Raw genomic sequence first — 115343 nt, 5'->3', positions numbered from 1 at the left:
GTAAAAGCGCTGCAAAAAAACAGGATTTTATACATTACAGATCACCAATTTTATGATAAGGAGGCTAAAGACTGTGCTTGATCGCTAAGTGATCAACCACATCTCCTCGCCGGGTTGCAGGTTTACTAACGGAGAAAAGCATATTTTAATATAGGCCGAACGGTTAAGGGGCAGAATTATGCAAGTTTAAATTACATTCATGGCCGGTTGCGCAATTACCGTACTTTTACCGCGATGGAAACAGTTACCCTAAAAAGAACAAACAGCGATAATCCCGATTTCAGAGTCCTTGTTACCAAGCTTGATGCAGATCTCCGTAGTCGTAATGGCGATATGATGGATTTTTATGACCATCATAACATTATCGAAAAAAATGACACCATAGTTATTGCCTATATAGATGATACGCCTGCCGGTTGTGGTTGCTTTAAACCTTTTGATCAGGAATCGATAGAGGTTAAAAGAATGTTTGTTGAGCCCGATGCAAGGGGAAACGGCATCAGTAAAATAGTTTTAAACGAACTGGAAAGCTGGGCCCGCGAAATCGGTTTTAAGTTTGCAGTCCTCGAAAGCGCCAGCAAGCAGATTGAAGCACATAACCTGTACCACAAATCGGGATATGAACGTATCGAGAACTATGCCCCATATGTTGATTTACCGTATAGCTTCTGCTTTAGGAAAACGTTGTAATGCAAGCTGATTTTAGTTTAACGTGAATTAGGGATAAAGAAAATCTCAATTTAATACAAAATGTCATTTCGATAGAGCAGGGCGGGAAAGAGTGTGGGGCGAAAGAGAAATCTTCTACACCCTGCAAAACCAATACGCATAACTCAATGGCATGGCGTAGAAGATTTCTCCTCACTCCTCCCCGCACAATCCTTTCAGGTTCGTTCGAAATGACATCGGAATTTTATTATTGTAAACTCATATCAATTTAAAATGATCTGGGGCAGATCATAGCGCCGGGACATATCATCAATAAAAAGCTTTTCAATTAAGGTGTTCAAGTATTTGGCGTCGGCTTCGGCCATGGGGAAGGTCATGTTGTAAATTTCAAAGGGTGTGTTATCAACCTGCTTGTATGAGCCAAAGCTGCACAATATGCAACCCGGGTTGGGTTTATATAAACTGTGGCTGATAATTAGCCGACTCTGCAGCCTTTTAATAATATACCTTGTTTTAAACAGTCCATAATCGCGCTGGTAACTAACGGAGCGTGTATTAATGATGAGGTTTTCCCATCCAAAAAAATTCCATAATGAATATTTAGCCAGTAACACAAATAGCAGCCCGAAACAGATAACCATTCCCGGAATATGCCATACAACACCCAAACCAATAACTGTTAAAATAAGCAGGTTGGCAAAAACAAGAGCCAGTTTACCTATAAACGAATTACTTACGTTTACGGAAACATAAACGCATATACCGTCGCTGAAAATTTCAGATTTAGGCTGATTCATTGTTTTTATAACTGGTAATGCTAAGATACAAAAAAGCCCTGCTTTTGCAGGGCTAAAACACAGTCAGCAACTCTAACACACACACTTAATTAAAAATTATAGCAGAAACTTATTACCTATTCTTCTGTCGCTAACTGAAAGCTTATTGGGATACTATATCTAACACGCACATTCTGCCCGTTTTGCACGCCTGGTTTCCAGGCTTTGGCCAGTTTTAGCACACGGGTCGCCTCTTCATCAAAACCATAACCGGCGCCACGGTCAACTTTAATATTTGAAAGTGTGCCGTCTTTTTCAATAATAAAACTCATAAACACCTTGCCCGACACCCCTGCATCCTGAGCAGCCCCCGGAAAACGCAGGTTTTTCTGTAAAAACTTGGCCCAGGCAGCAGCTCCACCCACAGGTTCGGGCATTACTTCAAGCGCGTCGCCGATTGTATGAACACCATTATCCTCGGTAACAGGTGGCCCTCCAGGCCCTTCGTCTTTACCTTCAAGAGCCTGAGTGGGTGGCCCATCTCCTTTAACAGTTTCTGAACCCACCGCATTTTTATTAAGATCGGCTATTGTTGGCGGTTCAGTCGGCACATCTTCGGGCACAACGTGCGGCGTTGTATACTTAATGGTAGGGCTTGGCGTTGAAGCCTTAACCGGTTCAGCCGGCTGAGTTTTCTGAGGCTCTACTACCCTGTCTTCCTTTTTTGGAGGCGGAGGTATTTTCGTAAGATCAACCGTGATCATACCTACCGAATCTTTAGCTTTTGGCTTTGCTTTAAAAACGATAGTAGCAATTGATAAAACAGCTACAGCACCAAACGCCATGGCCATAGCCTTAGTTAACGTTTTTGAATAAGTGCTACGCAATTCATATGCGCCATAATTTTTGTTGCGATGGTCAAATACAAGGTCGAGCCACTCGGCATTGTACAAATCAAATTTGGTGATAAGCATATTTTCGGAATTAAATTTTATTAATAACGAGTATACTTATATTATATTTTGTAAAAAGTAGAAATATTTCAAAATAATTCTGTCTAATTTTTCATCTGATTTTCATCTTCTATAAAACCAGACATAATCCATAAAAAGATTAAAAAATCATTCAACAAAACCTTTTTTATCCCATAAAATAAAAAAATCATCAATAAAAGTTGACTTTAAAAGCATTTTAAACAATCAAATCACAAAAAATTTAAAATTTTTCAAAAAAAACTATCAATTATTTACAGTTTTTATTACTTTTAGATATGGTTAACAGGCTTTACAAACTTATTGCCTTATTTTTTCTACTCTTTTACGGATTTACCGCATCCGCAAAGGGTGGATTATACCATTATTACCACAAAAGCACTAAAAAAACCACTGTATCTGCAACAGTACCGCATCATAACCCGTTTAATTTAGAGTTTGTACTTAATAATGTACCCGCTCCGGTTATTAATGTACAGCAACACAGGGGTGCGCACTCTTTACAGGCGTTTGTAGCAACGCCCGGCAGTTACACAATTAGATTTAAGTACCTTGATTTTAATTGCGGATTGGATACAAGCAAATTGTCCCAGCTCCGCAAACTCATCCTTTTTCCGTTTCACGACTTTTGGTAGGCTAAAAAACAATTCCCAACCCACATGCCCTGATTAAGCATGAGGGATTATTGTTTTTTAAAAAATTTAGTTTTAATACTGTCCGGTGTTTTTGATTGGACACCGGACAGTATTATTCAAACCTTCATTTTTTTTCCTCCCTTAAACCCGAAACATGAAAAAATTCATACCTTTTGGCATACTTTTAATTGTAATTGTATTAGCCCTTATATATCCTTCAGTTACCCTTACAACCGTTAAAGACAGCAAAATTGATTCTGGCGATACCGCCTGGCTATTAGTAAGTACCGCCCTTGTATTGATCATGACCCCTGGTCTGGCGTTTTTTTATGGCGGTATGGTAAGCAAAAAAAACGTACTATCAACCATGCTGCAAAGCTTTGTTTGTATGGGCGTAATTACCGTTATATGGGTAATATTTGGCTTTAGCCTTGCCTTCGGCGAAGATGAGTTTGGCGGCTTTATTGGCAACCCCGGCACTTTCTTTATGATGAAAGGCACGTTAGGCAACGCCACCTGGGAACTTGCCCCAACAATTCCACTGGTGCTATTCGCTATGTTCCAGTTAAAATTCGCGGTTATTACCCCCGCCCTTATCACCGGCGCTTTTGCCGAAAGGATCCGCTTTAACTCTTACGTAATTTTCCTTTGCCTGTTCATGATCTTCATATATGCCCCATTAGCTCACGCTACCTGGCATCCAAAAGGCTTCCTTTTCGGAAAAGGCGTACTTGACTTTGCCGGCGGTACCGTAGTACACATGAGCGCTGGCTGGGCAGCTTTGGCATCAGCTATATACTTAAAAGGCCGTAACGAGACTTCACACAATCCGGCCCGTATCAGCTACGTACTATTAGGTACAGGCTTATTATGGTTCGGCTGGTTTGGCTTCAATGCAGGCTCTGCATTAGGCTCAGGTACTTTAGCGGCAACCGCTTTGGCAACAACCACTACAGCATCTGCGGCGGCAGCTATGGCCTGGATGTTCTTTGATATCCTTCGCGGTAAAAAACCAGGTGTATTAGGTGCTTGTATTGGTGCGGTTGTAGGTTTAGTAGCTATTACCCCGGCAGCAGGCTTTGTAACTATCCCCCACTCTTTAATTATTGGTATAGTAGCCGCTGTAGTGAGCAACCTGGTTGTGATCTGGAGAACAAAAACCAGCATCGACGATACACTTGACGTATTCCCTTGCCATGGCGTAGGCGGTATGGTTGGTATGCTTTTAACCGGCGTATTCGCGCACCAGAATGTTAATGCAGGTAACACTACCGGCAATGGTTTATATTATGGCGAAACACACCTTTTCATCATTCACTTAATTACATTAATTGGCGTATCAGCCTTCGCTTTCTTCGGTTCATTCATTTTATTAAAGATCACCGACATGATCAGCACATTACGTGTAACCCCTGAAGAAGAGCTTGCAGGTTTGGATATCAGCCAGCACGACGAGGAGCTATAATCAACTCCTATCCCCTAACTGATTAAACTCAATTAACAACATAAAAAATAAGCCGCACCTTTTACAAGGTGCGGCTCTTTTATTAAATACCTTTATTCTGCAGGCGCTTACGGCTCAACACAAACCAATACCTGCAAACTCAGAAAAACTACCATTCTTTAGTTGAAACCCGCTTTACCTTTTTAACATCATGCTTCTCCAGCGATGAAGTTTTAAGCATATAAGCCTTCAGGCTATCGCCAACATGTTTACTGTTAACTAACACCTGGCTTATACAAGTATTAAAATCGGCCTTTGATAACTTTTCCGATGCTTTTTCAAGAGCTACATCTTTTCCATGCATAAACTCAACATTACCATAACGGTTACGCTGATAAGGCTGGTACACAAAATCGGTTAACCAATAACGATACTTACCATCCTTTACCTCCACCCTAAGTGTATAGGCCATTTCCCCGCCTTCACTATTACCCACCAGGCCTTTTTTATTGATCAAAAAAGAGCCGGTACCGGTAAGCGCGTTACCATCTTTATCGGCCTTGGTCAGCTTAAGCGCTTTTGCCGGGTAAGCTTTTTTAAAAAAATACAACCCGCGATCATAAAGCGTATCAGCTACAGCACCTGGCTGCTCTGCCGTTTTATAATAGATATACTTGTTATTTTCGTCAAGGGCCAGCGAATCCTTTTGCGCAAAGGCACCCAACGAAAAAAGGAGACCAACAATGCCTAATAGTATCTTTTTCATAAAACAAATATAAAAGCCGCTCCGGATAATTCCGGAACGGCTCATGATAAAAATAGGGTCAATATAAACTTTTTTTTAGAACGCGTATACCGCAGCTACAGCAAACTGACCGGCCGATTTTGAAGGATCGCCAGAATGATTGATGAATGAAGTAGATGAGCCGTGATCTAACCTGATTTCAGGAATGAAAGTAAGCGGGCCTGATTTAATGTTTGCAGTAAATGTAAAGGCCTTAACATTTTGCCCCGGAGGAGGGCCAAATGTTTGTAACGCGCCATTTTTAGTTTTGAAATACTCGCCCCTTAAACCCAAAGTAACTGTTTTTGATACAGCTAACTGCGGATATAAAGCAACACCGCTAAAGCCACCGCCATCATTTGGAGCCGAGTAAGTAGCACCGTTTAAGCCCAGTTTAAAGGCATCAGTAATTTGGTAAGCCGTTGTCAAATCAACTTCGGTACCAGATTCTTTACCGGTAGCAAGGTTAAGGTAAGCAGTCCATCCTTTTACAGGAGATACAAATAACTGCGAACCAAAGGTATTTACCTTATGCGTTGAAGTATAATTGTTCCAGGTATCGTTAAATATACCAGCCATTAAACTTACTTTATCGCTAAACGCGTAAGTTAACTTAACACCAGGGTTTTGGAACGGCCCATTAGTGAACAGGTATGAAGTTGAGTAGTTAAAGTTACCTACAGGACTAATAACCTCATAGCCAATAAATGTAGCCATATAACCACCGGTCAGGTTTAATTTATCGGTAAGATCATATGATACATATAAGTTCTGAATGTGGAATGAATCACCACTTGGGCCATTGGGAATTGACTGAGCCTGACCACGCGGACCAAATGAAAGCTCGCCAACAAACGCAGCTTTGCCTACCTTTTTCTTCAAGCCCAGATCAATCATACCAATTGATACCGAATTATGATCACTCGCAAAGCTGGTAGGGATTTGCGAACCTTTGTCAGAAAAATCATATTTATAGTAGGTATCTACCGAACCGTAGATAACCAGAGGGGCATCAGACGTGGTTTTAACCGTGTCCTGAGCCTTTACCGTAAAGGCCGCAATTGAAAAAAATGAGAAGAGTAGAAATACTTTTTTCATGATAACGATTTAATTGTGAATTGATAAACTATTTTGTTAATTGTTGTTTTTTCGGGGAACTATACTGTTATTATTTGATTATCAACACCTTGCAATTAAAAGGATCAGTTATGTGTCGGCATAAAAAATCCCTGTACGGTTGGCAACGGCAACGTCCAATTAATAAACTACCACTCTCCAACCGCACAAGGCATCAATATTTTTGTTAAGCTGCTAAAAGCTTAGCTTATCTCGTTAGGCTTCAGAAGCAACCTTAGCACCTTTATCAAAAAGGCCGCTTAAGCTGATCTCATCGTCCTGAACAGGATAAACTTCGATACCGTGATCAAACACGTCGATACCACCGGTACCGGTTTCACCATGCTCTTCGATACGTAATTTCCAAGGATGACCTAATTTGTTAATCACAAACATCATCACGTAAGAAACCACAAATACAGCAAGTGTAATGGTCAAGCTACCGATTAGCTGAGCTTTTAATACATCAAAGCCACCGCCGTAAAATAAGCCAGCTACCGGGGCAGAGTTATCAGCACCAGTTGGGCCTGTAGCACCATATTGACCAGAAGCGAATAAACCTAAAGAGATAGTACCCCAGATACCGTTAAGACCGTGTACAGATACTGCACCAACCGGATCATCGATACGGAACCACTCGATCAAGTATACACCACCGAAGATAATGAAGCCAGAAACCGCGCCTAAAAGGATAGCACCGAATGGGCTAACCCAGTAACAAGGGCAAGTAATAGCAACTAAACCTGCAAGGAAACCATTAATAGTAAAGGCTAAATCAAATTTGCCTTTTGTTGGGCCAAACCATAAAGCAGCAAGCATTGCGGTGAAACCACCGGCGCAGGCAGCAAGCGTAGTGTTAGCCGCAACGCGGCCAATACCTTGCATATCCATTGCCGACAATGTTGAACCCGGATTAAAACCATACCAACCAAACCAAAGTAAGAAACCACCTACAGCAGCAACCAATAAGTTGTGACCTGGAGGCAAGCCGCCTTTTTCTTTATCATCGCGGGCAAAAATGCGGCCTAAGCGTGGGCCTAACACCATTGCACCTGCCAGTGAAGCAACACCACCAATAGTGTGTACTACTGTTGAACCTGCAAAGTCGCGGAAAGGCTGAGCGCTTATTGACTTGAAGAAACCTGAAGTTCCCATTGTAGCAAGGAAACCATCCGGACCCCAAGCCCAGTGACCGATGATAGGATAGATAAAGCCGGTGATGCCGATACTGTAAAGAATGTCGCCACGGAAGCTGGTACGACCAATCATAGCACCTGATACAATGGTTGAGCAGGTATCAGCAAAAGCGTACTGGAAAATCCAGTGTGCCAATACCGGGATACCGGTTGAACCGTAAGTTTCAGGAGTGTTTTGAAGAAAGAACCAGGTTTTGCCATCAGCGCCGCCCCAGCCAATAAAGCCGTTGCCATTGCCAAACATAAAGGCATAACCAATAGCGTAAAATAGCAAACCACAAAGACAAGTATCAAAAATACATTCCATCAGCACGTTCACAGTTTCGCGCTTACGGGCAAAACCTGCTTCGAGCATAACGAAACCTGCCTGCATACCAAATACTAAAAAGGCAGCAACCAGTGTCCAAACAGTATTAACCGTGTTAATTAATGCTGTTTCATGGGCGGTATAAGTTTCGGCAGCGTTAGCTTTTGTACCGAACATACCTGGCAAAACCATCATTGCGGCAAAAACCAGCAACAAGCCAATCATTTTCCCTGTAAAAATGGTAGCACCCAGCGCCCATTTTTCACGTGTCAGCTGTCGGACTGAACTTAGGAAGTTGTGTTTTGTAGAACCTACTTTCATCGTTTAATTTAGTTTGATTGTTTTTTAAAAATTAATTAGTTTGATTGTTGTATTTAAATTTAGTTTGATTGCTATTTAGGCTTCACAAAACATCTTAATCGTTAGTTTCTTTCACTACTCCTTCCAATTATTCGGAATTTTCATAAAAACACCGATAATTTTGATGTTTTCGTAAATTATTTTCTGAAATTAGGTAGTATTCTTAAGAATAACAAATTATTAATGATAAATTAATGGTAAAAAATCTAAAAATTATGAAAATTGCAAAAACAAGGCATTCAAAATGCCATTTTTTAAACTTTTGAAAATGATATTTTCAAAAAAATTTCAAAAAACTTAATAAAAAATTTAAAAAACATCAATTTTAAACAAGTAAAATCAATTTTAATCCATTTTAACATTAAAAAACAGCGTAAATCCTATCAAAAAGCACATTTTTTATATTTTCAGACAAAACTTAATGCCCATATGGCTATTTCGAAGCTTTTTTCTATCCTTTTATATGGTATTAGGTGAAATGTTATATTTCGCTTAATTTTGCCCCGTATTTTAAAGGATAGTTATAATTTTGACCACTAACCTTTATTTAAACCTCATAAAAATATGTCCAATATCAGATTCAAAGCCTTACAGGATGTACTTTCACGCACAATTCCTGAAGTAAAACCACCTTCACCAAAAATTTCTGATTATTTCGGGTCGAATGTGTTCGATAAAAAGAAAATGAAGGAATATCTTTCATCAGAGGCTTACCAGGGAATAGTAAATTCGATTGAAAAAGGCGAACCTATCCCCCGCGACCTTGCAGAACAGATTGCATCGGCCATGAAAGCATGGGCTTTGGGCAAAGGAGCTACACATTATACACACTGGTTTCAACCACTTACCGGCACCACTGCCGAAAAACATGACGCCTTTTTTGAACCTACTGCCGATGGCGGCGCTATAGAACGCTTTTCGGGCGACGCGCTTGCCCAGCAGGAGCCTGATGCGTCAAGCTTCCCGAGCGGCGGTATCCGCAATACTTTTGAGGCCCGCGGCTATACCGCCTGGGACCCATCATCGCCTGCCTTTTTGATGGCGCGTACTTTGTGTATCCCAACCGTGTTTGTGTCATACACCGGCGAGGCACTTGATTATAAAGTACCTTTATTAAAAGCATTGAACGTGCTTGACAAAGCCGCTGTTGATGTTTGCCACTACTTTGATAAAGGCATTGAAAAGGTAAACGCCTCGTTAGGCATTGAGCAGGAGTACTTTCTGGTAGATATTGCCTTATTTAATGCCCGTCCCGACCTTTATTTAACAGGTCGTACTTTATTTGGCCACATATCGGCCAAAAACCAGCAGCTGGAAGATCATTACTTTGGTTCGATACCTGAGCGGGTATATGCTTACATGCAGGATATGGAAGCTGAAGCCCTTCAATTAGGTATTCCGCTTAAAACCCGCCACAACGAAGTTGCGCCATCGCAATTTGAGTGCGCCCCGATATATGAAGAGATAAACCTGGCTATCGACCATAACCAATTGTTAATGGACTTGATGGACCGTGTTGCCAAACGCCATAACTTTAAAGTATTGCTGCACGAAAAACCATATGCAGGCATTAATGGCTCGGGTAAGCACAATAACTGGTCGCTGATAACTAATACAGGCAAAAACTTATTATCCCCGGGCAAAACGCCTAAAAACAACCTCATGTTCCTTACCTTTTTTGTGAATACCATAAAAGCGGTTCATGAACATGCCGACCTGTTAAGGGCATCTATCGCATCTGTTAATAACGACCATCGTTTAGGCGCCAACGAAGCCCCTCCGGCCATTATTTCTATCTTCCTGGGCAGTCAGCTTAATGATGTACTGGACGAGATTGAAACATCGCGCATCAGCAAAAAAATCAAGGAAGAAAACCTGTTATGGCAGGGCATCCCTAAGATCCCGCAGATTTTACCTGACAATACCGACCGTAACCGTACCTCGCCTTTTGCTTTTACCGGTAACAAGTTTGAATTGCGTGCCGTAGGTTCGTCAGCTAACTCGGCCAGCCCGATGACCATCCTTAACCTTATCGTTGCCGATCAGCTTAAGAAGTTCAAATATGATGTAGATAAACTCATGAAAAAAGGCGAGAAAAAAGACCTTGCCTTATTAATGGTGATCAAAAAATACATCAAGGAATCAAAAAGCATCCGTTTTGAAGGCAATGGATATAGCGAAGAATGGGAAAAAGAAGCTGCTACAAGAGGTTTGTCAAATATCAAAACTACCCCGAAAGCGCTGGATGCCTTGTTAAGCGATAAATCGGAGCACCTTTTTGCCGAAACCGGTGTATTCACAGTACGTGAGGCTCACGCCCGTCACGAAATTTTATTGGATGCTTTCTACAAAAAGCTTCAGATAGAAGCCCGTGTAATTGGCGAACTGGTGATGAACGTAATCATCCCGTCGGCAATCGCTTACCAAAGCAAACTGATCGAGAACGTTAAAGGCCTGAAAGATATCGGTCTGGATAAATCAACTTACGAGTCGCAACTGGATATCATTAACAGGATTTCGGAGCACGTGAACTTCATTAAAACCAATACCGAGCAAATGGTTAATGAGCGCAAAAAAGCCAACGTAATTGATGATATCCGCCAGCGTGCTATCGATTATGATGAAAAAGTAAAATCATTCTTCCAGCCTATCCGCTACCACGTTGATAAATTGGAACAACTGGTTGATGACAGCTTATGGCCCCTACCTAAATTCAGGGAATTGCTGTTTATTAAATAGAATATCATCTAAAAATAAGAAGGCCGCTGATTTTAAACATCAGCGGCCTTTTTTATTTATCATGTCATTGCGAGGCACGAAGCAATCGCACGGAAGCAGGGCAGCTCTGTAAAGCATGCGATTGCTTCGTGCCTCGCAATGACATATTTTTTCATACTTTCCACCTACGCAAACAAATCACTTGCCTTGTGCTGTTCAATAAGCACCGCCCGGTATTTAGATAGCAAAGCCGATTTGGATATAAAACCTATAAAAACCTCATCTTTTACCACTGGCAGTTGCCAAACATCAATAGCATCGAAGGTATCCATTACACTGCTGGCCGGTTGCTCATAGTCAATTACAGTTGGCGGCTCTATCATAATATCGGCTATCAGACTATCTGCTATCTCCTTATTAAACAACCGGCGGCGGATATCATCTATCAGCACTACTCCTTCCAGGCTGCCGTCATCTTTCAATACAGGGAAAATATTAGCGTCCGTTTTGGCCAATACTTTATAAAAATCGGTCACCGTCATTGATTTATCAACAGCCGTGTATTTACGGTTGATAATACTATCAAGCGTTATGGCATTCAACATGCCGTAATCCTGGCCAGGCTGGATATTGTTTTCATGAATAAGATGGCTCCAGTACATATTGTGCGGCGACGAATAACGCGATATGATATAAGATATAGCCGATACGATCATGAGCGGAATAAACAATACGTACCCGCCTGTAATTTCAGCTATCAGGAATATAGCGGTAAGCGGCGCATGCAATACACCGGCCAGCGCGCCGGCCATACCTACAGCAATAAAATTAACCGTATTTAAATGTATGACCCCGGTTTGGTTAACACCATAAGCCACCAGTAAACCCAGAAAAGCCCCTGTAAACATAGTTGGCGCAAAAGTACCGCCATTACCGCCCGCGCCTATGGTGATGCCGGCTGCAATGATTTTCATAAACACCAATGCCGCTATAAACAGCAGCATAACAAGAGGCTGATCAAGCCACTCGCTAAATAAAGTTTCCTCTTTTAAAACATGGATATTACCATTTAAAATGGCCGTAAGGTAATGATAGCCCTCGCCAAACAACTGCGGAAATATCACAATCATCAATCCCAGGATTACACCGCCTGCAACGGCCCTCACATATCGGTTTTGCTTTTTAAATATACCACCCTCTAATTTACCTCCTACTTTGGCTATGTAAATGGCAACCCATCCGCTTAATACACCAAGGGCTACATAAAAAGGCAAAGCGTTCATTACCCAGCCTTCGGTAACCAGGTGAAACAACTGTCCTGAGTATAAGGCCTTTGAAACAACCACACCGGTAGCCGAGGCTATCAATAGCGGAATAAAGGTTGGAATAGTGATCTCCCCTATCAATATTTCAAGCGAAAATAAAACGCCAGCTATAGGACTATTGAACACTGCCGCTATACCTGCCGATGATCCTGCTGCTAACAGTACAGTTTTTTCATAGGGTGTAAGCTTAAAAAACTTGCCCACGTTTGAGCCAATGGCTGTGCCTGTACAAACAATAGGTGCCTCCAACCCTGCCGAGCCGCCGAAACCTACGGTTAATGAGCTTGTGATCAGATGCGAATAAATATTATTGACTTTAATGTTTGAGCGATTTTTTTTGATGTTAATGAGTATCTTACCTATTCCTTTTTCAATCTTATCGCGGTTTACCAGGTGCTGATAGGCTACTGTACCCAAAATGCCAATTGCCGGTAAAAACACGTAAGCTATGTGATAATACAGGTGCGATGATATATTGTGGCTCAGCTCTTCCATCAAATGCACCAAAAACTTAAGGGCCACGGCTGCCAGTCCGCCTACAAAACCTACAAAAACGCTGCAATAAATTAAAAAGTTGCGCTGACTGTTACGCTTCAAGCGCCAGCGGTTTATTTTGTAGGAAAGTGTTTTTAACATAACAGAAGTAAATACTAATCCTGCCGATGAGGTATTATCAGCGCGAATTGTTTTCGATTAACCCGATAAAACGGATTGATGTATGCATCAATCTATTTTCTTACAAAGAAACACAATTTCGATCAATTTATATGAATCTGATCTTACAGGAACTCACCCACCTGATTCTTATTCACTAAATTTACGACAACAATAAACTATATGTCTTTAATAAACTGCCAGATAGAACACTGGTTTAACCAGAAATACGGTGTAAAACCCAAAGCTGGCTTTAGAAAGTGGCTAAAAAAACAGCGAAACCGAAAAATAAGGCAAACACCTAAAATCGAAATTCCAAACGTTAAGTATAATGGGTGGGAATATTAAAAGCCATGAATATAATTAAAACAAGCTGTTCGAAGTCTCCGACTATTAGTGTCCGGTAAAAGATAATAAAAAGCAAGGGAGGCTTTTAACAGCCCCCCTTTATTGGTAGTTTTAAGTTACCACACAAAAAACACCAATGAACAAAAGTACTTTTTTTACCGGACAGCCGATATTCGCGCAGTTATTAAGATTTATTCCCCGGGATATGATCCGTCGCATATCCGCTGAACATAACGCGGATAGGTATTGCAAGCGATTCAATACTTACGAGCATTTGGTAACCATGCTTTATGCCGTTTTCAATCACTGTAATTCATTACGGGAGGTGACAACAGGTATGCTTGCAGCAGAGCAACGGGTTAATCACCTTGGCGTTCGCTATCATCCCAGGCGTAGTACCATATCAGACGCCAATCAAAGGCGACAAGCTGATGTATTCGGTTCTATTTATTACAAGCTATATCAACGATACTCGGGATTTTTATCGGACAGCAGGAAGAAAAGCATAGCTTCCCGACTGTATATCTTTGATTCGACCACTATATCATTATTTCAGGAAATACTACGAACCTCTGGTCAAAATCCTGTAGGGAAGCGAAAGGGCGGGATCAAAGTCCATACGCTGATAAGAAGCGATCTGGATATACCTTGTATGATTTGTTATAGTGCTGCTGCTGCAAACGATTCCAGTTTTTTAAAAGAGGTTCATCTACCTAAAGGTTCTATTCTTGTCTTTGACAGAGGCTATGCAGACTATATAAAACTTAACAGTTTTTCAGCATCAGGGGTAACATGGATTACACGAAGGCGAAGTAGATCGGCTTATGATGTACTGGAAGAATTGGATAATCCCCACAAAGAAAAAGGAGTTATTGCAGACAAACGCATTCGGCTGGGCCATAGAGGCTGCAATCGTGTTTTAGGCAGAATGGTTCAATTTAAAAGTCCTGATAGTGGTGAAATATATGAGTTCTTGACCAACAACATGAAAATGAGTGCGATGACTATAGCTGAATTATACCGTAAACGTTGGCAAATAGAGTTGTTATTCAAAAGAATAAAGCAAAACTATCCGCTTAAGTATTTTCTTGGTGATTCTGAAAACGCTATCAAGTTACAAATATGGTCAGCTCTGATAGCAGATCTAATATTAAAAATCCTCAAAAAAGGCATAGCAGCTAAATGGTCTTTCGCTAATTTAGCTGCTATGATCCGCTTACATCTTATGACATACATAGATATACGCGGTTTTCTCAGATCGCCTGAAAAGGCACTACAAAGCAAATTTTCAAATATTCGTTCACCAAACTCTAAACAACTGCTTTTAATTACATAAGGCCTGGGCCTGCTGTTCACATTATTGCCTAAAATCGTAGATATCTATTCTATTTCTGAACTTATTTAGTCGCCTCGGATCTTTACCGGACACTAATAGTCTCCGACTTCGAATTAGCAATGCCTGTAGTTTGCAACTACAGGCATCCCGTATTTTTGAGTTCCAGACGTATTGTAGTCACAGACTACAAGCATAGTAGTCCGAAGTCAGAGACTTCGAACAGCGCAGTTCCAAACGTTAAGTATAACGGGTGGGAATATTAAAAGTCGCAAAGCAATTAAATAGCATTTTGCTTTATAACAAACCTCCCATTCGTTCTATTAAAGTCAATAACCTTATATTTGCCCATGATTTCTTCGCAAAGATATGATCAGCGTGGCGTATCCGCCTCCAAAGATGACGTTCATAATGCCATAAAAAACATCGACAAAGGCATTTTTCCTAAAGCATTTTGTAAAATAGTACCTGATATTTTAACCGGCGATGCTGAATATTGCAATATCATGCATGCCGATGGCGCAGGCACTAAATCGTCATTAGCTTATACTTACTGGAAAGAAACCGGCGATATATCTGTATGGCGGGGCATAGCCCAGGATGCTATCATCATGAACCTTGACGATTTGCTTTGCGTTGGCGCAACAGACAATATCCTGTTATCATCAACCATTGGCCGTAATAAGAACCTGATTCCCGGCGAAGTTATCGCGGCTATTATCAATGGCACCGAAGAAATTTTAGCAGAACTGCGTGAAGCGGGCATCGGCATCTACTCTACCGGTGGCGAAACTGCCGATGTAGGCGACCTGGTACGCACTATCATAGTCGACTCGACAGTTACCTGCCGCATGAAGCGCGAAGATGTGATATCAAATCACCGCATTGAACCCGGCGATGTAATTGTAGGCCTTGCTTCGTACGGACAAGCCAGCTATGAAAAAGAATATAACGGCGGCATGGGCTCAAACGGTCTTACATCTGCCCGTCATGATGTGTTTAACAAAACCATCGCCGAAAAATTCCCTGAAAGCTACGATGCGGCTATTCCTTACGAACTGATCTTCTCCGGAAGTAAAAACCTTACCGATGCTATTGATATCGGCAACGGCCAATCTGTAACCGCTGGCAAGCTTGTATTAAGCGCTACCCGTACTTATGCCCCTATCATCAAAAAAATATTAGATGGTTTCCGTAGCCAGGTACATGGTATGGTGCATTGCAGCGGCGGCGCGCAAACCAAAGTATTACACTTTGTAGAAGGTTTGCATATCATAAAAGACAACCTGTTTCCTGTTCCCCCGCTGTTTAAACTCATCCACGAGGAATCAAAAACCAGCTGGCAGGAAATGTATAAAGTATTTAATATGGGTCACCGCATGGAGCTATATGTACCCGAGGCTATTGCTGCAGACCTGATCAGCATTTCAAAAAGCTTTGGTGTAGATGCCCAGATCATCGGCCGCGTTGAGAAGGCTGACACCAAGAAGGTAACAGTAACATCAGAATTTGGCGTATTTGAATACGAATAAATAAGTTAATACTATATGATAATAAAGGCGCTTAGGATCAACTTAAGCGCCTTTATTGTTAATGCACATTGCATCTATCCGAATCTTCTCTAAAGCAAAAAAGTCCCGACCAAATGGCCGGGACTTTTATATGTTATAAAGTTATTCTTAGTTAAAGATATACCTTACACCAATTTGCGCCTGGAAGCGAGAGAAGGTGCTGATATCGTTGATGAATGACTTAGTAACAGGGATTGCATTGTTTGCGTCAAGATAAGGGAATGAATACTGAGCTTTGCCAGTAGTAGCATCTTTGCTCATATACCTTAACACTGTAGTTGCACCGTTGTTGAAGCCACTGTATGAAGTTTGGTATAAACCCCAGTTGCGGTTCAATAAGTTGGTGAAGTTGATTACGTCGAAAGTAAACTCTAAAGTGTTTTTGGTTTTACCAGCCTGGATCATGAAATCCTGAGCAAAGTGCAAGTCTAACCTTTTGTAGGTTGGCAATATAGCGCCGTTCCTTTGAGCATACTGACCTCTGTGTGCACTTAAATATGAATCCTGGTTGATGAAGTTATTCAACTGGTTCCAGATTTGAGCCGGAGTACGAGTATCAACAGTACCGTTAGCAGCAGTTGGAGCAGCAACTAACAAGATGTCACCCTGATTTTTTGGGATGTACATTAAGTCGTTGGTAGCACCGTCGCCGTTAGGATCGTTAGCAGTGATGTAAGAGATAGCACCGCTGTTAGCAGCTTCAAATACTAAACCTACTGTAGTAGCTAAGTTTTTAGCGTATTGTTTACGGTAAGATACTGTAGCGATGATACGGTTTGGCTGTACGTATGAGCTGTTTGAAATGTTATCAGCGTTAGGGTTACCGGCAACGTACCTGGTGCTCCAGATAGTGCTTGCCGTTGAACCACCGTCGTTAACATCTTTCGATTTGGTGTAAGTATACGCGAAGCTTGCAGCAAAACCATTGGTGAAGCTTTTTTGTAACTGACCGGTAATGAAGTATGAAAAACCTTTTGAAGTATTTTTCATGTAATATAAACCAGTGATACCTGGGTTTTGCGCAGTTGCAGCAGCTGCAGCTGGCGTAGTGTTTTTAGAATCGTAACGGATTTGACCTTCAGGACCAGCAAAAGTGCTGTAACCATCAGAAAGAACAAGGTTCTGGTGATAAATAGCGCGGATATCTTTAGTGTAAGCACCTTCGATAGTACCGATGATACCACCAGGTAATTTCTGGTCGATAGCTAAGTTTGTTCTCCAGATTTTTGGATATTTCAGGTTTGGATCAGCAACATCTAACTCGTATGAAGTAGCAGCTACTGCATTTGTAGGCCTGTTTTTGTTAACGTTTGGATCAAAAATTAACTGACCGGCGTTAGCAGGAGTTGCATTTGCTTTGGTAATAGTGTATGAACCAAACAATAAACCGTTGTTTGAAGCCTGGTTTGAGATCCATACAAATGGTACAGAACCGGTAAATAAACCAGAACCACCACGAACCTGAGTTGATTGGTCGCCGTTAACATCCCAGTTAAAGCCTAAACGAGGTGATAACTGAACCCTGTTTTTTGGCAATTTAGAAACGTCAACATGAGTACCACCCTGGAAAGTTAAAGCAGCAGCGTTAGAGTTTGCAGCTAAAGTAGTAGGGAATACATCATAATCAGCCCTTAAACCGTAAGTTAACCTGAAGTTATCAGTTACGTGTACTTTATCTTGTACGTAAGCGCTGTAGATAGAAGCTTTGATTTTAGCAAAAGGGAAATCATTACCTACTGCAGAGTAACGTAAAGTATAAGCCTGTGCAGGTAAACCGTTTATAAAATCTGAAGCTGAGTTATAGGTATACAAACCATTGTAATCAGGAGCGAAACCGTTGGTGTAGCTCTGGATCTGGTTGCTTGTACCGATAGTGATCTCATGTTTACCAGAGAAGATGGTTAAATCATCAGAAAACTGGAAGATGTTTGTATTTAACAAGTTACCAGCTGTATAAAGCTCAGAACCAAAGCTGGTTGCTGTTGCGTTAGCAGCGGTTACTACGTTACCGTTAGCATCGCTTGTGCCGTTACCGATATCAACCATTGGAATAGCTGAGCTACCAAGGAAGTTACGGAAGTCTCTTAAAGCAGAGTAACCAACAGTAAATTTGTTTGAAATTTTATTGCTGAAACGAGTATCCAACTCAACAATACCAATGTTAAAGTTATTGTTGATGGTGTAACCTGAACCATAGAAAGGTAAAGTGTTTACACCCGGCGCACGTGTAGTACCGTAGCCTACACCACCGTTAGTAATACCTGAATTACTTGCAGGCTGATCTTTAAATGATTTTAAGTAGAAATACTTAGCACTTAAAGTGTTGTTTTTGTCGATGTTCCAATCGATTTTAGCAGTTAACTTGTTGCTTGAAGTACGGTAGTTGTAACCTTGGTAAACACCTGGGTCATAACCGAAAGTTGCAAGTTTTTGTTTGATTGCATCAAGTGTAGAAGCTTGTACCTGTGATACGTTAGCACCACTTGCACCTGAACCACCTGCTACATAAACAGATGAAGGTGGTTGAGTGATTCTTTCCTGCTCACCAGATACGAATAAGAATAATTTGTTTTTGATGATTGGGCCACCTACCGCAACACCGTCTGTGTGGTAGTTAACGTCGGTTACGTTAAGGTTGGTTGGACCAACATGGTAACCTTGTAATTTTGAACCACGAGCGTAGTAGTAAGCAGTACCTTTAACCTGGTTGGTACCTGATTTTACTACAGTGTTTACACCGGCACCGGTAAAGTTACCCTGACGAACGTCATAAGGAGCAATATCAACCTGGATCTGGTCAATCGCGTCCAATGAAATTGGCTGTGAACTTGTTTGACCACCCAAAGTACCTGATAAACCAAATGAGTTGTTGAACAATGCACCGTCTACAGTAATGTTGTTGAAAGTGCTTGAACGACCACCAAATGACAAACCGTTAGCAGAAGGGGTTAATTTAGTGAAGTCAGATAATGAACGCGCGATAGTCGGCAAGTTTTCGATTTGCTGACGGCTAATAGTTTCGCGGGCACCGGTACGTGATGAGTTGATCACTTTACCAGCAGCGCCTCTAACAGTTACTTCTTTTAATGAAGTAGTATTGTCTGCAAGCTGAGCAGAGATCCTTTGATCCTGACCGATTGAAAGGTTAATACCTTCCTGAACGAAGTTTGCGTAACCAATGAAAGTTACTTTGAAGGTGTAAGGACCACCTACCCTTAAGTTAGGGATGTTGTAACGACCGTCGGCACGGGTTACGGTTGAATACACAGTACCTGTTGGAATGTGTACAATTGATACAGTTGCACCGGGGATAGCACCTTTAGCATCGGTAACGGTACCGTTGATGCTGGCGGTGGTTACACCCTGGGCTAATACGCTCTTTCCAGTGAAGAACGAAAAGCCAATAAGGAGTAATAAAAGAAGGTAATGCTTCCTCATAAATTGCTTTTTTAATTATACGTTTAATTAATTGGCGCAAAGATAATTATTGAGGCAATCACTAATGTTAAGTTAACGTTAACAATCATTATATATTTATCAACATTTTACATCATAAATACAAAAACCATAAAACAATGGTCACAAACAATGAAAATATGATAAATAATATGGTTTAAATCATATGCGAACTCAACGGTTAAATTAACAGCACCTATTTTATGACACAGCGCAGATATAAATCCTCCGGGACAAGTCATATATACCGGCGGTATATTTTTGGTTTCAGCCCTTTTTATTTAGATTTGGCCTTCGAAAAAATAGGGGCCTGCGGAAAAACCACAAAAGTCCGCGATACTTATTTACCTTTGAAACGAAATTAAAGTATATCAATAATAATATGGATTACGATGTAATTGTTATTGGGTCTGGTCCGGGTGGCTATGTTGCTGCTATCCGCGCTTCCCAGCTTGGTTTAAAAACCGCCATTGTTGAAAAAGAATCATTAGGCGGCATCTGTTTGAACTGGGGTTGTATCCCAACCAAGGCTTTATTAAAAAGCGCCCAGGTTTTTGAATACCTTAACCACAGTACCGATTATGGTATTAAAATTAACGGCGCCGGCGAAGTTGATTTTGCCTCAGTTGTTAAAAGAAGCCGTAACGTTGCCGATGGCATGAGCAAAGGCGTTCAGTTTTTGATGAAGAAAAACAAGATTGATGTTCTTGTTGGCTTTGGTAAATTGAAAAGCAAAGGTGTTGTTGAAGTTAAAGCTGCCGATGGTTCAGCTAAAACCTACAGCGCGAAACACATTATATTAGCTACAGGCGGTCGTTCACGCGAGTTGCCTAACCTTAAACAGGACGGCAAAAAGGTAATCGGCTATCGCCAGGCCATGGTATTGCCTCAGCAGCCAAAATCAATGATCGTAGTTGGTTCTGGCGCTATCGGTATCGAGTTTGCTTATTTCTATAACGCTATAGGCACCAAAGTTACCGTTGTTGAATACCTTGATAACATCGTTCCGCTTGAGGACGAAGATGTATCAAAAGCATTAAACCGTATCCTTAAAAAACAAGGCATCAATATTATGACCAGCTCAAATGTTGAAGCGGTTGATACCAGCGGCGATCTGTGCAAAGTAACTGTAAAAACAGCTACCGGTACCGAAACCCTTGAAGCTGAAATCGTTCTTTCTGCAGTAGGTATCGCTACTAACCTTGAAGGCATTGGCCTTGAAGAAAACGGCGTTAAAACCGATCGTGGTAAAGTATTGGTTGATGATTTTTACCGTACCAACGTTGAAGGCGTTTATGCTATCGGCGATATCGTTAAAGGTCAGGCCCTTGCTCACGTAGCTTCTGCCGAAGGCATCATCTGCGTTGAAAAAATTGCCGGCGAAAACCCTCACCCGCTTGATTATAACAACATCCCGGGCTGTACTTATTGCTCGCCTGAGATTGCTTCTGTTGGTTACACCGAAAAAGCAGCTAAAGAAGCCGGTTACGAAATTAAAGTTGGTAAATTCCCATTCTCAGCTTCGGGTAAAGCAAGTGCTGCCGGTGCTAAAGATGGTTTCGTAAAAGTGATATTTGATGCCAAATACGGTGAGTTCTTAGGTGCTCACATGATTGGTTACAATGTTACCGAAATGATTGCCGAAGTAGTTACCGCACGTAAGTTAGAAGCTACCGGTCATGAGATCATCAAATCGGTACATCCTCACCCAACCATGAGTGAAGCTGTAATGGAAGCCGCAGCCGAAGCTTACGGCGAGTGTATCCACTTGTAGTTTTTAGGTTCATGGGCTATGGATCATAGTTCATAAATCCTGGTTGATAGTTATTAGCTACAACGCATATTTAAAGCCTCAAATTAAATGCAGTGCATTTGGTTTGAGGCTTTTTAGTTTCATAGCTTATAACTACAGCTTATCTTTAAAATATTATTCTAATTTAGCTTTATCACTATCATGATCCGGATCTGTAAAAACCATGAACTATGATCCAGCCATGATCTATGAACCATCAACCATGAACTAAAAATGAAACTACATACCATCGATACCGGATTTTTTAAATTGGATGGCGGGGCTATGTTTGGCGTTGTTCCGAAAACTATCTGGAATAAAACCAACCCTGCCGATGAAAACAATCTTTGTACCTGGGCCATGCGCTGCCTGCTGGTTGAACATGAAAATAGGTTGATTTTAGTTGATACCGGCATTGGTAATAAGCAAAGCGAAAAGTTTTTCAGCCATTATTACCTACATGGCGATGCAAGCATGGATAGTTCCCTGGCTTCCCTGGGTTTTCACCGCAATGATATTACTGATGTATTTTTAACCCATTTGCATTTTGATCACGTTGGCGGGGCTGTTGTAAGAGATGGAGAAACGCTTTTACCGGCCTTTAAAAATGCTACCTATTGGAGCAACGCCAAACACTGGGACTGGGCTGTAAACCCTAACGAGCGTGAAAAAGCGTCCTTTTTCAGGGAGAACATTATACCTATACAGGAAAGCGGTCAACTAAAATTTATTGACACGGCAGATGGTATCAATTTCATGAAAGATTTTGATATCCGCTTTGTATCCGGGCATACCGAATCTATGATGCTGCCACTTATTAATTATAAAGGTAAACAGATCCTGTATATGGCCGATCTGCTGCCATCTGTAGGGCACCTGCCTATACCTTATGTAATGGCTTATGATATGTTCCCGCTGCAAACGCTTACCGAGAAAAAGTTATTTTTAAACGAAGCGCTCGAAAAAGAATACATATTATATTTTGAACACGACCCGGTTAACGAATGCTGTACACTACAACAGACAGAAAAAGGAATAAGAATGAAAGAAGCCTTTAAATTGAGTGATGTTTAAGGAGTGTCATAAGATCACCACAAAAATCATACCGCTTGGTAATTTGCACAATTATTATTATAAACATGCACAGAATCTTTACACAACCAAAATTAAACCCTCACTATCAACATGTTACAATATTAATTAATGCCATATTTTTTTTCAAAATACTTTAACCAATTGTATTTTTTTAGAACAAATTTGTAGATTTACACGTTCTACTCCCTGAACACTGAGTAGAGAGGCTTAAGAAACTAAATGAGACAACTCAAAATAACGCAATCCATTACCAATCGCGAGTCACAATCGCTTGACAAATATCTGCACGAGATTGGTAAAGTTGACCTAATAACTGCTGAAGAAGAAGTAATTTTAGCTCAGAAGATCCGCGAGGGCGACCAGGCGGCATTAGAACGCCTCACCAAAACCAACCTTCGCTTTGTTGTATCTGTTGCTAAACAATATCAAAACCAGGGTCTTACTTTAGGCGATTTGATTAACGAAGGCAACCTTGGTTTGATTAAAGCTGCAAAACGTTTTGATGAAACAAAGGGCTTCAAATTCATTTCATACGCTGTATGGTGGATCCGTCAATCTATATTACAGGCTATCGCCGAGCAATCGCGTATTGTGCGTTTACCGCTTAACCAGGTAGGTTCATTAAGCAAAATCAGTAAAGCTTTTTCTAAGCTTGAGCAGGAGTATGAGCGTGAGCCATCGCCTGAAGAGCTTGCCGATATCCTGGAAACCACCGTTGATAAGATCTCTGATACGCTAAGCAACTCTGGCCGTCATGTATCAATGGATGCACCGTTTGTACAGGGTGAAGAAAATACGCTGCTTGACGTACTGGAAAACCAGGAACCAAACACCGATTCGATCCTGATCAACGAGTCATTATCTGAAGAGATCAAACGTTCACTATCGACCCTTACCGAGCGTGAGCGTGAAATCATTGTACTATTCTTCGGTTTAGGCACCAATCACCCGCTTTCATTAGAGGAAATTGGCGAAAAGTTCAATCTGACCCGCGAGCGTGTACGCCAGATCAAGGATAAAGCCTTACAACGTCTCCGTCATACCTCAAGGAGCAAAATCCTTAAATCATACTTAGGTTAATCAAACTTCCACAATAAGATATTTAAAAGCCATCGATTTTCGATGGCTTTTTTTTGTGCCTTACTCTCTCCACACGTCATTGCGAGGCACGAAGCAATCCCCTACTTACAGAGTAACTGTGCAAGTGCCTCTGCAGCTCGCGATTGCTTCGTGCCTCGCAATGACGCCTGAAGGGCGAGTATGGTCACAAAAAAAGCGGTGAGCCTAAACTCACCGCTTTTTATATCTGAAAGATCGGCAACTAATTTCTAATCACCAATCTCTAATCACTCTAACTAAAGCGCTAAAACTTCTTTAACACGGTCAGCAGCTTCTTTCAGCAATATAGCCGAGTAAACTTTCAAGCCTGAATTATCAATCAGTTCTTTTGCCTCTGCAGCGTTTGTACCCTGCAAACGAACAATGATTGGAACCGGGATATTACCGATTTCGTTATAAGCATCAATTACACCCTGAGCAACACGATCGCAACGAACAATACCGCCAAAAATATTGATCAGGATTGCTTTTACGTTAGGATCAGAAAGGATGATATTGAAACCGGCTTTTACAGTTTGCGCGTTGGCAGTACCACCTACGTCAAGGAAGTTAGCAGGCTCACCACCGGCTATTTTAATGATATCCATGGTAGCCATAGCTAAGCCGGCACCATTAACCATACAACCTACGTTACCATCAAGCTTAACATAGTTTAGGTTTGATTTGCTGGCTTCAACCTCAGTTGGATCTTCCTCATCGGTATCACGCATAGCAGCGTAATCAGCATGACGATAAAGCGCGTTATCATCAAGGTTTACCTTAGCATCAACTGCTAAAATTTTATTATCTGAAGTTTTTAAAACCGGGTTAATTTCAAATTGCGATGAGTCGGTACCTTCATAGGCTTTGTATAAAGCAGCAATGAATTTGGTCATATCTTTAAACGCTTCGCCTTCAAGGCCAAGGTTAAAAGCTATTTTACGGGTTTGGAAGCCCTGTAAACCAACTTTAGGATCAATCTCTTCTTTAAATATAAGCTCAGGAGTTGAGTGCGCAACTTCTTCAATGTCCATACCACCTTCGGTACTGTACATAATGATGTTACGGCCACGTGCGCGGTCAAGCAGCACGCTCATATAAAATTCTTTTACAGCGCTTTCGCCAGGATAGTAAACATCCTGTGCTACTAAAACCTTCTTAACTTTTTTACCTTCAGGACCGGTTTGTGGTGTTACCAGCTGCATACCTAAAATATTGCCTGATAATTCTTTTACCTGATCAATGTTTTTGGCCAGCTTAACGCCGCCGCCTTTGCCACGGCCACCTGCGTGGATTTGAGCTTTTATTACTACCCAATCCGAACCGAAGTCTTCTTTCATTTTTTGGGCAGCCTCAACAGCTTGCTCAACATTATCGGCTACAATGCCTTCCTGAACTCTAACGCCATAGCTTTTTAATATAGCTTTACCCTGGTATTCGTGAATATTCATGTTTTGAAGAATTTGCGGTAAAGCTACAATTTTGTTTGAAACGGGAAACACCTTGTTTCAGTTTATTTGCCTTTGTTCGGGTAAATAACATTGTATTTACAAAAGGTTTATTTCCTGTAACAGGTTGCCATGAATTAACATAACCCAAGTACCACACATTTTTGCTAAATGCGCCGTAGGCGCTACCTGTTTGTAGTAGCACAGTGTTCAGTTAGAATTTTGCCTTGTAGAGGCTACCCTTTTTCATGCGATATACTATCAAACTTGCAAGGGTAGCCTCTAACGAGACAAAAAAATCATTACAATTACTTTGCTACAAACAGGTATCCCCTACGGGGAATGGAAAAAGAAAAATGCGACTAAACGCATATTTAACATAGATACACAACTCAGCATAAAGCATCAGATTATCCCCCATCAACCAAACAAATAAATCAGCTAATCCGTTACCTTTGTCAAATGCTTAAAGCCACTTCTATCCATAAATCATACGGACAATTACAAATATTAAAAGGCGTTGACCTTGAGGTACAAAAGGGCGAAATTGTGACCATTGTTGGCGCTTCGGGCGCAGGAAAAAGCTCCCTGCTTAACATATTGGGTACCCTTGACAAGGCCGATTCAGGCACTTTAACTATCAATGGTATTGAATTAAACAAGCTGAACAATAAACAACTGAGCGATTTCCGCAACCGCCAAATCGGCTTTATATTCCAATTTCACCATTTACTGGTTGAGTTCAGTGCGCTTGAAAATGTTTGTATCCCGGCTTTTATAGCAGGTAAATCAAAATCTGATGCCGAAAAAAGAGCAGCCGAACTACTTGACCTGCTTGGCCTGAAAGACAGGCTGCACCACAAACCCAATCAGTTATCGGGTGGCGAGCAGCAACGCGTAGCCGTTGCACGCGCGCTCATCAATAACCCGGCGCTTATTTTTGCCGATGAGCCATCAGGAAACCTTGATTCGGTTAACGCGCTTGAGCTTCATGAATTATTTATTAAGTTGAAGAATGATTTCAGGCAAACCTTTGTAATTGTTACTCATAATGAAGATCTTGCAAACCTGTCAGATCGTACGGTTACAATGAAGGATGGTTTAATTGTTAACGCCCACTAACATGAGCATTTTAATTACCGCCGCTACATCAGCACAAGCCTATCAGCTTAAAAACAAACTTGACGGAAAAAATATTATTTTAGGTGATCACATGGACCTGCCCGATTTTATGGTTAAAACCGGCCAGATGATCCTGCTGCCTAAACCTGCTTCGGCAAGTTATACGCATGAAATGCTCACGCTTTGCTTAGACAAAGGTATCGAATCGGTTTATTTATTAAGGCCCGATGAAGCGGAGCTCCTGTTAAAAGCCGAAACCCTTTTTAATGAATACGATATAAAACTACATGTAATTGCTTAATGGACTATAAGGATATTGATAAACGTAAAACAGCTTTTATTTTTGAATTAGATGATGCGCTTTATCCGTCAAAGGATTACTACTTTCAGGTATATTACCTGTTTGCCAATATGCTTGAATATATTGAGCTGATAGACGCGAAGGCTGCAACCAAAGTACTAACCGATACGTATATAGCTGAAGGGAAGGATGCTGCTTTTGATCGTTTAGCTGTTGAATTTCCGGTAGCTGAGCAATACCGCGATAAGTTTGAAAACCTGCTTCTAACTGCCAAATTACCGCTAAAGCTGCTTTTGTACCAAAATGTGCTTACCCTGATGCAGGACATTGTGGTCGACCGTAAAAATCTGTTCATTGTAACCAATGGCAACGTACAGGAACAGGTAAATAAAATAAAACAAACTGAATGGCACGGATTGGAAAAATATCTGCGCTGCTATTTTACCGAAGAAACAACGCCCAAACCCGAGCCTGATGTAATAAACCTGCTTATTCAGGAACATGGCCTTCAGCGTAAAGAAATAGTAATGATAGGAAACTCGAAAACTGACAGACTCTGTGCCGAAGCCAGCGGCATAGACTTTATCAGTGTGGAAGACTTTTTATAACATCACCTATAACATACTTAATAACCAGGCGTTTAAATATTAAAATTCAAGCTTATGCGGAAAACACTCTACTTTTTAGCCCTTATCTCCATTGCGTCGTTATCTGCCTGTAAAAAAAACAAACCAGTTAACAACGGAGATGATGGCTCAGGGCCGTCAAGCACAGGATCATTGCTTGATCGCGTACGGGATTCGGTTTATCTCTATCCGCAGGAAACCTATTTATGGTACAACCAGCTTCCTACGTATAAAAATTTTCAGCCACGTAATTATGTTAGCAGCGATACCATCACCGGTTTAAGCAGCGAGGTTGATCATTTATCGCAATATGCCATAAATCCAGCTACCTCCCAGCCCTACGAATATTATGACAATACAGGTACCGCCAAATACTCATTCATTGACGACGGCTCGGTATCAAACGAGTTAAGCGGTAATGGCGGCGACTTTGGTTTTTCGGTATTTTACCCTACCCGTACCGATCTGAGGATTAAATATGTATACCCGGGCTCGCCTGCGGACCAGAAAGGTATTAAACGCGGCTACCAAATCACCAAGATCAATGGCCGTACCGACCTCACTTATGACGATGGCGGTACAACTACGCAGTTTGTTATAAACGCTTATGCCAACAGCAAAACCATAAGCATGACACTGACAAAACCTGATAATACAACCATCGACGTAACATTAAATACGGCCAATTACACCATTAACCCGGTAATTACCTATAAAACATTAGACGTGGGTTCGGGCAAAAAAGCAGGCTACATGGTTTTCAACTCCTTTACCGATTTAACCAATGCCAAACCTAAAATTTTGGAGGCTATAAACAGCTTTACCGGGATTTCTGATTTGATCATTGATTTAAGGTATAACGGCGGCGGATCGGTTGAAACTGCCGAATACTTTGATAACCTATTGGTACCATCGGCAAAAACCAATACTAAAATGTATACTGCTTATTTTAATGATAAGCTTACAAGTGATAATTATACCCTGTTTAAAAACCTTTACGATATTCCTAAAGGCTTTTTCTCGGTAACCAATCAAACTGTTAACTTCCAAAAACAAGGTTCGCTTAACTTAAGCAGGATATTTTTTATAGTTGGCGGCGGCACCGCTTCGGCAAGCGAGTTAACCATTAACAACCTTATCCCCGAATTGGATGTGCAGCTGATAGGCTCAACTACTTACGGCAAACCGGTTGGTTTTTATGGTATAGATATCAACAAGTACCAGCTGTATATGCCAATGTTCTCCACAAGAAATTCGGCTAACAGCGGCGACTACTATACCGGCATGACACCCGGAAAAGATCCTTATAAAGGCATCAGCGCGGCAGATGACCTAACCAAAGACTTTGGCGATCCTACGGAAGGACTATTAGCACAAGCTATAAGCTATATATCAACCGGTAAATATATAACCCGGTCGGTAACGACACAAAGCCTGGCAACTTCCTCCAAAAACGTACTTACTGCAGATCAAAAACGGACTATGGAACAGAAGTTTACCCGCAACAAGGTTAAAGGCCTGATGCTTAAAACACCATCGATATTTAAAAAGAGGAAATAAGATTTTTCCGGATCACTTAAGAGGCGAAGGGCTGCAAGGCTTTTCGCCTTTTTTATTGTCGTTGTTGGTGTTGTCACCAACAACTTTATGCTATGCAAATCAGCTTTAGCGTTAGTTAAAAAAGCCATGTCATTGCGAGGAGGAACGACGAAGCAATCTCGTAGCTATACAGATCGGGCATGCATTGGCTACGAGATTACCACGCTGCGCTCGCAATGACATACTTTTTTGCCGTTGTTGGTGTTGTCACCAGCAACTTCACACTATGCGTATCGGTTTTAGCGATTAATAAGATCATGCGAGGATAAAAAGTTGTTGGTGACAACACCAACAACGGCGAGAGGTCCGCCTTGTATAGTTTGGGATTGCTTCGTGCCTCGCAATGAAGTTTTTATTTATGTCTAATGTTTTATCCCTAATCGGCCAGTTCCCTTAAATCTACAGGAACCACACGTGAGATTCCCTGCTCAACCATGGTTACGCCGTAAATAACATCGGTACTGGCAATAGTACGTTTGTTGTGTGATACGATGATGAACTGCGACTCTTTAGAGAAGGTACGGATGATGTTATTGAACTTATCAATATTGGTATCATCAAGCGGGGCGTCAACCTCATCAAAAATACAGAATGGGGCCGGTTTAAGCAGATACAACGAAAACAGGATAGCCGTAGCCGTAAGCGTCTTCTCCCCTCCCGACAGCTGATTGATAGATAACGGACGTTTACCCTTTGGCTTCGCTATAATATCAATATCTGACTCGAGCGGGTGGTCCGGATCAGTCAGGATCAGATCACATGAATCTTCCTCATTAAATAATGAGCGGAATACCTTGATAAAGTTTTCGCGCACCATCATAAAGGCAGTCATAAACTTATCTTTGGCGGTATCATCAATCTCCTGGATAGTAGCCAGCAATGAGGCTTTAGCTTCGCTCAGATCTTTCTTTTGGGCCTGGATAAAGGTATAACGTTCGTTCATTTCGTTATAAGCCTCTACCGCCATCGGGTTGATGGCGCCAAAATCATCCAGTTGCTTTTTCAGCTTTTCAGCCTTATCGCGCAAGTCTTGCTCGTTTTCGCCTTCGGGTACTTCGCTTTCGGGCAGGTCTTCAATATCTATATTAAACTCCACCGAAAGGCGTTCTTTTAGCGCGTTCAGGTCTATCTTTAAATTGTTACGTTCGTCGCGTAATTCATTCTCAATAACTTCGCTATTCTCTTTTTTACGCCTTAACGAGCTTACCTGGTTCTCATTTTCAGTTATGAGGCCACGCCATTGATAGTACTCTTGCTCGGCTTGTTGAGTGGCCTTTTCCAGGTTTTCCTTCTGCTCGTACATCTCCAACAGGTTATCGTCGGAGTTATCGGCCATTTTCAGGTTTTCCTGAATAGCAACCTTTACCTTTTCGAGCTCAATGGTATTCTGGCGGATCCGTGTATCCAGATTTTCCTGCTGACTATCGCGATAGTCAAGGTCTTTCATTAAACCCGACACCTTGTTTTGCTGCTGATGGAAACGGATATTTTCCTGATTATAGGCATTCGACTGTACCGATACATATTCGTTAAGCTCATTAAAAGCCATCTGCTTATCGGCCAATAAGTCGCTTTGGATCTGGCGCTGAGTTTTCAGCTCGGCCAGTTGCGGCTGCAGGGCAGCCATTTCGTCTTTTATACCGGCAATTTTGCGGGCTATATCTTCCTTACGGTTAAGACTATTTTCAATAAACGTTTGATATTGTTCCTGACGGGTTTTTACGGTGATCAGCTCCGTATTTAACCGGTTAATGATCATTTGCTGCTCATTGATCTCTGCCGCCTTGGTTGAACCACGTAAAGCGCCGAGCTTATTTTGCAGCTCTTCGGATTTTGTTCTGAAAGCACCTACCTGGTTCTCTATCCCACGGATCTCCTTGGCTAAGTTCTCCAGGTTTTTGGCGCGACCGATCCTCTTACCCTCAAACAAACCAACCGATCCACCGGCCATGGTATGCTTTGATTTATTGAATTTACCGCTTTTGCCAATCAGCGTTACGCCCTGGGGCAAAGCTTCGCTGTTGATCTGGCCTTCTTTATCATCATCAACCAGGTAAACCCCTTTTAGCAGGTAGTTACAAAGCGGCAGATAACGTTTTTCAACCTCGATAACTCCAAGGGCTGGTATGGCATCTATCCTTTCGAAATTTACTTGCGCGGCAGCTTCATCGGCATAATTGTTCAGTACAAAGAAATTTGCACGCCCTTTAGCCGAATTACTGAGCAGGTTGATAGCCTTCACCGCGTCATCATAGCTTTCAACCACGTAGTAGTTCATGAGCGGCTCCAGATAATTCTCAATGGCCACTCGAAACTCCTCTTTACAAAAAAGCACGTCGCTGAACAGCGGGGCATTTTTAGCCCAATCGGTATTCTTTTTCAGAAACCTGATAGATTCCGGGAAGCCCTCCAAACTATCAACCATACTTTTGGTAAGGTTATACTCGTTTTGCTTGGCATCCAGCCTGCGGCTTTCCTTTATAATCGTATCCTTAACCGAGTTTAGTTCAACATCGGTTTCGGCAATTTGCTCTTTTAATTTATTTTCAAACTCAACAGCCTGTTGAAACTCATCGTCAAGCGTTTCCTTGCGGTATTGCAGCTCAGCAACTACCTGGTTAAAGTGCGAAAGTTCCACCTCTTTATTGGTGGTATCTTCCATGTTGCGCTGGCTCTCCTGCTCCAAAGCCTGCTGCTGGATCTGCAATATATCCAGGTCTTTTTCGGCTTTGTAAGCCTGATTTTGCAGGCGCGTATTGATATTATTAAGCTCGTTAAGTTCGTTGCGGGCCTCGCTCTGCTGCGCACGTAGTTCATCAACGGCTTCTTTTAAATCGGACAGCTTGCTTTGGATGGTTTGCAAGGCTTCATCCTCGGTGGCCTTTTCCTCGTTTAAGCGTTTAATATTATATAAAACGTGGTTCAGCTGGTTTTTATCGCGCTCCAACTCTTCTGTTAAACGTGATTCTTTATCCTGCTGAAACTTCAGCTGCTCGTTCTTGATCTTCTTTTCGCTTTCGTAAGCGCGGATCTTTGAAACAAACTCGTTGGTTGTTTTTTGCTGAACAGAAAGGTTCTTTTCTTTAGTGATACTATCCAGCTTCTGCTGCTGTAAGGTGGCTTCCAAAGTATCTATCTGGGCAATGATATCGCCTTTCTCTGCCTTGTGCTTTAGCTCCTGCTCTTCAATCTTTTTTAATGAATCGCTGAAAGCTACTATCCTGAACGAGGCCAGCATAATGCTCAGCGTTTTGTATTGCTCTTTTAAGCGATAGTATCGTTCGGTTTTTTTTGCCTGGTTTTCGAGCGTTTTGAGGTTCTTTTCAATCTCAAACAGCAGGTCATCCACACGGGCCAGATCGGCTTCGGTTTCCTTCAGTTTACTGAAAGTTTGCTTTTTGCGGAGCTTATATTTGGAGATACCTGAGGCTTCTTCGAACAGGTTACGGCGTGAGCCTTCCTTATTGGTGATGATCTCGTCGATCATCCTTAACTCGATGATAGAGTATGAATCGGAGCCGATACCTGTATCCAGGAAAAGGTCGGTAATATCCTTTAAACGACACTGCACATCGTTCAGGCGGTACTCGCTTTCGCCGGTACGGTAAAGTTTACGGGTAAGCGTTACCTGCGAATAATCGGTAGGCAGGATATTTTTTGTATTATCAAAAGTGAGGGAAACTTCGGCAAGGTTGGCCGATTTACGGCTCTTGGTACCGTTAAAAATAACGTTGTCCATCTTCTCCGAACGAAGCGCCCGGGTGCTTTGCTCACCCAAAACCCAACGGATACTGTCAACAACGTTCGACTTACCACAACCGTTAGGCCCCACAATAGCGGTAACACCCTCATTAAAATTGATGGTTATTTTATCGCCAAAACTCTTGAAGCCCTTGATTTCTAAACGGGTAAGCTGCATTTAATTTATTAAGTACCTTGCACAGTCCAAACCCCCAAAGTAATCATAAATAATTGAGTTTTGAAAGTATATTTTGAGGCGAAAGGGAAAAGGATAAAGGCAAAAGGAGACTTCTACTATCAATACGTCATTACGAGGAACGAAGCAATCCCCAAGGGACAGAGCAGCCATACAGATTCGCCCTGTAAAGTCGGGGATTGCTTCGTTCCTCGCAATGACGCTTTTTTATTTTCAAACCCTTATCTCCCCTTTTAAATAAGTAACTGCCTTACCACTCATCAGCACACGGTCGCCTTTAAGCTCGCACCAGAGTTCGCCCTGTCGGGCCGAAAGCTGGTAGGCATGAAGGGTATCCTTACCCAGGCGTTTTGCCCAGTATGGGATCAGGTTACAATGAGCCGATCCGGTAACAGGATCTTCGGGGATGCCCGCTCCGGGAGCAAAAAACCGGGAAACAAAATCAGAGTTATCGCCCGGAGCGGTGGCTATAATGCCTACGGTATCCATTTTTGACATGGCGAAGAAATCGGGTGTAAGTTCCCTGATATCCTGCTCCGTTTCATAAACAATGAAGTAATCGCGCGAGCGCAAAAACGCTACAGGCTGCTTTTCGCCAAGCGCTTCTGCCAGTCCATTTGGGGCCTCGATTGGTATCGGTGGCCTCGACGGAAAGTCCATGGTATACTTATCGCCATCACGCTTTACGGTAAGCGTTCCGGCTTTTACAGTTTCAAAATGAATGGTATCCCCCTCATAGCCCAGTTCCGAAAACAGGATATGTGCCGAAGCTAGCGTAGCATGTCCGCAAAGATCAATTTCATACTCCGGTGTAAACCAGCGCAACTTGTAACCTGCCCCCTCTTTTACAAAAAAAGCAGTTTCGGCAAGATTGTTTTCAATAGCTATCATTTGCATGGTAACATCGGGCAACCATTCATTAAGCGGACAAATTGCCGCCGGGTTGCCGCCAAAAAGCTTATCGGTAAACGCGTCGGCCTGGTATATGGGGATAGTCATATCAAATTGGTATTTAGCTAATATAGTAAGGAGAGAATCAAGATGCAAGACTATAAGAATCAAGATCTTTATTATTTAGCCTTTGTAATTGTGTTTTTCCAGCTTTTTATTCTTGCATCTTGATTCTTATAGTCTTGATTCTTTTCTCACTCGATCCATAAAACGGAATTACCCGAATTATATTGGTTGTTTTCATAAAGTTTATTTCCGGGATCAATCATCCATTTACCATCCACAATAAACTTATACAGCTGCTTACCCGGTTTAAGATTAACATTCACAGTCCACTCCTTGCCATCAAACGCAAGGGTATAACCAAATTCATCAAAGTTGTTAAAACTACCCGCCAGGTGAACGCTTTTGGCATTATTAAACCCGCTTAGTTTGAATGTATAATTAGGTTTTACCGATATATAAGAATTAACAACACCACCCTCCACCATATTACGCGGATTTTTAGGATCGGTCATCCAGTTATCATCAACAATAAATTTATAACCGTAATTACCCGGCGGGATAATCAGCGATACCGCCCAACCCGTTTTGGTTTTAACAAGCGGGATTTTACCATGTTCCCAATTATTAAAACTTCCGGCTACCTGTACTTTTTTAGCATCGGTATAACCATCAAGCTTAAACACAACCGTTTCGCCAAGGTTCAGTATCGAATTGGTCAAACCGTCTTCGCCCTGCATTTTATTTGGATTAGCAGGATCGGTGATCCATTTACCATCAACCAAAAAACGGTAAGCCTGCGTGCCATCATGCAGGTAAAGCTGTTTTTGCCACCCTCCGCCGTTTTTTTCCATAATGATGCTATTGGCATCCCAACTATTAAAGCTTCCGGCAAGTATTATTTTATGGGCATTTGCATAGCCATTTAGCCTAAATGTGTAGTTATACCTGAAGTAGATAGAGTTATTATCATGATCGGCCACGAGGTTGTTATAACGGTCGTTAATCCAATGGCCGTCAACAATAAACTTATACTCGTATTTACCGGGTTTGAGTTTTACATCAGCAATCCAGCCGCTATCGGTTTTAGCCATGATGCCTTTAAGCGTACTCCAGTTGTTAAAGTTACCGGACAACAGGGCCCTCCTGTTTTGTAAATAGCCGGGCAAAAAGAAACGGGTTAAGCCCGATGGCAACTCATGCACAGTTACTTTAGCAAAGTTATTAATGCCATAGGTAACGTCTGCCGGATATCCCGGCGACCCGTCATCATCCTTATCAATTTTAGTGGTTATCAGGTATGGTTGGGTTTGCGGGTTTTTGTTAAGGTTTTCAAGCGGTCTGTCAAACTCCACGATGTTTCCCCGCTTTGCGGCCATTGTCCAGCCATCTTTTTGCAGGGCGGTAAAATCGCCTTTCAAAATAGCGGCGGCATTTGCGCCCTTTAAACCGGCTTTTTTAAGCAGGCTATCTACTTCGGTTTTAGACGAGCGCATATCAATGCGCAAGGTCAGTTTATCGTTGCCCATAACCAGGTTACTGCGCTTTTGCGCGCTTGCAGACAAGGCCATGCAAACCATCGCAAAAAAAACAATAACTATATAGGCGCGCCTCTTCATATTACTGGTTATTGTAAATGTACATTTCAAATTCTTTTTTAACAAAGTTGATGGTGAATATACCCCTCACAAAGAAATCGTAACCTAAAACACCATCAATTTTGTAACCGTATGCATTTCCCATTTTTTCGAGATTGGTTATCAGGATCCGGTTTTTCATGTACTTGCGGTCGCCAACAACCAGGTTATCAAAACGGGTATAGATCACCTCGATAGATGTGCCACCAATACCCATAATTTTTGAACGACTGATAACCTCCATATCGGGGATCAGTTTTTTTGACCTGCGGTAATCAAGCAGGCTGGTTTCGGCGGCGCTGTCAAAAGCAAACCAAAGCGAATTGTCATTAACCGTACCCTTCATTAAAATAACATCATTAAGCATCTTGAAAGGGCTTACCATAAACCTGTCATGAAATACTTTCTCAGCTTCAGGGATATTGCCATTTTCGTCGAGCTTCTGGATATAAAGCGTATTGCGGAACAGATCGACAGTAACAGCAAAATCGGCAAACAACCGTGTGCCCAGCAAACCCAGGATCTTTATTCCGCGACCGTTTTCTATCGAGGAAAGATCGGTAACATCGGCCCTTAATTTTGAATAATGCAGATCAAGGATATTAAAATTACGCACATATGTTGTAAAGGAACTGCCGGCAGCCCCGTTAATTCCGGCAGATTCCTGCTCGGAGGCATGTGGCATATACCTGAAATAAGTTTCGTTTAAAACAAGGTAAGGCGCTCCGGTATCCAGCACAAAATTACCTTCAAGCGTATCAATCTGCGCTTCAATAACAATCAGGTTTCCCGCCCTTTTTATGGGGATAACCAGTGTCTTAAAATCGCCGGTGGGTGAAGGATCAGCTTCGGGTTTTACATTTTTAAAAGTGATGCCGTCAATAGTCACTTTCTCGTTTCCCGCTGCACCCAGGCAACAGAAAAATAAAAAAAGGACCAACAGACAAAACTTAGGCATTGCATTAAATACTATACCTAATAGACCCTCATTTTATACTTTAAGTTACACAAGCCGACAATTAAATCATGTGATTAATATAACCATACCTGATCAGGTCATCAGGGTTATTTATGGCTTTCGTACTGCCATCGGTGATCAGCACTATCCTATCGGCCACATCAAGAATATTATAATACTGATGATCAGTAACAATGATGCCTTTCAACTTCGCACACCGGCGGATTACCTCCTTAAACATTTCTGCCTGAACCGGCGAAACGTGGGTAAACGGTTCATCCAGCAAAATAAAATCTGCCCGGCTGTAAATACACATGAGTGTTTCCAGTTGCCTTAATTCCCCTCCAGACAGTTGGCTGGGCTTCTTTTGATAATGGTTTTGGTAGATTGGCAGTGCGGTAAATTCGTCAGCAAATTGAGGGTCAATAATAATTTCGGCCAGGCTTTCGATCTTTATATTCTGTGGCAGATAATTATGTTGTGGTAAATAGGTTACACGCCCTCCGTCATAGCCTTTGTAAACGTGCCTATCATCTATGCTTATATGCTTATATGATGGCTTTAGGGTGCCAAAAATGATTCGCAGCAGCGATGATTTACCGCAACCATTACGACCAAGCAAACCCACCACCTCGCCCTGGCGGCAATCGAGATAGATATCCTGCAATATCTTGCGCCCATCAAACTCCAGATGAACGCTGTCGGTTTTTAAAATATGCTGACCCAATATTTAACAAGCTTTAAGAGTGATAGCAATATACCGTAAGCCAGGGCATCGCAGGTAAGCGCGTATAAATACAACCTGTCAATATTATAACCCGCATTGCGAAAGTAGAAGAACGTTTTGTTGGCGTTGTAATTATAGTACTGAAAACCAATAATTAAACCGTAGCTCATTATTTTTAAAACGTATGATCCGACAACATTTACCTCTCCACGGAGCAAAAAGTAAATGCATACCATATTGATGGTCATACACCATAACAATATCGATCTATAAAAATACCAGGTAATTTTTATGGTGTTACGCATTCAGTTATCGTGACAGGTCAGCTAAAATAACGTAGGTTGCGAGTTAAAATTTTCCCCGTCGGCAATTCTTATTTTATTCACCAATAAATGTGCCTGCCGGGTTGGCTCGGGGATGCGATAGCCGCGGATGCAATTTTTAATAAGCTCAACACTTTGCTCCATACTGATGTGATGCCCCGGAGATATGTAAATAGGATTACATTTCTTTTTAGTGCGCAAAGCGATGCCAATTAGTTCGCCTTTATCATACATCGGGCTTTGATCAAACACTTCATTACCGGGTTCCTGGTACCTGCCGTAAAGCCTGCTTTTAGCGCTGCCTATAGACGGTACATTGGTGAGCAGACCAAAATGGGTTGCAATTCCGGTACGACGCTCGTGCGCTATCCCTTGGCCGTCCAACACCATAGCGTCGGGTTTAAAAGGCAGTTTTTCCCATGCTTCGAGCAAAGCAGGTACTTCCCTAAATGCCAGCAGACCGGAGATATAAGGAAACTTTGTTTTGCTGATAGCCGTTGCCTGGCCAATGATGGTTAACTCGGGATACCTGAGCAGGATGATGCCGGCATAAACTACTTCCGAATACTTATTGAATGAAATATCAGCACCACCTATAACTTTGACAGCATTATCTAAAGGACGAATATCAATTTGTCTGCGTAGCTCCTGTTGCCAGGCAATGGCCTGTTCGGGCGTAAGGTTTTCGTATAATGCTGGCTGCACCGTTGATTTTGGGTGATTACGTTGATTGCGCTGATGATTTATTTTGATAATGATTTTTAGGGGGATTTTGTTTTGAATGGCGTAGAGTTTACTCACCCCGACATCGCTGCGCTCGTCACCCCTCTCTACGCTACGCGTAAAGAGGGGATTGTAATTTATTTTTTCTTACCTGCATATTCAAAGTCTTAAAACCCAACCACTCACCAAATCACCCTAATCAACCACTCACTCAATACGAACTCACATTACTATAATCAATATTAGTTATCCCGCTGTAATCAGGAACAAAAGTTTCTTCCTTGCTGATAGCCATATCAAACTCGAACGAAGCAGGATATGGGGTATTGAGCAAACTGCCTTTAGGGATGTAGGGGAACAGTTCGCCATAAGTAAGGATCTGGCTGTGGTTAATGCGGCGATAAATGTACATGCGGTGCAGATCGCATGGTTTGGTCAAGCCGGCGGCACCTATCATTTGAATGGCGCTGCTTATGGTTAGTCTGTGAAAATTAGCTACACGGACTTTTTTATCATCAACTACCAGGCCTTTCATCAGGCTTTTATCCTGCGTAGCTACACCTGTGGGGCAGGTATTGCTGTTACATTCCAGTGCCTGGATACAGCCAAGAGCAAACATCATACCGCGGGCGCTGTTGCACATATCGGCACCAAGGGCAAAGTTTTTAACCAAGTCAAACCCGGTAGCCACTTTTCCGGATGCGATAAGCTTGATATTCTTTTTAAGATCAAAACCTATCAGCGCGTCATAAACAAAGGCCAGGGCTTCGCGCAGCGGCATCCCTACCGAATTACTGAATTCAAGCGGAGCCGCGCCGGTACCGCCTTCTCCCCCATCAACAGTAATAAAATCGGGTGTGATGCCGGTTTTAACCATCGCTTTGCAAATGGCTAAAAACTCACTTTTATGGCCTACGCATAATTTAAAGCCGACGGGTTTACCTCCCGAAAGATCACGGAGTTTCTGGATAAAAGTCATCAACTCCAAAGGATTAGTGAAAGCAGTATGATAAGGCGGCGAAATTACATCCTCTCCCATTTCTACCAGCCTGATCCGGGCAATTTCTGGCGTAACTTTGGCAGCAGGTAAAATACCACCGTGGCCGGGTTTTGCTCCCTGCGAAAGTTTGATCTCGATCATTTTTACCTGTGGCAGCACCGCACGCTCGGCAAAGGCATCGTAGTTAATGGTACCATCTTTATGACGGCAACTGAAATATCCTGTACCTATCTGCCAGATGATATCGCCGCCGGGCTGCAGGTGATAATCGCTCAGGCCACCCTCGCCGGTATTATGGGCAAAGTTATCCAGCTTTGCTCCCCCATTAAGGGCCAGGATGGCATTCATGCTCAGCGAGCCAAAACTCATAGCCGAAATATTGAATACACTGGCCATATAAGGTTGCTTGCAGGCAGGGCCGCCAACTTTTACACGCGGATCCATATTTAACTGATGATGATCGATAGCGGCAATGCTATGGTTAAGCCATTCGTAACCGTTATCATAAACATCAAGCTCGGTACCAAAGGGCCGGGTATCATCAACCTTTTTGGCCCGCTGATAAACCACGCTCCTGTTTTGACGGTTAAAGGGTGTGCCGTTGGTATCACTTTCAATAAAGTACTGGTAAATTTTAGGTCGTAGTTCTTCCATCAAATACCTCAGGTGACCAAATACCGGGTAATTGCGCACAATGCTGTGTTTAGGCTGCACCATATCATAAAAACCAATAAGATATATAGGCCCCATGATAAGAAACGACCATACGGCTGGCGGCCAGATGATGCACCAGGCACCAAGCATACTGAATATTATAAAGAAGGAAATAACGAAGAGCTTTCTCATGGTGGTTAATTTTATATAAAGCGGCTATTAAGTTTGATAAAAATAGAATTGTAATTTAAACAATGTGCCAAATTTGTGGTTAACAAACTTACTCAATGTCGTTTTAAAGTCAGAAAGTACAAATACATGTTTAAACATCTAATTTTGTACTTATCTTTGTATCAACAAAAAAAAATAAAAAATCATGGCAACAGAAACAGCAACAAAATGGGTTATCGACCCAATGCACTCAGAAGTACAATTTAAAGTTAAACACCTGGTTATTTCAACCGTAAGTGGTTTTTTCAAAAGCTTTAATGGTGAATTATTAACTGATAATGATGATTTTGAAAATGCTGAAATTGATTTCTCATTAGATATCAACAGCATTGACACCAACCAGACACAACGCGACGAGCACTTAAAATCAGCCGAGTTTTTTGACGCTGAAAAATATCCTCAAATCAATTTCAAATCAACTTCATTCACCAAAACCGATGATGAAGAATATGAATTGAAAGGTAACCTAACCATTAAAGATCAAACTAAACCGGTAACCCTTGACGTAGAATTTGGTGGCTCAGCTGCTGATTTTTATGGCAACACCAAAGCAGGTTTCGAGATCAGCGGTAAAATTAACCGTAAAGATTTCGGCTTAACCTGGGACGGCGTAACCGAAGCCGGTTCAATTGTAGTTGGTGAAGACATTAAATTGTTGATCAACATACAGTTCACTAAACAAGCTTAATTGTTTTAATACTGTTGCTGTGTTTTAACATTTAAAATGCCGCTGTTGTTAAAGGATCCAAACAACACGGCATTGTTGAAACCGCAAACAGGTTAAAAATTAAATAACAAAGCCATTCGTCAAAACGGGTGGCTTTGTTGTTTTTAAGGCTGTCATTACTTTAAGGTACTAAAAAATCTTCGCCAATACGCCATTGCGAGGCACGAAGCAATCCCCAATTAGTAGAGCGGCTATGCAAATCCCCTGTACAGTTCGGGATTGCTTCGTACCTCGCAATGACGTGATGGTGATGGGATTGCTTCATACTTTTACAGTAATGACGTATTTGTGAATTCATTTTGCTTTTGGAATTTTCAAATTGCCGCAAACCCATGATTTAAAGCGCGTTTTGCTGCCGTTATTAAACCAAGTAGCACTATATTTGTTCAAATACTTATGTTAATTAAAATATATCCCGAAAACCCTAATCCCAAAGCTATTGAGCAGGTGGTTGAGGTGTTAAAAAAAGGCGGCCTCATCATATATCCTACCGATACCATTTATGGTTTGGGATGCGATATTACTAATCACCGTGCTATTGAGGCTATTTGCAAGATCAGGAATATCAAACCCGAAAAAGCTAATTTCTCGTTCATTTGTTATGACCTTAGCCACATCTCTGATTATATCAAACCGATTGACAATACTACCTTCCGTGTACTGAAAAAAGCACTTCCGGGGCCATTCACGTTCATATTTAATGCCAGCCACATGGTGCCCAAAATGCTGAGCTCCAACAAAAAAACAGTTGGTATCAGGGTGCCCGATAATGATATAGCCCGTGAAATTGTACGTGTTTTAGGTAATCCGATCCTGTCAACATCAATAAGGGATGATGATGATATTATTGAATACTCAACAGATCCGGAACTGATCCATGAGAAATATGAAGATCTGGTTGATATTGTAATTGATGGTGGCTACGGCGACAATATCCCATCAACCATAGTTGATTGCACCACCGGCGACTTTGATATTATCCGTGAAGGTAAAGGCGATTTGGAGTTGTATTTATAAGAAGTACTATTACTCTTTTACCGTCATTGCGAGGTACGAAGCAATCCCCGATAAGCAAAGCCGCTTTGTATAGTTTGGGATTGCTTCGTACCTCGCAATGACGAAATGGAGAAGTTTGCCTTACGGTCTTATACCTTTTATAAACCCGTCTATTTTATCCATATACTCATCCTCGCCTAAAAGTTTTACAAACCTGCTGCCTATAATAGCACCGTTAGCGTAATTACATGCTTTAGCAAAGCTGCTGCTATCGGTAATACCAAAGCCAATAATAGTAGGATTTTTCAACTTCATTGCAACAATGCGTTTATAGTACTCTTCAACACTGTCGCTTAATTTAAGGTTATAGCCTGTTATGGTTGATGATGATAACAAGTAAATAAAACTGTTGCTTAAACCATCGATTTTACGGATCCGTTCTTCTGATGTTTGAGGCGTAACCAGGAATATATTGCTTAAGCCGTTATCAATAAAGTAAGACGAATACAATGTTTCGTATTCATAAATAGGCAAATCGGGTACAATAATACCATCAACCCCTACTTCGGCAGCTTTTTTGCAAAAACGTTCGATACCGTATTGAACAATTGGGTTCAGGTAGCCCATCAACAGGATAGGGATATTTACACGACTGCGCAATTCGGCCAGTTCTTCAAACAAAACTTTCAGGCTCATACCATTTTCAAGCGCAACTTCCGAGCTATGCTGAACAGTTGGGCCATCCGCAACAGGATCAGAGTATGGAAAACCTATCTCCAGAAAGTCAGCGCCTGATTTTTCAAGGGCTTCGGCAATATCAACCGTAGTATTTAGCGCGGGATAACCTGCTGTAAAATAAATGGATAACAGGTTGTTATTTTTTGATGCAAAAAGCTTGTTTAAACGGTTCATGATAGCCGGTTCTTTATTTTTTATAATGACTTATGACACTTTCGTCATAAATTTAATTTCTACTATTTCTTCTTCCTTTTCAAAAAAGGAAATCTGCGCTGCTTTTGAAAAACCGATCATAAAGATATCGTTCACTGGTAACAGTTCGAGGTGATACCCACCTGAAACTGTTGGAATCCAACAATCATCCCCCGCAATTAAATCGCCTTTAAAATGAAACACGCCATAAAAACATCGTTCATTCCCCTCTCCCTCCAAATCGAATACTTCGTAGTTTTTACTTATGTCTATGCCTAATTTCTCGAAAAGCTGTCTAACTTCGTCAGGATATACGTCATCAGTTATAGCTTCAAAATATTTGCAAGTATCGCAAACGCAACTTTGGGTTCCCCCCATCTCAACCTGTCGATACAGAGCTTCGGTTTGTTCCTTGTCGACCACTAAAATCCAATCCCTATACCCAACTATTTCCAAATTAATAGCCGAAATATTTAATATAAGTATCCAAATCCTTATCTCCCCTGCCCGAAATGCAGATCACTACATTATCGTTGGCCTCAAACTTCATCTTCTCCAGTTGGGCCAAGGCATGGGCTGTTTCAATGGCCGGGATAATCCCTTCTAACTGACAGCAAAGCAGGCCGGCCTGTAAAGCTTCATCGTCGGTAATACTTACGTATTCGCCGCGGTGGCTTTTAAATAAATGCGCATGCTGCGGACCGATACCCGGATAATCCAAACCTGCCGAAATAGAGTAAGGCTCAACAACCTGTCCGTCTTCAGTTTGCATTAAAATGGTGCGACTGCCGTGCAATACCCCCTCATTGCCCAAAGCTGTGGTAGCAGCAGATTCTCCGCTGTTTACACCTTTACCTGCTGCTTCAACAGCTACCAGTTTCACACTTTCATCATCTAAAAAATGATAGAACATGCCCATGGCATTGCTACCGCCGCCCACACAGGCCAATACATATTGAGGTAGCTCGCTTCCTGTGTATTCTACCAATTGTTTTTTTGTTTCGGCCGAGATTATCGACTGAAAACGGGCCACCATATCAGGGTACGGATATGGGCCAACTACTGAACCTATAATATAATGTGTATCAACCGGGTTGCCTATCCAATCGCGCAGGGCTTCGTTGGTTGCATCCTTAAGCGTTTTACTTCCCGATGTTGCGGGCACCACTTTAGCGCCCAGCATTTTCATACGCGATACGTTAGGTGCCTGGCGGGCCATATCAATTTCGCCCATGTAAACCACACATTCAATGCCCATCAAGGCGCATACAGTTGCTGTCGCTACACCATGCTGACCGGCACCGGTTTCGGCAATGATGCGTTTTTTGCCAAGGCGTTTGGCCAGCAGGATCTGTCCTATGGCATTATTAATTTTGTGTGAGCCGGTATGATTCAGGTCTTCTCTTTTAAAGAAAATATTGGCGCCATATTTTTCTGAATATCTTTTGGCATGATATAAGGGAGAAGGCCTGCCCACATAATTTTTTAGCAGATCGTCAAATTCGGCTTTAAAACCATCATCATTTAAAATAGTGAGGTATTGCTGCCTTAATTCCTCTACGTTAGGGTATAACATTTCGGGAATGTATGCTCCCCCAAAATCGCCATAATAACCTTGTTCGTTAACTCCGTATTTCATCTGCTGTATTTTATTTTTGACGATGTTAAATGCGTCTTTTAGTTTTTCGATATTCTTTAAGCCCGGTTCAATTTCAAACCTGCTGTTAAGGTCAACCCCATAAAATTGGGGATGCGTGATATTTTTAACTTCAGCTATATTTTCGGGACCTATCCCTCCTGATAAAAAGAAGGGAATATCCAATTTGTATTGATCAAGAATAGTCCAGTCAAACGTTTTGCCCGAGCCACCATATATTTTAGTTTTGGTATCGAACAGGAAAAGATCAACATTGTTGGCGTAATCTTTTAATTGTTCAAAATCAAAATCTTCGTTAAGTCCAAATGCCTTTATTACAGTTACCCTACCTTTAAAAGCTGCACAAAACTCCGGACTTTCATCGCCATGCAATTGAATAGCGTTAAAGCCATATTCAGCAATCAACTTATCTATATTTTCGGCGCTCTCGTTTACAAAAACCCCTGTCTTTTGAATTGAAGCTGGGATAGCCTGCAGCGCATCTGCTGACAAACCGGCTGCATAACGCGGTGTTTTATCATAGAAAATAAAGCCTACATAATCGGGCTGTAAAGCAGCGACCGCTTCAATGTTTTCAGGATGTTTTAAACCGCAAACCTTTATTTTCATGGCTTAATTCTGCAATAAATTATTAAAGCTTTTCAAGGCTTTTTTTCCAAGCAGTGCTTCTTCGGCTTCATAAAAACAATCGCCAAAAGTCTTTTCCGGGTTTATGGTTCTGATAGCTAACGCAGCATTGGCCAGCACAACATTATTTTGGGCATTAGTACCATCGCCTTTAAGCACGTTGCTGAATATTGTAGCCGAAGCCTCTACAGTATCACCGCCGATGATCTCTTTAGGATCGAGCAATTCAAAGCCGAGGTCTTCAACACTGTTGATCTTTTCGCCATCGGCCGAGAAGGTTTTAAAATCGCAGGTTAGTGAGATCTCATCATAACCTTCCAACGCGTTTATGATGGTATACTTTGTAGTTGATTTTTGGTACAGATAGGCGTATACACGGGCAAGCTCCAGGTTAAATACCCCTACCAACTGGTTGTCGGGCTTAGCCGGGTTAACCATAGGGCCCAGCATATTAAAGAAGGTCTTCACACCCAACTCCTTACGGATAGGCGCTACCGTTTTCATAGCCGGGTGGAACAGCGGTGCATGCAGAAAACAGATATTAGCTTCATCGGTGCTGCGTTTCAACTTATCCATATCATTGGTAAACCGGTATCCCAGGTATTCCATCACATTTGACGAACCACAACCCGACGATACACCGTAGTTACCATGCTTGGCTACTTTATAACCTGCACCCGCAACTACAAATGATGCCAATGTTGAAATGTTAAAGGTGTCCTTACCATCGCCGCCGGTACCACAGAGATCGATAAGTCCATCGGTTTCCAGATCTACAGGCAGGCAAAGCTCCAGCATGGCATCACGGAAACCTTCCAGTTCCTCAACGGTAATGCTCCGCATACAATAAGCCGTCATAAAGGCAGCCATTTGCGCGTTGTTGTACTTTCCCTGCGCAATGTTCATCAAAATACCTTTAGACTGTTCCCTGCTAAAGGTTTTGTGCTCAAAAAGATGATTAAGTATCTGTTTCATTTGCCCCCCAACCCCGCCAGCTGACGGGGAGTTAATATGCATAAATTATCCTTTTCAATCTCTCCCCCTGTCTTTCACTCCCCTTTAGGGGGCCGGGGCAAGGCAACAAAAAAGGGCTGCCGTATGGCAACCCTCCTGAATATATTTTTCAAACAAACATGGAATTGCCTTACGATTACTCGTTAAGCCACCACCAATTGTTGTTTAATTTGTTCATTGTTACTTGTTGGCACAAATATGTAAATAGTTTTTATAAAAACAAACAGAATTTATTTAGTTGGTGAATTATTGATTTAAATATTGAAAAGCTATTTAAATCACCTTAATAAGAGCCTCATTGCGAGGCACGAAGCAACCCCTAACTTTACAGGTCGGCTATGCAAATCGGGGATTGCTTCGTGCCTCGCAATGACGTCTTTTTTGTTTTAAATACTTCTGAGCAATCTGCGGTTCGCATAATTTCAATAATTTAGTTGTTGATTTATCAATCGATCATAAGTCACTAATCAACCCATGGCTATACGTAAAGAGAAAATTAATCCGGAAGACGATCTTGGTTTTGGTACCCAGCCGGTTATGAAAAGCCAGCCGGTTATCAATAAAGATGGTACCATCAATGTAAAACGTACCGGTCTGCCTTTTTTAAGTACAGCTAATAATTACCATTCGCTGATCACAATGAGTTGGCGCAAGTTCTGGGTTATTGTTTTCAGCGCATACTTTACTGTCAATATTATTTTCGCCCTGATTTACTTTTCATTAGGTTCAGATGTTTTAGACGGTAAAAGCGGAAACACCGATTTCGACCGTTTTATGGATGCCTTCTTTTTTTCGGCACAAACCATATCAACCGTAGGTTACGGGCATATCAGTCCTAAAGGTATCATACCTAATACCATAGCCGCGCTGGAATCTATGATGGGTTTACTGGCCTTCGCATTGGCAACCGGCCTGCTTTACGGGCGTTTTTCACGCCCATCGGCCAAGATCATGTACAGCCGCAATGTGCTTATAGCTCCTTATCGTGATGGCGGCAGAGGCCTGATGTTTCGCTTGGCTAATGAGCGCAAAAACATCCTTATCGATTTAGAGATGGAAGTTGTTTTTAGCTATAACGACGAGGAGAACGGCAAAACGGTACGTAAATTCTTTCAGCTGGAACTGGAACGCACCCGCGTTAGTATCCTTACACTGAACTGGACAGTGGTTCATCCCCTTGATGATAACAGCCCAATCAAAGATATTACCCCGGAAGAGCTTCAACGCAGGCAAGCCGGGTTGACCGTCAGCCTAAAAACATTCGACGATACGTTTTCGCAAACCATCCATTCACGTACCTCCTATCAGTACGATGATTTTATATGGGATGCCAAATTTAAACCCGTATTTGAGCGTGATGAAACAGGCCGCGTTGTATTGGATTTGAGCAGGATAAGCGCGTATGATCTTGTTGGTCATTAGGTCATTGCGTCATTAAGTCATTTTATCGCTTTGAGAGCGTTGTTGGTTATTGGGTCATTAAGTCATGTTTATAGCCTTAAAAGTAATGACCCAATGAAATAATGACACAATGACCTAATGACTAACAGAAATGACTAACGCAAAAGCGGATCCCGTTCTTTTGTAAAAACGTTATAGACCATCTTATCTAAAAATGCAGGGATAAATTTGCTGAGGGCTACAGTTAGTTTTCCCTGGCCGGTCATGATGAGGGTGCGGCTTCGGTTTTCTATGCCATCGGCTATGATTTTTGCTACCTCATCGCTGGTCATCATTTTTTGTTCTTCAAGGGTGCTTTCACCTTGCTGTTTACCTTCGCTGTTCAAGGCTGTATTGCGGATGTTTGATGCTGTAAAACCCGGGCAGGCGGTTAATACATGTACGCCAGTTTTCAGGTTTTCAACCCGTAAGGAATCTAAAAAGCCATTCATAGCAAATTTTGATGCCGAATAGCCCGAGCGGCCCGGCAACCCTTTATAGCCTGCTATAGATGATACGCCTACTACGCTTCCTTTAGTTTTAATAATTTCGGGCAGGGCATATTTGGTGCAGTAAACGGTACCCCAAAAGTTAACGTCCATTAAAGTTTTAAGCACTTTAAGGTCGGCATCTTTAAACAATGACCGCATAGACATGCCTGCATTGTTAATTAACACATCAACTTTACCAAATGTGGTAAGGGTTTGTTTAATGAGCTGTTTGCAATCTTCCTCAATGGTTACATCGCATTGTATAGCAAGGGCTTTGATCTTATACTCCTGCTGTAGTTTTTCGGTGATCTGGCAAAGGGTAACGTATTGCCTTGCTGCCAACACTACATGGGCGCCGCGCTTAGCACATTCATAAGCAAGTGATTTTCCGATACCTGACGAAGCGCCGGTAATTATAACAACCTTATCATTTAACTTCATACGAAGGAGGAATTAGCTGGGGGATGCCCTCCACCTTAAGTTCGGGCACCTTAAATAAATATTTGGAGGCGAAGATAATCATCGCGCCATAATATTCCTTAAGGTGTGTCCAGCTAAATTTAACCTTGTTTTGTATGTTAAAGTTGATGATATATGTTTTAGGGAAGTAGTAATTTTTGAACCCGGCAAGCCTGATCCGGTACGAATAATCGATATCATAACCATAAGTATGAAAACGTTCATCCATCAGGCCTATATGGTTAAGTGCTTCCTTACGTAGCAACATAAAGGCGCCGTTAATAATATCCGATTCGGAAGTCTGAAACTCCTCTACCCAATCCTTACTTTCCGGATTGGTAAGCCTTGATTTTGAAAAATGCTTTGCCAGACCGGTTAACTTAAAGAAGGTTTCCCATGGCTTATTAAAGCCGCGTTTTGACTCTTTCAGAAATTTACCTTCAGGAGTTATCATGCGCACGCCTAAACCACCGGCATCGGTGTGCATATCCATAAACCCTAAAGCTTTCTCAACCGTCTTTTTGCCTGTAATTGTATCCGCATTGACCAGTAAAATATACTCGCCAATAGCCAGCTTAAGCGCATGGTTATAGGCACGGGCCATACCCTCGTTTTTATCGTTGGCTATGATTTTCACATCTGGAAATTCGGTATTAAGCATGGTCAGGGACTTGTCGGCCGAGGCATTGTCGACCACAAAAACCTCGTGACTTACGTCCTGGGCAGCCCTGATCGCTGCATTCAGGGCAATTCTGAGCAGGTTACAGGAGTTATGGCTTACAACAACTATAGATAGTTTCATGCTTACTTTGATAGTGAATTTTCATACGGAACGCGGGTAGCTATGGAGCGGCCCAAAGTTATCTCGTCCACGTACTCTAATTCACCACCAAAAGCTATGCCACGAGCTATAGTTGTAATGGTAATATTGAAACTTTTTAATTTTTTATGAAGATAGAACAGTGTTGTATCCCCCTCCATGGTAGCGCTGAGGGCAAAAACCACCTCTTTCACCTCATTATCAACTGTTGGTTTAAGACGCTCAACCAGGGTATCCACCTGCAGGTCTGATGGCCCAACGCCATCCATTGGCGATATTAATCCGCCAAGCACATGATAAACGCCATTAAACTGGTTGGTATTTTCAATAGCCATCACATCGCGGGTATCCTCAACAACACAAATCAGGCTATGATCACGACGGTGCGATGAGCAGATCTCGCAAACCGACAAATCAGATATATTATGGCAAACGCGGCAAAACTGTATTTCGTTCCGTAGTTTAGTTACCGCCGTACTAAAACGCTCAACATCCTGCTTATCCTGGTTAAGTAAATGCAACACCAAACGCAGTGCGGTTTTCTGACCAACACCCGGCAACTTAGCAAATTCGGCAACAGCATTTTCCAGTAATTTGGACGAAAAATTCATTACGCGAAGGTAAATAATTTTTGTGTGATTGCATTCTGTGTACGCATTGCATCTCTTTCATGTCATTGAGCGCAGCGCGGTAATCGCACGGAAGCATAGCCGCCCTGTAAAGTATGCGGTTGCCGCGCTCCGCTCCGCAATGACATTTAATACATGCAGGCAAAATCCCATCCAACAATAATTACCTTTTTTAAAAAAAGATTCCGACTTTAGAAAAACATTATAACACACATCTATGTCGCCCGGAGTATTATTATCATTTATCATCGGTTATTTTCTGGTATTGCTTATCATCTCCTGGCTCACATCAAAAAAATCGTCAGATAATGATACCTTCTTCGTAGCCAACCGAAACTCCAAATGGTACCTGGTTGCCTTTGGGATGATAGGCACAGCCTTGAGCGGGGTTACATTCATCTCTGTGCCGGGCAAGGTTGGTACCGATCAGTTTGCTTACTTCCAGTTTGTGCTGGGAAACGCTGCAGGGTTTATCATTATCGCCACCGTATTGCTTCCATTATACTACAGGCTTAAGCTTACATCTATTTACAGCTACATTGAAGGGGCTTTGGGAGTTTGGAGCTATAAAACCGCTGCCGCTATCTTTTTAGTGAGCCGGGTAATCGGCTCGGCATTCAGGTTGTACCTCGTAGTTATCGTATTGCAGAAATTCATTTTCGATAGTTATCATGTACCCTTCGCAGTTACAGTACTCATTTGTTTGTTGCTTATCTGGTCGTATACCTTTAAAGGAGGGTTAAAGACCATTATTATTACCGATAGCCTGCAAACGTTTTTCCTGGTGCTTTCTGTTTTCCTGTCGATATACTTTATTTGCCAGAGCCTGCACATGAACATTTTCGAAGCTGCCGAAACCATCAAAAACAGCAGCTATTCCAAAATATTTTTCTTTAACGATTTCATGAGCAGCAAGCTGCACCTGGGTAAACAATTTTTAGGGGCCATGTTCATTACCATTGGCATGACCGGACTTGATCAGGACCTGATGCAGAAAAACCTCAGCCTTAAAAACATCAAAGAGGCACAAAAAAACATGTTCAGCTTTGTGGGTGTTTTTGTGGTGATCAATATCTTTTTCCTAAGCGTTGGCGCCTTGCTTTATATGTACGCGGCTAAAAACGGTATCAATGTTACTAAAACCGACTACCTGTATCCTACCATAGCGCTGCAATATTTAGGCATCGTACCGGCTATGGTGTTTATGCTGGGATTAACTGCAGCTACCTTTGCCACTACCGACTCGGCACTCACCGCGCTTACCACTTCTTTTTGTGTCGACTTTTTAGGCTTCAACAAACGCAGCGATGTGAACAGCAAAAAAATGGTAGCGGTTAGGCATTGGGTGCACATAGCCTTTTCGGGGCTGATGTTTTTGACCATTATCATATTCAATGCCATTAATAATGAGGCTGTGGTAAGCGCCATATTCAGCGTTGCCTCTTATACTTATGGCCCTTTACTTGGACTTTATTCGTTTGGCTTATTTGTAGGCAACAGGCAGGTAAGGGATAAGCTGGTACCTTTCATTTGCGTACTCTCTCCTGCTATATGTTATTTTTTAAATGCCGAATCAAAATCAATTTTAGGCGGATATTTTTTTGGTAATGAGCTCATCACTGTAAACGGATTAATCACATTTATCGGGCTCCTGGCCTTTTCAAGTCGGAAAGTCGGGGAAGTCCGTCAATCAGAAAGTTAAAAACTTAACAATTACCTAATCGAAATCTATTTTCTTTGTACTTTGCGTAAAGTAAGACAAATGTATTCCACTTCCGGACTTTCGGACTTCCCCGACTTCCGGACTATATAAAAGGCTATGACAGGTGAAGATAAAATAAGACAAGCGTTTGAGAACAAAGACTGGCAGGAAATTAAAGTTACCGACTCCTGGCAGATATTTAAAATAATGGCCGAGTTTGTTGACGGCTTTGAAAAACTGGCTAAAATTGGCCCCTGCGTATCCATCTTCGGATCCGCACGCACACATAACGATAACAAATACTACAAACTGGCCGAAGATACCGCCCGCCTGCTTACCGAGCATGGTTACGGTGTAATATCAGGCGGTGGCCCCGGTATCATGGAGGCAGCCAACAAAGGGGCTTATGAAAACGGCGGTAAATCGGTAGGTTTGAACATCGAATTACCTTTTGAGCAGTTTCACAATAAATATATCGACAGGGATAAGATCATGGAGTTTGACTACTTCTTTATCCGCAAGGTTATGTTTATGAAGTACTCGCAAGGTTTTATCATTTTGCCAGGAGGCTTTGGCACTATGGATGAATCATTCGAGGCTATCACCCTTATCCAAACTGGTAAAATTGCCCGCTTCCCTATTATTTTTGTTGGGGTTGAATACTGGAAAGGCCTGTTTAGCTGGGTTGAAGAAAAAATGCTGAACGAACAGCACAACATCAACCCCGACGATCTTAACCTGTACCGCGTTGTTGATACCGCCGAAGAAGCGGTTGAGCACATCACCCGGTTCTACAACAAATACGTACTTAAGCCAAACTTTTAACAGGCTTCAAAATAAAAAATGCCGCTCCGTTAGGGCGGCATTTTTTGCTGGTATAGTTTTAGTAATTGATCTGCTATTTCATACTTTGCTTTGGGGAGGCCGCAGTTTCAAAGGAAGCGGGCTCTTTTGCCATATCAATCATCGCGCTTACTTCATCTACCAATCCCTCGGCCGAACCATCAAAACCTACAACCTTAAAACGGATATTTCCGCTTTTATCAATGATAAACTTGGTTGGGATACCGGTTACCCCAAATTGTGTTACTACTTTTGATTGCCTGCCATCACCACCCTTCTCATCAATCAGCACGTTGAAAGTGTATTTATTATCGGCAATAAATTTCTTTACGCCATCAATATAATTATCACCATTTTCCCAGGTATCAATAAACAGGAATTTCACATCCTGATCGTCCTTATATTTATTTACGGCCATCTGCATTCCGGGGAAAGAAGCTTTACAAGGGCCGCACCATGTAGCCCAAAAATCCACTATTACAATTTTGCCTTTTAAATCGGCCAGCGAAACATTGTTTCCCGCAAAATCCTTAAGCGCAAATTTAGTGGCTGGCTGATTGATCATTTGTTTAGCCACTTCTTCCCTCTTTTTATCTTTTGCAACACCTGCTAATCCGGCCAGGTATTCATCATACCCAGTCTCGCTGCCCTTTACACCTACGTAAGCCTTTCTCAATTCTTCTTTTAAAACCGGAGAAACTTTAGCAGCCTTAAACGCGTTTTCAATTACCTCTTTTGATTCGGCGTATTTACCGAGGGCATTCAGAATAAGTACATAATGCTCGTTTGTGGTAGGGTCATTATCCTTATTGGTGGCGTAAACTTCTTTCTGATATTTAAGCGCCTCATCATATTTTTTCTCTTTATATAAAATGAATGCATAAGTATCAGCATACATATTATAAACAAGTTCATTTTGCTTTTTCGCATCATTTACCGACATAAACGACGACACCATGGGGTTCTTCATCTTTTCGCCAATAATATCCAAAGTTTGCTTTGACAGCTCTTCAGCTTTCTGAAGATTCTCGCCCTTTTGGGCCCATTCATAAGCTATATTATTATAGCTGGTTGCCACGCTCATTTTGTTTTGAGTTAACGTTGCATATTTATTAAACGCCACGGAATCACCCGCTCTTAAAAAACCTGAAGCTAACTGCCCTCTTATATAGTCAATCCTTGATCCTTTATCAGTGGCCATTTCAGGAAATTTGGCTATATAAGATTTATAAAGAGAATCTTTTTTTTGCAGGTCTTTTTCGCGCATCATAGCAAACTCGGTATCATTTTTCACCGATTCGCCTTTGGGATATTTAGCTTTAATTATTTCACCCAACGAATCGGCAGATGCTTTTTGGCTTCGCCAGTTCAGAATATTAGCAGCAAGGATAAGATCTTTCTCCACCGTGCTTTTTTCAAGCGATTTAACCTTCGCGTTTAACAAGGCAGTAGTAGCCGGATCTTTTTTCTTAGCTAAAATATAATAGTATGTAAACTGATATGTTTTTTCGCCGTTCGGGTAGGTATCATATTCTTTTTTGAACATTGCCAAACCTTCTTCCTGATCGATCTTTATTTTAGCCAAATTGCTGCCAGCACCTGTTAATATATAGCCTTTTGACTCATAAGCGCCCTGAACAGGCTTTTTATCCTTATAAACCAAATACGCATACCCTTTATCGTTATTATTATCAATATCACCGTCGCTAAATATTTTTATAAAGAAAGCCTTACCTGTAGCCGGAATGGTAAACTCCCCCGATAATAAACTTCCTTCCGCTTTCAGATTAATATCAACTGCAGGATTATCCCTCCCATCAATGTAATATATCTCCGCGGCGATATCCTTTTTTCCTGCTATGGGCGTTCCGGCAGGGTCATATTTGATCCTTATTTTTTCTGACGCTTCAGGATAATTATTTGATAATGTGAGGTGCTCGGTTTGCGCGAAAGCGCATTGCATGGCCAGCAAAGCCGGCACCAGCAAGATTGATTTGTGTGGTTTCATAGGTTTAACTAATTATATAGTTGAAGTTAGGGACAAATTATTTTAAATACAATTATTTTAACAATTATTAACCTTAATAATTTACTTTGCACCATGGACACTTCCGCCCAAAATAAACCACAGAAGGCTTTAGGCTTTATTTTTATTACTTTACTGATTGACGTAGTAGGCTTAGGTATCATTATACCGGTACTACCCAAGCTCATTGAAAAACTAATCCACGCGGGTTTAAGTGAGGCTTCGCTTTACGCCGGCTTTTTAACACTGGCCTACTCAGTGATGCAATTTCTGTTTTCGCCAATGATTGGTAACCTGAGCGATAAATATGGCCGCCGCCCGGTTTTACTTTGCTCGCTGTTAGGTTTTGGTGTCGATTATTTGTTCCTTGCTTTTGCCCCATCTATAGGCTGGCTATTTTTAGGACGCGCCATTGCAGGTATTACCGGCGCCAGCTTTACAACAGCCTCGGCCTACATTGCCGACGTAAGTACGCCCGAAAAACGTGCCCAAAACTTTGGGATGATTGGTGTTGCCTTTGGTCTTGGTTTTATTATTGGTCCGGCCATTGGCGGTGTATTGGGTAAAATGGATGTTCAATATCCATTCTTCGCGGCCGCAGGCTTAGCATTTTTAAACGCCATTTATGGGTTCTTTATCCTGCCCGAATCGCTTGATGACGCGCATCGTCGCCCCTTTGATATAAAAAGGGCAAATCCGCTGGGTTCATTATTGCAATTAAAAAAATACCCATCGGTAATGGGCCTGGCGCTGTCGCTGTTCCTGGTATATTTTGCCGGACAAGCCGTACAAAACGTTTGGACGTATTTCACTTTCGAAAAATTTAAATGGGGCGAGGATACCGTTGGTTATTCCCTGGCCTTTATTGGCCTAATGATAGCCCTTGTACAGGGAGGTTTAATGCGCATTATACTACCTAAACTGGGCATGGAACGTTGCATTTGGGTTGGTTTGCTGCTGTACAGCGTTGGCCTTATCCTGTTTGCTATGGCTACGCAAGGCTGGATGATGTTTGCCTTTATGGTACCTTACGCGCTTGGCGGCATTGCAGGCCCGGCACTTCAAGGCATTATGACTAACCAGGTACCGGCCAATGAACAAGGCGAGTTGCAAGGCGGCTTAACCAGCCTCATGAGCCTGAGCGCTATTTTTGGCCCCTGGGTAATGACTACCTTGTTTTATTACTTCACCAACGATAAAAGACCTTTCTTTTTACCGGGAGCACCATTTATTTTAGGTGCGATACTGATGCTGATAAGCGCTTTGCTTGCTATACGCAATTTTAAAAACGTAAAGAAAACCTCGGCAAAGGATATTGATACCATGGCAACGTTGCATTGATAACGTTGCATTGATGATTTATTTTTTGTATATTATAGATAATTAACATGCTTGTTTAAAGCAAATACAAATTATAATAATTAATACAATGGCTTACATTATGGTAGATATAGAAAGTGATGGCCCAATTCCGGGCGACTATTCTATGATCTCGTTTGGAGCAGTGCTGGTACAAGACGGCCTCAAAGAAACTTTTTACGGGCAGCTAAAGCCTATTTCTGAAAACTACATTCCCGAAGCACTGGCGGTATTCGGGCATACCCGCGAGGAAACGTTAAATTTTGATGATCCGGCAAAGGTGATGAATGATTTTGCCGCTTGGTTAAAACGCGTTTGCCGCGATAAACCTCATTTTATCAGCGATAACAATGGTTTTGACTGGATGTTCGTTTGCTGGTATTTCCATCATTTTACTGGCAATAATCCTTTTGGCTTCAGCTCGCAAAACCTGGGCAGCCTGTACAAAGGTATGGTGAATGATATGTTCCAGAACTTTAAACACCTGCGCCGGACATCACACACCCATCATCCGGTTGATGATGCCAAAGGCAACGCCGAAGCACTGCTTATCCTTAAATATGAACACGGGTTAAAGATAAAGTTGTAAAATACCTCATAATAAAACTTTTGACCTGCTTAAACCTTTATCATTATTAATGAGCGCCAAACCTAAAAAAAAACATACCGCCGCCTTAGGGTTTATCTTCGTAACGCTTTTTATTGATGTGCTGGGTTTAGGTATCATTATCCCGGTAATGCCTTCGCTGCTCGAAAAACTGGGCAATATGGACGTGAGTACCGCCGCGCAGTACAACGGCTATCTTACTTTCACTTATGCGTCTATGCAATTCCTGTTTTCATCATTATTGGGTAACCTGAGCGACAGGTATGGGCGCAGACCAGTGTTATTAGGTTCGCTTGTCGGGTTTGGAATAGATTATGTTTTTATGGCCTTTGCCCCTACTGTTGCATGGTTGTTTATTGGTCGTGCTATAGCGGGCTTTGCAGGGGCCAGTAATACCACTGCAACAGCTTATATCGCAGATATCAGCACCGGCAAAAACCGCGCGGCTAACTTCGGCCTGGTTGGGGCTGCATCAGGACTTGGGTTTATCATTGGTATAGGTACCGGAAGCTTTTTGGGCGCGCTGAATGTGCGGTTCCCGTTTATGCTGGCTGCAGGACTGGCTTTGCTAAATGCCACCTATGGATACTTTGTATTGCCCGAATCGTTAAATATCAAAAACCGCAGGCGTTTTGAGTGGAAAAAGGCTAACCCTATAAACTCATTACGCAACCTGTCGCGCTATCAATCTTTAACCGGGTTGATAGGAGCGTTCTCATTAGTATATATAGCGCAAAAAGCGGTTGAATATGTGCTATCGTTTTACGTAACCGAAAAATTCGACTGGGCCCTTAAAAGCATTGGCTTTTTAGGATTTTTTATTGGCATTGTGCTGGTAGCTATACAAGGAGGATTGATCAGATACACCATCCCCAAATTTGGCCAGGAAAAAAATATCGTAGCCGGGCTCCTGTTTTATACCATCGGCTTAACGCTCATAGCTTTTGCCAACCAGGGGTGGATGATGTACGCGTTCATGGTACCCTACTGCCTCGGCGGCATTTCGGGGCCATCATTACAGGGCATGATCACCAGTACGGTATCCCCAAAAGAGCAAGGCGAGTTGCAAGGCTCATTAACCAGTATCAGCAGTTTGGCGGTGATCATAGGGCCACTATTGATGAGCTCAGTATTTCATTTATTTACCCATCGTAATACATCAACTTATTTTCCGGGTGCGCCTTATATTTTGGGAGCGGTCTTGATGCTGATAGCGGTTTTCTTAGCGATAAGGAGTTTTAAGAAAACCGGGGTGGTTGATTCAAAAGAAGTGGGAGCGGTACCGTAATTCCAACACAAAACATAATTATTAATTTTAAGGAAGCAGGAAAGAAAGTAAGGGCAAGTGCGATTCCCCTCTTGAGAGGAGTGTAGGGGTGTGTATCTGCATTTATCGGCTAATCGTATAAACACATCCCTGCTTACGCTCTCGCCAACCTCGCCCCCTCTCAAGAGGGGAGCTCAAAAAGTTAATCCAACCCGCTCACGCCGCCCGATATCACAAACTTCATGACATCTGCCGCACTTTTATCCATCGGCTTTACCTTATCGGCAGCAATAATAACCACCTGGCCGGCAAACGAATAGGAATATGGGAAATATACGGCAACCTCACCGGGCAAACCGATCTTTGCCAGATCTTTTTGAACAAGGAAACCTATCTTTTTTAAACCAAACTCATTAACTTCTACCAGTACCGGTTCGTTGAACTTTTTCTCTTCACCAACAAAAGCCTCAGTGAGATCTTTTATTGAGGAATACAGGAACGCAAAGATAGGCAAACGCGCAAACCAGCGTCTGAACCAGGCTTTAATGGGCTCGGTAATTACGTTGGTAACCAGCACCCCCATTACCATGATCACTACAACCACATTCAGGATGCCCAGGCCGGGGATATATACATGCTTTCCGGCTTTATCAACCAACAAATCACTCAGGTTAAGGGCTTTATCAATACTGGCCACAGCCCAGTACATCAGGAAAATAGCCGCTCCTACCGGTACAACAACCAACATCCCTTTTACAAAATACCTGAATAATACCCGCGCTACCTTGTTCATTTTAACCCCAGATTTCTACTCGTAAAAGTACACTCTTTTTACCCTTTGTGAAATATTGGTTAATATTTCATAAGGGATGGTACCTATTTGCTTGGCAAGTTCTTCAATCCGCTGGTGCTCATCGAATATGATTACTTCGTCACCTTCCCTCACGTCCAGTCCGCTTACATCCAGCATGCACATATCCATGGTGATATTACCTACGGTAGGTACTAACTTACCTTTTACCAGCATTTTGCCAACACCTTTGCCAAAGGCACGCAGGTAACCATCGGCATAACCAATGCGGATAGTAGCTATTTTACCATCTTTAGCCAGACTGCCGCTGCGGCTGTAGCTGATGGTTTCCCCTGCCCCAATCTTTTTAACCTGGGCAACGCTTGTCTTTAAGCTGGCTATTGGCTGCAAACCGGCGTCAGAAGCCGGCACCGATGAATCAATCCCATACAACCCAATCCCAAGTCTAACCATATCATAATGTGCCGATGGCCAGCGGATAATGCCCGCCGTATTGCAAATATGTTTGATCACCTTGTATCCCAGTGTACGTTCTATCTCTTTAAAAGCTTTTTCAAATCGCTTAATCTGCTTCTTGGTAAACTCATCATGCTCCGGTGCTTCACTGGCCGCCAGGTGCGAAAATACCGACTGCACCCTTACGTACCGGTTAGCCTCCAGCATATCACACAGGGTTTCTATCTCGTAGTTTTCAAAACCAAGCCGGTGCATGCCCGTATCGATTTTAAGGTGTACCGGGTAACCCGAAATGCCCTGAGCCGAAGCATAACCCACAAAATCATCCAGCAAACCGAAACTGTAAATTACCGGTTCAAGCTTATATTCAATAAGCTTATCAAATGCCGATGCTTCGGGGTTAAGCACTTTGATGGGCAGGATGATACCTGCCTGGCGTAAAGCCACTCCTTCATCTATATAAGCCACTGCCAGGTAATCAACCTTATTATATTGCAGCATATTGGCCACCTCAAACGTACCGCTGCCATAACTAAAAGCCTTTACCATAGCCATTACCTTTACACCCGGCTTAAGCTTTGATTTATAAAAATTAAGGTTGTTTAGTAAAGAGTTCAGGTTAATTTCCATTACCGTTTCGTGCGCTTTTTGCGCCAGGGCGCGGCTAACCTGCTCAAACTCAAAACTGCGCGAACCTTTGATCAGGATGGTTTCTTCTTTAAAACTAAGCGCTTTTAATTGCTGAAGCAGCGTGGTGGTATCGGCAAAAAAATGCTGCTCGGCTACATCAAAATATTGCTGGTGGCTAAGCAAGGCTTCACCAACCCCCACAAACTTGTCGATCTTTTTAGCCCTGATCAGTTCGCCAACCTGCTTATACAATACATCCTGCTGCAGGCCCGATTGGTAAATATCAGACAGGATGAGCGTCTTTTTTTGATGTTGATTTTGCTGCGATAAAAAGTTAAGCGCTATTTCAAGCGACTGCAGATCTGAATTATAGGAGTCATCAATAACAGAGCAGTTGTTTACCCCATTTTTTAACTCCAACCGCATGCTTACCGGAGCAAGGCGTTCAATACGCTTATCGGCCTCTACCGGACTGTAACCTAAAGCCAGCATGGTAGCCCAGCAGGTAATCGCGTTTTCAACCGATGCCTGATCGGTAAACGGGACAAGGCACTCTATCTCCTTACCCTGGTAGCGGCCACGGAAGTAATAATTTTTAGAGATCACCGTCTCGCTGAAAACATAAAGATCAGCCTCGCGGAATTTACGGCTCCAGGTAAAAGTTTCTTTGGCCGCGATATCCTTTTCGTAACCAATCAGCTGATCATAATTATGTATAAGTAACTTGCTGTTTTTAAACAACCCCAACTTTTCCAAAAGTTTCTGCCTTGGCGATTCAAATCCCTCATCATGTGCAGGGCCCATATGGGTAAGCACCCCTATTTCGGGTTTGATGATGGCCTCCAGCTTATCCATTTCATTTACGGTGGAGATACCCGCTTCAAAAATGCCCAGGTCGTTCCGGTCGTTGATTTGCCATACCGATAAGGGCACGCCAATTTGCGAGTTATAACTTTTAGGATTACGTACAATATTCTTATCGGCCGAAAGCAACTGGTAAAGCCATTCCTTAACTATTGTTTTACCATTACTACCTGTAATGCCAATAACCTGCAGTTTGAACCTGCTCCGATGATACGCGGCCAATGCCTGCAGTGCAGCAAGCGGATCGGGTACTATCAGAAAGTTAGCGCCGGGCAGGTTAAACTCCGGACCATGCTCCACCACAAAATTGCGCACGCCGCCGGCATAAGCCTCGGCAACAAACTCGTGGCCATTACGCCTCCCGCTCAAGGCAAAAAACAATCCCTCGGCGGGGTTATTGATCCGGCGGCTATCGGTAAAAAGCGCGCTAATAGTATATTCCTCAACTATATTACCATCGGCTTTGATGATCGTTTTTATGGCAGATATCGTGTACGTGTTATTGGGCATGCTGCTAATTTGGAGATATTAAAACAAATAGAATAATTTTTAACGAATTTTGATTTTTAAATGGATCAGCCCAAATCAATTAAAATTACTGACGAGAAAGTTGCCCTTGCCAAAGCCGAGCATTTTTGTGCCTACCAGGAACGTGCCCAGCAGGAAGTTAGGGATAAACTTTACGAGTGGGGATTATGGCCTGATGCTGTTGAACACATCATAAGTCAGTTAATAGAGGGTAACTTTCTGAATGAAGAACGCTTTGCAAGAATTTACGCCAAAAGTAAATTCAACCAAAAAGCGTGGGGGCGCATTAAAATAAAACAAGGGCTTAAACTTAAACGGATCCCTGATGTATTGATCAAAAAGGCACTCCTGAACATTGACCTTGACGATTATTTGGCCTCCTTAACCCATCTTTTACAAAAAAAAGCAGCCACCCTAACCGAAAAGAACCAGTTAAAGCGCCGCTACAAACTCCAGCAGTACGCAATGGGCCGCGGATTTGAGGCCGAGCTGATATTAGATATTTTGAAAGACAGCGAGTTATAAACTATTTTCAAAAAAATGAAAATTTTCCTTGCAGACTATTCATTTCTGCCTATATTTGCACTCCCGCAAACGAGATAAGCAAACGGTAAAACGAAAGCCAACTCCAAACGAGGAAATACCAACGCGAAAGTAGCTCAGTTGGTAGAGCACGACCTTGCCAAGGTCGGGGTCGCGAGTTCGAATCTCGTCTTTCGCTCAAAGCCCTTCTGATTGAAAGAAGGGTTTTATTTTTAAAAGGTTAGACACCTGCTCAGATGGTGGAACTGGTAGACACGCAGGACTTAAAATCCTGTTCCCGTAAACGGAGTGCGGGTTCGATTCCCGCTCTGAGTACAAATGCAGAGTAAAATCGCTTCAAAAGCCCTTAAATCAAATGATTTAGGGGTTTTTTCTTTTAAAACCCCTCCAAAAGATTCATTCAACCGCATGTTTTCGTTGAACGATTCGTTGAACTCGCAAGAGCAATCAAAATCGTTCAACGAAAAGCTTACAACACACTGTATGTCAACATGTTCTACACATGAACATCTTGATAAAAAGGCCATCAAAATCGACATTTGTTTAACTTTTTTATTGAATGATTATGTTGGAAAAAAGCTTCGGGTTAATGTTCTTTATGCGCAAACCCAAAAACAGCCCAAATGGTATTTATCCTATCTACCTGAGAATTACAGTTGATGGGAAATCCAGTGAGCTATCTACCAAAAGAAAATGCCACACCTCTACCTGGAGTCCAAAGACTGGACGGTCAACCGGTAGCAAAGAGACGACGAAGGAATTAAACGCCTTTCTGGATACGCTTACACAGCAGGTCTACCAGGCAAAACGGCGACTGATGGAAACTGATAAAGAACTAACAGCGGAGGCCATCAAAAAGAATATGACAGGTGCCGATGAAGATAAAAAGACAATCATTGAAGTATTTAACAAGCATAACCAACAATTGAAAGCACTTGAAGGGAAGGAATTTGCAAGCAATACCATCAAGCGATACGCCACAACATTGGAGCACACAAGAAGCTTCCTTAAATGGAAATACGGTATTGAAGATCTTGACATCAGAAAACTGAATCATGAAACGATAGCGGAATTTGATTTCTGGCTGAAGGGCATTCAAAAATGCAACCATAACTCAACCATGAAATATCTGTCAAACTTTAAAAAGATTGTTTTAATTGCGGTTAAAAACAAATGGCTGTCATCTGATCCCTTCGCAAACTTCAAATTCACTAAAAAGCCTGTTCAGCGGCACGCTTTAACCGAGCATGAATTAAATGCCATTGCCACCAAAAATTTTAAAAACGAAAGATTACAAAGCGTAAGGGACATTTTCATTTTTAGTTGCTACACTGGTCTCTCTTATGCCGATGTCCAAAAATTACGGACAGATGAACTCCATATCGGCATCGATAAAATGCTATGGATCTTTACAAATCGGCAGAAAACCGGCGCTTCGACAAGAATGCCCCTCATGCCAGAGGCCCTAGCCATCGTTGAGAAATATAAAGCGCATCCAAGATGTGTTGTAAGCGGATTACTCCTGCCTATTTTAAGCAACCAAAAGATGAATTCTTATCTGAAAGAAATAGCTGATACTTGTGATATAGATAAACCGCTTACCTTCCATATCGCAAGGCACACATTTGCTACTACGGTTACATTGAGTCATGGAGTTCCCATAGAAACAGTTTCCAAAATACTGGGACATTCATCGATTAAACAGACACAACATTATGCCAAACTTACTGATAATAAAGTCAGCGACGATATTATCCAATTAATTACCAAACGCCATCTAATAGGTTGATATTAAAACATACAGCATTTACAATCATTAAAAACCTAACGTAATGGATGATTTGATGATATCAAAGAATATAGACTACGAAAAGCAGCATAAGGTATATTATAATCAGAATATCGAATGAACACAGATAGATCCGATCTAAAAAACTTAAAAACCCCTTACTTGCGGGAGCAACGCCCGCCTGTTGCGGAGCAACAGCGGGCGACCCGGCCTTTGCGGCTATATTTCAACAACCAAGCCCTCCTGACAATCGGCAGCTTCGGCCTCGGCATCTTTTCGATGTTCAAAAACCAGCGTATTGCCATCCTGATCGGTACAAATGACCGCATAGGCTGCACCCCCATGTGTTTCCAATACGAGGTACTGATGATCTCCCGGCTCTGACTGTTTCAAGGGCAGGTAAAACAATGTAACCGCCACTGCAAAACGAGGCGATTTAGCCCTGTGCAAACCGTATTGCTCCATACAATGGTTGCTGAATATGGCCGTATAACCACCAAACAGCTGCTCGGAAAACACATTGCCGCTTTTGGTCAGGTTTTTACCGTAGCGTTTAATCGCCCCGGCTACCTGATCACTCAGGTTCAACCATTGCTGGTAATTAAAAAAGGGGTTATTCCAACCAGCGATCAATGGTTCTTTATCCGTTTCGATCTTGGCATTTATTTCTTCCATATAGTTCAGCAACTCCGGTATTTCGTCCCGGAATAGGTCGAACATGATTTTGGCTTTCTCCACATTGGTTAATTGTTCTATCGTTTTCATGATTTTTAAAATTGAGGGTAAATGATAAAGGGGGATTGCTCCCCCTTGCGGATTAATTCAGGACTAAAGCTGCATTGCCCTGCCTGGCAAAATCCGAACACAGGTCAAAAGCGGTCTGCCCTCTTTGCAATCCTGTACCGTACATGATGGATTTAAACTTGCTTTCCTCATCCCTGAAATTGCGAACATTCTGAAAGTAGCCCGTAATACAGTTGTACGCCCCGAACAACGTGCCACGGGTCGTATTCTCCTGCTGGGTCGGGCTGGTCATGGCATAATCGAAAACGCTGCTCACCATATTATTGTAATGGCTCGATAATTCATCCTCTTTGCCCGTTTTCAGCTTTTCGTAAGTTTCCTTATTCGGCACTATTGCCAGTTGTATCAGCCGTTTCACCTGCGGATCGGTAATTTTGACGCGTGTCCAGCGGTTGAATATCGCCGACAATTCAGTCGCCAACTGGTCTGACAGGCCTAACATCGTATGTGCGCTTTTCAGTTTTTCCTCGGCACTGGCGGTATGACGGATTTTGATACAATTGCTGCAATTTTTCAAAGCGGCGTTTAAAGTATTGCTGCACCAAATCCGCACCGGGGTAAAAGCGATATTAATACAACCCATACCGTCATGGGTCGAGGTCAGAAAAAGGTACTGGTCGATCAGGTCATCCCGCCCAACTCGGATATGTCCAGGCAGTTTGGCCGTAATAAAGATCGTTTCGCCATAACCCAGCGCCCCGGCGGTTTCATACTGGATACCGCCCCGGCCACCGACAATGCTGTCGAAAAAATCAAAGGCATGGGTATTTTGTACCACTTTGTAGTCCCTGCCGATCTTATCGCCCAAAATCGCCTCGGTGTCCGTCCGGAACGTGTAAAAACTTTTGTCGGAAATGACATGGTTGCCACTTGGCAGGATATGCGTGTTCGGGTGCTTCAATACCTCGAAATCCAGTTCCGCCTGTTGTATCGCTTCGGCGCTCGTCGAATTTTTATTGATCGTTTTACCGATCATCTGCCACACTTTGGGCTTGATATGCTGATTGCTTAAAGTTTCCATAATGATTAAGATTTGAGTTTGTAGTCCATGAATTCCAGTTTTTTGACCTTCACCTTTTTGGTGTCGCTGATGGTACAGGTTGCTTTTTGCTGAATTTCCGTAATGGCATCATGCACCGTTTTGTGGCTGGACTGTATCGTCACCCTGACCAGTAAAAAGATCGTATCTTCCATAGGTTCAGAAATTATAGCAGTTCATAAATTCCGCCAGTTCCATCTGAAAAACTGCGGGCTGTTCCTTCGCCAGTTGTTCGGCGTAACCGCTCCAAAAAATCTGGTCGGTCAGTTCGATAAATAACTCTAACATGGTTCTTGATTTTAGTAGTTCGACCATCAACAAACGGCCTGTACACCGGAGCGCACAGGCCGTCACTCTGATTAAGGAATTACAATAGAAGCTTCCACCTCGGCCAGTTTTTCAATACACAGGCCTTTTACCATGTCGACCACTTTGGCGATAATGAAAGGGTTTTTGGTGGTGAATTCTTCGCCGTCATCATCCGATATGGTCAATTCGCAACGCTGAAATTTGCTGTCCCCGGCCACATCGTCTTTATCGTCGTTCTGCGTAACCATGAAACTGTCCAGATTGGTAATGGTATTGCTCAGCTTATTCTTTTGGGCGATCTTCTTACCCAAAACCTCCACCAGTTTAACGGTATCCTCCAAACCCCGAACATTTTGTTCCTGCAGCACGGCTTTAATTTCCTTTTTGCTCTGCTCGGCTTGTGCTGCTACGGCCTGCGTTTCGGCGGGTTTCGTAACGTTTTCAGGTTGCTGATTTTCGGCAGGGCTATAACCGGCCTTAACCTCGTTGGTCTCCACTCCGGGCGCAGCCTGCGCACCTTGAGCAGGGCTTTGATCTTTAGCAGGTTCATTTTTGACCTCCTTTCCCGGAATGCTCGGGCGCATGTTATTGTTATTAGCGGGTTTGTTGGTATTGGTGTTAGCAGTTGTTTCACTTGCTTTTTTTACATCTTTAGTTTCCATGATCTTTAATTTTTAAATGGTTTGTACTCAATTCAATTTTTAATCCTTGTGAGGGTCTGCGGTCTTTGTTTTCCGTCCCGCCCGGCGGCCCTCTTTTTTGCTGCGCGTCCATATTCGTCATGCTTATCAATCGCAGTTCGGCATACGCCTCGCTGGCTTTTTGTAAGCACCCTCACCTGAACACGGCCGGCTTGCAGGACAAGACTTTGCGGAAAAAAATACCTCGCCGCGCAGCGGCAGGGAAGATTTTTTTCCAGCAAACCCGCAGGGCCAGGTCTTGGCAGGCAAGCCGCCGTTCAGAAATTTGCTTGCGAAAAAGCCAGTGGGGAAAAATTGGATGAGTTAACCAGGCTTCATTAAAATGAAAAAAGGGAACAACAGGCAATAATGGCCGAGGTACGAGGCCATGTTGCCGAAAACGCGGTGAAGCGGCGAAGTGCAACGGAGCGGCTGTAACCGCTGACTTAATAATTTGCTAAAATTTCTTCGATGGTGAGTTCGCCGGGTTCTTCATCATAAAGCAGGCCGATTAGTGCGAAAAGGATGGTTTCCAATAAGATCGCGGGATCGTCATCCCGACAAGTGTCCGTTGACGGCAACGAATCCAGGACATAGCGGATCAAATGAACAAGCGCCTTCCCGGAATCAGCCCGGAAGAAAACTGGCATATCCATACAACAGCGCTGCTGCAAGGTCGATATATAATTGATCAAGACGTTATCCGGCCAATCCCGGAAAGGCCATAGGCCATGTCCCATATCCCGCCAGGCCATCAACCCGTTTTGGAGTTCGATAAATACATTCATGTCCGGATCAATTTCAAGAACTGTACAGGCTGTTCCCGCGCCGCCAGTCGGACCGCCAGCTCCATCGCCGAAATGACCGACAAAGCCCGCGCGTGTCCAATGCCCCGTATGGTCATCAGGTCTTCCACCTTCAACGCGGCCAACCGCTTCAGGTCATTGCCCGCTACCGCCAGTACCTGTTCCGCCAGATCGACTGCCGTCAGGCCCGGCAGCCCAGCACAGATCAGCATCGCCAGCAACTCCGCATCACTCAATACTTCCCTGCCTTGCTCCATCAGTTTCTCCCGGGGACGTTCACTGGCAGCCCAGCTTTTGATGCCTTTTATATGCTCCGGCGATGCCGTCAAATTTCCCTTCCTATCAAGATCCGTGCGATACGCCGCCGTGCGAAACACCGAGTTCAGCGACTCGATAAACCGCCCGATATCGCCCTCAAAAAAGCGCATGGTCTGTGTTTCCCATTCACCGCTACGGTTTTCTGTACAGGCCAACCGCAGATAAGTGCTATGATTGACCGCCTGGTTCACCGAGATATTATAATGCCGGTGGTAATAAGAGAATTTTTCTTCCGCTAAAATGTTGATGTGCATGTTACTGCCTCCTTTTGGATCAAAGCTATCGACAGAAAAAAAATTAACCGGAACGCAATCAATTATAACCGGACGCGTTCGTTTATAATAGCATCAACCATGACAAACGACACCCATACCAAAAGGCGTTGCGAAAGCTGCGGTAAGGAAATATTTTCGGGGCGCACCGATAAGCGTTATTGTGATGATGTATGTCGCGCACGGGCCACCCGCGAACGGCATAAACTGGATGCCATGGCAGGATTTCAGGATAAGCACACGGCAGTTATCAGGACTATCGAACGAAATTACAAACTGTTAAAAAAAGCCCTGGCCGGTCGCGACGAATGGATCGCTGACTATGTCGTATTATATTTCCAGGGATTTGACCGCAGCTTCTATACTGGTAGCCAACCGCTGGAGAACGGCAGTACCCGTTATTTTTGTTTTGAGATCGGTTGGGCGGAGTTAGGCGAATCAAAACTGGCACTTATTATCGACAAAAGCCGGCTTTCCATTTTCAACGCAACGGATCAGAACGGTTGGGGATTTAACCCAGGCGAATCATCCTGACCTTTCCCTAAAATTACTTTTAATTAGTCCGGTATAATCACCACTGATACTTTAAATCCGGGAGTCGATTGCTGTTCCAGGTCGGCTGCAAATCCTTGTTTATTGATAATGTGATCGCCCTTATCATATATAAAGATGACCAGATCAGTGCAATCCGGATAGTTTTTATATCGTCCGATATCAATTAATAATTCTTCGCCCAACGCCTTCGCTTTTAGCCTTTCATGGGTCATCTTGGTTTCCAGCACAATACCTTCCTCCTTAAGAACAAAGTCGATCCGTGTGTTGGCGCCCGCATGACTTGGTGAAAACTCCTCTGGTCGTACATCGTTAAAATACAGCTTCAACAGCGCCTTTAAAACGTATTGTACATCATATTCATCGACGATCAAAACAGGTTCCCGATCCGCCCGGCGATCACGCAATTCCTGTACAACCTTATGAAACCTTTTCAGCAAGCGCAACAAATTGTCCAGTTGAGATGCCTCTACCAGAATTGTCGAACCGGGCTTAACCCGCAATAATTCGATCTTATCTCCAAAACGCTTCAGCTTCGATACCTGGTACCCCATCTCTTTGCGTATGTTTTCAAGCGACTCTTCGAAGGATGGCGGTGTATATGATCCCCCGAAATAGGCACCGGGAGCACCTGTATGACGCTTGTATTCTTCACCGTAAACATTATCAGGATATTCAAAAGCTTGCTTGATCATTTCCAGATTGTAATGATCCCAATCCATGAACTCCTTCCAGCATTTATCCTTTCCGTCCAAATCCGAAATCTTACGCGTCAGGAATTCCTGGCCAATGGCCAACCGATCTGCAACTTTACGTTTAAAGTCCTCTTTATTAATAATCAGGTACGCGACCCGCTCTGTATTTTTAGCCACTATGATCGTTTATTTGGTATATTAAATCCCTTAAATATCCGAAAAGGCCATTAAATGATCTTTATTTTTTTGAAGACAATAACTAAGCCTGCTCAAAAATAGGTCAAACACTCGTATATTCGTTTTGCCAATTTCTAAACCCTACTGCACATTTATGAACCTACTCATCGATAAGGAGGTGGACCTGAATGAAAAAGATCTTCTCCACACCAAATCCTATGCACACTCTTTAAAGGACCTGATCCTGAACGCGCCGCAGAGCACGCCTATGACCATAGGGCTTTTCGGTGAATGGGGTTCCGGTAAATCGTCCATTATTAAAACATTAACTACAGAATTAGATAAGGACAAAAACCAGCGTGTTCAATTTGTGATCTACGATGCCTGGAAATACGCTAACGATTCGTTCAGACGTATGTTCCTGTTGAAAGTACAGCACGCGCTCGGACTGGAACAGACAGAGAAAATGTCATCCTTTTACATGAGTAAAAACACCGAAGTCGATGTCACACGTAAGTTCAACCTGCCCTACCTGACACTGATCGTAATCGCTTTACTTTTGCTTCTGGGTGCGTATTCGATATTCAAAACGCCTGGTTCCGGTACCATAACACTGGCCATCATCCTTTCCATGCTTGGTTTCCTGACCAATGTTTTTTCAAAAGCGTTCAATGAATATAAAGTCACCACGCAACAGCCTTACTTTTTTGCTCCCGAACAATTTGAAGAATGCTTTAACGAGATCGTCGGCAAAGCGCTTAAAAAGAAAACCGGCATAGAGAAAATGGCCAACTTCATTAAAGGCAAGGAAGACGGCGATATTGATAAATTGGTGATCGTTATCGACAATATTGATCGCTGCCATAAAGAAACCGCGTACGAGCTTTTAACCAATACCAAGAATTTTATCGATACCAGACTGGATGTAATTTTCCTGATCCCCGTTGATGACAACGCACTGAAGAAACATATTTTTAAAGGAGAAGCAGAAGGGTTAAAAGAAAGTGAAGAGTTTCTGCGAAAATATTTCAATGTAACCGTCCGGATCAAACCTTATAAGGTGACAGAGATATTTGATTTCGCAGCACAGATCAACAACCAGAATAAATTAGGTTTCAAACCGGACACCATCAATATCATCGCCAAGGAATATGCCTCAAACCCGCGCAGGATCATCCAGTTTTATAACAACCTGCAACTGGAAATGGTATTAATGAAAGATAAATACGGAAAAAAGTTCTCTGAAGATAACGAGATCGCCATTTGTAAATTCCTCATCATCCGCGAGGAATGGCACAACCATTATAAAGCGCTTTGTCTGAACCCCGAAACCTTCCTTACGGAAGGGTATCACAGTACCAAAGAAAAGGATCCGGATGGATATACCGCTTTTTTAGATGCCACCTTTGTCAGTACAAGGAACCTGGGTTTTGATACCCTGCAAAAAATCCTGATCAACAGTGACAATTATGATGTCCTGCCGGAGAAGATATTAACAGCAATCCAGGCTAAAGATTTTCCCGGTCTTGGGGAAATATTGAAGGAAACCGGGTATATCAAAGAGAACATTATTGATTTTTTCCTCTTTAGTCTGAATAAGGCCATAAAGAATAAACTTACCACTACCGATATACCTAACCTGCTGGATAATATCTACATTTTCCTGACTTACGCGCCGGAACTCAGTGATAGTTATTATGGCCGATTAGAAAATGAACTGCGGAAGAACATTGCCCTTTATGTGAGCAACACCAAAAACATGGCTAACCTGGTTGCCTTCAGCAATCATGCGCTGGCGCGAAAACTGTCCTTTATGGACAAAGGCATCGCTTCCGCTTTAAATGACTTTACCGTGGAAGAAAGTAAATTTTACGATAGTCCGCAGTTTGAATTATACCAGGCCTACTACCGCGCCGCCGGGACGGATCAACTTATCCTCGCCGCCAAGAGTTTCCGTAGTTACCTGAACAATAAAAAGCTGACCGACAAATTAGATCGTGAGTTAAGCGGTTGGCAACTGGACCTGTTATATACTGATATGATCATTCATGACTATCTGGTCAATGGAGAACAGCGGATTTGGGATGATGACAATAGCAAGGAACAGTGGCTATACCTCGCAACCAATTTAACTGAGCAAAATCAATTACTTTTCCCTTTATTTAACTTCGCGCAATTTTCAATTAACAATACGCCGGACAGCGAATGGCAGATCATTCATACGCTCGATCCCATTTTAACGGCTTCGAGAAACTTACAATCTGATCAGCGAATTCTTGATGGGATCACCAATCTGAACCAAACCTTATTTTCCTCCAAAAGATTACCCGGCAGTGGCATGCAAAAATACCTGCACAATTTACCTGAAGGCACCCTGGAAGAAACAGTTTCTTATTTATTTGAGTGTTATCGCCTGACCTGCGCCCACCCGGATTCGGCGACCTGGATCAGTGAACTGATCATGCAATATGGCGAAGATGCTGTGAAAGCCAAATTCTTCAGCACGATCGAAGAATATCCTGACCTGGACACCGCGCCGCTTAAAGGCATAATCAACGCTTTTTCGGTGATCAATGAGGAAACCAATGCAATCCTGCTGAAGACCCTATACCGGCAGGAAAATACGCCGGACTATACGGATAATGAATTAAAAACCCATTTATCACGCATTTTGGATCAGGTCAAGGCCAATGCGGATCACGATCCGCTGTTATTGGCGCATTTAAGCCAGGAAAGAGCCAATAAAATGGTTGCCGACCTGCTGTTCGAAATGCCGGAAGCAGAGTTTAAACGGCTGTCACCCGCCATACAAACCGTAGCCTTCGACCTGATGACCGACAAAAACAACATCAGCCGGTATAAAAACAATTATGAAATGTTGCAGATCATCGCATTGAACGGTGAAGAAAAGCATATCAATGGGTTGATCAACACGATCAAATCCAATTTACTTGACCAGCAACAAACCCAAAGTACGCTACACCTGATCCTTCCCATCGCCAGAATAAGCAAGGTGGATGCCGGCGATCTTATCACCTATATTCAAAGCAACAAAGTAGCTGAACTCGGATATAAAAAAGAAACGGATGCAGTTATTAAGAAACTCAAAACCATTTAGATACCTCGCATCAACAGCTAAATAAATTTAACAGAATATATAAACCTTAAACACTTAACATCATGTCACTGGAATCATCAGAAGGCTTAGCGCTTACACAAAGAAAAAATGTATGGGTCAGGATACAGGAATTCGACCCCGATGGCAACGGACGTCCGTACGAAGAAGATATGACCGATTACGGCCTTCATGCAGATAGTGTCGGCGATCTGCCGCTTCCCGGTGACTTTCTGGGCCTGGAAACTAAAGAAATGACTGGCGGAACAATGGAAAATCCCGAGTTCACATCAAAGGGTGGTGTTTATAAGGTACTTACCCGATTCTTAGATTTCCAGATGATCCAGGAAAGGCTGGTGATCCTCTGCAACATCGTGGTGCAGCGCGAAAATGACAGAGCGGTCATCGGGCGACTGATTAAAGACTAAACAGGAAATGCGCTGCCAACTCGGCCATTGGCAGCGCATTTTCCCTTACTCTAAAATAACTCATTGATATTTTGAGCCACATCAACGCAGGCTTTATTTAACAGATCCAGTTTACCATCATAGGATTTATACATAATTTTTGTCTTGATGCTGTCCTTGAATTTTTTCAACCGCTCCCATTCATCGATCACTTTTTGAAAATCGGGCGCGTCCAGCTGCACTTTTGGCGGGCGTTCATAAAAATAAGCCATACCCAATGGGTATTTTGACGCATTGTTATTGATCGCATATAAAAGTTCCTCAGCCGTTCCCGATTCGGCACGAATGGAGCCATTGGAATGACTCGTGGGCGTACCGAGTTTATGTTTAAAAACAGCAAGCACAATATCAACGTTTTTTAAATACTTATAGTTGATAATATCTTGGGCATAACCACTTTGCGTGGCAATATCTTCCCAGGCATGAACGATCAGCCGCCTCTGACAATGTGCTTCATGACCGTCCGTACGGAATTTGCGCTCCAGCTTATCCAGTAAAAATGCTCTTTCAATTTGCGTATCGCCCGGAGAGGCTAAAAGGACATTAACAATATCAGGTTGTTTCAGCTTGCGTTTGCCGTCTTTTTTGTTATTTATTTGGGGGGACTTCAGTTTTACGCCCGTATCATCAAACAATTCCAGTAGGGTGGTTAATTCCCGCGCTAGGTGGTCATATTGAATATTTCTCTTAAACTGGCCATGAAAGGCGATCAGATCATGATTGACAAAAACCTGGTATTTGGAAGGCAGGTTTAAGCTAATCACAGACTTAAAATCCTCCGTGAGATTAGTAAGTTCATCTTGTTTGGATTTATCCTTGCGGAAATAATTATCCATACAACGAATCAATATATTGAGTTTATAAATCAATATACCGTAATCCAGAATAGGTATCAAGGTAACTTCATCGATCAGGTTAAAATCAAGATCAGCTTCTGGCCAAAGGCTATTCCAGGTGTGCCGGTTATCGGAGTCAAGATTCTCTGCCACTCTTTGAATGATCTCTGATGGCTCCTTTCGTAAAAAACTTTTGAATTTAAAAAGGCCACTGTTTATGGCAATAAAGAATTGTTGATTTCGCAATGCAGGAATTTTCTCAGATACATTTTTCTTCTCAAAACTGAAGTAGGAAGACTTGAATAACTTAAGCTCTGCAAATAACGAGCCCGTGATATCATTAGTGCTAAAACAGCTTGTCAGGATCACTAACTCCCGGTCATTGATATATTTTTCATTTTCCAATACGAGCGACAACAATTCACCCATATACCTGGCTCTAACGCTGTTTGGATTATCATGCGCAACCGCATGTCGGGGGCTGATAAAATACTGACTTTCATCCTTAATCAAAATCTTGTCCTCTACCAATTTTTTACTAAAGTAAGTGCCTGTTTTATGCAGGTAATATTGATCCTTCTTTCGATTTTGTTTTGCGGTAGTTAATATAGAGCCGTGCAAATAATATTTGACGCTGAGCAATTGGTCATCGGTATCTGTTTTATTGACATCAAAAAAGTCATGCAGTATACCAATCTTAAAAAAGATAACCAACAGCTTTTCCAGTCTGAGCGCAGTCAAATATTGTCTGTTAGAGCTTTGCAGGTAAGCTTCTATGAAAATGATAAAAAGCTCTTCACCGGCTGCACCCGACCAAATGATGTTGTTATTAGGTTTAGAAATATCCTTGTCCATACAGGTTTTGTGTTAAGATTTATCATGCAAAATAGTATTTATTGCGCTATTTTATCAAATTCGAAATATACTTCAGCTCATTGGAATGAAACAACAAAGCCCTGCCGGACATCGGCAGGGCTTTACCCAAATTCGTTAAGCGTGAATGAATACTTATTTCGTTTCGTTTTTCTTTTCGGTTACGTCTTTACGCAGATCCGTCGCTAAAACTTTGATCTGCTGTAAGGCATTACGCAAACGGGTACCCGCTGCTTTGTTGCCTTTTTCATAAAACGCGGCACCTTCTTTTTCCGCGGTTTCCACCAATGCTTTCAATTCTGCAATTTTTTCCATGCTCTTAAAATTTAATGATAAATGATTTTGTTGTTTTTCAAATCAAAAGGCGGCAAAGATAAACAATACCCTTATACTGACATACCCTGTTCCTGCACTTTACCCAGGCCCTTGTCCTTGTTCAGCTTCAGGTCCTGCAGGAACTCCGGTTTCAGGAATTGCTCGCGCTTCTCCGACCGGCCATCTTCCCGGAAGAAATTGAGCTGGCTGTAACGTGGCTGCACTTCGGCAAACAATTTCACCTCCTGGCCGTCTTTTACGACAGTTACCAGCGGGCGGTTACCCTGCTCGAAGGATTTCACCAAAGCCTCCATTTTCTTTTCATCCGCCAGTTCCTTAATATTGAATTTCCCCAAGGTTTCCTTCAGGTCGAAACCAAAGGTCGGCACGTGATATTGCAGCATCTGGAAGTTATGGTACTTATCCTTCTGGCTGTCCATATCCAGCTTGTTCCAGGCCGCGTAAGGCTCACCGCCCAGTTTGATCAAATCATCCCGGAATACCGCCCGGCCCTGGATCAGGTTCACCGCCTGTTCCGACGTAAAACCTTTGCCGCGCTCGACAAACACCGTCTGGCTGATCCCCGGGTTACGGAAAGTGCGGTTAAAATCTTTTTCCACGTAATTGGTATTTCCGTTCTCCATCCGGGCCAGTTCCGTCTTGTGCGCCCAGTCCTTACCCGAAGCCAGCACCGCGTTACCGTTCTGCCCTTTAAAAAACTCTATCGCGTCCGCCGCACGTTCGAAGGAGCGTACCAGCGGTTTCCCTTCTTTTTGGATATCCGGGTTGACCACCATGTATTTTTCCCCTTCGCCCAGTGGTTTGCCGTTCAGTAAACTTACCTCGAACTTGTTGAGGTAATAATTTTCGGACTGGCCCGACTGCCGGAAATGCAGCGTCAGGTCAACCTGTCCCTTATTCCCCTGTACCCGGTCATGCAGCTGGAAATCGCTCACGCCTTTTTCCATTTGCTTTTGCATGTCCTCCGTTACCTTTTTTCCAAAACCCAGTTTGGAAAGTTCTTCTTTCAGATTTTCCAGATTGTTGTAATTCATTTCTTTATCGTTTGTTAAACCATTCGCTTCTTTCATATCGATCAGCAACTGATCGACGTGCCGGTAATAAACCGGGTGATCCACCTCGGCGGGCAGGGAACCCAGGTCTACCTTACGTTCCCAGTGATCGAGCGCATCACCCAGCGTATCGAAAAAATCCAGGTCAGCCGGGTGCAGCGACCTTTCGCAAGGCCACATTTCGAACACCACGTAGTTCATCCCCACATCCTGCGCATCTTCCAACAGCCTGATGATCGCCGGCGCATGTTTGGTTTCCAGGTACATATCAATGCCCGTTAAGCCTCAACAGCACCTGCTGCCCGCCATGCAGTTTCACCCGAATGCGTTTTGCCTTTTTGCCCAAAAGCCCTTTCGCCGCCGAGATACCCGCCACGGCCGCCTGGCTGCCCAGCGAGTAGTCCCCGGACGGGAACTGCATGCCCTGCAACGCGCCGTCTGCGCCCTGCCCGGCCGCCGCGCCCAGTTCCGCTTCCGGCACCGCGATACCCGCCATGCCGTCCAGCGAAAACACGGTGAGGTTCACCGGGATGATCGAACTGCCCAAACGGATATTTTTAATATCCAGCAACAGCCGCTGGTTCGTCACCGAACAGGCTCCCCAAAGCGATTGCCCTTTTTCCAGCAGCATCCCGGCAACCCGCACCGTATCCGCCAAAACCAATTTCACCACGCCACCTGGTGGGACCTTCTGGTTCCCATCGATCAGTGCCGGTATCGCTTTAAAAGCGCTGTCCGGCACCGGAACAGCACCAACCTCCGCAGCCCTGACCTTATCCGGCACCAAAGCTGGGTTTTGGATCTCTTTGATCTTATCCAGCATCGCACTCAGCTGCGCCATCTGCGGATCGGGCGCTGAACTTTCCACCTGTTTTTGCCTCAGCATTTTTTCCAGTTGCTTTAACTGTTCCGCCTGCTCGTTGTCGGCCGCAGGCAAAGCGGCAATCGTCCTCGATGGCTGCGGTGGCGGCTGGTTGATCTGCCGGTTGATCGCCGCCAGCCTTTCCTGAATCCGCTTTTCATTATCAGCCGCCGTGTTCGCCGGCCTGTTAAACTTCGCCGTATCCCAGCCCAAAGCCGCGAAGGCCCCGGCAGCCGAATGCGACTTTTCTGTCGCACTGTCCCGCTGCGCTTTTTCATACAGCCCCATTTTATCCGCCGGGCCGTCCTTTTGCAATTGCGCCCCCGGCAGCGCTGTATTGATACCGGGCTTTCGCTCCGCTGCGTTTACCGTATCCGTACCTTGCCCGCCGCCCAAAGCATAAAAGCCCAAAGCGGAAAACAACAGCACGAACACCGGCAGCACCAGCAGCATGACCAGTTTCCTTTTTTCTGGTGTTGTCATAAATCTTTTGATTAGAAATGAATAAATACTTTGATACACAAATACAAGCAGCAACTCCCGAACAGCACCACGAACAAGACCAGCGCTACCAGCCAGGAACCTTTATTCCAGTACTGCGTTTTTCGGCTTAACCAGTCCGCCGCCCTGCGCTGCCGCAATTCCAGGCCCGCCGGGAAACGCAGCAGCCAAAGCGCCGGCGCTGCACCGCGTTTCGTCTTCCGTTTTAATAAGTTCATGGCCGCTTACTTTTTACCTGTTCATCCTCGTTCCTGATCGTTTCCCAGCGTTCGATCAGAAACCCGTGCGGGTTATTATCGCTGCGGGAAACATTGCGGGCAAAGCCCTGCGTCACCAAAAACCGCGTCGTCACCGACGTACTGCGCACCAGCTTTTCCCGCGCATAACAGGTAAACCCATAAGGGTAAACATTCATATCCAAACGGATACTGTCCACCGTCACCTGCTGGCTGATATTCCCCGAAACCAGGTTATTGTAATAGCCCGCCTCTTTCAGGTTATCATAAGCCGTTTTAGCCGAACCATCCGCCAGGTACAAAGCCCTTAAAACCGTCGCCTGTATCTGTTTATCATCCGGATCGAGGTTAAAAAAAGCCTCATGGAACACCTTGATATGGTCGCGCAGCTCCACCGGGATATTATCCCGCCTGCCCTGCGCGATCGCTTCCAAAGCCTTACCATTGGCCAGCACGTAGATATGGCTGCGGAAATCCGAAGCGCTTTCATAACTCTTCCAGATCGCGAAACCCGAAATCAAAACACAGGATAAAATCAGCAGGTAGCTGAACAGTTTAATGTGCTTAAAAGCACGGTCAATATTTTTGAAGTGTTGAAACATACGCCCTCCTTAATCTCCTTTGAGTTTACTTTTCTGATAATCGCTGCCACCGCTGTCATAACCCTTCCGGAAATTACCCGGTGCATGCCAGATATTCGCCGCGCCCTGTTCCATCCGGTCGCCTAAAACAGAACCCGTACCGGAGGCCGCGCTGACCGTCGTATTCGTCACGCTGTGCGTAATCCGCGTCACATTATTCAGCAACCCGTTACCGCCATGCGCATGGATGACATAATTGGCCACGCTCGGCACCGAAAAGTACCCGACGATACCGATACAGAGAAAAATCAGGTACGCAAAATCCGTCTGGCTGAAGAAAGTATCGCCATTGCTATTGATATGCGAGATATCCAGCTTAAGCATTTCCTGCTGCACCTGGCCGATGATCGAACCGAAAATATTCGCGATGGGCAGCCACAGGAAAATATTGATATAGCGGGCGATCCACTGCGTCAGCGTATGCTGCAAGCCGTCGAACACCGCGAAGCCGAACACCAAAGGCCCCAGGATCGCCAGCACGATCAGGTAAAACGTCCGGATCACATTGATACACAGGATCGCCGCCGCATACAATACCTGCAGCACCTCGCTCAGCCATTGCTTGATGTTATTCCTGAAATTGTAAGCCTGCTTATCCATCCAGAATTTCACATCATTGCCCAAAGCCGAAAACATCCCTTCCTGGTCACCCGCCGGGTCATCCGGGTGCGTGTACTGGTACCATTTCGAGCGGTCACCATTCCCGTCATCGCCCACATACATCTGGTAAGCCGAAGAATTCTTGATCGCATCTTCCTTTTGCTTCAATAGCAAAGCGATACTGTTATCCGAATTTTTCACCATGCTGTTCGTCGCCGAAACCACCGGTTGCATCACCCCGTTCATCAACCCGATCACCGCCGGAAACAATAAAATCGCGATCCCCAAAGCAAAAGGCCTTAACAGCGGGTAAAAATCGATCGGTTCCGCCCGCGCGATCTGTTTCCAGACCCTCGAAGCGATGAACCACAAAGCCGCGAACCCGGCGATACCGCGCCCCGCATCAATCAGGTTCCCGCACATCGGGATCATCTGGTCATACACCTTGTTCAATACCGGCTGCATCCCCTTCAGGCTGGAACTGATATCCTGGGCGTTAACCGTTGTGGCAGTAGCACTCAGCAGTAGCAGTGCCATACCCATCCTTAAAACTTTATCAAAAACTTTACTTTTCATGGGTACAGGGATTTTAAATGGTTAACGAATTGCTGTTCCTGCTGCCTTTGCACCTGCAACACCGCCGTACGCCGGTTAAAATCGCGCAGGAATTGCAGCTTATTGCTCCCCGAAGCGTAAATGCGGTCAATGGCCAACAACCGTTCATCATCGCTCATTCTCAGCTTGGAAGCCGTGATCACATTCGTCAGCGCATCCAGGTCATCCAGCGCCGCAGCCGTCAGCTGCGCATACACCCGGCCCAGGTAATCGAGTTCCGCCGCGTTAAACAAACCACCGCCCCGGAACCGGCCCAAAGCCTGTTTATACTCCGAAACGATACCGGCCTCTGCACTGATAATATCCGCCACACGCGCATACCTGGCCACCTCCGGGTTGACCAGCAACAGGCCATCCAGGAACACACTGTGCAGCTTAAAATTCCCCTGCGCCAGGTCTTTCACCTGCTGGTAGCCCTGAATTAAGATCGAATAGCCTTTCTGCATATCCGACAGGATCGCCTTGAACTGCGTCAGCTTCTCGATATCATACAGCAACTGCTGCATATCCTGCCCGGTAGCGACCTGCGCCCGGGCAGGCCGAAAGCTGAAAGCGCAAAGCAGAAAGCAACACCAACCGACCAGGCGCGATAGCAAACATTTTACCTTTCGCGCTTTACCTTTCACCTTGTTCATCCTTTCCATAAATGCTTTTTAAAGTGTTGATATCGTTTATTGAATTCCTGCGCTGCACGATCAGTACCCGCACCGCATTGCCAAACGAAATGCTGAACCCCAGCTTATCCCGAACCCGCTCGTAGATCAGATCCAAGCGTCGAATGCGCTTATCATCCCGCATTTCTACCTTACCGTCTGTCATCACCAAATCCAGTTCGGCAACATCTTTGTCCGTTTCCTCCAGCACCGCCGCTTTGACTTTCGCGATATATTCCTGATCGCCCTGCCCCAAGGCTGAAAGCCCATCCAGCCGGTCAAAAACCAGGGGAATCCCCTCCGCATAAAGAAGGGTACTATCGGCCTTCGGGTTATCCCTGATCGCCGGGTTCACCCTCCGCAGGGAACTGTAATAAGCCGAATGCCCGTTAAACTCCGCTAAAACCCAATTGCCGATCCCGTTCCAGCCGCCTTTCGCTATCTGGTAACCCTGCCGGACGTAACTGCCATACTGGTTCAAAGCCGCGATCTGCTGGGTGAGGTACTTGATCTGCGTCTTCTTCTGGCTGAACCACTCCGCGAAAGTTTGCGCTTTACATAGCTGAAAGCTAAAAGCCCAAAGCAAAAAGCAAACAAGCCCCACCCAAACCCTCCTCGGTAGGGAAGGCTTCACCAATCGCCTAATCCAAACCATAATATTTTTTCAAAGTGAGCACCTCGTTTTCGCTTTTGGCCCGCTGGATACTCAGCGTATAGTTCTGGTTATTGAATTCCCGCAGGTCGCTGCAATTCGTATCGATGCGGTCCGCCGCCTTGTCGATCAGTTCCAGCCGCTTCGCATCCGTCATCTGCGTCTTGAAGGAGCTCACTACCATCAAAAGCTCATCCAGGTTCTTCACGCTTTCCTGCAAAATCCCCGAATAGACCTTTTGCATAACCTCCAGTTCTTCCACCGAAAAATGCCGGTCGGCCTTCAGCAAGCCCCAGGCCTGGTGATACTGGCCCAGCAAAGCCGCCTGCTTCTGCGTCATGGCCTTAATCCGCCCGTAGTAAGCGATCAGGGATTTCACCGTCGCCAGCTCCTGGTAATACTTCTTAAACAGATGCTGTTGCTGCTGCTCCTGATCGGATATCTCCGCGAGTTTGAGTTTGGATAACTGGTTTTCCAGCGCTTTTTGCGCATTCTGCAGCCAGATCGTTTCGTTCTGCAAACGCTGCACCTGCAAATCGATAGCCCGGATCACCCGGCCCACCGTGGAATTAATGACCGAGCCGACGACAAACTGCGCGTCAGCGCCCTTCGGCAGGGAAACCAGTATGGTCGCCGAAGAAAGCGGCAGGATCACCATATACTGTTTCATCATTTTTTTAAGTTTTTTAAACACAATAGCCTCCTTTAGCACCACGCAAATGCGGCACTTTCAATGGTTTGTGGTAAATAAATGGGTTAATTAATCCTGCGGTATACCGCCTGCTTTAACCGCAGCATCCCGGATTCCGGATCGAAATAGAACACCCGGCCCGTCGTCGTTTCGTTCAGCAAACGGGTATTCGGGTCATAGTCGCCCTCCACCTTTTCCAGCTTGAATTTCTTCGGCAGGAGCTTCCCGTTACGGATCGCCTGGTAACCCGTACGCCGGGTAATGTAATAATGCGTGCCATCCGCCTGCGTAAAACCCAGTGTATCATCCGCTATCGCAAATTCGCTTCGCGCACGGTTGACATACACCCCATCGATAAACGCCTGCACCTTGCCACTTTTACTTTGGCAAGCCCCCACGAAAGCGGCGCCGGCAATCATCATGCGGCTAACTAACTGTCTTCTGATCAACTGTTTCATCTCATGATTTTTTAGTAATTAATTCCATGGCCAGCATCGCTATCCCTTTCTGGATACTGCCGTATTGCTGCGCATACTGCTGCACCTTCAGCTTTTCGCTTTCCTCCGTCGTATAAGCCAGGTACTCCGTCAGACTTACTTCCGTCCGGTAAACCTTGGAATACTGGCCACCCAGCGAGATAAACACCTCCTTGTATCTCCGCTTCGGGTCATTCGCCCGGTTTATCGACAGGACCTGCGCCTTTTCCTTATCCGTCAGGCCCAGCAATTCCTGGATCGCATCAAACTTGTTCTGGTACTTGCTCTGATCAAGCAGGATCTTGCAATCGGAGTTATTGATGATCGCCTGCTTCACGATAGGGGAAGAAATAATATCCTCGACTTCCTGGGTAACCACGATGGCCTCGCCGAAGAATTTACGAACGGTCTTGAATAAATACTTCAGGTATTCCGCCATGCCTTCCTTGGCAATGGCCTTCCAGCATTCTTCAATTAAAATCACCTTCCGGATACCCTTCAGCTTGCGCATCTTACTGATGAACATCTCCATCAGGATCAGCGTTACCACCGGGAACAGGATCGGGTGGTCTTTCACCGCATCGATCTCGAACACAATAAAGCGTTCATGCAACAAATCCAGGTTTTCCGTCGCATTCAATAAAAAACCGAACTCCCCGCCCCGGTAATAAGGATTAAGCACATACAGGAAATTGGCCACATCAAAATCTTTCTCCTTCACCTTGCCATCTTCCAGCACCTGCATATAGACCTCCATCAGGTACTCGTAAAACGTATTGAAACAAGGGAAGATATCCGGGTGCTTTTCCAAATGCCCGAAATAACCTGTCAGCGCATTCGATATCGCCACATACTCCGAACGGGTATACGGCTCGTCATCCTTTTTCCAGAGCGCCAGCAGCAGGGTCTTGATACTTTCCTTTTTCTCCGTATCCAGCGTATCGCCAGCCGTTAGATAAAAAGGGTTGAAGCGGATCGGGGACGTATCCGAATACGTGAAATAGTAGCCTCCGACCAGTTCGCACAAACCTTTATAACTATGGCCCACGTCCAGCAACACGATATGCGCGCCCTGCGCATAATAACTATGCATCAGGTGATTGGCGAAAAAAGACTTGCCCCCGCCTGAGGGGGCGATCAAAAACTTATTGCGGTTCGTGATATAACCCAGGCGCATCGGCTCATCCGAAATATCCACATGTACGGGCTTACCCGTCAAACGGTCGCCCAGGCGCACACCGAAGGGCGAAACACTGTCCCGGTAATTACTTTCCAGGTTAAAGAAACAAGCTGCCTGCTCGATGAACGTATCAAACGTATCGTTCATCGGGAAATCCGCCTCATTGCCCGGCATCCCCGCGAACCAGATCTGCGCCGCACCATCCGTTTCCAAACGCACCGTCGCATCCAGCTGCGCCATCGCCGAACCCACCAGGTTTTTCAGCTCGCGTACCCGCGCAGGATCATCCGACCAGCACAGCACATTGAAATGCGCCTTGACCGGCATCCGCTGCTCGCCAATCGCCTCGTTCAGGAAATCATTCACCGCATCCCGACTAATCGCATTCTCCCGGCTATAGCCCGAAAGGGACTGCAAACGCAGCTTTTTCGCCTCCAGCCGTTTGATCGTTTTGACAATATCCCCGATAAACACATACTGGTTCAGGATATGGTTACAGGGGAGCAAACAACCCAAAGGCGAAGCAAAGCCGATCGCGAACTTCGTCCGGTCCGTCGAATATTTATCATAATTGATCCGGGAACCGCATAAAGGCGGCAGATCCTCCACATCCGCCAGCGTATACAACTCCGCCTGCTGCTTCCCGATCCGCAGCTCATCCGCGATGTGAATATCCTGCAAAACCGGGCGTTCCCCCTTACCCGAAAGCATCAGGTAACGCTCGATCACACCGGCCTGACCCGCCGTACCCGCCAGCTCATCGTCCCCCAAGCGGACCAGGGAAACAAAACCGCTGTCCGCCAGCACCCGTTCAAACTGCCCCGCGCTGTCCAGGAAATCTTTAAACAACACCGGGTTCAGCGTTTGCTGCGGCACAATACTTTTGCGCAGCAGATTGCTGTACGCCGAAGAACCCAGCCTGCGGTCTTTCGGCTTCTGCGTCAGAAAGACATAGCAGCTATGCGCCAGGCATTCCCGCTCATTAAAAAAACGCTCACTGGCCCGTGACAGGAACCCCGTACCCGCCCTTTCAAAATCCGCCTTGAAGCTATCCTCCAGCCACCAGTCCTGCTTATGGAACACCGAACCCACCGGCAGCAAACGAATCGCCTTCACCCAGGCCTGGTGATAAGCTTCATAATCCCGGTCAGACAGCGTAAAAATTTCCGGCAGCTTCACCTCGTAGCCGATTGTAATATCCCCGTGTGCCGAAAGGACCGCACCGTTCTCCACTTTCACCAATGGCAATAAATCCTCTAAATTGATCGACATAAATCCTCCTAAACCTTCCTAAATCCTCCCACCAGGAGAGGACTCTTTTAATTGAATAAACAAGCGGCGTGAATGGCAGCGGATAAGATCCGGCAACTGCCTTTTGGCCAAATGCTTCGTGAGCCCATGCTCCCCAAAACGGTGTGATAAACGGAACACCGAAAAAAACAGGCCCGTACCCAAAGCCAGCACCAGCGGCAGGATCACCCAGAGCGACAAGCCGCAGATATACAGCACCGCAAAACCGATCAGCAGCAATACCAGCCCAACCGCCAGGTAAGCGATATACTGCGCCTTCAAACCGCGAAAAACGATCGGTTTGGATACACCTTTATTGATCTGATATATCATGACACCCTTCCTGACCTCCCCAAAGGGAAGGAATGATTAAATGGTCATTAAATACCGAAGAACGACTTCAACACCGTCGCCACCACCACCAGAAAGATACAGGAGCCGAACCAGGCCGCCGCCACCTTATTGGTATCCGGTTCCCCCGCATTCCACTTATTAAACACCTTCACCGCGCCGATGATCCCGACCACCGCACCGATGGCATACATCAGGTTACAACCACTGTCGAAATAACCTTTGACCTTCGTCGTCGCCTCGTTGATCCCCGAATTGCCGTCCTGCCCAAAACAGATATTGAAAGTCAGCAGGCCCATCCCGAACATCAGCGCCTTGGTCAGCGCGATACGTTTTTGCGACGCAGGGACTTCGCGGTAAGCCCTGATCCAGGCGACCACAAATTGATATAGAGATTTAATGAATTTGATAAATGCTTTCATAAAAATTAAAGGGTTAAGGGTTAGTTCCAGAGGTTAGTTAACTCGTCATCCGAGATCGGAAAAAGGGCGTTCTCCCGGATGTAATCATTCAGCGCCCGCTGGCTGGGCGTATCCCGGATCGCCGCATACTTGCTTTTCACCAGGGCGAACAGCGCGATGAAATCATCCTTACCGCCCTGTTCCTTTTCCAGGATATGAAAAATGCTTTTCAGCTCCTCGATCACATCCGGCACCAGGCCCTGCTGCAGCTCGCGCAACCCGTCCGAAGCCTCCAGAGGATCAGCAAAGCCGAACATATTCATCCCCACGCGGGACAGGCCTGCCGGCAACCTGGACTGACCGATCAGCCCATCTTCCGCTTCCGCCAGCGGTTCCTCAAACATCTCCTCATCCCAATCCCGGCATACCGGCCTCAAATCTGGCTTACCCTTCCGGCTGCCCAGCCAATCCTTCAACTGCCGGCGGTACAGCAGCGGGAGCACCAACAGGTACCAGACACCTGCCAGCGCCAGGGCAGCCACCAAAAAAGCCTGCCAGCTCACATTTTTAAAAACCATAACATTTTGCTTTTATCCGGCACGGCATTGCGCCGGATTTTCAAAAGCAAAATTTCAAAGCCGCCGGGCTTATAACCGGGACAAGCAGGGATATCCCTCAAATAATCAATAGCCTCTAAAAAAACCATAAAACCACCCCCATCAAAACCCTTACAAAAGCATCATCAAACCATCACAACCCATCACCAGCCACACCACACAACCCCATCCCTAAACCTTCCCCTGGCCTCTCTTATACGGGTCATACTCATTCTCCTTATCCAGCTTCCGCTCGATACTCTCGCGCATCTCACCCAGGTATTGCGTGCGGTCCAGCCGCTTACGCCGCCGCAACTCCGAAACCCGTTTGGAAGGAATACCCAGGTTCACATGAAACGTATCTTCCAAAGCCCTGAAAATATCTGCGATACTCGCCGAACCATTGTTCACCTGAACCGTCTGGTAAATCCCGATCCCCACCTCCGCCAGGTTGATCGTATCACCCGTCCAGTGCAAAACTGAAGCTTCCCCACCCGGATCAAAAGGCGCAGCCGGGCTCCTGCGCAAATCCAGCACCCTTTCCACCAGCCAGTCCCGCAAAGCCTCAAAAGCCTTAAACTTCGAAAACAGGTAATCGCAACTTGTCGAAAACTCCGGGTCCAGGTCAGGGATATTGGGTAAAAGGATATGTTGCGGCTGCGCGCCCCGGATAAAATAGAGGCTGTCCAGTTCCTCCGCCTTCAGCTTATAATACTGGTATAAAAAAGCATATTGCCTAAAGAAACGGGTGACATACTGCAACTCCTGCTCCAGGAACTCCAGTTGTTTAGCCGCATCGCCCTTGGGCAGGTTCACTTCGATCTCATAGAGTTCCGAGTAATAGATATTCCAGTGATAAAAGGCGGGCTTGATAAACTTAAAAAAAGTGATTTCCTCTGCCTTATCCTTAAAGACGCAATCCTTAAAATGCACTTTCAGCTTTGCCAGTGCATCACGGATCAACTTTAACGCACTCGTCCAGCGGACAAAGGCGTCTCTGTGCTCAAAAGCCACTTTTTCCAATTCACTTTCCAACTGCGCCAACAGCCGGTTACTAATCTCCTGAATCATAAAAACTAATTTAAATCAAACTGCTTTAGCCTGTTGACCGGCAACAACTTCCACTCGGCAGCCAATACGTAAACTTTCACCATAGGCATTGATTTTCAGATATTTTCAGCAGAGAACAGCAAAGCTTCGCCGCTTAGCCGACGTTGAGCGAAGCCTGTCAATATATGCATAGGGGCTATTGAGAAAAATGTCGGTCAGGAGCTGCCCAAAGCGTTCCGGAGTAATCTTTCATCACCGGTAACGCTTTATTTTTCACAGCGCATGTTGAATCGATACGACGCAGATGTGCTTACCCTCTTCTCAGAAATAAACTGGGTTTTCGCTACAGGTTTTTAGATATGCCTCTGAGAATCGTGAGCTACCACACCTATACATGCATTCAACTTCAACCATCAGGGTTTCTCAAAATTTCTGATGGCTGTATCAGCGAAGTCCCGCTACTATTTGCCATGGTTTCCGCTATCAGAAACGATGACTTCCGGGTACTTATTAAGTAAAAGTGATGTGGCTGCATAAATCAAAATTTGCTTTACCGGTTAACTATAAAGCAAATAACCGCGTTAAATCCCGCCCATCATATAGGGAATTTAACTCAAAATGGAGATATGGGTATTTATCCCTATAGCTGTTCGCCCATCTTATTCAAATAATTTGTGAATGAGTGCAACCTTATTGTTCACTCCCGTTTTATCATAAATATTTTGAACGTGGTTCCCAACCGTTTTAACAGATATAAATAAGATATCCGCTATTTCATTATAGGTGAGTCCCTTACGAAAAAGCAAGGCGATCTCAATTTCCCGCTTGGTTAATTTAAACTGCCTGCTGCGTGCGTCGAAATCCGGCAGAAATACTTCTTTCCCGGAGACAACTTCGGCTAACTGCTCATGTCTCGCTTTCGTGACGGACTGGGCCAAAAAAATAAAAGTGATGAAAACAATACCTGTGTTCGTGCAGAAGACTTCTGTTACCTGGCTGGCTTCAACTACACCAAACAGCGTTAAAGCCGCCCAGGGGCTTACTGCCAGATACATGGCGATCTCCTCAAAATACTCCTTTTCGTTCCGCTTTAAAAGATATTTTGCACGGATACTTTTAAACATGACATAAAGCAGCACCATCGCATAGATGAACGGTGCTATAAGTCCATACTTTAAGTCTGCATCAATATCCCTGTTAATAGCATAATCGATCACAAAAAATATAAGGTAAGGCAGCATCAAAAATAAGGGAACACCATAATAGGCATGCCACCGTAATGCGGGCAGGTCCATGACTTTATAAAAGAAGAGCGGGAAGAAAGAGGCCATTAAAAATCCGCTGCCGTAGGCAATAATCAATTGAATGGATAGCGGCCATGATAAGGAGGTGTCGGGAAACAGTCCGCCGGTGATGTTATAAAACAACAGCAATAATAAAAGTAATAGGTAGTAATCCCGGTGTTTATCCTGGGGCCGGTAGAAAAACCTGGCCAGCTGGAAAATGAACATACAGAACTCCAACACGACAAATACAAAAGTGATCAGATGCATTTGTGTTCCAAAAACCAGCATAGGTTGATCAGTCGCTCCTAACGACGCAAAAAGTACAAAGTATAGCTTAAATCGAGTTCAGCATAAGTTTTAAAACCAAACCTGGAATACCAGCCTATATTTTCGGGCACAGAGGTCTCAAGCAGGACCGGCAGGTTTTGATCGTCAGCCATTTGGATAATTTCCTGCATGAGCTTCGATCCTACCCCATGATGCTGACTTTCCGGGCTGACCCCTATAAACCATAAATAAACCATCGCTCCCCCCGGTTGTAATCTTTTAATCGCAGACTCCCGGTTTAATGCTTTTCCGATGTTCAGTATACCCACCGCCTGAAAAATAAGTTTGATATCAAGCCAAAACCCACGAAGAGTCGGTCGCTTTTCCTGCGGGTACAGGAGAAGTGCACACCCCCGGCGGTCTTCAGTAATAAAAACCTTCCCGAACATCTCGCACACATCAAATGAATAGCCCATCAGGGCCTTTATTTGTTTTCTGTCACCCGGATCTGCAATGATATAATTGACACTTTTATTGTCAGCGAAAGCTTCTGTCAGCATGCTGACAATATCATTTCTATCACTCTTGGTTGCAGCAATCATATATAACAGGTAAATAAATTAACAAAAAGCTAAATCAAATTCATTATAACCAATAATAGGCAAAAAAATGAAATAATATTAACTAATATGTATTATCATTTAACGACATCCAACCGAAAACAATTACTACAAAGAATTTTGATTACTTTTCGATGACAAAGCAAGTCTGCTTTCTTTTCTATGCTTGCCTGATCAATTACCCACAAGTATGAATGAGTTAACGGTAATACCCCGGTGGCCGAGTTCTTTGCCTAGAATATCAACTTGTTTTTACCGGCACTTTTGCTGGAAGCATTTATTGCTGCCTCAGTCTCTGCATTCAGGATTTGCGTCGGGGAGATTACAGTGATCCGCTCGCCGGCCATTACATTCCTGGCTGCCTGCTGCATGACAAAGGAAGCCCCTTTCAGTTGATCGCTAATAAAGATATGCTCATATTTCATTGCCGGACATTACAAGAAATTAGCAATCGATATCTTCAACCGCTACAGGAGGCAGTGATCCAAATGATAATTTAACAGGAACTTACTCAAATAACTGCTGACTTTCCGTATAATACGTCTTACGTTTATCCAGCTCGGCTTTGAGTATTACTTCACCCTTAAGCGTCAGGGTTTGCTTCGGCCGGTGCACCTGCAGAAAATCGCGTTCCTTTTCAGTGATGGTATCCGGAAAATTTCCGCGGATATGGTTTTCCGCATCCGTTAACACATTTTTAATGGCCTGGGTTAAGACCTCAATATGAGCTTCAGGGATTTTGTTGGCTTTTGAAAAAGGGGATATTTTTGCCGCGTAAAGGATCTCATCCACATAAGCGTTGCCAATACCCTGTACAGTTTTCCCATCGGTTAACACCGTTTTGATGGGCTTGGACAATTTGGCGAGTGCAGTCTTCAGGTAACCGGCCGGCAGGTCCATGGCATCCGGCACTCCGTTGGGTTTAGGATCAAGCGTCAGGATCACCGCCTTTTGCCAGTCGGTGACCGCCAATCCGGTACCGTCAGCAAACAGCAATTCCGCAATCGTAAACCGGCTGGTATTTTCATTTTCATACCAGTACATGGTGCCGTGCAGCATCAGATGGATGCTTAATACATGCCCGTTTCCAAATAAAAAGTGTAATTCCTTGCCTATCCTGTTAATGGCCGTTAAAGGCTGGCCTTCCAACGCCTCCTGAATGACGTTTTCGGAAACTTTGAGCTGGCGGCTTATCGGGATATGGATTGACGCCAAGGTCTTTCCAACGAGTCTTCGGGAAAGGTTGCTGCTGAATATGTTTAAATCAGGGATTTCCGGCATGGCATTGATGGTTATTGATATTCATTTTCGACCCGTAGGCCAATCTCTTCAATGATCGAATCAGGCAGTATGGCACCGGATTCCTGGATCCAGGCCGCATCACCGGTGTGGGCGATAGTCACATTTAGACTTGAATTGAAAACGGTTCATTTCTGGCTGATTTCTATGACGATGTTTTTTTTAATTAATTCTTTCGCCCGGATTAATCATCATCCCGAGTGGGCAGATCCTGGTTGCGAGGCCGCTCGGATCTGGCAAGGAAGGAATGGACATTCTTAAACTAATCCTTTTGTTTTGTAGTTGATATTATCAAAGTATTCCCAAATGCGGCTTGAATTGAGGTCCCCATTTGTTGCAGGAATAAGTTGAACTCAAATTTATCTTCCGTGATCAGTCCCGTTTCTTTATCAAGTACAAAAGCGGTGGATTTTGGATCGCTGTTTTAATGGACGATAACCGGAGTATTTTGTTTCTTGGAATACCTTCTGATAGTCTTTAACAATGGCATTTCAATCCAGGAATAACAGATACATCCTGCGGCTGTCAAAACAGTGGTTATTATAACAAAAACACCGTAATGGTTGTGCATGATACGTTTAAAAATAACGTATAAAATAACAATGGAAATATAATGCATTAAATATATAGAGTATGATGCGTCCCCCAGGAAAACTAATGAATTCTTAATTTTGTTATTTGGATTATATGTTTCCAATGATATGAGTCCATAAATGATAAGGCTGTAAGGAATTCCAAAATTCAAGCTATCCATTTTGGGAAAGTATCTGCATTGGTTCATTTCGTTAATCCATGATATTGCTAATAGTATCATTCCAACGAGTAGTACCGATATACCAATAGATCGGTTTCGGCTAATTTTATTTTTTAACGATAGGTGAGCTATAACGCATCCATAGATAAATTCAATATTTTTTGCATTACATAAGGTCGACAACAAAGGAGACTGAGTTACATCGATAACTTTGAAAAAGTTTAAAGCGACAAAGAGCATCCATATTCCAACAATGAGTTGAAATATCTTTTTATTTGACAATATGTACACGCCAAAAATAATGTAAAATATTATTTCGAAACTAAGCGTCCAGGCCACAGGAATAATTGGCATTTCGCTTTTTACAATATTGGTTGGATATAATAAATATGAGCGTAAGATCCCCATAAAATCCAAGCTGATCCAATTGATAATCCCTTTACCCGCAAATTTAATCAGTAAATAATTGAGTATCAGAAAAGCTGTAGTGTAAAGCCAGTATATCGGATAAACCCTTATCAATCTTTTACTTAAATATTTTTTTAACTCATTTCTTTTACCCGCATATTTAAAATTAATGTAATAGATAATAAAACCGCTTAATATAAAGAAAAAGTCTACGCCACTCCATCCAATAATAAAAGCGCCGGAAAACATCTGCTTATCTACCATTAGGTTTGCATGTGCCATAAGGACCATAACAGCGGCAATGCCTCTGCAACATTGTAAATTGTAAAATATCTTTGTATTCGAATAGTCTTGCATCCGTGAAATTTGTCTGTAATGATAGTGCTTTTTTTTTTGATATCAGTGATGCTTTGGCTTGGTAATTATGTGATTATTATCATTGGAGCTTATAATCCTTAAGCCATGAATTAATAGCCGCAGCAACATAGTCTACTAATTGTTATTTATGAACAAAAAGCTATTTATATCTTCCGTCCTATTAATCGCCTGTTATTTACCGTTTAAATGCCCAGCAAAATGACTTCCCACCAATTGACAGAATCAATACTTCGAAACCTGATAATCAGGGATGAGGACACAGCGCGGTTTAGATGCTGAATTTCGGGTCGTTACGCCTGAGAATGCATCGGATTATGCAAATATCATGCTCACATCTAACGTTGTCAGAAACTCAACCACCAATATTGGGGCTTCGCCGGTTCATCAATGCCTTCATAGAAAGTACAAATGGTGCATGGGCTAAACGTTGATAATTTTACCACCGTCCAATCTGCGCCTCCAAATTACTCAGCACAAGTTTTTTCAGAATTGACAAAGCGGTAATATTGGTATCAGCATAGCCACCCCGAAAAACAAAATGGACGTTAACGGTACTATTCACTCCAAATCTGTCTTGATAGACTTAAATGGATGGAATGATTGCGTATTCAAAAATAATCGCCGACTGACCTTAATAATGCTATTTTGTACTTAAGAAGATAAATAATAACAATATGTAAAACGCTCAATACCTGATTCTATCCCAACTAAAGGAAGGTCTGGCCTATCCGCTTTTAAAATATTCTAATTTATTATTGAAAGATCTATAAAATGTTTTCTGTACTTGAAATAATATGTGCTCGTTTGTTGAGATTAAATCTAATATATTCGATGGATTAGTGAGGTTAAGTTATAAATTGGAGACCTGAAATGGCCGAAATAATAGTTGAAAAATACTTTTATTCTCATTAAATACATTCTATCACTTAAGATGCCCAAGGAAAGAAGGTCGATGGGTTTCCCACGCCCTGAAGGTTACATGAACAGTAAAGTCATTTATAAGGGCTATTGTTTCCTGAATAACTACCGAACCATTCATGTGTTGGAACAAAGCGCACTTGTTGACTAAAATTCATTCCTCCCTGATTGGTGTTACTCAATGAAAAAGACAGTAGTATGTTGATGATCAACAATATTATCTTACATGAATTTATCGGTACTGACTATTTCTTTTTAAATCTGAATGTGGCTCCATCGATATATAGAAAGAGATAACGTCCGTCATAGAACAAGCTATACTCCGTAGGAATTGATCGCTTTCCGTTTTCTGAAGTTAATGTACCCTTTATATTTATAGAGATTAGGGAGCCAGAGACAATTTGGAAATACTTTTTATTCGGGATATATGTATCCCATAAAAAGGCCAATATTTTTATATGCCCGGACGGACTGTATTTGGTTTGGCGAATTTTTCCATCGAGGCCACATTAACACCTGCGTCGGAAAGCTGGTGCACTTATTATAATGATTTTGTCTTACATGACCAGCTTTTCCATCTCCTTCTCTACGGATGCCTTTGAACTGGCGCCTCCCTGCTGTATTTGACAAAACTTCCACGCCAGCTTTCGAGTAAATTATTTCATTGAGAATAGTTCACCATCAATCTCCACAATTTTAACACCGTGTTCCTGCGTTTCTGATGATGTGCGCCGGCTGATAAAATCCCATTGGCTGACTGTTTAGCAGCGCAGCGGAAAAATGTCGGGGCGGCGAATTGAAGATCAATGCTCTTTCAAGACTTAGCTTGTGGAGATTGTTCAACCGGAAATGCGTTTAACTGAACAGCGGATTGAATTAACTTTTGCATACTGAACTTTCCTTTTTCAATAAAGGTCCTTAATAATAGTATATTAAAGTCAAAATCATAGTTTTTATGTTGACTATCAACAAATACTGGCTTCATCATCGCTTCTCCGGGGATGTTATGCACACTTTCCAAAATCCATTGTCCACCCCTATAATGTTTAACAAACTCACCTGCAAAAACTATTAAATTGACATACAAGGATTCAATCGCTCTTTCATAACCATATTTTTTAATAGCTTTATCAAGCCTTGCGAGGTCTTCCATCCTTATTGAATCTTGAGACTTAATAGAAAGCTTCTCATAAAGATCAAGGATTAATGCATGACTATCACTTCCAACAGATTTGATCTCTTGCTGTTTTGAGGCATATGGATCAAATGCCTGCCATTTCAGCACATCTCTTTTTTCGGCATAATATGCAGAACGATCCGCTTCTATCCAGATCATGCCGGCTTTAGTATTCTCGATGACCACCCGATTATCATCACATTCATAGTAATGAACATAATCGGAGGTAAATTCATTTTTTACCTCCTTCCCGTGATGATCTTTCAAAAATGCCGCTAATGCATTCTTTTTTAGCTTTACAGTATCTTTTTTCACTTCTGAAATTCTCAAATTAATTAAAAGTGCTAAGTTAAGCAACATCGTTTTAATTGTTTAATGGCTCAGGTATACAGACTGTCTGATATAATTCCATCTAAAAAACACCCCCGCAAAATCCGGATCGTAAAAAGACACCTTTATTCCGTCATCCGTCTTTCTGTAGATTGCCCTGAACTGCCACAGATTGATATTATAGCCAGTCTTAGCTTGGTTAACAAATCGGGGAGAAATCGTTGCATCTGATGTTGTTACGAATACCAAGGAAGAATAACCTTCTTGCGCGGCGACGGGATTGGATTTATACAGTGCGTCGACAAGACCGATTGCCTGATTTCCAAAACTGCTGCCGCTGATGACAGAAGCTGTCGCTTTGACTTCGTACCAGGACACATAAGGAATCAAAGTCCGGTCAAGGACAGCATCTTCTTCATCCCTCACCTCGAATTTCGCGGCAGAAATTCCGTCAGGTATCACAGCCTTTCTTCCAGCGACATCAGTTGGAAATGCTGTGGTATTAGGTGAATAACCCTTATCACTATACGTTGTCATAAAATTATTGAACGTTTTCTCAAAAATTTGCCCAGCCGTATTCTGTAGACTTCCCGGTGTTAAATTCGGATAAATTTGTTTTACGAAAGCTACCAAATCTGACTTGGTCATATAGCTCCAGAAAGGACTAATTCCCAAGTCTGCTCCTGTCTGAATGTTGTAAGCGGCAGCTACATCCAGGTTATTGGCAAAAAAGCTGTAAAGGCCATTATAGCTCTTGCCTTCGTAAGTAACAGTGACCCCGCCATCTGCGCTCCAGGTATCAAATGGCGAAACATCGATATCTTCACCATACCCGCCTTTGACTGTGACCATACCATCCGGGTCTATATTTCGGATCGGATTATTTTCACAATAGGCATAAACGGCGAACCTCCTGGATTTTTCCGACATTGGATCCACTGTAGTAAACCGACCTATAATAGGATCATAAAAACGACGGGAATAATCCAACTCACCGGTTTCCTCCTGAAGTTCCTTAGCATTGAACAGATAATCATTTTTAATTCCATTCACGAACCGGGGAATTTCCTTGCCAAAAGGATAATAATCATCTTGCTGGACAATACTGGCAGTGCCACCTGAATTTACAAATCCAATCCTGGTATTCCCCAGGTTGTCGGAAAGGTAATACTCATAACTAACTGTCCCCCCGGACACGAGTGCCCTTCCCTCTTCCGTTTGAATAAAGCTGATGGCACCATTGTCATACTGGATCCCGCCGTCATAATCAGTCGTACCTGTATTCGTGCTGATTCTTCTTAGCTTTAACCCCGTCACATCATAAACGTACGTAATGTTCGAGTTTCCAGTCACGGTCTGCGGAAGATCTGCCAGATTATAAGAAATATTATTTTTATTCCTGGCGTCGTAGTTCATATTACCGTTGCTGTCAAAACCGTAATTAGTCGTTGTCAGCCCACTGATAGCCTGAAGATTATTAGACGCGTACGTATAGGTTAAATTGGTCGCTGCAGATCCCGGAGCAAGTCTGTTTAATGTCTGGATATTCCCCATGACATCATAAGTTATAGACTGCTCGCTGTAGCCTTCATTATTTACTCCTGATAATAAGCGATTAAGTTTATCGTAGGTATAACTATAACTTTTCGTTAGATTTCCGGGCGTTCCCCATAGTTGCGATGTGATATTCCCATTATATTGAGGGCTGCTTCCAGCATTGTATTGTAACTGCATCGCAAATAGTGGTGCCGAACTTTGATTAAGCCAGCCACGTTCATTGTAAGAATAACTGACTGTCTGTAAATACGTGGTGCCGTTATTTTCCGAATGTAATTTCTTTGCTGCAACCTGCCCTACTTCATCATATACAACAGAACTAAGAATAATATTTGAGCCTCCATTGATCTGTTCAGATGAGTTCAGCTTGCGACCGATCTGGTCAAAAGTGTATTTCAGGTTAGCCGTTAAAGCCGCAGTTGTTGTGCTTGCGGAATTGAAATGCTTACGCAACGTCCCGGAAATTTGATTATTAAAATTATAGCTGGTAGACAGTTGATCATAATTATTTATGTTAACCGTTCCGCCTAAATAATGCTGCCCATAGGTTTGTACAACCCTACCCAGGTCGTCATAATAATTAATGGTCCATAACATGTCAGGCTGGGATGCAGTTATTGTGTTCAGGACGACATTGCGCGTAGCAACGAGCAGTCCTTCTGTCGTATTACTTGCTGTTGCAGCGAACTGTGCTGAAACTTGCTGATAAACATACTTTGTAGGCAGGACACCATAATTGTAATCATCATAATAATTCAGGCTAAGTGCAACCAGGCCGTTGTTCGGATAAGAGCTTATCACATAACCGGTTGGATAAACCGTTGTATTGTTGGTGTAATCCCTTGCCTCCCAAAGGGCGCTGTTCTGTGTTTTTACGTTGTATTGTAACTGTCCCTGGCTGATTCCAGTATTACTGTTTGTCCACAAGAATGAGCCGATCACCCTGGACATCGCGTCATATTTTTTTATTAGCCATTGATTCTTTGCCCGCTGGTTTGCGTCCTGTGTAGCCACTGTCTGATCTAACTGATTATAAACGGTGTACTCCCAGCCTTTGGACGGAACTTTCTTTCCGATCAGCCTGTTTCGTCCATCATATTGATACTGATAACAAAAATTGTCAAGAAGAGTCTGTGTTGGTAAAGCATTGTCAGCATTACTGCCAGGCGTTAATACAAAACATAAATTCCCCAAATTATCGTATACATAATACGTTGATAATTCCTGCAGGACATTATTGGGATTGTTATAAATCCTTTTGAGCACCACCCTTCCGTTAATATCTCTATATTCTTCCGTAGTTCCAGCTCTGCCACTTACCCAGTTTTCATCTTTGCTCACGGTTACGATCAACTCGCCAGCGCTATAGTTTCCGTTCGATGTGAGCGAACGGGAAATCAGAGTGACACCGTTTGTGGTTGTGGTCGTTATGCCGACATTGTACATCGGTACAATCAGGCTGTGGTCCTGATCAGTTGTCCATGCCAATGCATTATTGGAGGTATAACCGATTTTATTAGTGTGGCCCGGATTAGTTGTTCCGACAGTCCCAGCCGGCTGCCAATTATCTCCGGCTGCTCCCTGCTCAGTTATGCGATTAAGCGGCGCCTGTTCAAATACCGTCTGCGCAAAAGGGAATGCTGTTTTTGTTACGCTTGCCGGGGTGACGGCACTATTGTAAAATGCTTTCTGATCATTAATAGCGTTTGCTTTGAAACTTCCATCACTCACCCCGGTCACAGCATATGGCTCATATTTTACAGCCTCGCGTCCAAACTGATCATATGCAATTGGCTGAACCACATCTTTAAATGTTGGACTGCCCATAACCTGAATGCTTTGTACCGGTCTTCCTAAACCATCAGAATACTGGATAGTCTGCGACACGGTAAAAATATTTTGGGCGTTTGTGTAGATACTGTTGACGTTCTTAATACCGGCGGTTCTAGGAACTGTCGTTAGTATGTAGTTCTGGTTATTACTCGGATTGCTGACCAAGGCCTGCCCGCACACAATCGATGATAGCAGAATGGCAACGATCATTAGCGCAAAAAACTTGACAGCTTGGATTTTCATTTTGATATTCATCAGGGTTAGTTTACATGTACATTGAGAGGCGCAGAAGTTAGTTGTGTTCCGGAAGAAAGGTTCTGAACCAGCACAAAATTGTAAGACCTGTTCTGTGCAGGAACAACCAATGTGGTAGACGTTTGCCCGGCTGGGATGTTATAAGTATACACTTGTTGGGTCGAAGTGTCTGTATATTGAAGGCTTGCGCTTGCTGTCGGAGCATCAGAAGTAAACGACCAGCCTAGCGAAACTGCAGTTCCTGTTATGTTGGATATTGCGATACCTGAATAATTTGGTGCAGCCTGCCCCTGGTAGTGATAAGTAATGTTTTTGATGATGTTCCCATCTTTATCCTTGATATTTGTCAGACGTTGAAGGTTATCGTATTCGTAATAAGTTGCCATATTTTTTTGATCGGTCTGTGATGTCATCCCTACCAGTGGGTCATATGTGTAAGTGGCCAGCAAGGATCCCACAGGGTATAACCTGACATCGTCTATTTGCCCGTTGACCGATATTGCATAACTATTTGCCGTTACCGAAACGCTGCTCTTTGTCAAAGACCAGCCATTGCTTGTTTTGAGCCAGTAACTCAGCACATAATTCCCGTTATTTAATCCGGTAACTGTATAATTGAATTGTCCATTGTAGGCATAATGGCCGGTTTTCGCATCGAAGGTGTTGCCATCTCCCTCTTCGAACCCGTCGTAATAAAATTTGGTCGTATTAACACTGGTTGCCGATTGCAGATAGGCATAGGTGATGGCCTGATCCGGCGCGCTACCACTTGCCAGGGATACGGTTAGTGTATATGTTCCTGCCGGCGCGTTTATTGAAGCGCTTCTAGGATAACTACAGGTTCCGTTCGGATATGGCGCCTGGTTCCCGCAAAGAATTCCGCTGCTGCTAACAGGCCCCGTCAACGTATACCTAGCATTATAATTATCAGGATACGAAACTACCGGGTTCAGTACTATCGTACCGGCGGCCGATGTCGTAAAAGTTGCCGTTCGCGTGCCGCTTGAACTTATGGCAACAGTGCTGCTGGTTGTTGTGTTTATAGTGGTCGTTGTGTTAGCCGGCGCATTGGACAATACGGCTACCGGAAAAGTGTTACTGTAACCCCATTGATAAGCCTTATAGCCGCCATTAACAACATGCTCCAAAAGCGTGTTGCCATTGTTATCAAAAATATCAGTAACCATGCGTGGCTCATACGTGCCGTCTTTAACCAGGCAACAGCTTCCTGCGATTGTAGATGGGGTAAACGCAGCTTTGGGATCGCTGATCAGTGCCTTGTAAACCAGATTTGCAACCGGCAGAGTAGGATGATAAGAATTCAGTGTTGCTGATAAAGTCTGCGTAGTGGCTGAGCCATCATTTAACTGGACCATTGATTCCACGGGCAGCGATACTGCCGATTTGCTTTGAAGATTGACAATACCCTTTGTAAAATCATCTTCCGGATTTGACGGTGTTCCGTAATCCAATGGAAATTTTGTTAGACTAGTCGTCGTATATCCTTTGCTGTCTACAGTGCTCTGACTAACCTGGTTGCGTGTTCCATTAACCGCGTCATAGGCATAATTGGTTGTTGTAACCGTGTTATTAACAGAACCATCGTTAGGATAAAACGTCTCGACTTTCTTTTTTAAATAAGGGAAATAGTAGAAGAACCTTAGGGCAGAATTATTGACGAACGTTATATACGACGGACCACCTACGGGCCCGTTTGCATAGTTTCCAATATATTCTTGCTGAACAGATGACAAGATCAGTTTGGTACATTGATCAAAACGGGTTGCATCATCGTTGTAAGTGAACTGCAGCTGGTGAATGATTTTATTATTTTGGTCATAACTAGTTTCAGTTAGAATCCTTCCTCGTTCAAAAGTCCGGTTACTATTGTGAAAAAGATAACTTTGACTTGCCCCGGATAGTGAAAAAGCGATTTGGTCAGGATTGTTATTGGGGTAACCGTTGTCATGGTTGGTAAAAACGGTGGCCTTCATTCCATTGAAAACGCCATTGTTACTTTGTCGTTCAATCACATTACTGTAGGTTACGATATTACCGTCATCATTCTGTGAGGGATTGATGGAGTTGCTGCTCCAAAATCCAAAGTTAACACCCGAACCCAGTGAAACCGCATTGCCGTTGCTATCGTAACGAACATAAGTTACCTGGTCATTTACAGCATATGCAGGTTTTGGCATACCTAATACCCCGCTGGATACGTTATCGGTTAGATTATTAACATACTTATACTCATAGGTAATCGGAGTAAGATTAGCGTTGTCTGTAGTTACCACTTTCTGTACCCTTACCCCTGCTCCCGTCATTGCAGATGGCAGCGTGTTTACTGCTACGGGGAAACCCACCCATTTGCTATACTGGTTCGGTTCATAAAAAAACTGGGAATAACCCCCTGTCGGATAGGTGACCTTCGTCAGAATTCCGGCTGTTACGTAAGCAGGGTCAGGTTCCCTGAATTGATAATAACTATCCTGGAAGGCTGTGGTCACGAAATTATTAGCATCATAGGTAAAAGCCGGTAAGGTCTTCTGACCATTATAAAAGCCCCAATGATCCGTATGAATGGAACAATATGCGGGTAAAGGCGTTGTATTATAGGTAAATGTATAAGCCGGTAAATCATTTTCCTGAACTGAACTTAGAAACAAGCGTGTGTTTGCATCACTGCTATAACTAAGATTAAATGTTTTCAGGTTTTTATTATTGTTGTCATAGACCTGTATCGAATTCAGTTTATACCACATTTCCCCGAGATTGCCTTGACTGTTAAAAGGGAAATAAGGCGTATTATTGGCCAGATCGCCATAGGTATGAAAAATATTATAAGAATTCACAATCCCTGGACTGTTTTTTGCATACCCATTTCCTGCGTCCCTTATGCTAGTCGTATTGCGGGCTTCCAGGTAATCTACTTCGTTGGAGGGAACCGCATTAAAAACCACCTTTCCTTCAGGAAATACAATTGTTTGTAAATAAACTGGATCCATTGCGTTCATACTGAAATCAAGTGGATCGACGTTAAACCCTTTTCCGGAAACGCTTATGGAAGTTCCGGGTATCGACCCGTATACCTCATAATTTTCACTCATGGACGGTGCATAGGTAAAGACAGTGCCATCCCTGAAATAATTGAAAGTAATCTTTTTTCCACTTGGCAAGTCAATCTCAGATACGTGCCAGGCCATTGCAGTCATATTGTTATTATAGCTCTCGCTGGAAGGCCCTCTACGGTTAAATTCAATGGTGGTATTCGAGCCTCCGGAAGAAGGATTTCCGCCAAAGATATACCTAGTTCCGTCGCCGGCGGTCAGCGTGAATTGTACGAACGTTGGATTAATCGTTTGATAATCAAATTGGCTCGAAGAACTGGCAAGCGGTCTTATCGTAACAGAACCGACCGTTTCCTGGATTCTTAATGTGGTTCCGTCAGCGGACCGAACCTTCCATTTCCCGTCACTGCCTAAAAAAAAGGTGCCTGAAATACCGTTGATACTAAAAGAGAACTCATCAGGAGCCGTGTCTACCACCACATATCCGCTGGTAGTACCTGTACTTACCGCATGTCCCTGATATTGTGAGATAGAATAATTCTGAGTATGATTAGCACCAAAATACCAGCCATAATGCATATTATCCCCATAAGGCGAATTATAACCAATGTAATCCGAAGCAAACTCATCAGGTAAATCATTGATCTTTCGGGTTATAACGCCGTCTGCAATTAAATTCCATCCGGTCCCAACCCAGCCACTATGTGTGTTCGGCTGCACGCCTCTTGCATAATAGGATAAGAATAATGGAAAGTTAAGGTTATCTGACTTTATCGTGTAAAGCGGAACCTTTATATCAGGAATTCCGGTAAATTCACCTACAGGTACTTTAGTATACTGAATAAACCCGGCAGCATTAGGGGGAGTAGCAATCTCGTTGCCGGAAATCGTGTTTCCAGTTTGTGCATTAACAACTAAACTTGTAACAAGAAAGATTGTTGATAAAATCAAACAAAATAAAAAAATTCGCATAAGGTTAGGATATTATAAAAAAAGATAAACCTGCCGGATAGCAGAAAAACTACCGTACAAAAAACGCTACATACTTAATATCAAGAAATTAGCTATTGGACTGACAGAAATTCATAAGAGATGTAATTCATGTGAAAAGAAATAGGTTGATTATGGTTCAAATATAAATATTATATAAAAAAAAATAAAAAAATATTTTGTCAAAATATCTTTAAATCAAGGACTACAAAATTCGATGCGAAAGCGACTTTACCGCCTCATTTCAATTTGGGGACCACAAAACTATACTAATATTCTTAGCAAATCACTATGCTTTTTTACAAATTTTTATTCACCTTTGTTTTACATGACAAGTAAGTTATTCGATGATAAGGTAGTAAGGGCAAAAACCCGGTCGGAACGCTGGATCCAGCTCGTGCCGGATACCACCGGTGGTTATTGGCTCTATGAGCCATTGCCGGAGTTAAAATTGGGAAGATTATTGTTTGACCAGGAGGATAACTGGATTTATGATGGTGACTTGTTGAATGTAAGCGAACAGGAAGATGTCGCCGCGGTAATCACCGGCTGTCAGCGTGAAATGGATGAGTTATTGAGCAGTATAAAGCAGTTGTAACCAGGCAAATTGTTTTGCTTCTGACCGGCAAAACAAAAGTTGAGCAGAATGACGAAATTACCAGCGGGGGGTTAACCGATTTGAACGGACCTCTTGCCTGGTAAATAATCGAGGGGATTATGGATAAGAAATTCGAAATCATCAGGCAGGACGGTGATGACCTGATCTTTTTAACAGAAACGGAGATCACCTTAAGGGTTATTACACCTGCACAACGGGAGAAGCGCGAAAATTGTGCAACCGATGTGTTTGAGCTTACGGGGAACTATATCAGCGTACGCATCAATAATCTTGACCTTCCGGATACATTGTTCCCGGTTACCCAGGTTTACGCCTTTCTGATTGTAAATAGTGAACCGATAAAAGCAAAATCGACAATTGAGGACATCAGGGCGGCGATAGCATACTACTGCAGCTCGAAACTGAAAGCCGGCATCCAACAAATTCAGATCATAGACCTGGATGGCCTGGAAGAAGTTATTGCAGATAACATCAATGAACCTGCTGAAAAGGCGGAATATGATTTTAAATATTTTGAAGGGAGATAAAAAATTGATCTACCTGCCGGACGGCAGTTTCAAGATGAGTATCAAAGAACGTGAACTAAAGGAGACAGAAAGCGGGCGGATCCTGTCGGCCACGCTGTTACAACCTTTTGTGGATGCGCAGCCTTTGGGTTTTAACTATGACGATTGGGAGATCAGGTCACAGTATGTGTTTACGATATTGGCCTGTGATCAGAAAATTGATGGATTTATGAAGCCAAAGGCAATGTATTTTGAGGCCCTTGACTTCTTTTTCGGGCAGGTACTAAAAACAAATAATTACCTTCCTGCATTACCTTATCATTCCTTTTTATTTAAAGACGAATAAGAAAATTATCATGAAGAACAATACGATTATTTGAGTTCTTTATCGGATGAAGACAAAGCCTATCGGGACAGCCTCGCTCCAGGCGACAGGGCTTTATACGACTATTTCAGCAGGATGCCCGCAAAGCCAAAGAGCCGGGACGGAGTTTTTAGGCTGGACACCGCTATCGGGCCGGAACTGACTATAGGTGATTGCACTCCTGAGCTTTGGGCGAAAATAGGGTGTAACGGCTAATGCCGGTTATGCGATCAAGGCTCATCTGCATATTTTGTAATTGCCGCCGCTTAATTCCTTACTGGCGAAGTTTACTGATGAGTTGGGCAAGCACGTTGACACCTTAATAAATCAACGTCACATTGCCTGAAAACTTTTTGCCTGCCTTCTTTTCTGAAATGATGTAATAATAGGTCCCTGCGGGCAGTCTTTTAGTTCCCATCCGTCCGTTCCAGGGCGTATACAGGCCGTTACTTTGATAAACTTTCGTTCCGTAGCGGTTAAACACTTGTACCGAAACATCGGGGACGCTTTCAAGCGGAGGTATTACCCAGGTATCATTGATCCCATCACCGTTCGGCGTAAACGTATTCGGGATCGATGTTTCCTGACATTGTTCTGAAACTGTAATTTGTTTTGTGGCCTGGCAGCCATTGTTATCGATTACGGTAAGCTGAACAATTTGCGGACGATCGACACTAAATTGAGATCCACCTTTTACGCCGTTCCAGAGATAAGTCGAATAACCTTCGTCAGCGGTTAAAATAATGGTTTGATGAGCTGAGGGACAAATGACAGCGTCGGGAATATTGATCACCGGCAAAGCATAAAAATTTATATCGAAGTCTATGTGCCTGTAGCATCCTGTAGTGGACGTCAAGCCCACACCATAATTCCCCGGTCTGGTGATCGTGATCAGATCCGTGCTTTGCCCGTCGGACCACCTGATACTCCCCTCATTGTAAACAGCTCTCACCGTCAGCAACTGTCCATCGCATAAGGTTTGAGTTGTACTGCGTTCAAGCGTTAACCCAGGTTCCGGATTAAATGTCAGTGCATATTCGGTTGAAACGTAAAAACAAGTATGTAGAAGCGTACTGGTCACGATTGCCCGGTATCTGCCCTCCGCCGTAGCGTTTATTGTACTATGGCCATCCCACTCTGGCAAGGGGACACCGTTATTGGTCCAGTTTATGGCATAATCTGCAGATGGACTTATACCGGCGCTGATTTTAGCAATATCACCCGTGCAGTAACTGGTCTTGTCCGCAGTTAGTTGCGGGTTTGGTAAACGCGCCAGGTTAACCTGAACATTTTTGGTCCCGACCCAACTCCCTTCGCAGGAACTGACTTCCAGCGCATACAAACCGGAAGCGGTTACAGTAAGCACATTGCCCGTTATACCGTTTAGGACACCATCCTTATACCAGCGGTACTGGTATGATGGGTTTAATGTTGTTTTGAGTATCGTCGATGGTTCATTACAATAGCTCAGTACGTCCGGATAATCAAATGTAAAATGTGGTAACGGCGTAAAAGATAGGGCGGCTGCTTCCGAAACCTTAAAACAATCGCCGTTTTTGGCTGTCAATTTAACTGTATAACTACCGGGTTTAACCACCTCTATTTCCTGCTTGTTCAAATTTTCGGTTAATGGCTCGCCGTCTCGGTACCAGTTTATATTATAGCTATCGTCTGGCGGCACACCGGAATTTAAATGCGCCGTTTCTCCTTCGCAATACTTGAATTTATCAGGGATAACTTTAGGCTCAGGTAAGTTGATAAACTCCACCCCCGTTTCTTTTGACGGCACCCAGGTTCCGTCACATGCACTGACTTCAACTTTATAAGTACCGTTTTCGTTTACCAGCAGAAAATTATCTGTTTTATCCAGCAGCTCCCCATCTTTATACCAACGGTAATGATAGGCCTGGCTATAATCTGTTTCCAGTTTGAATTCGGAGATACCGCAATACTGTTTATGGTCTGGATAATTAAAGCTGAATATCGGGGCCGAGATCACTTCCACCTTCAGGTGGTTACTTTCAAAATGAAAATTCTGGCAGGGATCGTACAATACCGCATAATAGTCGCCGGGCTTTGTAGTGACCAGTTCTACGCCGCTTTCTCCCGGTAATTCCTGTCCGTTACGATACCACTGCACCGCAGCATTGCCATCGTTATATTGATCTGCTAAAAGATGAGCTTCGTTACCCTCGCAAATGCGTTTTAATGCGGGGTCATAAGGTTCATTTTCAAAAGAGATCAGTTTGGCCTGCTGGTTATTGAGCGCCGCGGCGTAGTCAGGCTTAACGAAATAAAGCCCGTCATCGGTCGCGAGCCAGAAGCCGTCCTCGCAAACCGGTTCCCTGGTCGACTTTGGATACACTGAAATATCATTCACCCGGATATTGCCAAGCTCATCAAAATGGCTAAGTGTGAATTCATTTAACTGGTTATTATTCCCATAATAGTCGTACATGGCCGTACTGTAATACAGGCCCTGATCTGTCCCTATCAGCATATTCTCCTTGATCAGCCCCGCATCAAAAAAGGCGTGCCCGTCACCGAAAGCCGTGAGCCCGTAAATACTGGTAATCTTGTTTACCTGGATATTATCCAGGTAATGCTTATAATTATCACTCAAATAGTAACTGCCGCTATTTTTTATCTGGAACATTCCCTTATCATTGCCCCAATAGATATTCAGAAAGTTGGGATGGATCTGGGAATCATAAATCGTCGGGGTAGTATAAAATGCGGTATTAATATGATCACCAAACGTTTGTCCATCCAGCCACACATAACCCGGAAAATAAGTATGATCGTCAAATACCAATGTCGGAATAAATCTTAGTGTACCTGTTTGCGGGCCACTGGAATCGTAAGTACCGCTGTGAAATAATTTTTTATAGGTCGCTTCAAATATCTGGCTGTCTTCCTTATGTGAACTCAGTATCAGCTCCTCCGTATCCATATTATAGCGGAACATACCGTTAAAAGTCCCTATGAGGAGCACATTAGCGGTCTCGGTTAAAAATATCCCGCTATAATCAACACCTATGGAATTGATATCATCGACAAGCCCCTGGGCTGCGGAGATGGTATTAGTGACTCCCTTTTTGTATTGTATTACCATTTTATTGCCGGTCGCAATAAAAACGGTATCAGCACTTTCACCGGCAATATCAATGAAAGTTAAATCATGATATGAGGAAAACTGAGCGGTAAAATCGTCAACCTTTTTAGTAGCGCTGTTTATCCGGTATACCTGGTTGTGCTCTGCCAGTACCCAGGCGTAAGGATCATTAAAATCACATTTTACTCTCAGGATTTTTTTACCGCCAAGGATATGGGTATTGACATGGAACTGCACATTCCCTTGCGCATATTGATTCTGATGACAAAAAATCACCAGAATCATTATTGCACAGCGCCTTACACATCGTATTAATTTGCTTAAGATAATTAACTCATGACTAAACAAAATATTATTCAAAAACAAGTGAGTATATGATGTCGCTTATTGCAATCAAAAAGCATTGCTACAAAATTGCCTCAGGCAAGAAAGTAAAGATTAAATACCAAGTAAAAAATGTTGATTACTGTAATAATCCCAATTACTATATCGGCATTTCGCTCGCTTAAGTAATTTCTTGCTAATACATTCAAAAGAGCATTCCAGATTATAAGGAATCCCCCGCTTCGGTGTATAAAATTCACCCAGGCATAGTCCAATTCATGAACCTTATCTCCGATTCGTCGAAGAAATATCATCCGAATAATAAATATTGCCAAAAACGAGATTAACTGTGCCCTATTACTAAAAATGGACCTGTCCAAGGAATTTTTTTGTTTCAACGTCATAATAATCAGTGTATTGTTTGCCGGCCCCACCAAATGCAGGTACCCAGTAGTTTTCATCTATAATGTAAACGCCCTTTTGTTCTGATGGGTTATCTTTATGCAGGATTAAGTAATTTTTCATAATATCTTCTAACGACGATGCTGCCTCAGAAAAAGACATTGTTTGCAATTTTATTGTGGTCGCTACTGCAACTGTTGGAGTAATGCCTTTTAGAAAGTTTTTAACTCCTTTTCGAGGTTTTTTAACAAAATTCACCAAATCTTCCTTACTGGGGGCGAAGCTAAGTGCTCCGAAAAAATCAGTTAGCTTATCAGACCATTCTGCATAACCAGTAAGAAACTCATGTTCTTTATTAAAATCGTCCATCCATTTGCTATTATTAATGGTCGTAATTTTCAAGCTATGATACTTATCGCTTATCGGCTTAATAGAACCAATAGTACGTCCATCATATTTTCCACCTGATAAAGCACCATTATCTTTTTTTTCATCTTTCGAGTTATCTTTTTGATGTCGTTCTTCGTGCTGTTGTTGTTTGTTTTGAGCGTTTTGCAGTCCTTTTCCCAAATTCACAGCGTCTTCTCCTGTATATAGATCTCCGCCTAAATCTCCGCCACCATAAATTACTTCCATACCATCAGGATCGATATTCCGCATCGGATTGTTCGCTACATAATTGTAGGGGCTAAATCTTCGACTAATTTCAGCCAGCGGATCAACGGTCGTCCACCTCGCAATCACAGGGTCATAGAAACGCGCGCCATAATCATATTCACCTAGGTCCTTTTGTAACTCCTTATTGCTATACAAATACGTATTATCCGGGTTAGGTGCAAGGATTTGGCTATAAGCTATTTGCCTGCCAAATGCATAATAGTCGGTAGTCTGCAATATTTCATCAACTGTTAACACCCCGTCATTATTCTTATCGCCAAATACAGCCCTCACGTTACCTAAATGATCCGCTATATTGTATTCAAAAATGTAAGCACCACCGGCTCCGTTAGGCGTTGTCCTGCCTTCAGGCGTATGTATCAATTCAATCGCATTGGAAACATATTCTATCCCGTCCACATAAAAACGGTCTTCTACAGTTGCCCCAGCCGAAGTAGTCAGCCGCTCAAGTTTCTTGCCTGTTGCATCATAAATATACTTGAGTACCTTAGTTCCGGTTGTGATATTGACTTGCGATGGAAGATTTAGCTCATTATACGAAATGGGGGTGGCTATCGTTTTTTTGCTATCAGTTAGTTGGTTTCCATTGGAATCGTAAGTATAATTACTATTGTAGGCTTCAGTACCCGAGGCATCCGAAACACTCATCAACATATTGCTTCTATTGGCACCATTCATATAATTATAGACTAGACTATTCAGCGTGCTACTCGCGCCACTCTTACGTGTAAGGGTCAGTATGTTTCCTAATTCATCGTAGGTAATTGATTCATTATACGAAGTATTGTCTGCAGAGTTCTGTGCTTTGTAATCCGCGATTGCCAAACGGTTCATCGCGTCATATGTAAACACATATCCCTTATATTGTTGCGGCAGCGAAATAAGTGATGACCACTTAGCCTGCCATTTGATATTGCTGATATTGCCGTTATATTTTGCGGTACCGCCGATGCCGTTAGTCACCTGGTCGTAATCGAGATTCTCTCCAAACAAATCCAGTTGGGTTGTGTAGGTTTCATCCAAGGTAGAGGCCGAATTATTGATCCGGCTCAGCCAGCCCCTAGAATTGTAACGATAGTCCACATGCTGCAAGAAGCCCGAGCTTGCCGGCATACCAGTGGCAGTACTATGCAAATGCTTGGTGATTAGCTGACCTAATTCATTATAATCATTCTTATTAATATTAACAATTGTCCCTGTGGTAGTCGGCGTGCTATATTGCTGTTTTAGCAATAACGACCTGTTCATATGATCGTAACTTGGCGTCGATATGACAGTAACAGATGGTGTCGACGTTGAAGAAAGATAATGTTTACGAGTAGTTTGTGTGGATGTACCTTGAAAACTATACTGACTTTCAACGGCATCAAATTTATTAGCGGAAGTGCTCCCCCCCTGATAATGTTGACTTAGCGTTTTTACAACATTTCCATCTTTGTCGTAGATAATCATTGAAAACAAATAATTACTTGCCCCCAAAACATTTACCAGTTTCGCTGTGGGCAATCCTCTTGGGTTTTGTTCCAGGGAATCAATTGAAGTTGAAGGAGCAGAAAAAGCAGCGAAGGAAGGATTTACGGTTGTATTGCTTAAAACATCATACCTATCATAATAAGTCGCCGTAAGTACTTTTCCTCCCGTGCCGGTTAAGTCAGGGTAACTCACGTGTGTATAACCATAGTTCGTCGTAACATTTGTAAACGATTCAAAAGTCGCAGTAATCGATGCATCCGCAGATGACTGCAAGCTGCTCCTCGTCGCGGCACTGGTTAATTTACCTGTCATAATAACGCGCCCTAAAGCATCATATTTAGTTACGATCCAAATTCCTAAGTTTTTTTGATTACCATCCTGCGTCAGGATGGGCTGATCTTTGCTGTTATAGACAATGTATTGCCATCCTTGCCCTGGCATCTTCTTTTCAATTGGTCGTCCAAGATCATCATAATGGTATCCATAAAAAAAATTGAGAAACACAGCACTACTTTCGGTAAACGAAGAAGGCATGGTAACTGCAGTATTGGAACCAGATGCTGATAGTGCTGGCGGGATTACATACCGTAGGTTCCCCAGGTCATCGTAAACGTAATCTGTGGTTACATAAGTGCCTGGGCCGGACTGTACTTTTTTACTGATTATCCTGTCGTCAAAATCCTTAAACAATATCACTGCGTTACCGTCTTCATCGATCATATTAGTGACAATCAAGCTTCCCGCTGGATAGCTCGAAGTCTGCGTGGCTCCAGTAGAAGCGGTACTTAGCACCCAAAACTTAATGGCATCAGTGGTTGTATTTACCGAGTATGTTTGCGTAGCAGTGTGCCCTCCTCCGATCTTCCACGAAAGACCAGGTGCACCTTGTTCAACTGGCCGGTTTAACGGTGACGCTTCAAATTTCGTTTCTGCGTAAGCCACTTGTGACGCAGTCGGGATTTGTACAACACCCGTTGTTGGTGCATTATAAAAGGCAGCCTGAGCGCTCGTTATTGCATCAGAGCGGTAATTACCGGCTGTCCCAGTTGGTGCATAGGGTAGGTATTTTTTTACTTCTCTACCGAATACGTCGTAAGCTTTTGGCAATATAATATCATTTCCCAACGGCGACCCTTTCCACTGTACCGATTGCAATGGTCTGCCGAGTCCGTCCGCATATTCGATGTTGATCTGAATTTTAGTCTTATCTGTACTGGCCGTTTTAAGGGAAGCATCGTCGGTTATTCCTTTTATTCTGGGTGTTGTAGTGATAACATAGTTTTGATTAATGGATTGTCCCAAACTTATAAAACAAAATGAAATGAGCAGTTGGATAGATAAACAGGCTTTCAATGCTACAAAAAACCTGTTAGTTGTTAGTGTTAAGGTTTGCTTCTTCATGGTTTCTGCATTAATTAACCTGTACAAATGAATCTGAACTCCCGGTCGCAATGATCACATTACTAAAATTGGCAGATGGCGCGGTTACGGTTGGACGTACATTACCCAATTGCCAGGTATGCGGATTGAATGGCGATACCGGCGGTAACTGGAGGCTATAAGTTCCTGCAGGGACTTGTACTACCTTACTGCCTGAAGTCGGGAAACTATACGTGAGCGTTTGCGGGCCGGAAAAAGTTGCCTGGAAACCGGCCAGGCCGGTATTATTAGTCAGCGTAAAGTTGATCATCTGGACCGGGCAGCCGCAGACTTTATTGGCATATGCCTGGCCGTTCGTGTTGTAATCATACTGGGCCTCCGCATTTGCTGAAGCTTTGGTTGACGAATAGTATTTATTGGCGGCAACAGTAAAGCTGGTAGACTGCGGATTAGTTCCGGCAGGGCAATTATTCCGGGTGATGGTGCCGCTGACCACGTCATTTCCTATGGTCATATCATAATTATGATAGCCATAGTTCTTAACAATATTTCCGTTCCAGTCTTTTGCATTCTTAAGCCGTTGAAAGGGGTCATATTCAAAATTTGATATCGTGCCTTTAGGGTCAATCAATTCTGTCAGCCCGTTACAGTCATAAACATAAGTATTGATATGGGCATCCTGAGGATATATAGCTAATTCATCTATTGTTGTTGAGCCGCTTACGCTAATCGTCGAAACATTGGCCGGAATCAGGTGCTGATAGAAAGTCCAGCCATTGGCTAACCTTAACGGAGTTCCACTGATAAATGATCCTGCGTATACTGTAGCTGCCCCGCTATTACTCCAATAGGACAATACGAATGTTTTAGCCAGGTCGGTATTGCTAAAACTGACGGAACCGTTACTCAGAGGATAAACCATTTTGCCCGTTGGCGCAGTATCATCCTGAACAGCAGCGCCGGAATAAGTCCAGCCACCGGTATTCCCGGTCTCAAAACTGGTGTATGCGCAATTTCCTGGTATCGCATTTTTTACCTGTAAAACCGGCAAAGCATAATTATAGTTCCAAATAATGGAAACAGGTGTAGAATTTCTTGGGGTATATTGTATAAGATTACTTTTAAGATCGTATGCGTCGAAGCTGATCATTTGTGCATAACGGGTATCGGCCGACAGATTGCTTGCCGAAATAGCGCTCGGAACAAAATTTGTTAATGGTGTTGCTACTCTTAACCTGCTGATCTTTTCTGGAACTATGGCAAGTCCATACAATCTGTAGTTGTGCAATTCCCCTGCCGTAACACCATTTGTTGCCAGGGTTACATTTTTAACCGTATCCCATTTCTCGATCATCTCCGCCTGCATATTACGATTGAGCATAGTGTCTAATGCCGCGTTACCGGTAGCCGTTTGCCCTATAGCGAGGTAGTCAGCCGGGTACTTCATCGTAGAAATATTGGTGTTCCCTTTACTATCGACATGATACGACCTTGTAACCTGCTGATGCCTGATATTGTCATACTTGAATGTTTGTGCCGATGTACTGAATTTGGTCGTATCGGTTTGATCAAAATTATAGATAGTAGTGCCGGTAATATAATTATCGTCGGAGGGAATACTGTAGTTCTGGGCTACAAACTGGTTAAAATTATTGGCCGGTCCCGCTCCGCTCCCGGCATATTGTATACCCATGGCATTCGGGCCTTCGTCCCAAGCCATTTTGTCGATCACCATACCTGCATAGGCGTGGTTATTTAAAGGAAAAGCAGTGTAGGTATTCACCTCGCGCCTGACCACCTGGTAAATACCAGCCCCATTGTTCTTGAATTCTGTCTTTTTTAATAATTGTCCCCTGGCATAAAAAAAGGTTTGTATAATGGGCACACCGCTGCGGGATGTCATCCGTGAGTCGGGCTGATCCCTGAAAATATATTCCGTTTTCCCGGTATTGGATGCTGGTGTACCCGAATATTCAGTGACCGACGGATAGCCTACTACGGCGGCATCAAATGGAACAAGATCGTTCGACGGATTAGAGGAAAAGGTCGTATAATTTTCTGATCCGGTTTGTATTCCGGGTAGGCCGGGCCCGTTACTTCCTCCCCAATAGCGGTACTGTTGGGTGTTGGTAAAATAGCTCGATTGCAGGATGGCATTAAACGTGGCGCTATTATACTGGTAAGTTTTAGTTACGGGTGTCGCGTTTACGTTATCATAACTTTTGACCGTAGCGATACGCAAACCGCCTACCTGAACCAGGTTATGCTGCGCATCGTAATACCGATTGGTCTGATACGTGAAATCCGTATGGCCACCTGTCGGAAAATCGATACGCTGCAGAATATAGGCCTGCATATAAGTAGAGTCTGAATTGCGATTATTAGCTACGCTGCTACCGACGGTGTAGGTGGCCGGAACGCCATTAGAGCTTGCATTGACAACCATTTGAGGAACCAGAGAGGTACTGGTCGTTTTTCCGTTATAATAATCCCAGTAATCTTTGGCGAACGAATCATAAGCCGGCAGTGTTACACTGGTATTATAGGTGAACCTGTAATGCTGCATCGTCGATCCGGCAGCATCCTGTACCTGGATGGAGTCGAGCCTAAGTCTTGAGTTTCCTGTACCGATGAAATAGCTTTTGTAAAACACGACGCTTTTTTGAAGTTGATAGCCCTTGCTGGCGAAATCAAATGCGTAGATCTTTATTTTACTTAAGCCATATGTTGAACCACTAATATCCGTTCTCGCGGCCCCATCCATCTCGAATACTATTTTTCCGTTTTTAAAAAGGATTTGGGATAGCGCCTGTTCGCTTACACTGGTATAGACCAATGAATTGTGGTGATCACCCGGCGTATAGTTCATCGTATAAGGGCAAGAGCCCGAAATAGAGACATTATCAGTAACTAAATCATAATGGGTAGTTGCCGAAGGATAAGTAATATTTTGTGTAGCATAAGAAAACAATATACTGTCACGCTTATCCTGGGAGATCATGCTTTCCAGCATCCAGGCAGATACGACTGATTTGGTATTAGTTGAGGTTGTAGTCGTGGTGGTTTCCGTATTAGTACCAAACCCAAATTTACTAACGGTACCATGTTCATCAATGATTTTAAACCTTGGCGCATTTTGAAATTGACCCGTGGTGCCGGAATTAATAAGGCTGATCGGGGCAAATGGGATCAATGCCGGTTTCAGGCCGTTGGTGCTTTCAAAGAAAAACTTCCCGCTGTGGCCGGGAATGTCATAAGAAAAAATATCCGGCCTTGAATCTTTGTATCCCGTTACTACATCCCTTGCATAATCGATATCGGTATTATTATTGTTCAGATCAAGTGAATTATAATCCCGCAATGAACCTGAGAGCAAGCCGCTGACGTCATCATCAGGCATGCCCATTACCTTTCTTGAAATACTTCCACCAGCCGAGACCGACCATCCAAGCCCTACCCAGCTTGCTACATCTGAAACCTTATTTCCGGAAGCATGGTAGGATAAGGTAATAGGCAGTTCCAATGATCCGGATTTAGCTGTAAACAGGTTGATGGATATATCAGGTACACCTGTATAGTAATTAACCTTGTAGTCGCCATATTTCGTAAAAGCCGTACTATTGGGGGCTAACGGGAACGGGTTAGGAATAAAATAACGTGAATTAGCGATTTGCGCGGACAGGTTGTCGGCCAAAATAAGCAGGACAAAAATTATCCCCAGATGTTTAGGTTTCATTAATGATGAAAGGTATAAGGTGAATAGAAAGATCAGCGAATTACAAATCAAGAGATAGCTGCAATGCCATCCGTATATTTGACGCTCACGTGTTACCTAACATTTGGGATACAAAAGAATTTTTTGCACAGGACTGCTGCAAAGTGATCAGGAAAAGGTTCATAAGGGCAATTGGTTTGGTAACTTCTAATTTAAAAACATATATTTTAAATTGCAAACTTTATTTAAAATATATCAATATAACTACCTGAAAACGTGACCATTTATAAAGAAGCAACGAACAATAGTATTTAAAGCAAACTGTATAATAATACCTATGCTGTTACAGGAAAAGATTATTTGTGAATTCTAATTCTGATTCGCTAACAAACTGTACCTGGGGATTGTATTAATTGAGGTTATGGGTATTAGGACTAAATATAGTACTGCTTTGGGGCACATTTACTCCCCTAAATAACGTTACCGTAGATTCTGCTGCTCCAGCACCTCTTAATACAGTCAATCCCTTACCAACACCCGAATCCAAAAGACCCGCACCAGCATTACCCAGTATTGGTCCGCCTGTTTTCGCATCATCAGTGACTACAGCTTTAGTGAGGACATAGCTTTCCTTCACTTTTCCATAACGGTCGTTGGTAGCTGCATTTGCAAGGATTTCACCAGGATGTTTGGCCGCATCGTTAATGATTCTCTTTACCGTTGTTACCGGATTAGTGGTAAGAACTGGCTTAATTGATTGATAATGATTAACAAATCCTTGTTTTATATTATCAGCCCAAGCTTTCCAGTCCGGCTACATCCTGTCTGGGTCTTCAAATCTGATTGGATCAGTAGTTCCCCTGGATATTTCCATACCAAAGGGGGAATAATCATCCTGCAGCCTGATCGTGGCAGCTGAATTTTGTGCCTTTTAACAGCAAGTTTTCAACCGCTATATTTCTCTTACTGAAAGCTATTACTCATCTGGAACATCGGCAAGTACATGGCGATCAGGATAACCCCCACGATGAGTCCTAAAAAAATAATGATCAGCGGTTCCATCATGCTGCTGATCGTGGAGGTTTTGTATTCTACCTCGTCGATATACTGCTCAGAAATCTTAGCGAAGAAATAGTCGAGCTGGTTGGTCTCCTCCCCTACCTTTAACAACTGGATCATTTTGGCCGGGTAGATCTTGAACTGCTGCAAACTTTGATGCAGAGATTCTCCTTTCATGATGTCGTCTTCCACTTTTTGCAGGGAGGATTCGATGGGGTAAAAGCCGATCATTTGCCTACTTAGCGCAATGGCCCTTAACAAAGGGAGCCGAGCATTGATCAACAGGCGCATGGAATTACAGAAACGGGCCAGGTAGAT

92 protein-coding genes and 2 tRNA genes (2 of these 94 only partly in view) are annotated in these 115343 nt (G+C 43.3%); 32 read left to right on the top strand and 62 right to left on the bottom strand.

Annotated features, from left to right (window positions below):
* Positions 1-35 carry the 5' end (the start) of a DUF5683 domain-containing protein gene (locus tag DEO27_RS04165; RefSeq protein WP_112575161.1) on the bottom strand. It extends 571 nt beyond the left edge of the window, so the window shows 35 of its 606 coding nt (coding positions 1-35); its start codon is at positions 33-35; the stop codon falls past the left edge of the window.
* A gap of 199 nt (positions 36-234) precedes the next feature.
* On the opposite strand from DEO27_RS04165, the gene DEO27_RS04160 reads away from it, so the two are divergent.
* Positions 235-690: a GNAT family N-acetyltransferase gene (locus tag DEO27_RS04160; protein WP_112575159.1), complete on the top strand. Its 456-nt coding sequence runs from the start codon at positions 235-237 to the stop codon at positions 688-690.
* Between the two features lie 242 nt (positions 691-932).
* Here the strand turns inward: DEO27_RS04160 and DEO27_RS04155 are convergent, their stop codons facing one another.
* A complete protein-coding gene (locus tag DEO27_RS04155; RefSeq protein ID WP_112575157.1) occupies positions 933-1466 on the bottom strand; it encodes a hypothetical protein in 534 nt (177 codons plus the stop codon).
* Positions 1467-1582: 116 nt separating this feature from the next.
* Positions 1583-2419 (bottom strand): energy transducer TonB, encoded by an 837-nt coding sequence (locus tag DEO27_RS04150; RefSeq protein ID WP_112575155.1) that lies wholly within the window; start codon positions 2417-2419, stop codon positions 1583-1585.
* Positions 2420-3226: 807 nt separating this feature from the next.
* Between DEO27_RS04150 and DEO27_RS04145 the strand changes: the two genes are divergently transcribed.
* On the top strand, positions 3227-4537 hold the full coding sequence (locus tag DEO27_RS04145) for an ammonium transporter (RefSeq protein WP_112575152.1): 1311 nt from the start codon (positions 3227-3229) through the stop codon (positions 4535-4537).
* Between the two features lie 148 nt (positions 4538-4685).
* Here the strand turns inward: DEO27_RS04145 and DEO27_RS04140 are convergent, their stop codons facing one another.
* From DEO27_RS04140 to DEO27_RS04130, 3 genes are all read right to left on the bottom strand, one after another.
* On the bottom strand, positions 4686-5282 hold the full coding sequence (locus tag DEO27_RS04140; RefSeq protein ID WP_190295316.1) for a DUF4468 domain-containing protein: 597 nt from the start codon (positions 5280-5282) through the stop codon (positions 4686-4688).
* A 75-nt stretch (positions 5283-5357) separates the two neighbouring features.
* On the bottom strand, positions 5358-6398 hold the full coding sequence (locus DEO27_RS04135; RefSeq protein ID WP_112575148.1) for a porin: 1041 nt from the start codon (positions 6396-6398) through the stop codon (positions 5358-5360).
* A 234-nt stretch (positions 6399-6632) separates the two neighbouring features.
* Complete coding sequence (locus DEO27_RS04130; protein WP_112575146.1) at positions 6633-8240, bottom strand: ammonium transporter; 1608 nt, start codon at positions 8238-8240, stop codon at positions 6633-6635.
* A gap of 603 nt (positions 8241-8843) precedes the next feature.
* Here DEO27_RS04130 and DEO27_RS04125 point away from each other — a divergent pair.
* Positions 8844-11018, top strand: a complete 2175-nt coding sequence (locus tag DEO27_RS04125) for a glutamine synthetase III (RefSeq protein ID WP_112575144.1) — start codon at positions 8844-8846, stop codon at positions 11016-11018.
* Between the two features lie 164 nt (positions 11019-11182).
* On the opposite strand, the gene DEO27_RS04120 is transcribed toward DEO27_RS04125, so the two are convergent.
* Complete coding sequence (locus DEO27_RS04120; RefSeq protein WP_112575142.1) at positions 11183-12958, bottom strand: chloride channel protein; 1776 nt, start codon at positions 12956-12958, stop codon at positions 11183-11185.
* A 502-nt stretch (positions 12959-13460) separates the two neighbouring features.
* Between DEO27_RS04120 and DEO27_RS04115 the strand changes: the two genes are divergently transcribed.
* Both DEO27_RS04115 and DEO27_RS04110 read left to right on the top strand, forming a co-directional pair.
* Positions 13461-14660 (top strand): IS4 family transposase, encoded by a 1200-nt coding sequence (locus tag DEO27_RS04115; RefSeq protein WP_149301866.1) that lies wholly within the window; start codon positions 13461-13463, stop codon positions 14658-14660.
* A gap of 347 nt (positions 14661-15007) precedes the next feature.
* Entirely contained in the window at positions 15008-16189 is a 1182-nt protein-coding gene (locus tag DEO27_RS04110) for an AIR synthase related protein (RefSeq protein WP_223818160.1), read from the top strand.
* Between the two features lie 147 nt (positions 16190-16336).
* Here DEO27_RS04110 and DEO27_RS04105 read toward each other — a convergent pair whose 3' ends face one another.
* Positions 16337-19666 carry a TonB-dependent receptor gene (locus tag DEO27_RS04105; protein WP_112570007.1) on the bottom strand — a complete coding sequence of 1110 codons (3330 nt, stop codon included), beginning with the start codon at positions 19664-19666 and terminating at the stop codon, positions 16337-16339.
* Positions 19667-20066: 400 nt separating this feature from the next.
* Between DEO27_RS04105 and lpdA the strand changes: the two genes are divergently transcribed.
* The 3 genes from lpdA to DEO27_RS04090 all read left to right on the top strand — a co-directional run bounded on the left by lpdA (position 20067) and on the right by DEO27_RS04090 (position 23651).
* Positions 20067-21458, top strand: a complete 1392-nt coding sequence (lpdA, locus tag DEO27_RS04100; protein WP_112570005.1) for a dihydrolipoyl dehydrogenase — start codon at positions 20067-20069, stop codon at positions 21456-21458.
* A 252-nt stretch (positions 21459-21710) separates the two neighbouring features.
* Positions 21711-22550 carry an MBL fold metallo-hydrolase gene (locus tag DEO27_RS04095; protein ID WP_112570003.1) on the top strand — a complete coding sequence of 280 codons (840 nt, stop codon included), beginning with the start codon at positions 21711-21713 and terminating at the stop codon, positions 22548-22550.
* A gap of 240 nt (positions 22551-22790) precedes the next feature.
* Positions 22791-23651, top strand: coding sequence for an RNA polymerase sigma factor RpoD/SigA (locus DEO27_RS04090; protein WP_090466905.1), 861 nt, complete (start codon positions 22791-22793; stop codon positions 23649-23651).
* 275 nt (positions 23652-23926) lie between these two features.
* On the opposite strand, the gene sucC is transcribed toward DEO27_RS04090, so the two are convergent.
* Positions 23927-25120, bottom strand: a complete 1194-nt coding sequence (gene sucC / locus DEO27_RS04085) for an ADP-forming succinate--CoA ligase subunit beta (protein ID WP_112570001.1) — start codon at positions 25118-25120, stop codon at positions 23927-23929.
* Positions 25121-25579: 459 nt separating this feature from the next.
* Here sucC and DEO27_RS04080 point away from each other — a divergent pair, with 459 nt between their 5' ends.
* Genes DEO27_RS04080 through DEO27_RS04065 form a run of 4 tightly spaced genes read left to right on the top strand, consistent with a single transcriptional unit; the run spans position 25580 to position 28726 of the window.
* Positions 25580-26239, top strand: a complete 660-nt coding sequence (locus DEO27_RS04080; protein WP_112569999.1) for an ABC transporter ATP-binding protein — start codon at positions 25580-25582, stop codon at positions 26237-26239.
* Position 26240: 1 nt separating this feature from the next.
* Complete coding sequence (locus DEO27_RS04075) at positions 26241-26540, top strand: hypothetical protein (RefSeq protein ID WP_112569997.1); 300 nt, start codon at positions 26241-26243, stop codon at positions 26538-26540.
* Positions 26540-27148, top strand: a complete 609-nt coding sequence (locus tag DEO27_RS04070; RefSeq protein WP_112569995.1) for an HAD family hydrolase — start codon at positions 26540-26542, stop codon at positions 27146-27148. The genes DEO27_RS04075 and DEO27_RS04070 overlap by 1 nt, the downstream gene beginning before the upstream one ends.
* A gap of 54 nt (positions 27149-27202) precedes the next feature.
* The gene (locus DEO27_RS04065) at positions 27203-28726 is read left to right on the top strand and encodes a S41 family peptidase (protein ID WP_112569993.1); all 1524 of its coding nucleotides are present in this window, start codon (positions 27203-27205) and stop codon (positions 28724-28726) included.
* A gap of 415 nt (positions 28727-29141) precedes the next feature.
* Here DEO27_RS04065 and smc read toward each other — a convergent pair whose 3' ends face one another.
* The 8 genes from smc to DEO27_RS04025 all read right to left on the bottom strand — a co-directional run bounded on the left by smc (position 29142) and on the right by DEO27_RS04025 (position 39870).
* Positions 29142-32684, bottom strand: a complete 3543-nt coding sequence (smc, locus tag DEO27_RS04060) for a chromosome segregation protein SMC (protein ID WP_112569991.1) — start codon at positions 32682-32684, stop codon at positions 29142-29144.
* 231 nt (positions 32685-32915) lie between these two features.
* Entirely contained in the window at positions 32916-33701 is a 786-nt protein-coding gene (locus tag DEO27_RS04055) for a PhzF family phenazine biosynthesis protein (RefSeq protein ID WP_112569990.1), read from the bottom strand.
* A 146-nt stretch (positions 33702-33847) separates the two neighbouring features.
* A complete protein-coding gene (locus DEO27_RS04050) occupies positions 33848-35275 on the bottom strand; it encodes a glycogen-binding domain-containing protein (RefSeq protein ID WP_112569988.1) in 1428 nt (475 codons plus the stop codon).
* A 1-nt stretch (position 35276) separates the two neighbouring features.
* Positions 35277-36251 carry a pepsin/retropepsin-like aspartic protease family protein gene (locus DEO27_RS04045; protein WP_112569986.1) on the bottom strand — a complete coding sequence of 325 codons (975 nt, stop codon included), beginning with the start codon at positions 36249-36251 and terminating at the stop codon, positions 35277-35279.
* Positions 36252-36312: 61 nt separating this feature from the next.
* Positions 36313-36978 carry an ATP-binding cassette domain-containing protein gene (locus DEO27_RS04040; protein ID WP_190295315.1) on the bottom strand — a complete coding sequence of 222 codons (666 nt, stop codon included), beginning with the start codon at positions 36976-36978 and terminating at the stop codon, positions 36313-36315.
* Positions 36960-37283 (bottom strand): hypothetical protein, encoded by a 324-nt coding sequence (locus tag DEO27_RS04035; protein ID WP_146750018.1) that lies wholly within the window; start codon positions 37281-37283, stop codon positions 36960-36962. The genes DEO27_RS04040 and DEO27_RS04035 overlap by 19 nt, the downstream gene beginning before the upstream one ends.
* A 21-nt stretch (positions 37284-37304) precedes the next feature.
* On the bottom strand, positions 37305-38006 hold the full coding sequence (nfi, locus tag DEO27_RS04030; protein ID WP_112570068.1) for a deoxyribonuclease V: 702 nt from the start codon (positions 38004-38006) through the stop codon (positions 37305-37307).
* A gap of 229 nt (positions 38007-38235) precedes the next feature.
* Positions 38236-39870, bottom strand: a complete 1635-nt coding sequence (locus tag DEO27_RS04025) for an FMN-binding glutamate synthase family protein (RefSeq protein ID WP_112569980.1) — start codon at positions 39868-39870, stop codon at positions 38236-38238.
* Between the two features lie 184 nt (positions 39871-40054).
* Here DEO27_RS04025 and DEO27_RS04020 point away from each other — a divergent pair, with 184 nt between their 5' ends.
* Positions 40055-40597 carry a YceI family protein gene (locus DEO27_RS04020; protein ID WP_112569978.1) on the top strand — a complete coding sequence of 181 codons (543 nt, stop codon included), beginning with the start codon at positions 40055-40057 and terminating at the stop codon, positions 40595-40597.
* Positions 40598-41032: 435 nt separating this feature from the next.
* Positions 41033-41653 carry an L-threonylcarbamoyladenylate synthase gene (locus tag DEO27_RS04015; RefSeq protein ID WP_112569976.1) on the top strand — a complete coding sequence of 207 codons (621 nt, stop codon included), beginning with the start codon at positions 41033-41035 and terminating at the stop codon, positions 41651-41653.
* Between the two features lie 120 nt (positions 41654-41773).
* Here the strand turns inward: DEO27_RS04015 and trpA are convergent, their stop codons facing one another.
* From trpA to trpD, 4 genes are read right to left on the bottom strand one after another with little or no spacing between them, the layout of a single operon-like run.
* Positions 41774-42544: a tryptophan synthase subunit alpha gene (gene trpA, locus DEO27_RS04010; RefSeq protein WP_112569974.1), complete on the bottom strand. Its 771-nt coding sequence runs from the start codon at positions 42542-42544 to the stop codon at positions 41774-41776.
* Positions 42545-42574: 30 nt separating this feature from the next.
* A complete protein-coding gene (locus tag DEO27_RS04005; protein WP_112569972.1) occupies positions 42575-43018 on the bottom strand; it encodes a hypothetical protein in 444 nt (147 codons plus the stop codon).
* Between the two features lies 1 nt (position 43019).
* Positions 43020-44828, bottom strand: coding sequence for a bifunctional phosphoribosylanthranilate isomerase/tryptophan synthase subunit beta (locus tag DEO27_RS04000; protein ID WP_112569970.1), 1809 nt, complete (start codon positions 44826-44828; stop codon positions 43020-43022).
* Positions 44829-44831: 3 nt separating this feature from the next.
* Entirely contained in the window at positions 44832-45821 is a 990-nt protein-coding gene (gene trpD, locus DEO27_RS03995) for an anthranilate phosphoribosyltransferase (RefSeq protein WP_112569968.1), read from the bottom strand.
* 513 nt (positions 45822-46334) lie between these two features.
* Here trpD and DEO27_RS03990 point away from each other — a divergent pair.
* Positions 46335-47282 (top strand): ion channel, encoded by a 948-nt coding sequence (locus tag DEO27_RS03990; RefSeq protein WP_112569966.1) that lies wholly within the window; start codon positions 46335-46337, stop codon positions 47280-47282.
* 134 nt (positions 47283-47416) lie between these two features.
* Here DEO27_RS03990 and DEO27_RS03985 read toward each other — a convergent pair whose 3' ends face one another.
* Genes DEO27_RS03985 through recR form a run of 3 tightly spaced genes read right to left on the bottom strand, consistent with a single transcriptional unit; the run spans position 47417 to position 49681 of the window.
* On the bottom strand, positions 47417-48232 hold the full coding sequence (locus DEO27_RS03985; protein ID WP_112569964.1) for an SDR family oxidoreductase: 816 nt from the start codon (positions 48230-48232) through the stop codon (positions 47417-47419).
* On the bottom strand, positions 48219-49052 hold the full coding sequence (locus tag DEO27_RS03980; protein WP_112569962.1) for a glycosyltransferase family 2 protein: 834 nt from the start codon (positions 49050-49052) through the stop codon (positions 48219-48221). The genes DEO27_RS03985 and DEO27_RS03980 overlap by 14 nt, the downstream gene beginning before the upstream one ends.
* Before the next feature lie 2 nt (positions 49053-49054).
* Entirely contained in the window at positions 49055-49681 is a 627-nt protein-coding gene (recR, locus tag DEO27_RS03975; protein ID WP_112569960.1) for a recombination mediator RecR, read from the bottom strand.
* Positions 49682-49916: 235 nt separating this feature from the next.
* Between recR and DEO27_RS03970 the strand changes: the two genes are divergently transcribed.
* Both DEO27_RS03970 and DEO27_RS03965 read left to right on the top strand, forming a co-directional pair.
* Positions 49917-51401: a sodium:solute symporter gene (locus DEO27_RS03970; RefSeq protein ID WP_112569958.1), complete on the top strand. Its 1485-nt coding sequence runs from the start codon at positions 49917-49919 to the stop codon at positions 51399-51401.
* Between the two features lie 117 nt (positions 51402-51518).
* On the top strand, positions 51519-52226 hold the full coding sequence (locus tag DEO27_RS03965; protein WP_112569956.1) for a TIGR00730 family Rossman fold protein: 708 nt from the start codon (positions 51519-51521) through the stop codon (positions 52224-52226).
* A 73-nt stretch (positions 52227-52299) separates the two neighbouring features.
* On the opposite strand, the gene DEO27_RS03960 is transcribed toward DEO27_RS03965, so the two are convergent.
* Complete coding sequence (locus DEO27_RS03960) at positions 52300-54252, bottom strand: redoxin domain-containing protein (RefSeq protein ID WP_112569954.1); 1953 nt, start codon at positions 54250-54252, stop codon at positions 52300-52302.
* Positions 54253-54345: 93 nt separating this feature from the next.
* On the opposite strand from DEO27_RS03960, the gene DEO27_RS03955 reads away from it, so the two are divergent.
* The 3 genes from DEO27_RS03955 to DEO27_RS03945 all read left to right on the top strand — a co-directional run bounded on the left by DEO27_RS03955 (position 54346) and on the right by DEO27_RS03945 (position 57524).
* Positions 54346-55611 (top strand): TCR/Tet family MFS transporter, encoded by a 1266-nt coding sequence (locus DEO27_RS03955; protein ID WP_112569952.1) that lies wholly within the window; start codon positions 54346-54348, stop codon positions 55609-55611.
* 88 nt (positions 55612-55699) lie between these two features.
* Positions 55700-56218, top strand: a complete 519-nt coding sequence (locus DEO27_RS03950) for a 3'-5' exoribonuclease (protein WP_112569950.1) — start codon at positions 55700-55702, stop codon at positions 56216-56218.
* 49 nt (positions 56219-56267) lie between these two features.
* A complete protein-coding gene (locus DEO27_RS03945) occupies positions 56268-57524 on the top strand; it encodes a TCR/Tet family MFS transporter (protein WP_112569948.1) in 1257 nt (418 codons plus the stop codon).
* A gap of 181 nt (positions 57525-57705) precedes the next feature.
* On the opposite strand, the gene DEO27_RS03940 is transcribed toward DEO27_RS03945, so the two are convergent.
* Together DEO27_RS03940 and DEO27_RS03935 are read right to left on the bottom strand one after the other, a co-directional pair.
* On the bottom strand, positions 57706-58296 hold the full coding sequence (locus DEO27_RS03940) for a DUF502 domain-containing protein (RefSeq protein WP_112569946.1): 591 nt from the start codon (positions 58294-58296) through the stop codon (positions 57706-57708).
* Positions 58297-58311: 15 nt separating this feature from the next.
* On the bottom strand, positions 58312-60774 hold the full coding sequence (locus DEO27_RS03935; protein ID WP_112569944.1) for a bifunctional UDP-N-acetylmuramoyl-tripeptide:D-alanyl-D-alanine ligase/alanine racemase: 2463 nt from the start codon (positions 60772-60774) through the stop codon (positions 58312-58314).
* A gap of 60 nt (positions 60775-60834) precedes the next feature.
* On the opposite strand from DEO27_RS03935, the gene DEO27_RS03930 reads away from it, so the two are divergent.
* From DEO27_RS03930 to DEO27_RS03915, 4 genes are all read left to right on the top strand, one after another.
* Entirely contained in the window at positions 60835-61317 is a 483-nt protein-coding gene (locus tag DEO27_RS03930; RefSeq protein ID WP_112569942.1) for a regulatory protein RecX, read from the top strand.
* Between the two features lie 123 nt (positions 61318-61440).
* Positions 61441-61513 (top strand) — tRNA-Gly (locus DEO27_RS03925).
* Between the two features lie 52 nt (positions 61514-61565).
* Positions 61566-61650, top strand: a tRNA-Leu gene (locus DEO27_RS03920).
* Positions 61651-61900: 250 nt separating this feature from the next.
* Positions 61901-63124 (top strand): site-specific integrase, encoded by a 1224-nt coding sequence (locus tag DEO27_RS03915; protein WP_112570066.1) that lies wholly within the window; start codon positions 61901-61903, stop codon positions 63122-63124.
* Between the two features lie 219 nt (positions 63125-63343).
* On the opposite strand, the gene DEO27_RS03910 is transcribed toward DEO27_RS03915, so the two are convergent.
* The 7 genes from DEO27_RS03910 to DEO27_RS03890 all read right to left on the bottom strand — a co-directional run bounded on the left by DEO27_RS03910 (position 63344) and on the right by DEO27_RS03890 (position 67334).
* Positions 63344-63889, bottom strand: a complete 546-nt coding sequence (locus DEO27_RS03910) for a hypothetical protein (RefSeq protein ID WP_112569940.1) — start codon at positions 63887-63889, stop codon at positions 63344-63346.
* Positions 63890-63941: 52 nt separating this feature from the next.
* On the bottom strand, positions 63942-64949 hold the full coding sequence (locus DEO27_RS03905) for a DUF932 domain-containing protein (RefSeq protein WP_112569938.1): 1008 nt from the start codon (positions 64947-64949) through the stop codon (positions 63942-63944).
* Positions 64950-64954: 5 nt separating this feature from the next.
* Positions 64955-65122: a hypothetical protein gene (locus DEO27_RS31300; protein WP_190295314.1), complete on the bottom strand. Its 168-nt coding sequence runs from the start codon at positions 65120-65122 to the stop codon at positions 64955-64957.
* A 4-nt stretch (positions 65123-65126) separates the two neighbouring features.
* Positions 65127-65255 carry a hypothetical protein gene (locus tag DEO27_RS31835; RefSeq protein ID WP_262714158.1) on the bottom strand — a complete coding sequence of 43 codons (129 nt, stop codon included), beginning with the start codon at positions 65253-65255 and terminating at the stop codon, positions 65127-65129.
* A 71-nt stretch (positions 65256-65326) separates the two neighbouring features.
* On the bottom strand, positions 65327-65938 hold the full coding sequence (locus DEO27_RS03900) for a hypothetical protein (protein ID WP_223818159.1): 612 nt from the start codon (positions 65936-65938) through the stop codon (positions 65327-65329).
* Positions 65939-66402: 464 nt separating this feature from the next.
* On the bottom strand, positions 66403-66744 hold the full coding sequence (locus DEO27_RS03895) for a hypothetical protein (RefSeq protein WP_112569934.1): 342 nt from the start codon (positions 66742-66744) through the stop codon (positions 66403-66405).
* Positions 66741-67334, bottom strand: a complete 594-nt coding sequence (locus DEO27_RS03890; protein WP_112569932.1) for a UPF0758 domain-containing protein — start codon at positions 67332-67334, stop codon at positions 66741-66743. The genes DEO27_RS03895 and DEO27_RS03890 overlap by 4 nt, the downstream gene beginning before the upstream one ends.
* A gap of 99 nt (positions 67335-67433) precedes the next feature.
* On the opposite strand from DEO27_RS03890, the gene DEO27_RS03885 reads away from it, so the two are divergent.
* Positions 67434-67886: a hypothetical protein gene (locus DEO27_RS03885; RefSeq protein WP_146750017.1), complete on the top strand. Its 453-nt coding sequence runs from the start codon at positions 67434-67436 to the stop codon at positions 67884-67886.
* A 23-nt stretch (positions 67887-67909) separates the two neighbouring features.
* Here DEO27_RS03885 and DEO27_RS03880 read toward each other — a convergent pair whose 3' ends face one another.
* A complete protein-coding gene (locus tag DEO27_RS03880) occupies positions 67910-68776 on the bottom strand; it encodes a hypothetical protein (protein WP_112569928.1) in 867 nt (288 codons plus the stop codon).
* Positions 68777-68930: 154 nt separating this feature from the next.
* On the opposite strand from DEO27_RS03880, the gene DEO27_RS03875 reads away from it, so the two are divergent.
* Together DEO27_RS03875 and DEO27_RS03870 are read left to right on the top strand one after the other, a co-directional pair.
* Entirely contained in the window at positions 68931-71894 is a 2964-nt protein-coding gene (locus DEO27_RS03875) for a P-loop NTPase fold protein (protein WP_112569925.1), read from the top strand.
* Positions 71895-71956: 62 nt separating this feature from the next.
* Complete coding sequence (locus DEO27_RS03870) at positions 71957-72319, top strand: hypothetical protein (RefSeq protein WP_112569923.1); 363 nt, start codon at positions 71957-71959, stop codon at positions 72317-72319.
* Positions 72320-72369: 50 nt separating this feature from the next.
* On the opposite strand, the gene DEO27_RS03865 is transcribed toward DEO27_RS03870, so the two are convergent.
* The 20 genes from DEO27_RS03865 to DEO27_RS03770 form a co-directional block, all read right to left on the bottom strand.
* Entirely contained in the window at positions 72370-73725 is a 1356-nt protein-coding gene (locus tag DEO27_RS03865) for a hypothetical protein (protein ID WP_149301865.1), read from the bottom strand.
* Between the two features lie 477 nt (positions 73726-74202).
* Positions 74203-74382 (bottom strand): histone H1, encoded by a 180-nt coding sequence (locus DEO27_RS03860; protein WP_112569919.1) that lies wholly within the window; start codon positions 74380-74382, stop codon positions 74203-74205.
* Between the two features lie 71 nt (positions 74383-74453).
* Entirely contained in the window at positions 74454-75722 is a 1269-nt protein-coding gene (locus DEO27_RS03855) for a hypothetical protein (RefSeq protein WP_223818158.1), read from the bottom strand.
* A 1-nt stretch (position 75723) separates the two neighbouring features.
* On the bottom strand, positions 75724-76800 hold the full coding sequence (gene traM / locus DEO27_RS03850) for a conjugative transposon protein TraM (protein WP_112569917.1): 1077 nt from the start codon (positions 76798-76800) through the stop codon (positions 75724-75726).
* Positions 76801-76811: 11 nt separating this feature from the next.
* The gene (locus DEO27_RS03845) at positions 76812-77036 is read right to left on the bottom strand and encodes a hypothetical protein (protein ID WP_146750015.1); all 225 of its coding nucleotides are present in this window, start codon (positions 77034-77036) and stop codon (positions 76812-76814) included.
* Positions 77033-77656: a conjugative transposon protein TraK gene (gene traK, locus DEO27_RS03840; protein ID WP_112569915.1), complete on the bottom strand. Its 624-nt coding sequence runs from the start codon at positions 77654-77656 to the stop codon at positions 77033-77035. Before traK ends, DEO27_RS03845 begins: the two co-directional genes overlap by 4 nt.
* Positions 77657-77665: 9 nt before the next feature.
* A complete protein-coding gene (gene traJ, locus DEO27_RS03835) occupies positions 77666-78871 on the bottom strand; it encodes a conjugative transposon protein TraJ (RefSeq protein WP_112569913.1) in 1206 nt (401 codons plus the stop codon).
* Positions 78868-79554 carry a TerB family tellurite resistance protein gene (locus DEO27_RS03830; RefSeq protein WP_223818157.1) on the bottom strand — a complete coding sequence of 229 codons (687 nt, stop codon included), beginning with the start codon at positions 79552-79554 and terminating at the stop codon, positions 78868-78870. The genes traJ and DEO27_RS03830 overlap by 4 nt, the downstream gene beginning before the upstream one ends.
* Positions 79526-80218: a hypothetical protein gene (locus tag DEO27_RS03825; RefSeq protein WP_112569911.1), complete on the bottom strand. Its 693-nt coding sequence runs from the start codon at positions 80216-80218 to the stop codon at positions 79526-79528. Before DEO27_RS03825 ends, DEO27_RS03830 begins: the two co-directional genes overlap by 29 nt.
* A complete protein-coding gene (locus tag DEO27_RS03820) occupies positions 80205-80885 on the bottom strand; it encodes a conjugal transfer protein TraI (RefSeq protein WP_112570058.1) in 681 nt (226 codons plus the stop codon). Before DEO27_RS03820 ends, DEO27_RS03825 begins: the two co-directional genes overlap by 14 nt.
* Positions 80886-80971: 86 nt before the next feature.
* The gene (locus DEO27_RS03815; protein WP_112569909.1) at positions 80972-81364 is read right to left on the bottom strand and encodes a hypothetical protein; all 393 of its coding nucleotides are present in this window, start codon (positions 81362-81364) and stop codon (positions 80972-80974) included.
* 1 nt (position 81365) lies between these two features.
* A complete protein-coding gene (locus DEO27_RS03810) occupies positions 81366-83834 on the bottom strand; it encodes a TraG family conjugative transposon ATPase (protein ID WP_112569907.1) in 2469 nt (822 codons plus the stop codon).
* A gap of 18 nt (positions 83835-83852) precedes the next feature.
* Entirely contained in the window at positions 83853-84185 is a 333-nt protein-coding gene (locus DEO27_RS03805) for a DUF4133 domain-containing protein (RefSeq protein WP_112569905.1), read from the bottom strand.
* Positions 84186-84232: 47 nt separating this feature from the next.
* On the bottom strand, positions 84233-84511 hold the full coding sequence (locus tag DEO27_RS03800) for a DUF4134 domain-containing protein (protein WP_112570056.1): 279 nt from the start codon (positions 84509-84511) through the stop codon (positions 84233-84235).
* A gap of 134 nt (positions 84512-84645) precedes the next feature.
* Entirely contained in the window at positions 84646-85182 is a 537-nt protein-coding gene (locus tag DEO27_RS03795) for a hypothetical protein (RefSeq protein ID WP_146750014.1), read from the bottom strand.
* A 210-nt stretch (positions 85183-85392) separates the two neighbouring features.
* Positions 85393-86271 carry an RteC domain-containing protein gene (locus DEO27_RS03790; protein WP_112569901.1) on the bottom strand — a complete coding sequence of 293 codons (879 nt, stop codon included), beginning with the start codon at positions 86269-86271 and terminating at the stop codon, positions 85393-85395.
* Positions 86272-86909: 638 nt separating this feature from the next.
* Complete coding sequence (locus DEO27_RS03785; protein ID WP_112569899.1) at positions 86910-87824, bottom strand: helix-turn-helix transcriptional regulator; 915 nt, start codon at positions 87822-87824, stop codon at positions 86910-86912.
* A 17-nt stretch (positions 87825-87841) separates the two neighbouring features.
* A complete protein-coding gene (locus tag DEO27_RS03780; protein ID WP_112569897.1) occupies positions 87842-88405 on the bottom strand; it encodes a GNAT family N-acetyltransferase in 564 nt (187 codons plus the stop codon).
* Positions 88406-88930: 525 nt separating this feature from the next.
* On the bottom strand, positions 88931-89704 hold the full coding sequence (locus DEO27_RS03775) for a DNA-formamidopyrimidine glycosylase family protein (protein ID WP_112569893.1): 774 nt from the start codon (positions 89702-89704) through the stop codon (positions 88931-88933).
* A gap of 442 nt (positions 89705-90146) precedes the next feature.
* Positions 90147-91166, bottom strand: coding sequence for an acyltransferase family protein (locus DEO27_RS03770; protein WP_262714172.1), 1020 nt, complete (start codon positions 91164-91166; stop codon positions 90147-90149).
* 1027 nt (positions 91167-92193) lie between these two features.
* On the opposite strand from DEO27_RS03770, the gene DEO27_RS31290 reads away from it, so the two are divergent.
* Positions 92194-92331 (top strand): hypothetical protein, encoded by a 138-nt coding sequence (locus DEO27_RS31290; protein ID WP_190295313.1) that lies wholly within the window; start codon positions 92194-92196, stop codon positions 92329-92331.
* Between the two features lie 663 nt (positions 92332-92994).
* Here DEO27_RS31290 and DEO27_RS03765 read toward each other — a convergent pair.
* Genes DEO27_RS03765 through DEO27_RS03755 form a run of 3 tightly spaced genes read right to left on the bottom strand, consistent with a single transcriptional unit; the run spans position 92995 to position 101372 of the window.
* The gene (locus tag DEO27_RS03765) at positions 92995-93717 is read right to left on the bottom strand and encodes a hypothetical protein (RefSeq protein WP_112569887.1); all 723 of its coding nucleotides are present in this window, start codon (positions 93715-93717) and stop codon (positions 92995-92997) included.
* A 12-nt stretch (positions 93718-93729) separates the two neighbouring features.
* Positions 93730-97320: a DUF6443 domain-containing protein gene (locus DEO27_RS03760; protein ID WP_190295312.1), complete on the bottom strand. Its 3591-nt coding sequence runs from the start codon at positions 97318-97320 to the stop codon at positions 93730-93732.
* A gap of 17 nt (positions 97321-97337) precedes the next feature.
* Positions 97338-101372, bottom strand: a complete 4035-nt coding sequence (locus DEO27_RS03755) for a hypothetical protein (protein WP_112569883.1) — start codon at positions 101370-101372, stop codon at positions 97338-97340.
* A 346-nt stretch (positions 101373-101718) separates the two neighbouring features.
* On the opposite strand from DEO27_RS03755, the gene DEO27_RS03750 reads away from it, so the two are divergent.
* From DEO27_RS03750 to DEO27_RS03735, 4 genes are all read left to right on the top strand, one after another.
* Complete coding sequence (locus DEO27_RS03750) at positions 101719-101988, top strand: hypothetical protein (protein ID WP_112569881.1); 270 nt, start codon at positions 101719-101721, stop codon at positions 101986-101988.
* A gap of 119 nt (positions 101989-102107) precedes the next feature.
* Positions 102108-102536 carry a hypothetical protein gene (locus tag DEO27_RS03745; RefSeq protein ID WP_112569879.1) on the top strand — a complete coding sequence of 143 codons (429 nt, stop codon included), beginning with the start codon at positions 102108-102110 and terminating at the stop codon, positions 102534-102536.
* Positions 102523-102861 carry a hypothetical protein gene (locus DEO27_RS03740; protein WP_112569877.1) on the top strand — a complete coding sequence of 113 codons (339 nt, stop codon included), beginning with the start codon at positions 102523-102525 and terminating at the stop codon, positions 102859-102861. The genes DEO27_RS03745 and DEO27_RS03740 overlap by 14 nt, the downstream gene beginning before the upstream one ends.
* Positions 102862-102891: 30 nt before the next feature.
* On the top strand, positions 102892-103095 hold the full coding sequence (locus DEO27_RS03735; protein WP_146750013.1) for a hypothetical protein: 204 nt from the start codon (positions 102892-102894) through the stop codon (positions 103093-103095).
* A 103-nt stretch (positions 103096-103198) separates the two neighbouring features.
* Here DEO27_RS03735 and DEO27_RS03730 read toward each other — a convergent pair whose 3' ends face one another.
* The 4 genes from DEO27_RS03730 to DEO27_RS03715 all read right to left on the bottom strand — a co-directional run.
* Positions 103199-106279, bottom strand: coding sequence for a gliding motility-associated C-terminal domain-containing protein (locus DEO27_RS03730; RefSeq protein ID WP_112569875.1), 3081 nt, complete (start codon positions 106277-106279; stop codon positions 103199-103201).
* Between the two features lie 399 nt (positions 106280-106678).
* On the bottom strand, positions 106679-110272 hold the full coding sequence (locus DEO27_RS03725; protein WP_112569873.1) for a DUF6443 domain-containing protein: 3594 nt from the start codon (positions 110270-110272) through the stop codon (positions 106679-106681).
* A 10-nt stretch (positions 110273-110282) separates the two neighbouring features.
* Positions 110283-113987 (bottom strand): DUF5977 domain-containing protein, encoded by a 3705-nt coding sequence (locus tag DEO27_RS03720; RefSeq protein ID WP_112569871.1) that lies wholly within the window; start codon positions 113985-113987, stop codon positions 110283-110285.
* Positions 113988-114929: 942 nt separating this feature from the next.
* A protein-coding gene (locus tag DEO27_RS03715; protein ID WP_112569869.1) for a type II secretion system F family protein crosses the window boundary here: on the bottom strand, positions 114930-115343 show its final stretch. Its footprint extends 735 nt past the window's final position; the window shows 414 of its 1149 coding nt (coding positions 736-1149); its start codon lies beyond the right edge, outside the window; it ends in the stop codon at positions 114930-114932.

It is taken from the genome of Mucilaginibacter rubeus (assembly GCF_003286415.2).
GTDB lineage: Bacteria > Bacteroidota > Bacteroidia > Sphingobacteriales > Sphingobacteriaceae > Mucilaginibacter > Mucilaginibacter rubeus_A.
The sequence above is the reverse complement of the archived record's forward strand: the minus strand, read 5'-3'. Positions and strand labels throughout refer to the sequence as shown.

Coding starts and splice junctions, on each gene's coding strand:
- DEO27_RS03775 (WP_112569893.1), bottom strand. CDS start 89,704: ATGCCGGAAATCCCTGATTTAAACATATTCAGCAGCAACCTTTCCCGA.
- DEO27_RS03825 (WP_112569911.1), bottom strand. CDS start 80,218: ATGGTTTGGATTAGGCGATTGGTGAAGCCTTCCCTACCGAGGAGGGTT.
- DEO27_RS03935 (WP_112569944.1), bottom strand. CDS start 60,774: ATGCCCAATAACACGTACACGATATCTGCCATAAAAACGATCATCAAA.
- DEO27_RS04015 (WP_112569976.1), top strand. CDS start 41,033: ATGTTAATTAAAATATATCCCGAAAACCCTAATCCCAAAGCTATTGAG.
- DEO27_RS03780 (WP_112569897.1), bottom strand. CDS start 88,405: ATGATTGCTGCAACCAAGAGTGATAGAAATGATATTGTCAGCATGCTG.
- DEO27_RS04155 (WP_112575157.1), bottom strand. CDS start 1,466: ATGAATCAGCCTAAATCTGAAATTTTCAGCGACGGTATATGCGTTTAT.
- DEO27_RS03990 (WP_112569966.1), top strand. CDS start 46,335: ATGGCTATACGTAAAGAGAAAATTAATCCGGAAGACGATCTTGGTTTT.
- sucC (WP_112570001.1), bottom strand. CDS start 25,120: ATGAATATTCACGAATACCAGGGTAAAGCTATATTAAAAAGCTATGGC.
- DEO27_RS04135 (WP_112575148.1), bottom strand. CDS start 6,398: ATGAAAAAAGTATTTCTACTCTTCTCATTTTTTTCAATTGCGGCCTTT.
- DEO27_RS03855 (WP_223818158.1), bottom strand. CDS start 75,722: ATGTACCTGGAAACCAAACATGCGCCGGCGATCATCAGGCTGTTGGAA.
- DEO27_RS03790 (WP_112569901.1), bottom strand. CDS start 86,271: ATGATTCAGGAGATTAGTAACCGGCTGTTGGCGCAGTTGGAAAGTGAA.
- DEO27_RS04065 (WP_112569993.1), top strand. CDS start 27,203: ATGCGGAAAACACTCTACTTTTTAGCCCTTATCTCCATTGCGTCGTTA.
- DEO27_RS03745 (WP_112569879.1), top strand. CDS start 102,108: ATGGATAAGAAATTCGAAATCATCAGGCAGGACGGTGATGACCTGATC.
- DEO27_RS03815 (WP_112569909.1), bottom strand. CDS start 81,364: ATGAAACAGTTGATCAGAAGACAGTTAGTTAGCCGCATGATGATTGCC.
- DEO27_RS31290 (WP_190295313.1), top strand. CDS start 92,194: ATGCCCAAGGAAAGAAGGTCGATGGGTTTCCCACGCCCTGAAGGTTAC.
- DEO27_RS03900 (WP_223818159.1), bottom strand. CDS start 65,938: ATGGAAACTAAAGATGTAAAAAAAGCAAGTGAAACAACTGCTAACACC.
- DEO27_RS03730 (WP_112569875.1), bottom strand. CDS start 106,279: ATGATTCTGGTGATTTTTTGTCATCAGAATCAATATGCGCAAGGGAAT.
- DEO27_RS04090 (WP_090466905.1), top strand. CDS start 22,791: ATGAGACAACTCAAAATAACGCAATCCATTACCAATCGCGAGTCACAA.
- DEO27_RS04145 (WP_112575152.1), top strand. CDS start 3,227: ATGAAAAAATTCATACCTTTTGGCATACTTTTAATTGTAATTGTATTA.
- DEO27_RS03860 (WP_112569919.1), bottom strand. CDS start 74,382: ATGGAAAAAATTGCAGAATTGAAAGCATTGGTGGAAACCGCGGAAAAA.
- DEO27_RS04020 (WP_112569978.1), top strand. CDS start 40,055: ATGGCAACAGAAACAGCAACAAAATGGGTTATCGACCCAATGCACTCA.
- smc (WP_112569991.1), bottom strand. CDS start 32,684: ATGCAGCTTACCCGTTTAGAAATCAAGGGCTTCAAGAGTTTTGGCGAT.
- DEO27_RS31300 (WP_190295314.1), bottom strand. CDS start 65,122: ATGGAAGATACGATCTTTTTACTGGTCAGGGTGACGATACAGTCCAGC.
- DEO27_RS04110 (WP_223818160.1), top strand. CDS start 15,008: ATGATTTCTTCGCAAAGATATGATCAGCGTGGCGTATCCGCCTCCAAA.
- DEO27_RS03875 (WP_112569925.1), top strand. CDS start 68,931: ATGAACCTACTCATCGATAAGGAGGTGGACCTGAATGAAAAAGATCTT.
- DEO27_RS03950 (WP_112569950.1), top strand. CDS start 55,700: ATGGCTTACATTATGGTAGATATAGAAAGTGATGGCCCAATTCCGGGC.
- traK (WP_112569915.1), bottom strand. CDS start 77,656: ATGTTTCAACACTTCAAAAATATTGACCGTGCTTTTAAGCACATTAAA.
- DEO27_RS04050 (WP_112569988.1), bottom strand. CDS start 35,275: ATGAAGAGGCGCGCCTATATAGTTATTGTTTTTTTTGCGATGGTTTGC.
- DEO27_RS03785 (WP_112569899.1), bottom strand. CDS start 87,824: ATGCTGGTTTTTGGAACACAAATGCATCTGATCACTTTTGTATTTGTC.
- DEO27_RS03755 (WP_112569883.1), bottom strand. CDS start 101,372: ATGCGAATTTTTTTATTTTGTTTGATTTTATCAACAATCTTTCTTGTT.
- DEO27_RS03945 (WP_112569948.1), top strand. CDS start 56,268: ATGAGCGCCAAACCTAAAAAAAAACATACCGCCGCCTTAGGGTTTATC.
- DEO27_RS03770 (WP_262714172.1), bottom strand. CDS start 91,166: ATGGCACATGCAAACCTAATGGTAGATAAGCAGATGTTTTCCGGCGCT.
- DEO27_RS03795 (WP_146750014.1), bottom strand. CDS start 85,182: ATGGTTTTTAAAAATGTGAGCTGGCAGGCTTTTTTGGTGGCTGCCCTG.
- DEO27_RS03750 (WP_112569881.1), top strand. CDS start 101,719: ATGACAAGTAAGTTATTCGATGATAAGGTAGTAAGGGCAAAAACCCGG.
- DEO27_RS03720 (WP_112569871.1), bottom strand. CDS start 113,987: ATGAAACCTAAACATCTGGGGATAATTTTTGTCCTGCTTATTTTGGCC.
- recR (WP_112569960.1), bottom strand. CDS start 49,681: ATGAATTTTTCGTCCAAATTACTGGAAAATGCTGTTGCCGAATTTGCT.
- DEO27_RS03800 (WP_112570056.1), bottom strand. CDS start 84,511: ATGTTCGGGATGGGCCTGCTGACTTTCAATATCTGTTTTGGGCAGGAC.
- DEO27_RS04105 (WP_112570007.1), bottom strand. CDS start 19,666: ATGAGGAAGCATTACCTTCTTTTATTACTCCTTATTGGCTTTTCGTTC.
- DEO27_RS04025 (WP_112569980.1), bottom strand. CDS start 39,870: ATGAGAAAGCTCTTCGTTATTTCCTTCTTTATAATATTCAGTATGCTT.
- DEO27_RS03895 (WP_112569934.1), bottom strand. CDS start 66,744: ATGAATGTATTTATCGAACTCCAAAACGGGTTGATGGCCTGGCGGGAT.
- DEO27_RS03830 (WP_223818157.1), bottom strand. CDS start 79,554: ATGGAAAGGATGAACAAGGTGAAAGGTAAAGCGCGAAAGGTAAAATGT.
- lpdA (WP_112570005.1), top strand. CDS start 20,067: ATGGATTACGATGTAATTGTTATTGGGTCTGGTCCGGGTGGCTATGTT.
- DEO27_RS03965 (WP_112569956.1), top strand. CDS start 51,519: ATGACAGGTGAAGATAAAATAAGACAAGCGTTTGAGAACAAAGACTGG.
- DEO27_RS04125 (WP_112575144.1), top strand. CDS start 8,844: ATGTCCAATATCAGATTCAAAGCCTTACAGGATGTACTTTCACGCACA.
- DEO27_RS03915 (WP_112570066.1), top strand. CDS start 61,901: ATGTTGGAAAAAAGCTTCGGGTTAATGTTCTTTATGCGCAAACCCAAA.
- DEO27_RS03905 (WP_112569938.1), bottom strand. CDS start 64,949: ATGGAAACTTTAAGCAATCAGCATATCAAGCCCAAAGTGTGGCAGATG.
- DEO27_RS03980 (WP_112569962.1), bottom strand. CDS start 49,052: ATGAAACTATCTATAGTTGTTGTAAGCCATAACTCCTGTAACCTGCTC.
- DEO27_RS03890 (WP_112569932.1), bottom strand. CDS start 67,334: ATGCACATCAACATTTTAGCGGAAGAAAAATTCTCTTATTACCACCGG.
- DEO27_RS04150 (WP_112575155.1), bottom strand. CDS start 2,419: ATGCTTATCACCAAATTTGATTTGTACAATGCCGAGTGGCTCGACCTT.
- DEO27_RS03910 (WP_112569940.1), bottom strand. CDS start 63,889: ATGAAAACGATAGAACAATTAACCAATGTGGAGAAAGCCAAAATCATG.
- DEO27_RS04045 (WP_112569986.1), bottom strand. CDS start 36,251: ATGCCTAAGTTTTGTCTGTTGGTCCTTTTTTTATTTTTCTGTTGCCTG.
- DEO27_RS04035 (WP_146750018.1), bottom strand. CDS start 37,283: ATGCGTAACACCATAAAAATTACCTGGTATTTTTATAGATCGATATTG.
- DEO27_RS03940 (WP_112569946.1), bottom strand. CDS start 58,296: ATGAACAAGGTAGCGCGGGTATTATTCAGGTATTTTGTAAAAGGGATG.
- traM (WP_112569917.1), bottom strand. CDS start 76,800: ATGACAACACCAGAAAAAAGGAAACTGGTCATGCTGCTGGTGCTGCCG.
- DEO27_RS03820 (WP_112570058.1), bottom strand. CDS start 80,885: ATGAAACAGTATATGGTGATCCTGCCGCTTTCTTCGGCGACCATACTG.
- DEO27_RS03870 (WP_112569923.1), top strand. CDS start 71,957: ATGTCACTGGAATCATCAGAAGGCTTAGCGCTTACACAAAGAAAAAAT.
- DEO27_RS03810 (WP_112569907.1), bottom strand. CDS start 83,834: ATGTCGATCAATTTAGAGGATTTATTGCCATTGGTGAAAGTGGAGAAC.
- DEO27_RS03805 (WP_112569905.1), bottom strand. CDS start 84,185: ATGATATATCAGATCAATAAAGGTGTATCCAAACCGATCGTTTTTCGC.
- DEO27_RS03845 (WP_146750015.1), bottom strand. CDS start 77,036: ATGAACTTATTAAAACGGAAGACGAAACGCGGTGCAGCGCCGGCGCTT.
- DEO27_RS04070 (WP_112569995.1), top strand. CDS start 26,540: ATGGACTATAAGGATATTGATAAACGTAAAACAGCTTTTATTTTTGAA.
- DEO27_RS04080 (WP_112569999.1), top strand. CDS start 25,580: ATGCTTAAAGCCACTTCTATCCATAAATCATACGGACAATTACAAATA.
- DEO27_RS03725 (WP_112569873.1), bottom strand. CDS start 110,272: ATGAAGAAGCAAACCTTAACACTAACAACTAACAGGTTTTTTGTAGCA.
- DEO27_RS04140 (WP_190295316.1), bottom strand. CDS start 5,282: ATGAAAAAGATACTATTAGGCATTGTTGGTCTCCTTTTTTCGTTGGGT.
- DEO27_RS04160 (WP_112575159.1), top strand. CDS start 235: ATGGAAACAGTTACCCTAAAAAGAACAAACAGCGATAATCCCGATTTC.
- DEO27_RS03955 (WP_112569952.1), top strand. CDS start 54,346: ATGGACACTTCCGCCCAAAATAAACCACAGAAGGCTTTAGGCTTTATT.
- trpA (WP_112569974.1), bottom strand. CDS start 42,544: ATGAACCGTTTAAACAAGCTTTTTGCATCAAAAAATAACAACCTGTTA.
- DEO27_RS04000 (WP_112569970.1), bottom strand. CDS start 44,828: ATGAAAATAAAGGTTTGCGGTTTAAAACATCCTGAAAACATTGAAGCG.
- DEO27_RS04055 (WP_112569990.1), bottom strand. CDS start 33,701: ATGACTATCCCCATATACCAGGCCGACGCGTTTACCGATAAGCTTTTT.
- trpD (WP_112569968.1), bottom strand. CDS start 45,821: ATGAAACAGATACTTAATCATCTTTTTGAGCACAAAACCTTTAGCAGG.
- DEO27_RS31835 (WP_262714158.1), bottom strand. CDS start 65,255: ATGTTAGAGTTATTTATCGAACTGACCGACCAGATTTTTTGGAGCGGT.
- DEO27_RS03960 (WP_112569954.1), bottom strand. CDS start 54,252: ATGAAACCACACAAATCAATCTTGCTGGTGCCGGCTTTGCTGGCCATG.
- DEO27_RS03985 (WP_112569964.1), bottom strand. CDS start 48,232: ATGAAGTTAAATGATAAGGTTGTTATAATTACCGGCGCTTCGTCAGGT.
- DEO27_RS03760 (WP_190295312.1), bottom strand. CDS start 97,320: ATGAAAATCCAAGCTGTCAAGTTTTTTGCGCTAATGATCGTTGCCATT.
- DEO27_RS04130 (WP_112575146.1), bottom strand. CDS start 8,240: ATGAAAGTAGGTTCTACAAAACACAACTTCCTAAGTTCAGTCCGACAG.
- DEO27_RS04095 (WP_112570003.1), top strand. CDS start 21,711: ATGAAACTACATACCATCGATACCGGATTTTTTAAATTGGATGGCGGG.
- DEO27_RS03885 (WP_146750017.1), top strand. CDS start 67,434: ATGACAAACGACACCCATACCAAAAGGCGTTGCGAAAGCTGCGGTAAG.
- traJ (WP_112569913.1), bottom strand. CDS start 78,871: ATGAAAAGTAAAGTTTTTGATAAAGTTTTAAGGATGGGTATGGCACTG.
- DEO27_RS03930 (WP_112569942.1), top strand. CDS start 60,835: ATGGATCAGCCCAAATCAATTAAAATTACTGACGAGAAAGTTGCCCTT.
- DEO27_RS03765 (WP_112569887.1), bottom strand. CDS start 93,717: ATGTTGCTTAACTTAGCACTTTTAATTAATTTGAGAATTTCAGAAGTG.
- DEO27_RS04075 (WP_112569997.1), top strand. CDS start 26,241: ATGAGCATTTTAATTACCGCCGCTACATCAGCACAAGCCTATCAGCTT.
- DEO27_RS03970 (WP_112569958.1), top strand. CDS start 49,917: ATGTCGCCCGGAGTATTATTATCATTTATCATCGGTTATTTTCTGGTA.
- DEO27_RS04120 (WP_112575142.1), bottom strand. CDS start 12,958: ATGTTAAAAACACTTTCCTACAAAATAAACCGCTGGCGCTTGAAGCGT.
- DEO27_RS04115 (WP_149301866.1), top strand. CDS start 13,461: ATGAACAAAAGTACTTTTTTTACCGGACAGCCGATATTCGCGCAGTTA.